Below are 115,343 nucleotides of genomic sequence, written 5' to 3'. Positions count from 1 at the left end.
GTTACGGCAGGATTAATGGGGTATCTCGGTGTCCCGATTAAGCCATCAACCATATTGGTGTTTAGTATTGCTTTTGGTATTTCGGTAGACGATACCATTCACTTTTTAGCCAAATACCGTCAGGAACTTCAGACACACAATTGGAAAATCAAAACATCCGTTTACCGGGCCTTGCGTGAAACAGGAATTAGTATGTTCTATACCTCAATTGTTCTGTTTTTTGGATTTTCGGTGTTTACCATATCGAGTTTTGGCGGTACCGTAGCTTTAGGCGCCCTCGTCTCCGCCACTTTATTATTTGCCATGTTGTCGAATTTGCTTTTGTTGCCTTCGTTGCTCCTGTCTTTGGAAAGAAGCATTGCAAACAAAGAAGTTTTAAAAGAACCTTCAATAAAAATTATCCCTGAAGAAGAGGAGGATGAAGATCTTTTTGAATAATTTGGTATGGTCAAGGTGAACGAATACACAGAAAAATGGACGTTTCATACCTTAAACCAGAACGCCTTTTTTTATATTTACTTTTTCATAAATTTTTTATTTAAATGAAGTCATTTACTGTTTTAGAATTACTACAAAAAACACCATCAATATTAGAAACTGTTGAAGTCAAGGGATGGGTAAGAACCTTTCGAGCCAACCGATTCATCGCGCTAAATGATGGTTCCACTTTGAAAAATATACAATGTGTTGTTGATTTTGAAAAAATAGACGAATCCATTCTAAAACGTATTACAACCGGGGCCGCTTTGCATATCAAAGGGGAATTGGTTGAAAGTCAGGGAAAGGGGCAAAATGTTGAAATTATTGTGAGCCGATTGGACGTTTTGGGAGACAGTAATCCTGAGACCTATCCGATACAGCCTAAAAAGCATTCCTTTGAGTTTTTAAGGGAACAAGCCCATTTACGAACCCGAACGAATACCTTTAGTGCGGTAATGCGGCTGCGGTCGTCGCTCTCGTTCGCTATTCATAAATATTTTAACGATCAGGGGTTTTATTACATGCACACCCCAATCATTACTGGCAGTGATGCAGAAGGTGCAGGCGAAATGTTCCGTGTTACAAGTTTAGATCCAAAAAATTTGCCTTTAAAAGACAATGGAGATATAGATTACTCGCAAGATTTCTTTGGTAAGGAGGCCAATTTAACCGTATCCGGACAGTTAGAAGCTGAAACCTATGCCATGTCCCTGGGTAAAGTATACACTTTTGGTCCAACCTTCAGGGCGGAAAACTCTAACACCTCCAGGCATTTGGCAGAGTTTTGGATGATTGAGCCGGAAGTCGCATTTCTGGATCTGGACGGCAACATGGATCTGGCTGAAGATTTTTTAAAATATGTTTTAAAATACATAATAGATAACAACAGGGAAGATTTGGAATTTCTGGACAAGCGTCTTCAGGACGAGGACAAAACCAAACCACAGGCTGAGCGCAACGAAATGGGTTTAATTGAGAAATTAAAATTTGTAACAGAAAACCATTTCAAGCGTTTAAGTTATACAGAGGCCATTGATATTTTAAGACAAAGTAAGCCGAACAAAAAGAAGAAATTTAAATTTATCATCAATGAGTGGGGTGCGGACCTGCAAAGCGAACATGAGCGGTATCTCGTAGAAAAACATTTTAAAAGTCCGGTCATTCTTTTTGATTACCCGGCAAACATAAAAGCCTTTTATATGCGCTTAAATGAAGATGGTAAGACCGTTCGTGCCATGGATATTTTATTTCCAGGTATTGGTGAAATTGTAGGGGGTGCGCAACGTGAAGAACGCTTAGACGTCTTAAAAGAGAAAATGGCGGCCATTAACATTCCTGAAGAGGAGTTATGGTGGTATTTGGATTTGAGAAAATATGGTACTGCAATTCACTCGGGTTTTGGCCTGGGCTTTGAGCGCCTGGTCATGTTTGCAACAGGTATGGGTAATATCAGAGATGTTATCCCCTATCCAAGGACCCCTCAGAATGCGGAGTTCTGACATTCTTGAATTCCTTATCTGAGTCCACAGTTCATTATTGATTCAAATGCTGCAAAACCGTCTGTGTGCATTTATTTTAACCGTTTGAAACTAAATTTCTATATTTATATTGCATTCCAAATCATAGTACATGCTTAAGCAACAGTTACAGTTTAAATTATCGCAAAAGTTGTCACCGCAGCAAATTCAGCTCATGAAGTTGATTCAGCTGCCAACGCAGGCTTTTGAACAACGACTCAAACAGGAGTTGGAAGAAAATCCTGCCCTGGAAAGTGGTAAAGAGACAGATAATGAGTTTGATTCTGATTATGAAAATTCTAGTGACGATGACTACAACGATAATGAATCCATTACGGCTGAAGACATCAATGTAGACGATTATTTGAGCGATGATGAAATTCCGGACTATCGTACCCAATCCAACAATTACAGCAGTGATGAGGAAGAGAAGACCATGCCCTATGCTGCCGGCATATCATTCACACAGCATTTAATCAACCAACTTAACACCTACAGATTGACAGATGAGGAAAGGGAGATTGCCGAGTTTTTAGTGGGTAGTGTGGATGAAAGTGGCTATATAAGACGTAACTTATCGGACATTATGGATGATCTGGCGTTTACACAGAATGTCTATACCACGGAAGATAAAATAGAAAGGGTGCTTAACATTGTGCATCAGTTGGATCCGGCCGGAGTCGGAGCACGGAACTTGCAGGAATGTTTGAGCATACAACTTCACAGAAAAGAGAAAAGTCCCAAGGTGGAATTGGCGATTCAAATAATAGACAAGGCTTTTGAACAGTTTACCAAAAAACATTACAAGAAGTTAATTCAGAAATTTGATATTACGGAATCGGAATTAAAGGATGCGATACATGAAATCGAACACCTGAATCCCAAGCCCGGAGGCTCCTATTCAGGGAGTAATCGAATAGTTGAGCATATCATTCCTGATTTTGCCATTAAAATTGTTGATGGCGAATTAGAATTAACACTGAATGGAAGAAATGCCCCTGAGCTGCATGTTTCAAAAGAATATAGCAATATGCTGAAGGGCTATAAGGCAGCCAAGGACAAATCGAAATCACAAAAGGATGCGGTTCTGTTCATTAAACAAAAACTGGATGCTGCAAAATGGTTTATAGAAGCCATAAAGCAACGTCAACAAACTCTGTTCATAACCATGAGCGCCATAATGCATTACCAGAAAGAGTATTTTCTAACTGGCGATGAGCTTAAACTCAAGCCCATGATATTAAAAGATGTGGCTGATGAAATTCAAATGGATGTGTCCACCGTGTCGAGGGTGGCCAATAGTAAATATGTCGATACCCCTTATGGCACAAAGTTAATCAAGGAGTTCTTTTCCGAATCGATGAAAAATGAACAAGGCGAAGATGTATCAACCCGAGAGATAAAAAAAATCCTTGAAACTGTCATTGAGGAAGAAAACAAAAAAAAGCCGCTAACTGATGAAGCCCTGGCCACAATTCTCAAGAACAAAGGCTATCCGATTGCCAGACGCACTGTAGCTAAATATAGAGAGCAGTTGGATATTCCTGTTGCAAGGCTTCGCAAAAAAATATAATGGATCACCTTCTTAAAAGTTTTTCATTTATTTTTCATCCACTCATTATGCCAATAGCGGGTGTCATTTTCTATTTTTCCAAATCACCGCGATATATCCCAATGGAGGTCATGAGTACCAAGTTGATTTCACTTTTTATTCTAACTATTGTGCTGCCCATTCTCATGTATTTTCTCCTGAAATCCATAGGTAGGGTAAAATCCATTTATTTGGAAAGTACGGAGGAAAGAATCCTTCCTTTGGTTCTAAATTTCATAGTTACCTTAGTCATCATAAAGCGCATTTTAACGCCTACACAGGTGGTCGAGTTGTATTATTTTTTTGTCGGTATATTAATTTCAACTTTGGCCTGTCTAATTCTGGCTTTGTTTAAGTTTAAAGCCAGCATTCACCTCATAGCCGTTTCGGGTGTACTCATGTTTTTTATTGCACTGAGCATCCATTTCAGTATTAATATAAATGGCACCTTGGCTTTAATGGCTATAATCGTAGGAGCAGTCGCTACTTCAAGACTGCATCTAAAGGCCCATAATTATAAAGAATTGATTATCGGTTTTTTTTTAGGGGTGATTCCTCAACTCGTATTGGTCAATTATTGGTTATAGCATATAAAATAGAAGTCCTATTTTAATGGTTCTCATAGCTATGGAAGTGCCATTAATTTGAGCTTCATTGGAAAAGATAGGGTTAAGGCCGTAATAACAATGGATGTTCCAGGTATTATAGCCCACACTTATAGATAAACCATACTGAAACTTGTTTAACTGATCAATACTATCGTGTTTTACAGTGCCCAAATCCCCTTTGTATTTTGATCCGTTTGCGATAACATATCCGAATTTAATCCCGGTGTAAATGCGCCAAAACTTATACTCGAGTGGCGTTGAAGTTCGCCATCGTATCTCCAATGGAAATTCTACTAAATAGGTGGTAAGTTTATTCTTGGTAAAGGTGCTGCGCTCATCTAAAATCGTATAACTCATGTTACCCGTGTTGTCCTTATCAATAAAAAGATTTTGATTATAGGAGTTCGCAGAAAGACCGAATCCCAGCCCTAGTCCAAAATTTCGACCTTTATTAAAGGGTATGTCACGTATAAAACCCAGATGATAACCACCCGAAAATCCATTTTGAGAAAGACCGGTAGGCGCTTTAGACAATAAATTGTAGGTCACGCCGACATAAAACTGATCTTCCCTATAGAGCGAATCAACCACCATCGTAGTCTCTTCCTGTGCATATGCCAGTATGCTCAATAGGATAAAACACCACAAAATGAATAATCGTTGCATAGCTATTTAAACCAAAAAAAAGGCATTCGTAGTGAATGCCCTTTATTCTTTTAACAAATTAAGATATTTTATTTTATGTTTGATAAGGCATCCCCTACTCCGGTTGTATAGTTAATCTTTAAAGCATTAACCTTTCTCAGTTCCTGTTTAACATCACCAACTATACCCATTTGAGCTTCTTTATCCACTTTAAGAGATACCGTTAAAAAGGGAATTAATTCTTCCCTTAATGCCGCACGTTCGGCACTTATGAACGCGGCAACATCCCTGACATCTGCAAACTTATCATTGAGTTGAATTCTTGCCTCCGTACCATATTTCGCTTTATAATTTTCACTAGGTTTACCCATGTAGATATAGCTGATAGGATTCTTTTTATCCAACTTTTCCACCTGATTTGCAACAGGCAATGCATTTTTTATTAAAAGGGTGTTTTCACGCATTACGGTAGCAACCATAAAAAAGAATAACAGCATGAATACGATATCTGGTAAGGATGCCGTACTAATTGGGGGTAAACCACCACTTTTTTTCTTTTTAAATTTAGACATAATGTATTACTGTATATTTAATTCTAAATTACTCGATTACTTCTGAAAACTTTTGAGGAATCTCTTCCTTTATCTGGTCGATAACCTCCTTTAGCTTTTCTTTATTTCCAACCCATCGTGCATCCTTATAATTGTCCTGCATCTTTATAAAATCCATGCCGGGAAAACCTTTCTGCGGCCCAATCTCCAGAGCACGTCTGTTTCTAAGCTCATTATATGCGGCCACAACCTCATTTTGTACTGCAATGTAAGCAGCATACGAGGTCTCACGCTGGTTCTTTAAGGAAATCACCGCTTTGTCAGGGTTATCTGATGATGATGGGTCTCTCTTACCCTTACAGTATGAACATGATCCATCACCGTTATTATCTAAAAACTCAGCAGCCGCTTTGCGTAAGTTCTTGATTTCCATTCTTTCATCCTCAACAAGCAATTCATCCCTACCATTAATCAGGATGGTAAAAATATTTTTTTGCTTGATGATGACATCTTCCTCAGATTCTTCCATGGGAGGAAGCTTTCGGTTGATACCCGAATCCTTCTCTATAGTGGTTGTAACCAGGAAAAAGATTAATAACAAGAAAGCAATATCGGCCATTGAGCCCGCATTAACTTCCGGTGCTGATCGTTTTGCCATTTTATTTTATCATTTTTTTAATTCCCGAGAGTAACATGATCCCACCTGCTAAAAGGATAAGCAAATAGAATAAATATAAGCCCGCGCCAACTAATTTAGATCCTCCTTCGGATAATGATCCACCATCCTTCAACGGTGTCTCAACGCCTTCTGCCATGAAGTAGCATATCAGTGCGAGTATCACAAACGCACCAACACTTTTCAATGTGCTCTTCAGTACGGCGGCATTACTAAATACGCCTTTCAAGGTGAAGATCACAACAAAAAATAAAGTCAACAGCAAAATGAGATAGGATAAATACATAAATGAATCTACCGTACCACTTGCTTCACCAACTTTAACTGCCTCATCACCTGTTGATATTATCATCGCAAGGAATACTATAGACAGTACTCCTACCAATGCTAATATTATGGTTAATACTTTTTTCATAATCGTTTAATTTACAATTTTAATTATTACTTTTTGTTTCTAATGAGCAAGTCCATTAACGTGATGGAAGCATCTTCCATATTGTTAACGATGCCATCGATTTTAGCAATAATATAATTGTAGAATATTTGAAGTATGATGGCCACGATCAAACCAAATACGGTTGTTAATAAAGCCACTTTAATACCACCGGCCACGAGTGACGGTTGCATATCACCGGCAGCTTCAATTTTATCAAATGCCTGGATCATACCAATTACCGTTCCCATGAATCCTAACATAGGGGCCAAGGCGATAAATAAGGAAATCCAGGATACATTCTTTTCTAATTGTCCCATCTGAACACCGCCATAGGCGACAACTGCTTTTTCAACAGCTTCAAGACCTTCATCTGTTCTATCCAATCCTTGATAATAGATCGATGCAACAGGCCCTTTGGTATTTCTGCATACCTCTTTGGCCGCTTCAACGCCTCCTGAATTCAAAGCATCTTCTACATCCTTAGTGAGTTTGGCTGTATTTGTAGTAGATAAGTTTAAAAAGATAATTCTCTCTATTGCAATGGCCAATCCTAAGATTAAACATAACAATACAATTCCCATAAATCCGGGGCCTCCTTCAATAAAACGTTTCTTTAATTCCTGATGAAAACCAACTTCTTCTGCTGGTGCAGCAGCGGCCTCTTCATCTTGTGTCATCGTGGCTACCGTGGTTGTAGTTGTGCTGGTAGCATTTGTAGTTGCATTAACTGTTCCGAATGCCATAATTCCTGAGATGGCAAGGATAGAAAATAATCTTTTCATGTTCTAGATCTTAATTTTATTAGTTAAAGTGTTAAAGATATAAAAAAAAAGCAATTAAAAAATAAAAATAACAGCAGAGAGGAAGGGATTCGAACCCTCGATACCCTTTTGGGGTATACACACTTTCCAGGCGTGCGCCTTCGACCACTCGGCCACCTCTCTGTATCTTAAAAGCTTTTGAATTAGGGGGCTCAAATAACAAAAAAATCTTTAAATGGTAAAACTTTAACCGATAATTTTAGGACATTTCACCTCGAACGGCGGTTTCAAAATAGTTTTTAAAGCGTTCAGGATCCTTATTTTGCCCCAACAACCACATCAATTTCGTTATGGCAGCCTCGGTGGTTAAATCCTTACCCGATATAACGCCAATCCTTTTTAATTGGTTACTGGTTTCGTAGTGGCCCATCATGACACTACCTCCAACACACTGTGTGATATTCACAATATGTATCCCTTTGGTGATAGCCTTCTCCAATAGGTCACTAAACCAGGATTCCGTAGTACAGTTTCCGGCTCCAAAGGTTTCTAAAATGACCCCTTTTAAGTTTGGTGTTCGCATTATATTTTGAACCAGTGCTTCTGAGATTCCTGGAAATAATTTGAGGATCGCCACATTGGTATCCAAAGTTGTACAAACCTTAAACTCTTGAAACGGATCCGGTCTGAAAATATAGTCCTGATTCACCTTTAAATGTACCCCAGAATGTATCAGTTCGGGATAATTGGGCGATTGAAAGGCTTCAAAATGTTCGGCATTGATTTTCGTTGTTCTGTTGGCCCGGTACAACTTATATTCAAAATACAAAGACACCTCCTGAATTACCGGCTTGTTTTCTACTTGTAAAGCGGCTATTTGAATACTTGTAATTAAGTTTTCCTTGGCGTCTGTGCGTAAATCGCCGATAGGCAATTGAGAACCTGTAAACACGACCGGTTTTTGCAGCCCTTCCAGCATAAAGCTTAGGGCCGACGCAGTATAACTCATGGTATCACTGCCGTGCAACACAACAAACCCGTCGAACATCTCATAATGGGATCCTATAATATTGGCTATTTTAATCCAATAGTCCGGATTCATGTTACTGGAATCTATGGGATCCTCAAAAGAAATCGTTTTGATGTGACAATCTAACAGTTGCAGTTCCGGTATCTTATCCAACAGGGTTTCAAAATCAAAAGCACGTAAAGCACCTGAATTAAAATCTTTTATCATACCAATCGTGCCACCGGTATAGAGAAGTAAAATATTTACTTTGGATGATCCCATAATCTAAACCTTAAATATTGCTTTGGAATTTTGTGTTGTGATCGATGCAATAGCCTCCGGCGATTTACCGTATAGTTCACTTAGCGTTGCCAGTACCTCAACAATGTAGGCACTCTCATTTCGCTTTCCTCTGTAGGGTACAGGTGAAAGATAGGGTGCATCGGTCTCCAAAACTATATGCTTCAAATCTATTTTATTGATGAACTTGTTAATCTTTCCATTTTTAAAGGTAACAACACCGCCTATCCCTAATTTCATGTTGTAGGAAATGGCTTTGTGCGCCTGTTCCAAAGTTCCGGTAAAACAATGAAATATCCCATGTAAATGCTCATCATTTTCAAGCTCGAGCACTTCAAATATCTCATCGAATGCCTCTCTGCAATGGATAACTATTGGCAATTTATTCTTTTTTGCCAATTGAATCTGATGTCTAAAGGCTAATTTTTGAATATCCAGGGTTGACTTGTCCCAATACAAATCAATGCCTATTTCGCCAATGGCATAAAACTGATGTTCAGATAACATCCGTTCAACATGTCGAAGCTCCTCCGGATAGTTGTCTTTTACATGTGTTGGATGCAACCCCATCATTAAGAACATCTGTTTCGGATAGGCCGCTTCCAATTGCAGCATGGCTTTTGTATATGTGGAATCGATAGCCGGAATAAAAAATCTTGAAACACCTTGAGCCAAAGCCCTTTCAATCATTTCGTGTCTGTCCTCATCAAATGCCTCTATGTATAAATGGGTATGTGTATCTGTAATAATCAAAATACAAGGTTTAAAATGGACTCTATTTATCTGGTAAAAATAATTGTTTTATAACATTATATTTGCAAAAAGACATTAAGATGCAATCACTTCATGAATTTCTGAGTGCAAAACACTACACGCGCGTTAAACTGCACCTCACAAAAACAAACCATTTTGAAATTAAGGCCACCATAAATGGTGTTAAAGGAGTGTTCATCCTAGATACCGGTGCTTCCAATTCCTGTGTGGATCTGGAATCCATTGAAACCTTTAAATTAAACGCCGAAGAATCGATCGTGAAGGCCGCCGGGGCAGGCGCTATCGATATGGACACGAAAACCGCCAGAAGAAATAAAATTAAAATTGGAAAATGGAAAAAAAACAAAATTGTACTCGTCCTTTTTAATCTCACCCATGTCAATACCGCACTCATAAATCATGATTCAAAACCTGTAAACGGTATTATTGGTGCCGATATATTGAAAAAAGCAAAGGCTATAATCGACTACGAGAAAAAATATTTGTACCTTAAAATGGAATAACCAAGCCCTAAAAAGAAAAAAGTCGCCTGAATTATGGCGACTTCCTAATTTATAATTTCGGGTCGATTTATAATTCTAAGGCCTTTTTAATGTCATTGTTCATCAAGTGCTCAACGGGGTTCTCCAAAGCTTCTTTCACCGCCACTAAAAATCCAACACTCTCTTTTCCATCTATAATTCTGTGATCATAAGATAAAGCGACGTACATGATAGGTCTTATTTCGACTTTCCCATCAATTGCAACGGGACGCTCTACAATATTATGCATTCCTAAAATACCACTTTGTGGTGGATTGATAATTGGTGTTGACAACATGCTTCCAAATACACCACCATTAGATATAGTAAAGGTACCACCTGTCATTTCATCGACGGTTATCTGACCATCACGTGCCCGCAAGGCCAAGCGCTTCACTTCAGACTCAACGCCTCTGAAACTCAAGTTTTCGGCATTTCGGATTACAGGAACCATGAGTCCTTTGGGACCGGAAACCGCAATACTTATATCGCAAAAATCGTAGGAAATCATGTCCTTCCCATCAATCATGGAATTTACAGCCGGATACATTTTCAAAGCTCTTACAACGGCGAGCGTAAAGAAGCTCATAAATCCCAAACCAACACCGTGTTTTTCTTTAAAGGTTTCTTTATACTCATTTCGTATCGCAAAAATTGGTGACATGTCCACTTCGTTAAAGGTCGTAAGCATGGCCGTTGTATTTTTCGCCTCCACCAATCGTTCCGCAACCTTTCGTCTTAACATGGACATCTTGGATCTGCTCGAACCTCTGTTCCCTCCAGTTGGTGTTCCCATTGAAGGGGTGGCATTAACCGCGTCCTCCTTGGTAATTCTTCCGTCCTTACCTGATCCCGATATTGAGTCCGGATCTATATTTTTTTCTGCAAGTATTTTTTTTGCTGCAGGACTCGCTGTTCCTGTGGCATAAGTTTTATTCTCTTTCGGGCTCGAACTGACGGTCTCTTCCGGCTTTGAGGCTTCTTCCTTTTTAGCTTCAGGGGCAGAAGCACTGCCTTCCGGTTTCTCAGCATCAGTATCAATTAAACAAACGACTGCGCCCACAGCAACAGCATCTCCTTCCTCGGCTTTAAGCGTAATGGTTCCACTTTCTTCTGCCGGTAATTCCAAAGTAGCCTTATCACTGTCTACCTCAGCAATGGCCTGATCCTTCTCTACGTAATCGCCATCCTCAACCAACCAGGTTGCTATTTCAACTTCTGTAATAGACTCTCCCGGAGAAGGTACTTTCATTTCTAAAATCATGCTTTATAATTTTAATCGTAAACTAATTTAATGTCTCTGTGTTTCCTGTTTTAATTCGAAGTATCAAACACCGCATCGATCACACGCTGTTGTCTGCTTCTATCTCTGGTACTTGATCCAGGTGCAGGTACAGAGTTCAGCGCCCTCGAATACACCTCTAATTTCACCAGATGCATACGCTGAAGCATGTAACTCCATGCACCCATGTTCCTGGGTTCTTCCTGCGCCCATGCATATTCCTCTACATTCGGGTATCTATCGATAACCTCTTGAATTTTATCATAATGCAAGGGAAATAATTGTTCGATACGCACAAGACCGATATGCTTTATGTCGCGTTTCTCTCGTTCTGCCAATAAATCATAATAGAACTTTCCGGTACAGAACACAAGTTTTTTAATCTGCTCAACTTCCAGGGTGTCATCTATAACTTCTTCAAACTGTCCCGTAGCCAGTTCATTAATGGAGGATACCGCTTTGGGATGTCTGAGTAAACTCTTTGGAGTAAAAACAATAAGTGGTTTTCTGAAATCCCGTTTCATTTGACGACGCAGTAAATGATAAAAATTTGCTGGTGTGGTACAGTCGGAAACAATCATATTATCATTTCCGCATAACTGTAAATAGCGCTCCATGCGCGCAGACGAATGCTCCGAACCTTGTCCTTCATACCCATGAGGCAGCAACACAACGATACCATTCTGCGATTTCCATTTATCTTCGGCAGCCGATACATATTGATCGAATATGATTTGGGCCCCATTGCTAAAATCGCCAAACTGTGCTTCCCATATGGTCAAGGTATTTGGATTTGCCATCGCATAACCGTAATCGAAACCAAGCACCCCATACTCCGATAATGGAGAATTGTAAATATCCATGGTCCCCTGGTTGTGCACATTGGTATTTAACAGATTAATACGCTCCTCGGTCTTTTCATCACGTAAAATGGCATGTCGATGACTAAAGGTACCGCGTTCCACATCCTGTCCAGATATGCGCACATTGTACCCCTCTTCCATCAAACTGCCATAGGCCAAAGTTTCCGCCATACCCCAGTCGAGCGAATCGGCTTCGAAAACCATTTTATAACGCCCCTCCAATATGCGTTCGGCCTTTCTTAAAAATGTTGCCCCTTCAGGAACGGTTGACACCACCCTCGAAATATGTTCCAGCTTGTCTTTTGGATAGGTCGTGTCGATACTTTCTAACATGGCATCCAGTCCTTTTCTCTCGAAGCCTTCCCATCGTTCCTGCATAAACTCCCTGACTTTCGAGGATTCAGCATGTCTGGATTTTTCATATTCACGCTCCAGGGTTTCCTTAAACTCTGCCACAATAGTATCGGAATACGCTTTGTCTATGGTACCCTCGGCAATAAGCTTATCGGAATATATCTTAAACGGATTTGGATGTTTTGCTATGTATTTATACAACTTAGGTTGGGTAAATCTTGGTTCATCGCCTTCATTATGACCGTATTTCCGATACCCCAGTAAATCGATATAGACATCCTTCTTAAAACGCATCCTATATTCCAGTGCCAGTTCAACACCATGAACAACCGCTTCAGCATCATCAGCGTTGACATGTAACACGGGGGACAGTGTTACTTTTGCCACATCTGTACAATATGTACTGGATCGGGCATCCAGATAATTGGTGGTAAAACCGATTTGATTATTTACTACAATATGAATGGTCCCACCGGTTTTATACCCATTTAACAAACTCATCTGGGCAACTTCATAGGCCACTCCCTGGCCTGCTATGGCCGAATCGCCATGCACCACAATGGGGACTATTTTAGAATTATCACCGTCGTAATCAGAATCTATCTTAGCCCGCGTAATTCCCTCCGCAATTGGGGCTACGGTCTCCAAGTGTGATGGGTTGGGCACTAAATTCATCTTGATGTTCTTACCGTTCTGATAGGTTTTATTAAGCGTAAAACCGAGGTGGTATTTCACGTCCCCATCAATATTTTCGTCTTCGAAGTCCTTACCATCAAACTCGCTAAAGAGTTCTTTAATGGGTTTGCGAAAAATATTGATCAATGTATTCAAGCGCCCGCGATGTGCCATACCCAGGACACATTCTTTAACGCCATATTTTTCAACGGAATAAAAAAGCACATTACTTATAGCAGGTATTAAGGACTCTCCTCCCTCCAATGAAAATCGTTTTTGGCCGACATATTTCGTTTGTAAAAAGTGTTCAAACGTTACGGCTTGATTCATTTTGGAGAGGATATATTTTTTGGTCTCTACGGAGAAATTAGGCTGATTGTCATTTACATTTAATCTGTCCTGCCACCATTGGATGACCTCAGGATTACGCAAATACATATATTCCACACCAATGGAACTGCAATAAATCCGATCCAGGTGTATAATAATTTCACGCAGGGTGGAAGGACCAATACCTAGAATTTCCGCGGCATTAAAAACCGTATCGAGATCGTCCTCTGATAAATTAAAGTTTTCGAGATCGAGGGTCGGAAAGTAACTTCTTCTCGACCTTACCGGATTGGTTCTTGTAAATAAATGCCCTCGCATTCTATAGCCATCGATGAGCCGAACCACATAGAATTCCTTGTGCACATGATCTGATAATTCAGGTGCCTCTTGAGTGGCAGCCTCACCATTGAGTCCATAACTCTCGCTTCCAAAATCATATCCTTGAAAAAAGGCCCTCCAACTGGGTTCTATACTATCTGGATTTTGAATATATTGGTCGTATAAATCAGCAAAATACCCAGTATGGGCTGCATTTAAGAATGAAAATTTATCCATTGTTATCTTTAATCACCTAAAGCTTGGTAAAAATATTTCCCAAAAATACAACTTTTAAAAATATCACGGATGATTTGGCACATATATAATCCTAGGTTTTCATTTTTAAAAAACCATTGAACAAGCACTACATTTATCTGTAATTTTAAAAGTAATTTTTTAAGGATTGTTTAAAAATCGTCTAAGATTATGAGCCCAAAGGGCATTATGATCTGATGTATTTGAAGCGATTCTCAAAGCCTTCTTTACAAGTGGAGTTGCGTGCCTATTGAATTCAGATTCTATCTTCTACTAAGAATTCAGATACTTGTTTCGATACCATACCTTCTGCCATTCACGTCGCAATATTAAAAACGTCACCTGTTCAGATAGCTCAGCCATATCCTCTCCACTCAAAGATCTGATCTGTTTCTCCGGAACATCGATGATGTAAAGCAGGTTGAGGTAGTCTGCGAATTTCTCCTGAATGAGTCTGTAAATAGTCTCCTTAAGTAATAACTTTAAGCTCTGAGGAAGAATGTTTTCATCAAAACCCAAATCGATGTTAGCCAGCAAAAAATCTTTATTGAGCTGGACCACCAACTTTTCGTATAAATTATATTGATCGGCTTCACGAAGTAAAGCATCCATTGTTGCAGGTAAAGCCATTAAACGGTTCTATTCATTAATTGTATTCCAAAATCCCTCAATATTTGCTTTTTATGATCCGCTATTTCGATCAGCTCCAATGCCGAAAATGCCAAATCCGTATAAGTTCTAATCGCCTTTTCAGTAGCCGTGGCAGAACCAGACGATACAAAAAACTGCTTAGCCGCTCGTATCTTCGCCTCCACATCCTGCGGTTTTGATGTAAACAATTGTCGTAATGCAACTTTATCTTTGTCATCAGAAAATTCCATTGCTTTTAGATACAAATAGGTTTTTTTATTTTCGATAATGTCACCCCCAAGCTGTTTCCCAAACGATTTTGGATCACCAAAGGTATCCAAATAATCATCCTGTAGCTGAAATGCAACACCTAAATGTTTGCCGAATTCGTAAATATGGTTCTGGTCCTTAAGATTCGCTTTGGCGACTATAGCACCCATTTTCATAGCTGCCGCGACCAAAACGGCCGTTTTATATTCAATCATTTTTAAATATTCTGAAACGGTCACATTTGTCCGTGATTCAAAATCGATATCATACTGTTGTCCTTCACAAACCTCAATAGCCGTTTTACTGAATAACTGAGCCAAATCGCGAAACATTTGGGAATCATAATTTTCAAATAATCTGTAAGCCATAATCAGCATGGCATCGCCCGATAAGATTCCTGTATTGACATCCCATTTTTCATGAACCGTCGGTTGTCCTCGTCTTAATGGAGCAGCATCCATGATATCATCATGTACCAATGAGAAATTATGAAATACCTCAATGCTTAAGGCGGCATCCATAGCATCCTTGTAGTGTCCATCGAAAATATCAGTCGTCATTAAGGTGAGTATCGGACGGAGTCTCTTTCCTCCCAATTTGAGGATGTATTGTATCGGAGCATAAAGGTTTTTGGGCTCCTTATCATGCACATACCCATTTAAATGGGTTATAAACGCCTGATGGTATTCTTTAATGGATAACATGGGTTAAAAATAAATTAAAAAAGGGAATGAAATAATCTGCAGGTAAAATATATGTTAAATAATTGTAAAACTTTGGAAACTATTTTTGTTTTTAAAGTTTCCTATTGTAGTTTTGCGCCGCATTATGAGAGAAAAAATAGTACATCATGCGGTAGAAATGTTCTTAAACTACGGGTTTAAGAGCGTCACTATGGACGATATTGCGAATGCTCTGGGTATTTCCAAAAAAACCATTTATCAGCATTTCGATAACAAAACGAAATTAGTGGAAGCCACTGTTATGCATGTTTTTGAAATCATTTCAGAAGGTATCGATGCCATCTGTGCACTCGGGAAAAATCCCATAGAAGAGATTTATGAGATAAAACAGTTTGTGATGACGCATCTTAAGGATGAAAAATCATCACCGCAATATCAATTGCAAAAATATTATCCCAGCATATCTTCAAATCTAAAACAAAAGCAGTTTGAAGTCATGCAGAGTTGCGTTAAAGCTAATTTAGAACGCGGCATTGCCATGGGCATATACCGACCCAATCTCAATGTCGAGTTTATATCGAGAATTTACTTTAACTCCATGATAGCCATCAAGGACAAAGACTTGTTTCCCCTCCAATATTTTTCAATGAACGAGATAATGGAATACTTTATTGAATATCATTTAAGGGGTATCTGCACATCAAGGGGACGCGATACCTTGAATCAATTTATTAACGATCAGTCTTAACTTAAACAAGAAAAATGAAAAATCGATTGACCATCTTTTTTGGGTTACTCCTAACCACAATATCCTACAGTCAAGAACTCAACTTCAGTTTACAGGAAGCCATAGATTTTGCCATAGAGAACAATAGGGCTGCTAAAAATGCAGCTCGAGATATTGATGCCGCGTATAAACAAAAGTGGGAGACCATAGCCACCGGGTTGCCTCAGGTAAATGCCTCGGTAGACTATCAGGATTTCATAAAACAACAGGTACAGGTCTTTCCTGCCAGTGCATTTGGTGGACCGGAAGGCGAATACACCGCAGTTGCTTTTGGTCTCAAACAAAACATTAATGCTTCGGCCACCTTGTCCCAACTTATATTTGATGGCTCTTATTTAGTTGGTCTGCAATCCGCAAAGGTCTTTTTAGAAATCTCAAAAAATGCAAAAATCAAAACCGATTTAGAGGTCAGAAAAGCAGTTATTAATGCTTATGGGAACGTATTACTTGCAGAAGAGAGCACAGCAATCTTAGAGAAAAACAGGGCCGCTCTGGAACAGAACCTCAATGAACTCACTAAAATTTATGAGAGTGGATTTGAAGAAGAGGAAAGTGTCGAACAGTTAAAAATAACGCTTTCCAGTGTAGAAAGCTCCCTTAACAATACCAAGAGGTTAAAAAAAGTAGCCTACCAAATGCTGAACATGAATTTAGGTCTGCCTATTGATAACCCGCTTGTTTTAACTGATAACTTGGAATCGTTGACCGCACAGCAAATCGATCTCAATTTTTTAAACAGTCCGTTTTTGGTTGAAAACACCATTGATTACCAAATTGCGGCCAATGACAAAACCTCAAAAGAATTATTAGTAAAGCTGGAAAAAAGCAAGTCGCTTCCTACGGTTAACACCTATCTCAATGGGGGTTATGTTTCCTTTAGTGATAACTTCGATTTTTTAGATACCAACCAAAAGTATTATGGATTTGCCGTATTTGGTCTGAGCATTAAGATTCCCATTTTAAGTTCAGGAATGCGAAGTGCTTCGACACAACGCGCACAAATTAATCTCGAAAAGTCGAAGGATGATTTGACGGAAACCGAGCAGCGTTTAAACCTTCAGATAGCAACGGCAAGAAGTGATTACCAATTTGCAATTGAAGATTACGAAAACAAAAAACAGAATTTAAACCTGGCTGAGCGCATTGAGCATAAAAATCAGACTAAGTTTTTTGAGGGTATCGCTTCCAGCTTCGAACTCAGGCAAGCACAAATCCAGTTATACACAGCACAACAGGAATACTTACAAGCCATGCTCGATGTGATTAACAATAAGGCAGCTTTAGAAACCATATCTAATTCAATAAACAATTAAAAAAACAAATGCCATGAAATATATATACAGCCTCCTTTTTGCAACTGCTCTTCTAACATCCTGCGGTGGCGATAAGAAAAAAAGTGTCGAAGACATCATTGCTTCCGATAATATTGAATTGATCCGTAAAAAGAAAGCCGAGCTCGACGCCGCCAGGCAGGAAATTTCAGCACAATTAAAGCAGCTGGAAACTAAAATAAAGGAATTGGATCCACAGGAAAAGGTCCCTTTAATTACCACTTTTAAAACCAGTGAAACGGTATTCAATCATTTTATCGAATTGCAGGGCAGCGTAGACACCAAAGAGAACCTGGTTATTTATCCTGAATTTTCGGGGACCTTAATCGATGTTTTTGTTAAGGAAGGGCAGGACGTGACGAAAGGACAATTATTGGCTAAGATCGACGACGGCGGGTTAAGTCAGCAATTGGCTCAACTTGAAATTCAAAGGGATTTGGCAAAAACAACTTTCGAACGTCAAGAGCGCTTATGGAAGGAAAACATAGGCAGTGAGATACAGTACTTGCAAACCAAATCCTCCTATGAAGCGATGAACAGATCTGTAGATCAACTCAAAGATCAGGTGGCTAAAACGACTGTAAGAGCTCCTTTTTCAGGAACTATTGATGATGTTATTACAGAAAAAGGAAGTGTGGTTGGTCCCGGGCAATCCCCTCTGTTCAGAATTGTCAGCTTAAAAAACATGTATATCGAAACAGACGTGCCGGAACGGTTTATAACCAGTGTTACTAAAGGTAAAGAGGTGATTGTAAATTTCCCGGTGCTCAATAAAGAGGTTAAAACCAAAGTACGTCAAGCCGGAAATTTTATAAATCCAGCCAATCGCACGTTTAAAGTTGAGGTGGGAGTCGACAACAACGATGGCAGCATTAAACCGAATTTGATGGCCAAGCTTAAAATAAACGATTACATCAACGAGAACGCCATACTTATTCCGCAAAGTATCATCTCTGAGAATGCAGAAGGCGAACAATTTGTATATACCATTACGGAAAAATCCGGAGAGCTGGCCGTGGCCAAGCGGGAGATTATTAAAACGGGAAGAACACAAGGAGATTATATAGAAGTTACTTCAGGTTTAAAAAGCGATATTGAAATAGTCGATGAAGGTGCCCGAAGTGTAAAAGATGGACAACAAGTCAAAATTCTCGCCAGTCTATAGTTGGTAGACCGTAGACTTTAAAATAAACGGAATAAATTCATGAGAAACATAAAATTCAACTTTGAAGACCTTAAAGTATATCAGAACGCACTGGATTTTATCGATACAGTTTACGAAGACACGAAATGTTTTCCGAAAAGCGAAGATTATGCCTTAAGCTCTCAATTTAAGAAAGCTTCAGTATCCATAGCCTTAAACATTGCCGAAGGATCCGGTGATACAAATGCTCAATTTAATAGGTTTATAAATATGGCAAATGGTTCAATTAAAGAATGTGTGGTCTGTTCAACAATAGCTAAACGCTTGAATTATCTAAGCAGTGAGGTTGATTACAAAAACAGAGTACGACTCGAAGAACTATCTAAAATGGTGTCCGGACTTCAAAAATATTTAAAATCTAACGATAAAAACACTAATGTCTAAGGACTACAAACTAAAGACACATGACCAAAGATTTAAAAAAGAAAAAAGTAGACAAGGAGTTTAGGTTATCATCGTGGGCCATTAACAATAAGACCACCATGTACGTGTTAATGACCTTAATTCTATTCCTTGGAGCAAGTGCCTACTTTAGTATGCCTCGCGAGAGCTTTCCTGAAATTAAAGAGACCAAAATTTATATCAGTTCTGTATTCCCCGGGAACACTGCGGAAGATATTGAAAAGTTAATTACAGATCCTATAGAGGATAGGCTTAAAACGGTTAGCAATGTGGTTGAAATCACCTCCACCTCGCAGGAAGATTATTCCATTATTGTTGTTGAGTTCGATGAGGACATTAGCGTTGAAGCGGCCAAACAAAAAGTTAAGGATGAGGTCGATTCTGAAACCTCCGGGGAAGATTGGCCCACTTTTAACGGAGCGAAAGTCGAACCCAACGTATTCGATTTAAGCATGTCTGAGGAAATCCCTATTCTAAACATCAATATTTCGGGTAATTATCCTGTCGATAAACTAAAGGAGTACGGGGAGTATTTGGAGGATGAAATTGAAGGGCTTCAGGAAATAAAACAGGTGGACATCCGCGGTGCCCAGGAAAAGGAAGTTGAAGTAGCCGTAGACATTTACAAGATGATGGCGGCACAGGTGAGCTTCGATGATATTATCAATACGATAAGCAGGGAAAACATGACCATGTCTGCCGGAAATCTGATATCGAGCGGACAGCGCAGAACCATCAGGGTATTGGGTGAAATTGAGGACCCTCAGGAACTCAATAACTTTGTGGTGAAAGCAGAAAATGGTAATGCCATCTATCTCAGGGATGTCGCAGAAGTCACCTTCAAGGATGAAGACAAAACGACCTATGCAAGGGAATTCGGGGAACCAGTCGTTATGTTGGATGTAAAAAAACGATCCGGAAAAAATATGGTGGCTGCGGCAGAGCAAATCGAGATCATCGTTAACCAAGCAAAAGAAAACAGGTTTCCACCGGATTTAAAGGTGACCATTTCAAACGACCAGTCTTCGAAAACTATTGGACAGGTTGATGACCTGGTAAACAACATTATTTTCGGTATTATACTGGTTGTAACAGTACTCATGTTCTTCTTAGGCTTTAAAAATGCCTTATTCGTTGGTTTTGCCATCCCAATGTCCATGTTCATGTCGCTCATGATCCTCAATACATTGGACTACACCATGAATACCATGATTCTTTTCGGACTCATTATGGGACTGGGTATGCTGGTCGACAACGGTATTGTTGTCGTTGAAAATGTATACCGCCTGATGTCTGAGGGCATGCCACGTATACAGGCAGCAAAAAAAGGTATTGGCGAGATTGCTTTTCCCATCATTATATCCACGGTAACTACGGTTGCAGCATTTATTCCTTTAGGCCTATGGCCGGGTTTGATGGGGCAATTTATGATCTATTTCCCCGTCACCCTGTCTGTAGTTTTAGGATCGTCATTATTTGTTGCCATCTTCTTCAATTCGGTAATGGTATCGCAATTCATGACAACGGAAGACAAAAACATGCCGTTAAAACAGATTATACGAATTTCGATCATTTTTGGTGTTATCGGACTTTTAATTTATGTGGTAGGCGGGGCTTACAGAGGTCTTGGAACCTTAATGATGGTTACCGTTGTACTGCTTTGGATTTACCGTCTGTTCCTGAGAAAATGGGCCAATGCATTCCAGAATAAGATATTACCCAAATGTGAACGCATCTATGAGAAAACCCTGCGTAGTGCATTGCATGGCAGAAAGCCAGTTATTATTGCCCTTGGTACGGTGGTCTTATTGATTATTACATTTATTTCCTTCGGTATATCGATGGGTACCGGTAATACCAAGGTGGAATTCTTTCCGGATAACACCCCTAACCAGATTATCGTGTATATTGAATACCCTGAAGGCACTGATATTAAGAAGACCAATGCCATAACCAAGGACATTGAGCAGCGGGTGTATGCCATCATCAATGATCCGGCCTATGTACAGGACGGTTACAATTTCCTTACGGAAAGTGCAGTTTCACAAGTGGGTGAAGGTGCCGGAAACCCTCAAACAGATGGCGGTTCTGCTGCCGAAATGCCTCATAGAGCCAAAATTACTGCGACGATGCGGGAGTATAAGTATAGAAAAGGAGCAGACAGCAACGAATTGCTAAAAAAAGTACAGGCCTCCTTACATGGGATCTATCCGGGAGTTAGTATTTCAGTAGAAAAAGATCCGGTTGGGCCACCGGCAGGATATCCGATCAACATAGAACTCGAAGGTGATGATTACTCACAATTAATTGTTACCGCAGAGAACATGCGGAATTTTATCAATTCCAAGAATATCCAGGGTATCGATGAATTGAAAATTGACGTCAATAAAGCGAAACCCTCCATGCAGGTTATTGTCGACACCGAAAAGGCAGGCGAACTGGGGATTACCTCCGGTCAGGTTGGCCAGCAATTGCGCAATGCCATTTTTGGTGCCAAGGCCGGTATTTACAAGAAAGACGGCGAGGATTATGATATTTACGTCCGCTTTAACGAGGAGAATCGCTACAATACCAGTGCGGTATTCAATCAAAAAATAACATTCAGGGATATGGCCTCCGGACAAATTAAAGAAATCCCTGTGTCGACTGTGGCAGACCATAGCAATGCTTCCGGTTTTAGTGCCATTAAACATCGTGATACGAGACGTGTGGTTACCCTATATTCGGCCTTAGCTCCCGGATTTATAGATGCCAGGGCTATAGTGACCCAGATTCAGAATGAAATGAAAGGCCTCTCTGAAATGCCCGAGAATATAAAAACGGATTACACCGGACAGATTGAAGAGCAGGAAAAACAGCAGAACTTCCTCAATGGTGCATTTCTTGCCGGACTGGGTCTGATTTTCTTCATTCTGATCTTCCAGTTCAACTCGGTTTCAAAACCCGCCATCATCATGCTGGCCATATTTTTAAGTTTTATAGGCGTATTTGGTGGGATCTTATTAACAGGAAGTTCGTTTGTCATCATGATGACCATGATGGGTATTATCTCCTTAGCCGGAATTGTGGTTAATAATGGGGTGGTCCTCCTGGATTATACCCAATTGCTTATTGACAGGAAAAAAGTAGCATTGGATCTGGAAGACGAGCAATATCTGGAGACCCCGGATCTTCTGGAGGCGATTATCAAAGGAGGGATGGCCCGTTTGCGACCTGTGTTGTTAACAGCAATAACTACCATATTAGGACTCATTCCACTGGCCACCGGATTAAACATCAACTTTTTCACCTTGTTCAGCGATTTGGATCCGAATATCTACACCGGAGGAGACAATGTGATCTTTTGGGGTCCCCTGGCCAAAACCGTTATCTATGGATTGCTCATTGCCACATTCCTCACGCTTATTGTTGTACCCATTCTCTTTTATCTGGCTACGAAGTTCAAAATGTGGTTGTACAGTAAACGCGTTGCCCGATACTCCAAGCCCATACGGGTTGAGGCATAGCAATTAAAAAGTGTGATTCGCATTCCATCAACCGGAACGCTTTTAGAGTTTGTAAAAAAAGAAAGAGGTCATCATACTGATGACCTCTTTTTTTATAACACTATAACTTGTTTATAGCTGTTCAGTAAACGGAACCGGGAAAGCATCAATAACATTGTCTCCGGACCTGTCTAAAGGAATAGTTGTACTGTTTAACATGCCCATGCGTCGCAGGTCGATCCAACGATGACCCTCTGCAAAAAGCGAATACCGTCTTTGGTGTAACACTTCATTCATAAGGGAAGCATCATCAGTAGCACCCGAATAATCCACAAGTCCTGCTGCATTTCTTATCGTATTCAGGGCCGACACAGCAGCATTGTTATCAGATCCTATCTGAGCCTCGGCATAAATCAAGATAAGCTCCTCATTTCGTATCAAGTACACGGGATCCGTATTTGTCTTATATAATGCAATTTGGTAATCAGCCGATAGACCATCAAAGGTTCGCGTACCGGGCTCAAAAAGTTGTGATTTACTTGTCACCCTGGTGTCACCGGTTTCAGCATCGGCAATCCAACTCGGATGCGCCATAAAGGCATCGGCACTTCCACTGCCAACCAATAAATGAAATTGGGCATTCAAGATATCATTACCAGTAAGTCCAAATACATGGGCCGGACCGGTCCATAAATTCCCAGTCATATTAAAAAATGAACCGTTAAGCGCTGTAAGTGCGGTCGATTTATCTTCCTGGTACAGTGCTGTTCGGGCAGCAAGGGCCTTATTGAATTGCGCAAATGTAGCAGGGGTGTCAAATCCGTCAAATCCGGCACTCAATGCAAAATCGAAAGCACTTCCGCTGTTGGAAAGATGTGAAGCAGCTTCATTCAATAAACTCATAACACCTGCCAGGGCCTCAGTGTAACCAACATTAGGGCCAGGATTATCGGGGTCAGTGACATCCAAACGAATACCATTCGTGTAATTTCTGTTGGCAACCATCAATAAAGCATAGGCTTTAAGCGTTTTGGCATAACCATAGTAACTGTTCTTCACCTGATCTGTAAAACCGGCAGCCGAATTCTCAACAGCTTCTATTAAGATATTCGCCGATTTAACAATTTTATACCAGGCAGCATACGATCGGGTGGTTAGGAATCCATTATTGTCTAGCGGTCCTTTCAAAAGTTCACCCGTAAGGCGAGGGTCTATTCCGGTAAGGTCGTAATATTCGCGTCCGAGAATGGAGACGGTGTCGTAATGAAATTCCAAATCATTCCGCATTACTGCCTCCAGACCTACTGCCAAAAGCTGGATATCGGCCTGGGTCGCACCCTCAGCAAAACTGTCAACCGTTGGTGCATTAGGGTTTTCTATGGGATCCAATTCACAACCGGATAAAATAACAATTGTGCTAAAGAGGACTAACTTTATATATATATTTTTCATAATCATTGCATTAAAAGTTAACATTTATATGGAAATTAACAAACTTCGAAGCCGGATAAGGTGTCACCTCAACGTTGTTAGCCAACACATTATTTCCAAAGTTTGATGCCTCCGGATCATAGCTGTTGTAGTCGAATATGTTAATCAGGTTTCTACCCGATATACCGACACGTACTCTTTTAGTATGTTTTATCAGGCCTTCAGGTAAGGTATAATACAGACCGATTTCCCTAAGCCTTAAATATCCCGCATCTTCAATAACCGGATCAGGATTTACAAAGGCCTGACCTGCTCTGTAAGGCCCATTCGCCAGTGCTCCCGACGGATCCAGTCCTGTATCATCATAATCCCAGGTAGTTCCGGCAAGGTCGTAAAGTAAGGTCGTGAGGTTAATGTTATCTCCGCCTTTCTTCCAGTGCCATAAAAATGATAAATCGAAATTCTTGTAACTGAATTGATTGGACCAGGACATTTGAAAATCGGGTTCGGCATTACCATAAACAAAGAAGCCATCACCTTCAGGATCTCTTGCGGCTATTTCTTCTGCAGTGTATGCCGTGGCATCATAGGTTCCCACAATTTGAGTAGCACTCTTCCCTTCCTGAATCAAAAACGTACCCAGTGAAGCGGCAAAGCCTCCTTCTGTAAAACTTGGCACATCCAGTCTGGTCATTTCCGATTTGTTCTTCCACCACTTAATTCCTGTGTCCCAGGTAAAATCATCCTTATCAATAATAGATCCATTGAATCCAATTTCCACGCCTTTGTTTTCAAGTGCACCGGCGTTTACTACTTTAGCCGTAAATCCACTGGAAGTAGGTACATCGGCCTGAATTAACAGATCATCTATTTTTTTGTTGTAAATGGTAACTTCAAAATTCAAACGTCTGTCCAGCAGTCCGAAATCCAATCCATATTCCAATTCTTTCTGACGTTCAGGACCCACATCGGGATTACCTCTCAAGTTAGCCGGACTTAAACCAGAGGTACCATCAATAAATTCAGCATTCATTAAGGAGAACCGATCATTGAAATTAGAGAATCTACCGGCTTCACCATAGGCAATTCTCGGCTTTAAATAGCTTAAGAAATCAACATCCCAAAAGTCAAAATTGTGCAGATTGATCGCTAAGTTTGCTTTAGGGTAATAATACATTTTATTGGCATCGCCATTGTTGGTTGACTTATCACCTCTTATCCCGAAGGTTCCGATGATCTTATCCTCGAAATTGATCTCTTCCTGAACAAAAAACCCTTTATCGCGCTGTGGACGAATCGTTTGCTGTGTAGCTACATTTGTGGACTGCCCCAAATTGGTTTGCGAACCATTAAGCCCGGTAGCAATGGTAATGACCGTGTTTCGGTTAAAATCCTGTAAAAAGGATCCCACTTGGGTCGTGAACGAAAGTCCATTATCCAGATTGTAATTGTGCACTAAAAATGCCGAGAGGTTGTAATTGGTATTTATGGTAGTACCAGATATGGCCACACCTCCCAAGGATGTCGCTGATCTAAAATAGGTCAGTTCCTTTGGGAATATACTCGTTGTTCTCAAGGTATATTGATCGAATCCGCCTTCAAGAACCAATTTAAGGCTTTGTGAATCTGTTGTTAACAGCTGAATATTAGAAGTGGCACTACCAATAAAGCGATTCACTTTCTCTCTGTTGGTGGTAATGGCCACCGTTTCTAAAACATTAGACCCTGCACCACCGGCCGGATAGGCACCATCTACAGGTGATAGATCCTCCCATGGGTAGGTAAAGGCCAAAGCATAACCAATGGTTCTGTTGGCATTACCATTATTGAAGAATCCTCTGTCTGATGTCGAATTGATATAGTTCGAAGTCACATAGAGGTCTAACCAATCCGTAAATTTCTGTCCGACATTCAAACGAACCGACATTTTTTCATAGCCGGTGTTGTCTACCAGACCGGGTTCGTTCTTATAGGTGGTCCCAAAGAAGTAATCGGTATTATCCGTAGCCCCGGAGGTCGAGAATCGCGTCGTGGAAGACACTCTGGTATGGTCAAACAATTCCGCTTCATAATCCCTTAAAGGGGCGTTCGGATCGCCTCCAAAAGCTGAGATTTCATTAGCATCCCAATCCCTTAAGCCCAGAAGCTGGGTTGGGCTTCTCAAACCAACCGTTTGAGAAAAGTTAATTTTAGGTTTACCCATTTTACCTCGTTTGGTTTTTATAATGACCACCCCACCGGCAGCTCGCGATCCATAGATCGCCGCGGCAGAGGCGCCTTTTAAAATGTCGACACTTTCAATGTCTTCCGGATCGATATCCGCGATCCTGTTTGATGCATCGTCCTGGGTGTTTGAAGGATTTCCACCACCTGCCGCTGCACTCACTATATTATTTCCCAAAGAGATTGAGGAATTATCAACATAAACCCCGTCTACAATGAATAAGGGTTGTTGATCTCCGAAAATGGAGGTCACACCACGCAACTTCATTGAGATACCCCCACCGGGAGCACCTGAATTCGCCTTGATCTCAGCACCGGTAAATTTTCCTGTCAGAGCACTGTCAAAACCGGATTGCATGGTTACACCGGCCAATTCCTCAGGTGAAATAGAGGCCACCGTATTCGCGAGATTAGATCGTTTGGTTGATCCTGCCAATCCCGTAATCACCACTTCTTCGAGTGCAGTTAAAGATTCCGACATGGTTATATTGATATCCCCCGCCTGGTTTGCCGTGTATTCTAAAGTTTCATAGCCTAAAGATGAAAAAACTAAGGTGACAGGGAAGCTGTCGACATTCAAACTGAATTTTCCATCAAAATCGGAGGTCGTCCCCGTTGCCGTTCCTTTAATGATGACGTTTGCCCCAGGTAAAGGAAGATTAGACGTTCCATCTGTTACCGTACCGGAAATGTTACCTTGAGCAAAGGCCATTACCGGAAAAAACAACAAAGCAAGAACGTACATTTTAAAATGTAGTAGTTTACTCATAATGAATTTTTTTTGAATTAGTCTGGCTAAATATCATAAAAAAATATCAATTCATTGCTTTTTCGTTTCAAATTTTAACTATTTAACAGTTTTTGATGTCACTTTATACGAATATTTGAAAGCAAAATGTAAATATAAATCCCTAAAACATAAATACATCATAATGAACAGGTTACAGCCACAGCCTCCGAAGTGAGATTACAGCTCTAAGGATAAGGTGACCTCAAGGTTTAAAAGATTTTTCCTTCTAAGGCCGTGCCCCCTTTTATAAAAATCGTCTGTAGACAGCGACCAATAATGAGACTCCACCCTAAAATCAAAAACGCCTCAAAACCAGGTTTTGAAGCGTTTTTGAGAATTTATAAATACGTGATTTGTGCTTTACAAGCAGCTAACAAATTAGCACTCTAAGGTTTCCTTCTGCAATGCCTGAGTCCATAATTGCAGGTTACTTCCACTCGAAATCACCTTGATCAACGGACCAGTCATTACCAAAAAAGCCGGCGCATTTTACAGCACTCATCCCCTGGGTTAAAACGCTGTCATCAAATAATACGACATCCGGAAATGTGGTCCCATTGACCAGGTAATGGTTCATATAAGCTGCTTTCATTCCCTTACTACCGGTGGCTGTTACCACACCTACACTAGCGATATCACTGTCCGCTCTCGGCACAATAAAATACATGCCCCACTGGTTGCCGAACAAGGTCTTTCCATTAAAATTGACACCATAATCCTTGACTTGTATGGGGCAGTCCTTTAGGAGCAGGTTCCAGGCTGCATTGTTATCGGCATTACCATAAAGCACGACATTCCGGTTGGCGTATTTCTCCAGTGAGAAATCAGTGTCCTTAACGATTTCAATATGCCCATTGGCCCGATACCAAAAGGTTTCAGCATCAAAGCGCGCGCGGTTATAATACCATTCGTTTTCCGATGGGGTTCCCTTCGTCGCATAAACAAATACCACCTGGTTTCGAAACGCATCCTTGAATCCACCATTTCGATGCGGTCCTTTTTCCTGAAGCGATGGTGCTTTGGAGATCTGCCATGTATTCCCGACCTTCTTGAAATAGGTCTTTTCCTTCTTAGGCAATTTAATAGCGGTGTCATCAATAAGAACGGTATCCACATCCGTTTCCAGTTTTCCAAAATCCACTTCAATAAGGGCCACATTATCTGTTTCAATTCTAAATCCCTGTTCCCCTGAGAATTTAAAAGTACTTACATTAAATGCCCTTTCCTGTTGATGGATACTTATAAAGTGAGAAGTCGCTGACACCCCGGGTGATCCTGTAGAGAATTCCAGTTTATTAATATCCTTAACTTTAGGAATCTTGCGTTCCCATAAAAAACGAAAAAGAGGTCCCCAATCCATGCTGTGGTTCCCATACCAGTGTTCTCCTCCGGGATACTCATAATAGGTGAAATCCGGATGAAATTTGCCCAGGCGCTCACGCATATCGCGAGCCAGGGCGGTCGGTACCACATTGTCTTTTTCGCCATGCAATATATAGACGCCATGATGCAGGTAATTGCGAATGAGCTTCAAGGTCCGACTTGGTGTTCCTGCCCGTTCAATCATAGTTTCAACGGGGGTTTTGAAAGATCCCTGTTTTAGGCGTTCAATGGCTTTGGGGGTAATGCCAAACCGCCTGTATTGGTCTTCCGACATGGTCATGACACGATTTATAAAACCATCCCGATACAAAAGCAGGTCCGGATATCCGGCACAGGGTGCTATAGCGGCAAAATGGTCGGGATAGGTTGCCCCAAGATACCAGGTACCGTGACCTCCCATGGAATGCCCGGTTAAATAGATGTTTTGAGGATTTGGATTATAGATCTGTTTCGCTTCATTCAGGACTTCCATGGCATCCAAGCGGCCCCAATCTTCCCATGCAAAACCAAAGGGACGCCGATTCGTTGGCGCAATAATATTGACCCAGTCTTTTTTCTCATAGGCATTGGCCTGGTTCACCGCCTCAACCGAGGCCCCATGAACCGACAATACCATGGCCCCATCCTCAAGAGTGGTATTGCTGGATGGTGCCACACTGTAATACTGTACGCTGCCATCGATACGACTCAATAAGGTGCGCTTATGATGACTGTGTTTCGATTTCACTTCAACGGGGATGGTTTTCGAATCCGTCAGGGTGCCCGTACCGTCGTGCAAATCCACTTTCAGATCCTGCGATCCTATTTTAGTGCTGTCTGTAATCGCCGCAATTTTGAAGGGGATTTTTAAAACACTCATAGGTGGGATATCGGTGACCTCATGTTGATGGGTCAGACCATTAACTTCAGTTTTAACCCGATAACCCTTCTTCCAGGTTTCTGTGGCGTTAACGACGCGTATAGCTCCTAAATAGTCATGGTCTTCCTCCACCAGAATATCGGGTAAGGTCATATCCCGAGTTGTAAACTGCAGGGTCTTTTGCGGATCGATAAGTCTGGCCCGTATTCTGGGAAAACGACCTACTTTCAATACAAAGGTATTGTTCCCCTGCTTTAGTTTCAGCGGTATTAAATTATACCCGAAATCGTAATGATCGCCTTCATGAGGCAAGCCGTTAATTAAAACCAGCGAATGTCCGGATGCCTCAAAAAGTACGATACGTTCGCTATTGGAATTGTAGTTCAAATACACATAGCTCGATCTCAGGTTCCTATCACTGAAGGTATTTGTAGAATCGACCTTAATGGCATTCCAGGGCATGATTTGTCCGGAAAAATCAATATTAAATACGTCACCATTATTAGGCGTATAAAACGGATCCATTAAAAATTTACTAAAAACCGGGTCTTTGGGGAAAGACGCGGAATTAAATCGGAAGTTCTGAACCTTTAGGCTCAGTCCCGTCTTAAAAACATGCAGCAGTTCGCCTTCTTCAATCGAATTGACCTTCTCTTTCCCAAAATATTCTACGATATTACCCGTCTTTTGCTGCGCATTCAAAACAAATGAGAACAAAATGAACAGGGCCAGTATTTTCAGCGGATTACATTGCACTATCTTCATGTCTTTCAAACTTAAAATTTCGATAAAGGTAATTTATAAATTGAAATTGAAATTATAATTTCTACTAGCGACGGAAAGGAGGCGACAAAGAACTTTAAAATGAGGGCATCGCTTCCCTGATGCCGGAACTAAGAGTTCTAATCCTTATGTCATGTTCTCCCGGCTGATGTTTATCCCTGACCATTATTTGGTCGTTTTTAGTCAAAAACAGATACCCCAACACCATAGAGCCATGGATTGCAATAAAGATGGGTCAGAGCCCATTTCAAATGAAAAAATTCATGTACTTTTGCTCCCTAAATACAGATTAGGCATGTACAGAAGTCATAATTGCGGCGAGTTAAGAGCCACAGATATTAACAAAGCGGTTACCCTTGCGGGATGGGTTCAAAAATCGAGGGATAAAGGATTTATTATCTGGATAGATTTACGGGATCGTTACGGCATCACGCAGTTGGTATTTGATGAAGAGCGCACACCCGAAGCGGTGATCAAAGAGGCCCAAAATTTAGGACGTGAATTCGTTATTCAGGTTAAAGGCAAGGTTATTGAACGTGCTTCTAAAAATCCGAATATCCCTACCGGAGCTATTGAAGTGTTGGTTCAGGAACTTCACATCCTGAACCAGGCCATTTTACCTCCGTTTACTATTGAGGACAAAACTGACGGTGGTGAGGAATTGCGTATGAAATACCGTTATTTGGACATCCGACGCAATCCTGTAAAAGACAGTTTGATCTTCAGACACCGGGTCACACAGGAGGTTCGGAATTACCTTTCGAACGAAGGGTTTATAGAGGTTGAAACCCCTTATTTAATAAAATCGACTCCAGAGGGTGCACGCGACTTTGTTGTGCCCTCCCGCATGAATCCGGGAGAATTCTATGCCTTGCCACAATCGCCACAGACCTTTAAGCAATTGCTCATGGTGGGGGGTATGGACAAATATTTCCAAATTGTGAAATGTTTCAGAGATGAGGATCTACGTGCCGACAGACAACCTGAATTCACCCAGATTGACTGTGAAATGGCCTTTATTGAGCAAGAGGATATCTTAAATGCCTTTGAGGGTTTAACTCGGCATTTATTGAAAGCAATTAAAGGGGTAGCGATAGAAAAGTTTCCACGTATGACCTACGATGAGGCCATGCGTCGTTATGGCAATGACAAGCCGGACATCCGATTTGGTATGGCTTTTGGCGAACTCAACGCGGTTACCCAGCACAAAGCATTTAATGTCTTTAACAATGCCGAATTAGTGGTCGGCATCGCCGTACCGGGGGGCAACAGCTACACGCGCAAGGAGATCGACCAGCTCATAGACTGGGTTAAGCGTCCACAAATCGGAGCCTTAGGTATGGTCTACTGCCGATGCAATGACGATGGCAGCTTTAAATCTTCGGTCGATAAATTTTACGATGAAACCGATTTCAGACAATGGGCGGAACGTACCGGAGCTAAAGCCGGCGACCTCATTTGTATCCTTTCAGGAGACACTCATAAAGTACGGACTCAGTTGAGTGCCTTGCGAATGGAATTGGCCGAGCGCATGGGTTTAAGGAAACCTGATGAATTTGCTCCGCTATGGGTTACGGACTTCCCTCTCCTGGAATGGGATGAAGAAACCGGACGCTATCACGCCATGCATCACCCCTTTACCTCACCAAAACCGGGACAGATAGACCTGTTAAAGACTGATCCGGGAGCTGTAAAAGCCAATGCCTACGATTTGGTCCTCAATGGCAATGAAATTGGTGGTGGTTCCATAAGGATACATGATAAGGAAACACAGTCTCTGATGTTCGATTATTTAGGATTCACTCCCGAGGAAGCCAGGGCCCAGTTCGGCTTTCTCATGGATGCCTTTCAGTATGGGGCGCCTCCGCATGGTGGTCTGGCCTTTGGCCTGGATCGCCTGGTCGCCATTCTGGGCGGTCAGGAAACCATTCGTGATTTTATTGCCTTCCCTAAAAATAATGCCGGTCGTGATGTAATGATTGATGCCCCTGCCCCGATTGATAATGACCAACTGGAGGAACTCAGCTTAAAGTTAAACTTAAAATGATAAAATCAAATCCTGCATTAAGCAGGATTTTTTGTTACTTTTAATCCCTAATTCCATTACTGTGAAATTCGTATTCCAAGTCCTTATATTTTCCCTTGCATTGCACTGCCACTGCCAGGAACTTACGGGCCGTCAGCTACTGGATAAGGCGATACACTACCATGATCCGAATGCCCAATGGAACAGCTTTAGTGGACGTTTTTATGTCACCATGGAATCGCCGAACCGACCTGAAAGGGTCAGTGACATACGTATCGACCTTCCTAAATCCTTCTTTTCAATTCGGGCGACCATTAAGGAGGATACCTCGACCTATGTCATACATAAGGACAGTGTCACCATGGCGGTTAATGGTATTGACAACCCATCGGAAGCGCTGTTAAAGGAGTTCAGGATGAGCAGGGAAAGGGGGCTGTTTTTAAAAAACTATTATACCTATTTATACGGCTTACCAATGAAGCTCAACGATCCCGGCACCATCATTCACGACGTGGTAGAGGAAAAGGACTTTAAGGGGAATCCCTACTATGTGTTGAAGGTCACCTATGAGGCAGCCGTTGGTGAAGACACCTGGTATTTTTATTTCAACAAGGAGTCATACAAGATGGAAGTGTATCAGTTCTTTCATGACGAATCCAGGCAGGATGGTGAATACATCTTATTGTCTGATGAAGAAACTATTAACGGTATTAAAATGCCAAAAGTCAGATCCTGGTATGCCAACAAGGACAACACCCTGTTAGGCACCGATATTTTAAACCCTGCGATATAATTTGAACTTTAAAACCCTATTACGAAAATTCTTAATCTGGAAATACAAACATATTTCAGAACGGCAATTTATTTATGCCCTGAGTATTCTTGTTGGTTTTTTAGCGGGTTTGGGCACAGTATCTCTTAAGAACCTGACACATTACATCAGACAGCTGTTTGAATTGTACGTCTTCAAGGATTTTCAAAGTTCCCTGTATTTTATCTTTCCAATTATTGGATTACTGTTGGTCTATATCATAAAACAAACCTGGTTAAAAAAACACATCGGGCATGGTATTTCCACTACATTACATGCCATCTCGAAACTCAACGGTATTATCCCAAGGTATAATATCTATGCCGCATTGATCACTGCGCCATTGACGGTGGGATTCGGTGGATCGGTTGGATTGCAGGGGCCTGCGGTCAGTGTAGGTTCGGCATTGGGTTCTAATGCGGCCCGTTTATTTCATATGAACGCTAAAACCAGAATGCTGTTAATTGGCTGCGCTGCGGCGGGAGCAATGGCCTCCATGTTCAAGGCCCCTATTGCGGCCATCATTTTTGCCATTGAGATCTTTAGTTTAGATATCGCCTTTGGCTCCATGGTACCCTTATTACTGGCATCGGTTTCAGCCGTTGTCACCTCTTACTTCTTTCTGGGGACAGATATTTTGCTGCGTTTTGAACTCGTTGATAAATTTGAAATAAACGACATTGGCTTTTACATCGTCCTGGGGGTTGTTACCGGTCTTGCTTCCGTCTATTTTTCGAAAGTTTATTTTGCCATTACTAACTTTTTCAACCAATTTGAAAGCAGGGCCAAACGATTGCTCATTGGCGGCCTGGCCATTGGAACCATGCTCTATGCCATCCCTCCTTTATACGGTGAAGGTTATGGGGTTATGAACAACCTGTTAAAAGGAGACCATTTGGCTGCCATAGGTACCACGCCATTGCCCTTGGACCTCTCCAATATATGGATCGTAATTGGCCTGTTGCTCGGTATTTCGGTGTTTAAGGCCATAGCCATGACCACCACCTTTGGTGCCGGTGGCGTGGGAGGTGTATTTATTCCGACTTTGGTCATGGGCAGCACCCTGGGCAATGCCTTTGCCAAAATTATAAATCATATCGGGTTCGACTTCTATGTTTCAGAATCTAATTTTACCCTTATTGGTATGACCGGCTTGATGGCGGGGGTGTTACATGCGCCTTTGACCGCTATTTTCCTTATAGCGGAAATAACGGGAGGTTATGAGTTATTCGTGCCATTGATGATCGTAGCCGCCATAGCATTTGCCATTACAAAATATTATGTGTCGCATTCCATTTATACCTTAAAACTGGCTGAGCGTGGCGAACTCATCACACACAATAAAGATCAAAATGTGCTGATGGTTTTAGATATTGACAAGGTTATTGAAACCAATTTTATTGTGCTTCGACCGGAAATGACCTTAGGTGAGATATTGAAGAAGGCAGTTGCTAAATCGTCGAGAAATCATTTCCCGGTGGTCAATGAGGCCCATCAATTTTTGGGCGTTATTCGTCTGGATGATATCAGACATATGATGTTCGACTCAGATCTTTACGATAAAGTGGATGCCTCCAGTTTAATGCATGCCGATCTAGGGGTTATTGACTACAACCAGGACTCCATGAATGTCATTATGGATAAATTTAAAACAACCGGCGCATGGAATTTACCGGTCATTAAAGATGGTAAATACTATGGTTACATCTCAAAATCGAAGTTGTTGACGGCCTACAGGCGACAATTAATTAATTTTACCCAATAAGCACTCCATTATGAAGTATGTCATTTTCATTCTTTTTGCGGCCTCCCTTGGCAGTATTCTGTTTGGTTTTTTAATAGCCTCCGAATATGCCCAAAAATATATAGGTTTCGGGGTGGCTGGTTTATTCCTGGTGGTGTTCCCCTTGTTTTCCTATTACCGGTGGAAGGATAAAAACATGAAGGATTACCTGCTCACCAAAGAGAACCTGGACAAAATGCGTGAAAATCAACGGAAGAAAAAGTATTGATACACCAGCAGTGTTCAAACCAGTCTGACTTCCAGTTTTAAAAACTTTAGACTTCATAAAAAAGGGCCTAAGCAAGATCATTGAAAGCTTCAGGCACAACTCCGAAATTTTCTGCCGATGACAAAAACATTTTGTAACTACAATATCTTCAAATTGTCCTGTGAATTTTGAAAATTCACAGGACAATTTTTAAAATTCACAGGACAATTTCGAGGACCCTTGCTTATGATATAAAGAACCAGTAAGCAGCGCATCCAAACATGTTGCTTAGGAAAAAAGATGCTGTTTGCCATCCTTCAGGAAAAGGCAGCTAATTCAAATTGCGTTTTTCAATAAAAAAACGCTTGAGAAGCACAGAAGCCTCCGTTTCCATCACACCGCCTTCAATCACCGTTTTAGGGTGCAGTTTTGTTTTCAGATTGATACAACCGCGTTCCGGATCCCTGGCCCCATAGACTATTTTCGATATCTGGCTCCAGTATAGGGCTCCGGCACACATCTGGCAGGGCTCCAGGGTGACATACAGGGTGCAATTATGAAGGTATTTACCCCCCAGGAAGTTCGCTGCAGCCGTGATGGCCTGCATCTCGGCATGCGCAGTCACATCATTAAGGGTCTCTGTTAAATTGTGTCCCCGTGCAATAATTTTATTATCAATAACGATGACAACACCTACCGGTATTTCTCCTTTTTCAAAGGCAATCTCTGCCTCCTGCAGGGCTTTCTTCATAAAATAGCTATCGTCAAAAATATGCTCCATGACCACAAAAATACAATTTCATTCTTGTACTTTTGCCTGGTGAAAAAGAATCTTCTAGATACGATTAATACACCGGAAGACCTGCGCCTTCTTAAACCGGATGAATTGCCCTTATTGGCGCAGGAACTTCGCCAATTTATTATTGATATTATCGCATCCAAAGAAGGCCATTTAGGCGCCAGCCTGGGCGTTGTTGAATTGACCATTGCATTACATTACGTATTTAACACCCCTGAAGATGTCGTTATTTGGGATGTTGGCCATCAGGCCTACGGCCATAAAATTATAACCGGAAGACGAGATCTATTCCATACCAACCGCCGCTTCGGTGGTTTAAGCGGATTCCCAAAACGGGAAGAAAGCCCGTATGATGCATTCGGAACAGGGCATTCCTCAACCGCCATTTCGGCAGCCTTAGGCATGGCCATTGCCTCGAAACTAAAGGGTAAGGACAAACACCATATTGCCGTGATAGGTGATGCCTCAATAGCCGGTGGCATGGCTTTTGAAGGCTTGAATCATGCCGGTGTTACCAACACGAACCTCCTGGTGATACTGAATGACAATGCCATTGGTATTGACCCCAGTGTCGGGGCCTTAAAGCAATACCTCACCAACGTTAAAAAAGGGACTCAAAAACAGGACAACATTTTTGAAGCACTCAACTTCAATTATTTTGGGCCCATAGACGGTCATGATTTAGAGGCTGTTATCGGTGAACTTCAGCGTTTAAAAACAATCAAGGGACCCAAATTCCTGCACCTCATTACCACAAAGGGCAAAGGCCTGAAGCAGGCTGAAAGGGATCAGGTAAAATACCATGCCCCCGGAAAGTTCAATGCGCTTACGGGAGAATTAAGTCCACAAACAGAGCACGCCCTGCCTCCGAAATACCAGGACGTTTTCGGGCACACTCTAGTGGAACTCGCCAAGCAGAACAAAAACATTATCGGCATCACACCTGCCATGCCAACCGGAAGCTCCTTAAAATATATGATGGCTGAATTTCCCGATCGCGCATTCGATGTCGGGATTGCCGAACAGCATGCCGTCACCCTGGCTGCAGGAATGGCTACCCAGGGGCTCATTCCGTTCTGTAATATCTATTCCACCTTTCTGCAGCGGGCCTATGATCAGGTGATTCACGATGTGGCCTTACAACAACTCCCCGTTATCTTTTGCCTGGACCGTGCCGGTTTGGTGGGTGAGGATGGTCCTACCCATCATGGTGCTTTTGACCTGGCCTTTTTAAGGTGCGTGCCGAACCTGATTATTTTTGCACCGCGCAATGAAATGGAACTTCGAAATATCATGTATACCGCACAGTTAGGGTTACAGGGGCCTATTGCCATTCGTTACCCCCGTGGCAGAGGCGTTACTTTAGACTGGAAACAACCCTTTAATAAATTAGCTATAGGCAAGGGCATACAGCTCAAACAGGGAAAAACAGTAGCCGTTTTAAGTGTGGGACATATGGGCAATACAGTTATGGAAGCCCTGCGATCTTTAACTGTTTCGCACTATGATATGCGTTTTGTCAAGCCTTTGGACGAATCGTTACTGGAGACTGTTTTTAAAACGCACCGCATCATAGTGACTGTTGAAGACGGGACCGTTACAGGGGGCTTTGGAAGTGCTGTACTGGAGTTTGCCTCCAAACATAACTATACCAACACCATCAGATCCCTTGGTCTGCCAGACCGTTTTATCGACCAGGGAAGTGTTCATGAACTGCAGGCTTCCATCGGCCTGGATGCTGCCAGTCTATGTGAATATATTAAGACACTGCTGTGATTGGCCCCGGCCAGAAAACCTAGCCCAGATCAATTCCTCTGATTTTATTAAATAACAGGATAGCGTAACTATCGGACATAATGGACACATAACTACATACCGAAAGCAACCTTTCGTAGAGGGTGGCGTTCATTTTTTTGTAATGATCGGGCAACAGGCTTAAAATCAGGTTGTCATAATTCGAGGCTCGGTCCTCATGTGCGTTGTTCAAGGCGGTAATAAACACCTCCAATAAACTGGACAACACCTGATACCCCGCAATCTCCTTCTCTACGACTTCCCTGCTCTGATATATTTTTTCGACACTTATTTTAATAATGTCCCTGATCTGGGCATCATATTTACTTTTATCCAGTAGGGCGCAGTCAAAAGCACCCTTTAGAATGCGCTCTTCATAGGCCATGAAAAGGTCGACACATTCATGTATCAGACTTCCTATGGCCAGGGCCCGCAAGTATCCGATACGGTCTTTTTTATGGGACAGGGCATAATAGTTTTCCGGTTTTATGGTATCCCTGATAATCCTGGACAGGTATTCCAGGGCAAATTCCTCTTCAATCAGCCCCAGGTTGATGCCATCTTCAAAGTCTATTATGGTATAACAAATGTCATCGGCCGCTTCGACCAAATAGGCCAGCGGATGTCGGGAAAAACTGAATTCCCCGTGCCCGCGCCTCGCCAATCCCAAATCGTTCGCCACATCTAAAAACGCGTCTTTATCACTTTGAAAAAAACCATATTTTTTATCCGCAATATGCGGGGTAGGCTTTTTTGGTAATGAGGCCTTAGGGTATTTCATAAAAGCGCCAAGTGTCGCATAACTCAGTCGCAGTCCCCCTTGACGTCCAACCCGACTTTCGGTTACTATTTTAAAGCCATTGGCATTGCCCTCAAAATCACAGAGATCCTGGTATTCCGAAGCTGTTAAATCGGCCTTATAGTGTTTTCCGATACCATTTTTAAAAAACTCCCCGATGGCCTTTTCCCCGGAGTGCCCGAAAGGAGGATTGCCGATATCATGTGCCAGGGCAGCCGCCGCCACAATGGCGCCAAAATCATTGGCCTGATAGCCGTGGATCTTTTGTAAATGAGGGTATTTTTCAATTAGTCGTTGCCCGACTTTCCGCCCCAGAGAACGCCCCACCACACTGACCTCCAGACTATGCGTCAGGCGTGTATGTACAAAATCGGTCTTAGACAGGGGTATGACCTGGGTCTTGTCTTGCAGACTTCTGAATTCTGAAGAAAAAATAATGCGATCGTAGTCGACTTCAAACCCCAGCCGTGTTTCATCCTGCTCTTTTCGAATGCGTTTGTTGGTATCGCCAAAACGTTTTAAGGACAGTAATTGCTCCCAGTTCATCGTGTAATTTTATGATCGGCAAGATAACCAAATTCACGACAATCTAGGGGTCAAAGTTGTTAACATTGCGGTAACATTTTCGTTACAGATGTTTAATGATCGCTTAACACAGAAGTTACACGAAAGAACGTTCTTTGTCTCAGAAATTATCATAGCACATGAAACCACTTTTATTCATCCTTCTGTTTTTTATCTCAGCATTATCTTTTGCTCAGAACAAGGGTTCCATCAGTGGTGTGTTATCTGATTCCGGCTCGATTGACGAGCCACTGGTTTTAGCCAAAGTATCCGTTAAGGAAACAGGCGATGAAACCGTATCTGATGAAAGCGGCTTTTTTAAATTTGAGAATATCGATGAAGGCACTTATACCCTGCTGTTTCGTTTTGTAGGCTATGAAACTAAAGCAGTCGAGACTCATGTTGTTTCAGGTAAAAACAGTGAAATAAAATTGTCCTTAGAGGCCAGCACCATATCCCTGGATGACTTAGCGCTAACTTTAGCGAGTGCGACATCGGAAACAGCGTCTAAAGCCGTGCTGACCCCCTGATGTCCTTAGGTGAATATTCGTTGGCACCTTTCCGTATTTACATACTCTAACACCTTCAAAAGTCTCCACCTTAAGACATGAAACTTTAGCCGTCTCTATTTGGTAATTTCATGATTTAGCAATGGTTTTGATATCCCACTGTGTTAATGTTAACTAAATGTAATCTTTTCTGGTTAGAATGATTAGAAAAGGTAACGTTTAGCTAACACTATTATTACGGTTCTTTAATCTGCAGGTAACACTAGGTTTACACAACAGCAGTTTCTTTGCCCCAGAATTGATATTGAACCTAATGAGACAATTTATATTACTATTTATATTATCAACTGTTTTATTTTCGGGTGCTCAAAACACTGGATCCGTTGTCGGAAAACTAACGGATAAGGAGTTTAATAACGAACCGTTGGCATTCGCTAACGTTTTGATTAAAGGCACAACAACAGGAACCACGTCGGACTTTGACGGTCTTTATACTTTTGAAAATTTAGATCCTGGAGATTATACACTAATATATAGTTTTGTGGGTTATGAAACACAGGAAATAAATGTGACTATCGTTGCGGGTAAAGTCATCGAGGTCAATGTCGTCATGGGGGCCAGTGCAGCCTCTCTGGATGAAGTCGTGATCACGACGACCACACGGCGCGAGAGTGAAACCGCCTTATTATTGGAACAAAAGAAAGCGGTTGAAATAAAACAAAGTATTGGTGCAGAAGAACTTTCGAGAAAGGGTGTGAGCGATGCCGCAGGTGCCGTGGCAAAAATATCGGGAGTCTCAAAACAGGAGGGAAGCAGTAATGTCTATGTAAGGGGTTTAGGTGACCGATACCTGAACACCACTATGAATGGACTGTCATTACCATCGAACGATGTAAGTAAAAAGAATATAGATCTGGATTTATTTGCTTCCGATGTTATAGAAAGTGTTGGTATTAGCAAAGCGTATTCCTCAAGATTCTACGGCGATTTTGCAGCAGGAAATGTAGACGTTGTTTCGAAAGACTATAAGGGGATCGGTTTCTTCGATCTGTTTACAGGGTCGTCGATTAACACCAATGCCATTGGAAAGGATTTTGTAAGAAGTGAAGGTACAGGCTATTTTGGATTTTATAATCGGTATCAGCACAATCCGTTTAATGTGATCTTATCACACGGTTTCGACCCTGTAAGTGCCGGGTCTCCTATAAATACGGAATTCGGGGGATCCTTTGGCAAAACGTTTATGTTTAACAATGGTTCGAAACTCAGCTTTTATGGTACAGGATCTTTTGGAAACGATTTTCAATACAGGAAGGGGGCGTCCATTGATTATACGAATGTAGAAAAGAAAGCTTTCGAACAAGCTGAAGAATATGAATATGGCACAACCACCACAGGGATGGCTTCAATTAATTTCAGGATAGACGATTACAATACCTTATCTTACAATTCCCTGTTTGTAAATAGCTCCTCAGACAAAGTGGGGTACTTCGGTATAGATGGTATGGGTAGAAACCGCGATGCAATTGCCAATACCGATGAAGGCTTCTATCAGCAAAACATTCAATTCAATGAAAATTTAATTTATGTAAACCAACTCATTGGTGTGCACAAATTCGACAAAATTGAAGTGAATTGGGGCTTTGGACACAACTTTGTAAATGCACATGAACCTGACAGAAAGCGCATTAGTATTGAGAACTATCATCTGGCACTGGATAATAATCCTTCTACCAAACCCATATTTTACAGCAACGTCGATTTTGATAATCAGCGCTATTTTCAGAACATTGAAGATGAGGAGTTAAACGGGCGCTTAAACCTTACTTACAAACCTTCTGATCAGATTAAAATAAATGTAGGTTATAATGGCAGAACTAAAGAACGCCATTTTGACAATATACGTTATGGTTATGATATCACAGATAACGGTGGCATCGATAACGTCAAGGCTCTTAATGACATTTTCACGCTTGAAAATCTGAACCTGAAAAGTAACGAGGGGGTTTACGAAATTAAGGTTATCAGACCTATTCCGTCTCTCAGCACCACGAACAGACCCGGATTACCTGAGAACACCTATACGGGACAATTGGATGTACAGGCGGGTTACCTGAACGCCGAACTGAATTTTGGTGAAAAATGGCTTTTTGTTCCCGGGATAAGAGTGGAATCCTTTGACCAGTTTATTGCCTATGATGTGATCAATTTAGGGGTTAATGGAAAAGACAGTATCAGTGCATCAGAACGTGTTTTTTTACCGAGTTTAAGTATTAAATACAGCATTAACGACGATCAGAACCTACGCTTTTCGGCAAGTCAAACCCTATCCTTACCCGAATTTAAGGAGGTTGCTCCATTTGTTTACGAAAGTGTTTCACAGCGCATTGGTGGTAATCCAGATCTTTTGGGGAGAAAAGCAGGTGAAACCTATACCAATGTAAAGGATGTATCCTACTCTAAAATAATGAATCTTGATTTTAAATATGAGTGGTTTGTAACTAAGTCGGAACTGATCGCTTTGGGTGTTTTTTACAAGAAAATAGAAGATCCAATTAACCAGGTAGTGGCTTTTGATGCCACGGGTACCCAACGCTTCTTCAGAACGGGAGATCAGGCTGAGATCTTGGGTATTGAAGCAGAAATTCGAAAAAATATCCTGGTTGACGAATTCGATGAAGGGATTCTCTCCTTTGGTCTTAATGCCACCTATATGCATACTGAGCAAGATCTCTACAGTGCTATTGTGGGAAGTAATTTTAACGTGAGTTTTAACAAGGCTACTGAGGCATTACAAGGCGCCTCACCTTTTATTGTTAACGCCGATGTCAACTTCTCACCTAAATCATTTGAGCATTATAAACCAAATGCCACCTTGTCTTTCTCTTATTTCTCTGATCGTATAGATGCCCTGGGCTCCGGACAATTGGGAAATGTTATTGAAAAAGGGATCCCTACACTGGATTTTATCTTTAAAAATGAGATCGGCGCGCATTTGGAAATCAACCTGGCCGCAAAGAATTTACTAAATCCCAGTGTCAAATACATTAGAGAAACCAATCAAGGAGACATTATCGTAACGTCTCCCAATGGAAAAGATGTTTCAAACTATAATTCGGGCATAAATCTGGGTCTACAACTTAAATATTCATTTTAAACCATTGCATAAAAAGAACGTATAAAAATTAAATTTAGAAACAATGAAAATTAATTTATTATTAGGATTTGCAACTGTTGCTTTACTTTTCAACGGGTGTGCAGCAGACGATACGGCAGCTATTTACATCACGGATAACAGTGTTATAAACAACACAACCAACAACAGTGGTGGCGAGGGAGGTGAAACTGAGGTCGAAATACCGATCAGTGCCGCCGAATACTCTTCCGATATCACTTTAGAGGCCAATACCACCTATACCATTACCGGACCCGTAATCATGGCAGAGGGTGCGAATTTAATTATAAATGAAGGGGTAACCATTAAAGCCATTGCAACCGGTGCCGATGTGTATATCGCCATATCTCAGGGCGCACAAATTATTGCTAATGGAACGGCTTCCAATCCTATAGTAATGACCTCCGGAGATGCCAACCCCAGTGCCGGACAATGGGGCGGGTTAATTATTTTAGGTAAAGCCCCTATAAACTCCGTTACGGGCAGCGCCACAGCCACTTCTGAAATTGGAAGCTTACCATATGGTGGCACAGATGCCTCTGACAGTTCAGGTGTTATTCGCTATGTGCGTGTTGAATATTCCGGTGGGGCTGCCGATGGCTCTTCAGAAAATAACGGTATCTCATTTTACGGTGTGGGCGCAGGAACGACCGTAGATTATATTCAAGCCTATGAAGGTGCTGATGACGGCATTGAATTTTTTGGCGGAACGGTCAAGGTAAACCATGTGGCAGTCATCAACTGTCAGGACGATTCTATCGACTGGACTGAAGGTTTCACAGGGTCTATAACCAACGCGTATGTCAAGCATGGTGCCGATCATGACAAAGGATTTGAATGCGATGGCTATAATACAGATATAGGAAACCTTTCCAACCCTAAATTCTGGTCTAAGCCAACAGTAAAGGACGTTACCATTGTAGGTTTGGGTTCCGAAACCGGTAATGAGGCGATAAGATTAAGAGCAGGGACACAAGGAATATTCGATAATATTTTAATTGAAGGTTTTGCGGAAGGATTTGACCTTGATGGTGATGCCGGAGCATCCAGCGATAACCCCACAGGTACCGGAGTCATAAACGGCGACCTGGATGCGACGAATGTGACCTTCAATGATGTGATTACAAAGATGAAGAACGACACCGGTGAAACCTTCAATGAAAGTGATTTTATTAGTGGTGATGGTAATGGAACCGGTACTGATTTTGCCTCATGGGGTGCAGGTTGGACCGTAGGTAACTAAAACAGATAAAAATCCATAAAGTAAAAAAAAGCATCCCGCCACAGGCGGGATGCTTTTTTTATTTTATCTTCCTTGTTAAGCTTATAAGGAAGCTACATTATCAGTATAATTGACAACCTTTTTTTCGCCGTCAATCCAATAGATCCATTTGCCGACCTTTTTACCATTATCATAATTTGCCGAAACCGTTTTTTCGCCTTTTTCATTGAAACTCAACCATTCCCCCTGTAATTTACCATCTAATGTGTAATACCCTGTCTGGCTTACCTCACCATTGTCATGATAATAAACAACTTCAATTAGGTTCGTGTCCGTGTTAAGTTTTAAATCTCGCTTCTGCTTATCCTGAGCAAAAGCAACCACAGTAATAAAAAAGGCAATTAAAAAAAATAATTTCTTCATAACTATGGGGTTTAACATTATAATCCAAAGATACAACTTACTTAATATTAAACCAACATTCACGTAACATTATATTAACATTGAAAATACAAAATACTGTTTTTCAAAAGATTAAAATAGAGATTTAACATTGGAATATTAATAATTACTTAATGTTGACGTTACATTAAGATTAACTGTAACATTGATATTTGTAAGGTCTATAGACAGACAATTAGTATATCATATAATCTATTAGTTTTTGTCGACTACATTATTATGATGCCTAATGAGACTGCCCTAACCAGGGCAGTCTTTTTTATGCTTAAATATAACAATTAGGAAACATTTAGTTAACATAGATTTAGGTTCTTTGCAGTGACAAAAACTAATACGTATACTATGAATACTAAACATACCCTCATTGGTATCTTTCTTTTTACCGTAACCTCGTTATTTGCTCAGGAAATCAGTGACACATCTTTCGGCAAAGGGCTTATTAACTTTACAGCCAAGGACAGTTCATTCAGCATTAAATTCGCACCCCGTTTTCAAATGAGATCCGTTTCCTCATGGGACTATGATGGGGATAAATATGGCAGTCCTGAGCACAATATCCTTATTAGACGTGCCCGTTTAAAATTTGACGGGTATGCCTACAGTCCAAAATTAAGATATAAGATAGAGTTAGGGCTTTCCAATCGCGATATTTCCGGGGCAAGTCAATTTAATAGAAATACCCCGCGTTATATTCTGGATGCCGTTATTATGTGGAACTTTGCAGGCAATTGGGAACTATGGGCCGGGCAAACAAAATTACCCGGTAACGTGGAGCGCGTGGTATCATCAGGAGATCTTCAGTTAATTGATCGATCTTTATTAAACCGCCGTTTCAATATAGACCGAGATATCGGTATACAAATAAGACATAAAACACAGTTAGGAGATCGGTTCCTAATGCGTGAGAAATTTTCTCTTTCTCAGGGAGAAGGGAGAAATGTTACGGAAGGCAACGAAGGAGGATTACAATATACGGGGCGTTTGGAGTTATTACCGTTTGGCACCTTTCAATCCAAAGGGGATTATACTCAGTCTGCCATTAAAAGAGAATCCAGTCCCAAACTCATGGCGGCATTTACATACAACCTAAATCAAAACGGTGTTAGAGAACGCAGCTTTGCGGGCGATTATATGTTAAGAAGTGACGGTTCCTTATATGAAACAGACATTACAACACTGTTCGCCGATATCATGTTTAAATATAAAGGCATTTCCTTTATGGGGGAATACGCCAAAAGGACGGCTGATGAACCTGTTGCGACTGAATTGGATGGTGTTACACCCACCCCAGAAGAGAACATTGTATTAACAGGTAATGCTCTGAATCTACAGGCTGGTTATATGTTTGAAAGCAATTACGAAATAGCCGGTCGTTTTACATCTGTGAATTATGAAGCGATCACTGGAGCCTTACCGGTAAGACAGTATACCCTGGGCATCAATAAATTTATTGTTGGTCACAAACTTAAAGTTCAGTCTGACTTAAGTTATACAAGCCTTGACGGGAATGAAGATAATATCACCTTTCGATTAGGTTTTGACTTACACTTCTAAAAAAATAACAATTAAATAACAAAATAATCATTAATAGTCATGATATTTGCAGACGTATTACAATTAAACTCAATGGATAATATTTATTTATACATGTTAATTGCCTTAACAATTTTGGCAGTTGCAGATATTGTTGTTGGTGTAAGTAATGACGCCATAAACTTTTTGAACTCTGCTATCGGTTCAAAGGCTATTTCCTTAAGAACAATTATGATTGTTGCCAGCTTAGGGATTTTTATTGGGGCCGTATATTCCAGTGGTCTTATGGAAGTTGCCCGAAAAGGTATTTTTGTTCCTGCTGAATTCAACTTTCATGAAATAATGCTCATTTTCATGACTGTTATGATCACTGATATTTTACTTTTAGACTTTTTCAACACGTTAGGTCTACCAACTTCAACTACGGTATCCATCGTATTCAATTTATTAGGAGCTGCTGTGGTGATGGCGCTCATAAAAATTGGTGCATCTGAAACTGAAACTTTAGCAGATTTAAGCAGCTATATTAACACCAAAAAAGCTTTTGAAATTATAAGTGGTATATTGCTTTCTGTTGTTATCGCATTTACTGTCGGAGCCATAGTTCAATGGGTTTCGAGATTAATATTCACCTTTCATAATACGGATAAGATAAAGAATATTGGAGCCATTTTCGGTGGATTGGCGTTAACAGCAATTCTTTATTTCATTTTTATGAAAGGCCTTAAAGGCACCCCGTATTATAATGAACTGAAAGGCTATATTGAGGGTAATGAGACCTACATTATTGTTATTGGTTTTGTGCTATTTACATTATTCTCATTTGTTTATCAAAACATCATAAAAAAGAACGTCCTAATGGTTGTAATTGCCGTTGGAACATTTGGATTAGCCTTAGCCTTTGCTGGTAACGACTTAGTAAATTTTATCGGTGTTCCCATGGCCGCTTATCATTCTTATGAAGCATGGTCTGTTTCTGGAATTGCAGCAACAGAATTCTCAATGGATGTCCTTGGCAATAAAATGCCGGCTGAACCATTTCTACTTTTTATTGCAGGGGGTATTATGGTTGTTACTTTATGGTTTTCAAAAAAAGCTAAAACTGTTGCCGAAACAGAAATTGGCTTATCCAGACAGAGTGAAACTCATGAAAAATTTAAACCGAATTTGTTGTCTCGCAGCATTGTAAAAGGCACCTCACTATTCACGAACGCCTTAATGGTTATTATACCTAAATCTGCTCAGGAAAAAGTGAATGCGAGTTTCGAAAAACCGAAATCGGCACTATTATTAACGAAAGATCAAAGTATTGACGCCCCGGCATTCGATATGATCAGAGCATCTGTAAATTTAATGGTTGCAGGTGTATTAATTTCTATCGCGACGACCATGAAATTACCCTTATCTACGACCTATGTTACCTTTATGGTGGCTATGGGGACCTCTCTGGCGGATCGCGCATGGGGCAGCGAAAGTGCGGTTTATCGCGTTGCCGGTGTTTTAAATGTGATTGGCGGTTGGTTTTTTACTGCCTTTGCAGCATTTATTGGTGCTGGGACTGTTGTCTTTTTGATAAACTGGCATCCCGCTGTGATGACTCCGGTACTTTTATTGTTGACGGTAATTTTATTAGTGAGAAACTATTTATCTCATAAAAATAAATCAGTATCAAAAAGTGAGGACAGCCTGAAAAATGCTGAAAGCAGTTCCCTTCAAGGTGTTATTCATGAAAGCACCCATAATATTGCCAACGTGGTAAAACGAGGAAATAAAATCTATTCCAATGCCATCAATGGATTGGCTCGGCAAGATTTGGCAATGCTTAAAAAGAATAAAAAACAAATAGAGAAACTATCTTTAGAAGTTGATAACCTAAGGGACAACATCTTTTATTTTATTAAAAATTTAGACGAGTCCAGTGTTGGGGCCAGCAATTTTTACATCAACATTTTAGGCTATTTACAGGATATGACGCAATCTTTAGAATATATATCCAAAGCGAGTCATAAACATGTCAACAACAATCATAAAAAACTAAAGTTCAATCAAATTAAGGAACTGAAAGAAGTAGACCATTCAATGGAAAATCTTCTTGTTGAGATTAAAGAGGCATTTGATTCCCGCTCATTTGAACAGATAGGAGCTATTCTAAAAAGTGAAAAAGCCATCTTTAAGATCGTATCTGAAAAAATACATAAACAGGTTGAGCGCACGCGAACTGAGGAATCCAGTCCTAAAAATACGACTCTTTATTTTGGGTTATTGTTAGAGACTAAAGATTTGCTCACGGCTACTATGAATCTTTTAGAGGAATACCATAACGCGCATGATGCTTCCGTGGAACCTGCCAAGTTAAGTACGGAGGAAGAGGAGGAATAACCCTTTTCCATATAATTTTTATTATCAAAGTACCGGATTTTTAGGACTGTATGATGACATACAGCACTTAATAACAGGCTGAATAAAGCTTTTGACTGTCCTTAGGATGTCCACTGCAGCGTCCTAAGGGCATTTTTAGGACTAGATTTAGTTGCGCATGCTCACTTTCCATTGCCATTTTCATCCAAAAGTGTATCCTTCTTACCGTATAACAATTCGGCCACTTCGATCAACTTCTTTATCATATCGTTTACGTTGGTGTAGTCATTAAACAATGAGGACGCCATCTCCGGGGTAATTGCGTTTTTCCTTATCAGTTTGTCAATGGAATGACTGCTTTGCCTCATATTAGACTTAGCTTCCGCCTTCAGCTTTTTAAGCTTTGCCTCGTAAACTTCTGAATTTTCTTCCTTCCTGAACAAATAGATCACTCGCAAAACCTTGACCAGCTTTTTCCTGTAACTATCGTAGGCCGCTGTCAAATGGGTATTGTTCGCACTTAAGGCTATGGTGATATTCTTGTTCAGTTCGCGGGCATCCTTAATGATTTCTACCATTTTTCGGTTTGCAATCTTTATATCCGTGATGGCCCTGTTCTGCCTGTTATTTAATTTTAAAGTGCTTTGTGCCGTCGTGGCGTAGGTGATGATCTGACTGTAAATGGATTTTACCTTGGTATAATACAGATCCTCAACATCGGTATGGAAATCCGTTTTTGATTTCTCAATAATGGTTTTAAGCTTTTCATCCGATTTCACATCCGTCCTATGGATATTTAAAGCATGAGTTACAATTTCAAAGACGCTGTTCTGGTACAGGTATTTCGATTCATTAATTAGTGCAGACAGGACTGCTCCAGGGAATTCCAATACGGCCGGATTGAGGTATTTCGGTTCGTGAACATCCTTTTCCTTTTCAATAAAAAAGCGCAAAAGCAAACGTTCTAAAGGTCTTATAAAGGGCACCATCAACAGGACGCCTATAGCATTAAAAATGGTGTGGAAAAGAGCCAATTTTAAGGTGTAATTGGTAGCTGCGATATGCAATACATCAGAGGTGGTATTGACCAGGTTAGCCAATGGAAAAATAAAGACGATGGCCACCAAGCCTGTCACCATATTAAAAATGAAATGGGCCATGGCCAGTCGTTTTCCGGCACTGTTCGCACTAATGGCACCAAGTGCCGCCGTAATAGTCGTACCGACATTGGCTCCAATGGCGAGGGCCAGAGCGTTTTCGTATTCTATCTGACCCACGGATAAGGCGGTTAAAATAAGGGCCAGGGTAGCACTGCTTGATTGTAAAATAGTTGTCACAACAATACCCAGTCCCGTGTAAATAAAAACCCCCAGAAATCCCGTAACCGCATATTGTGTGAGATCGATATGCTCCTTAAACACATCGAACCCCTCTTTCATATAATGAATACCAAGAAAGAAAAAACCCAATCCGGCCAATACATTACCGATACCTTTAAGCGTCATTTTCTTTTGAAAGGAAAAAATTAGCCCAAATACGAGCATAGGTAAGGCCAGGGCAGAAATCTTGACCTTTAAACCGAACCCAGCCACCAACCACGCGGTGGCAGTAGTGCCTATGTTTGCTCCAAAAATCAACCCTAAACCTCCGGTTAAGGATATAAGCCCTGCACTGATAAACGATATGGTAATAACCGAAACCAGAGAACTGGACTGAATTAAAGCAGTCACAAAAGCACCTGTGAAGACACTTTTATAGAGCTTATTGGTGGCCGACTGTAAAATGGTTTGAAGCGGCCCCTTGGTAAATACCCGAAAACCTTCTTCCAACATGATCATTCCAAAAAGAAGAATGGCCACTCCTGCCGAAATGGTTTCAAAGTTGCGATAGAAATAAAACAATAAGCCCAGAAGAATCAGAAGTCCATAAAAAAATCCTTTCTTCAACATGCTAATTACTATTTTGGATTACTGTATAAATATAGGATGTTTTCTGAATACTCATAGTTTAGGCAAGGCCATATCCCCTTGTTAAGTCTGTTTTTTAACTGAAATATTGTTGCAAATTAAAAAGCATCACACCAAAGGCGTAATGCTTTTCATTTTAACACTTAACAAAAATTAATGTAAGTTCATACTCCGATTTAGGATCCACACATCAGGCAGTCATCGCCTTCACTGGCCTTGGCCTGTGCTATTAGGGCTTTCATTTCTTCAGGAGTCATAGGCTCTACTTCCGGTGCCGGTGTACCCTGCTTTGCGAATTTTGCCGCATTCTGTGCAGCTAATTTCTCTTTCTTGGCTTTTTCCTGCTGCAAGGCCATATTATTCACCTCAACAACTTCGGGAGCCGGTTCTTCTTTCTTGGTCGTTTTCAGGGTAAACTTAATGGCATCGACCGCACTCTTAGTTCTTAAATAATACATTCCTGTTTTAAGCCCACTCTTCCATGCGTAAAAATGCATGGACGTTAACTTAGCCATTGTAGCGCCTTCCATAAAGAGATTGAGTGATTGGGACTGATCTATAAAATAACCGCGTTGACGCGACATGTCTATGATGTCTTTCATACTTAACTCCCAGACGGTTCTGTACAGTTCTTTGATCTCCTGTGGGATGATATCGATATTCTGAATGGAACCATTGGCTCTCATAATATCCTGCTTCAGGTTTTCGTCCCATAGCCCCAATGCCACAAGATCCTCTAAAAGATGCTTGTTCACCACAATGAACTCCCCGGATAATACGCGGCGCGTATAGATGTTGGAGGTATATGGTTCGAAGCATTCATTGTTTCCTAATATTTGAGAGGTTGATGCCGTTGGCATTGGCGCCACTAACAAGGAGTTACGAACACCATGCTTGAGTACCTGCTTACGTAACTTCCCCCAATCCCAGTTACCGCTGAGCTCCTCATCTTTTAAACCCCAAAGATTGTGTTGGAAGTCTCCCTTACTGATCGGAGACCCCTCGTAGGTTTCGTAGTGACCTTCGTCTTTGGCCTCTTCCATACTGGCCGTTACAGCAGCATAATACAGGGTCTCAAAAATATCCTGGTTTAATCGTTTAGCCTCATCGCTTGTAAAGGGCAGGCGCAACTGTATGAAGGTATCCGCCAATCCTTGAACTCCGAGTCCAATGGGTCTATGACGCATATTGGAGGTCCTGGCCTCAGGTACCGGATAGTAATTCCGGTCAATAACCCTGTTTAAATTCTTGGTGACACGCTTGGTGATGCGAAACAATTCCTTGTGGTCAAACTCGCCGTTCTTGACAAACATCGGTAATGCAATGGAGGCCAGATTACAAACCGCTACCTCATCAGGAGATGTATACTCGAGAATTTCAGTACAGAGATTGGATGAGCGTATCGTTCCCAAATTCTGCTGGTTGGATTTGCGATTGGCAGCGTCCTTGTACAACATATAAGGCGTACCCGTTTCAATTTGTGATTCGAGGATCTTTTCCCAAAGTTCGCGTGCCTTTATGGTTTTCCTGCCCAGGCCTTCTGCTTCGTACCGTAAATATAGAGCTTCGAATTCCTCACTATGGGTTTCAGGCAGACCGGGACACTCGTTAGGACACATTAAGGTCCACTGTCCATCTTCCTGAACCCGTTTCATGAATAAATCCGGAATCCACATGGCATAGAACAAATCACGTGCCCGCATCTCTTCCTTTCCATGGTTCTTCTTCAATTCCAGGAAATCAAAAATATCAGCATGCCAGGGTTCGATGTATATTGCAAAACTCCCTTTACGCTTGCCTCCGCCCTGATCTACATATCGTGCCGTATCGTTAAACACCCGAAGCATGGGCACGATACCGTTACTGGTACCATTGGTGCCGGCTATATAACTCCCTGTGGCGCGGATATTGTGCATGGCCAAACCAATACCCCCGGCAGATTGCGATATTTTGGCCGTTTGTTTTAAAGTGTCATAAATCCCATCGATACTATCTTCCTTCATGGTTAGGAGAAAGCAGGATGACATTTGCGGTTTCGGTGTACCGGAATTGAACAAGGTCGGTGTGGCATGTGTAAAATATTTTTTCGACATGAGCTCGTAGGTCTCTATGGCCGATTCGATATCATCCAAATGAATCCCAACTGAAACACGCATAAGCATGTGCTGTGGCCGTTCCGCTATTTTACCATTAAGTTTCAATAAATAGGAACGCTCCAGGGTTTTAAACCCAAAATAATCATAGCCAAAATCGCGGTTGTAAATAATCGTGGAATCGAGACGGTCCTTGTGTTCCATAATGACCTTGTAGACCTCATCGGAAAGCAGTGGTGCATCCTTGCCTGTTCTTGGGTTAACATAGGTATACAGATCCTCCATGACCTCACTAAAGGTCTTTTTGGTGTTCTTATGCAGATTGGATACGGAGATGCGTGCTGCAAGACGGGCATAATCCGGGTGAGCGGTCGTCATGGTTGCCGCAATTTCTGCAGCTAAATTATCCAGTTCGCTGGTCGTCACGCCATCATACAAGCCCTCTATGACCCGCATGGTCACTTTTAAGGGATCGACCAGTTCGTTCAATCCGTAACACAATTTTCTCACTCTTGCAGTGATCTTGTCGAACATGACCTGTTCTTTTCTTCCGTCTCGTTTTATTACATACATTGTTTACACAGTTTTTTTGGTTTTCTGATACACCTTCAGAAAATGGGTTAGTTAGTTTTTGCAGAACAGTTCTAACCTGATCATTAGATACTGTTCCATTGGGTTTAATTATATGTCTTATTAAAATAGCTTGCCTTAATTCCCTTTAAAAGGAAAAACAGCAAAGGTCTGAACAGGGTACTGCAAGGTCTGAACGCATTAAAAATCGGCGTCGAAACTAAATTTATCCTTCTCCTCTTCTTTATTGAGCACCCCAGCTTTCTGGTATTCGGACACGCGTTTCTCAAAGAAATTGGTTTTTCCCTGGAGCGAGATCATATCCATAAAATCAAAAGGATTGGTCGCATTATATACTTTGTCGCAGCCAAATTCAACTAAGAGGCGATCGGTAACGAATTCCAAATATTGGGTCATCAACTTGGCATTCATCCCAATCAGACTCACAGGCAAGGATTCTGTTATAAATCCACGCTCAATATCGAGGGCATCTGTTAAGATTTCAGTAATGCGACTTTTGGGAACTTTATTCACAATGTGATTGTTGTGCAAATGCACGGCAAAATCGCAATGCAAGCCCTCATCCCTGGAAATAAGCTCGTTGGAAAAAGTCAAGCCCGGCATAAGTCCTCTCTTCTTTAGCCAAAATATGGAACAAAAGCTTCCTGAAAAGAAAATACCCTCTACAGCAGCAAATGCAATAAGGCGTTCGGCAAAACTCGGCGATTCGATCCATCGCAATGCCCATTCTGCTTTTTCTTTAATGGCCGGGAAGTTCTCAATAGCTTTAAAAAGTATATTTTTTTCCTTTTCGTCCTTTACATAGGTATCAATCAAAAGGGAATACACCTCCGAATGGATGTTTTCCATCATAATTTGAAATCCATAGAAAAATTTAGCCTCACTGTATTGCACCTCACTCACGAAGTTTTCGGCTAAATTCTCATTGACTATACCATCACTGGCTGCAAAAAATGCGAGTATATGCTTTATAAAATAACGTTCGTCATCATTTAACTTCGTTGACCAATCGGTAATGTCCTGATGCAGGTCTATTTCTTCCGCAGTCCAAAAACTTGCTTCTTGTTTTTTATACCACTCCCAAATATCATGGTGTTGAATGGGAAAAATAACAAAACGGTCCTTGTTTTCCTGGAGAATAGGCTCTACTGCTTGAGACATAGCTAAAATTGATTTTTAATAAAAGTTTGACGAAATTTTTTTTAAGACTTAGGGATAACAAAGATTGTAAAATGATTGTTATTTTTTTAAAAAATTACTGAAAGCTTTTCAACAAGTTTTTAACAAACAAAAAAATGTATTGAGTAACAGAAGTTTACAGAAAATAAATATTAATGTATTGATAACTAGGGTTTTACATTTTTAAGCATTTTAAAAAGTGATCAAAAAAATTACAGCTAAAAATCAAGAAAACCTCAATAAAAACAAGCACTTTAAAGTGTAAGCAGGGGGCTCTTAAAACGATTTGGCAAGCTGCTCCAAGGCGTTGTACCAATCTTCTCCAAACTTTCTAATCAGGGCTTCTTTTACAAATTTATAAATTGGAATCTGTAAGGTCTTGCCCAGGGTACAGGCATCATCGCAGACCTGCCAACGATGATAGTTGACGGCCGAAAACTCGGAGTAGTCTTTCACTCTAACGGGATACAAATGACAGGAGATTGGCTTTTTCCATGAAATCACCCCCTGATTGTAGGCTTCCTCAATCGCACAGCGTGCCACTTTTTTTTCATCAAAAATCACAAAGGCACAATCGGCACCATTAATCAAGGGTGTTTCCAAATCGCCTTCTTCCGTTTTAACAACCAACCCTTGCTGTTCAATAGCTTCAATGCCTTCATCCCTGAGGAACGGTTTCACCTTAGGATAAATGGTTTCCAGTATTTTGACTTCCTCCGCTTCCAAGGGGGCCCCCGCATCGCCATCAATACAACAGGCACCTTTACATGCGGAAAGATTACAGACAAAATCATTCTCAATAATCTCCTCAGACACAATCGTTTTTCCTAGTTGAAACATCTATTTAAAATCATTGTCCGCAAAAATAGAGAAAGTTTAGATTTATTATACCTTGTTATTTCATAATTAATACAGACCTTTGCAGCGGATTTTATAGAACAGGTTATGCAATTGAACTTTAAAGAAATTTTCACGGCATTTATGGTGTTGTTTGCCGTAATTGACATTGTTGGAAATATTCCTATTGTGATCGATCTTCGTAAAAAAGTAGGCCATATTCAAAGTGAAAAAGCGTCGATCATAGCAGGCGTCATTATGACTCTTTTCCTTTTCTTGGGAAAGAGCATTCTGAATCTAATTGGCATTGACGTGAATTCTTTTGCGGTTGCGGGGGCATTCATCCTTTTTTTTATTGCCCTGGAAATGATTCTTGGCATTACATTGTACAAGCAGGAAGAAACAAATCCTTTGACCGCTTCTGTTTTCCCGCTGGCATTTCCTTTAATTGCCGGTCCTGGGAGTTTAACGACTTTGCTGTCCCTAAGGGCTGAGTTCAGGGTTGAAAATATCATACTTGCCATCATCTTAAATGTCATTTTAATCTATATTGTACTCAAAACCTCTCGGAAGATTGAACGTTTCCTGGGGGCTAATGGCATCAATATTATTCGAAAAGTGTTCGGGGTCATTTTATTGGCCATAGCGGTTAAACTATTTGCACATAATATTAAAGTTTTATTTGTCTAATGAAGATTATATCGACCATAATAATTATCCTCGCTACCGTATTGATCATTTTCAATGCGACCAAAATCAATTTTAATGCACCTTTAGAAGGCGACAATACCGTTGCACTGATTACCATATTGGCCGGATTATGCGCCATTATTTTAATGTTGATTCTAAGAATTTCGAAACGTATCGAAGATAAAGTGAAAAACAAAAAGTAATGTATGATGTTTTAATAGTTGGGGGCGGTGCATCAGGGATGTCCTGTGCTTTGGTTTTAGGCTCTGCAAAAGACAGGGCATATGCCCGTGAGAAACGCATTGGCATTATCCTGCACCAAAAAGCCTCACACCTGCAGGATGCCTTGTTCAATAACGTGTTGGGAGTTGCACCCGGAACGACGGGAGCTGCTATTTTGGAAAGCGGAAAGTCCCAATTAGCATCACAATACCCGCATGTCGCACAAATTGAAAAGGAAAAAGTTTTGGAAATAAAAAGAAACGGCGATCATTTTGTGGTAAGGACCAACAAAAACAACTACAGTTCCAAACTTGTGGTCATCGCCGTCGGATACACCAATTTGATGCGTATTAAAGGTCTGGAACACTACATTGAAGCGCATCCGAGGGCCGCCGCTGAAAAAGATCGCATTTGGCTCAAAAACAGAGATCACCTGATAGAAGATGGCCTTTATGTTACGGGTACTCTGGCCGGTTGGCGCAGTCAGTTTGCCATTGCCAGTGGCAGTGGAGCACATGTAGCTACTGATATCTTAACCCTTTGGAATAATGGGCAACATACCAAAGTGCACGATAAAATATAAGCGTTATATTCCTTGTACAATGTTTCTCAGAAAACCTGAATTCTTTTATGTGGAGGACGTAATCACTGCTCCTCGCTCAGCGCAATGAGCTCATCGATCATAATGTCATTCTGATTAAAAACCTCTTCAAAGGCCCCATTGCCAAAAAGCTGATCGGCCAGAGTGGCTTTAAGGTATTGTTTGATTTCACCGTAATAGGCTACAAGGGTAATATCGGAGTCTGTTCTCACATTGAGATAATCCTGGAATGAGGTCACCAGGTCATCGCTTATTTCAAAATTATCGATGAATTCCTGTCTCGAAATGTCATCATAGAGATGCCTGTCCTTTTCCAATTCCTCAAAAACAAAATAGCCTATAAACCCGCGTCGTAAGAGATAGTTCAGGGTTTCATTGAACATACCCGTATCTATGGGCACAAATACATCGGGAATAATACCACCACCCCCATAAACAATCTTACCGGAGGGCGTGGTATACTTCAGGGAATCGGCCACTTTAATCTTATCAGCATCGAGCAGTTCACCGCTTTCTATGCGCTCCAGGTATTCATCGTAATAATCCTTATGACCATTTTCATAGGGTCGTTGAATCGAGCGCCCGGTTGGCGTATAATATCTCGAAACGGTTAAACGGACCGCACTGCCATCGCCTAAATCCATCTCACGCTGAACCAGCCCTTTACCATAGGATCGTCGCCCGATTATGGTCCCTTTATCGTTGTCCTGAAGTGCTCCGGCCACGATTTCGCTGGCAGAGGCCGAATTTTCATTAATAAGCACATAGACCTTCCCCTCTTCAAAATCGCCCATCTTTGTCGCGAAACTTTTCTCTACATCACCACGTTTATTCTTTGTAAAGAGTATGAGTTTGTCTTCTTCCAGAAACTCATCAATAATCTTTTCCGCTATATCTAAAAATCCACCGGGGTTATCCCTTAAATCCAAAGCGATTTCAGCAGCGCCTTCCGCCTTTAGTTTGTTTAATGCTGTTTTGAACTCTTTAAAGGTTGTTTCGGCAAAACGATTGATTTTAATATACCCTATTTTATCGGTAAGCATATAGGCTGCATCGACACTCTTAATAGGTATAACCCCCCGTTTCACGGTAAAATCCAGGAGTTTTGGTTCTCCTCTCCGGTACACTTTTAAATGCACTTTGGAATTAATGCCCCCTTTCAGTTTATTCACCAGACTCTCATCTGTAACATCCTTACCCACTAGAGAATCGCCGTTAGCCATAATAATGCGATCACCACCTTTAATACCGGCCTTTTCGCTTGGCCCGTTTTCTATGGCCCGTATGACTGTGATCGTATCTTTATAGGTATAAAAACTCACTCCTATTCCGACAAAATCCCCTCGCATTTCCTCCGCTACACGTGCCATGTCCTTTTTAGGAATATAAACCGAATGAGGATCCAAGTTATCCAATATGCCATTGACGGTAACATCAACAATGCTATCGGTATTGATATCATCTACATAATCGTATTCAATGTAATCTATAAGTCTGTTCAGTTTGTCTTTTTTACTATTGGTAGAAAACAAACGATCGGGAGCATCGGTAAAATCAAGTTTCCCACCAATTAAAATGCCTGCGGCAATGGCGATACCTAAAACTAGGGGTAAATATTTTTTTTGATAAGGCATTAGGCTGTCAGATCTTCAATTAATTTTAATTTAATTCCGGCTTTTTCTAAAAATTGTAAACCGGAATCATCCTTATAGGCTTTGTTATAAACCACTCTAATAATACCGGCCTGATGTATGAGTTTACTACACTCTTTACAGGGAGACATGGTGATATACAGGGTAGCTCCCTGACATGATTGTGTTGATGCAGCCACTTTTAATATAGCATTGGCTTCGGCATGCAGCACATACCATTTCGTATAACCGCCTTCATCCTCACAAAAATTCTCAAAACCCGAAGGTGTCCCGTTATACCCATCGGATATAATCATTCTATCCTTTACAATAAGTGCGCCAACCTGCCGACGCTTGCAATACGACAACTTCCCCCACTCCATGGCAATTCGAAGATAGGCTCTATCATATTTTAATTGTTTTTGTTTCGCCATAAATTTACTTTTCCAAGGCCTTCTAAATGTTCCATCATTGACCTCTACAAGTGCTTTGAGTAAGCTTTACATCAACCTATTAACGAATATAATAGCTTCGTATTTTAATTACAACCCTTGTTCGTTAAAGTTTTACGAAAGTTTTAGGCTAAAAAATCGCTATTTAACACCATAGGAATAACCAGTCCTATCACAATAGATGAAATGACCATAATCCAATCGCGTTTCGAAAATCTAAACACGGTCTGTCCAACATAGCCCAAAAAGAGCACCATAAATACAATGATGACCTGCGATAATTCTATTCCCAGGGCAAATTCGAGCAGTACTATTAATTTGTTGTCGGAGTCCCCCAGGAGTATCCTAAATTCTCTGGCAAATCCCAAACCATGTATAAGACCAAAGAAGAGGGTTGTAAAAAACAATACGCCCAGCCGTTCTTTTTGGGCCCCCTTTCCCGAAGTGAACACATTGTAAACGGCTACTATTAAAATGGTAATGGGAATTAAAAACTCCACCAACTGGGCATCTATACGCACGACATTGTAAGCCGCTAAAATTAGGGAAAGTGTGTGCCCTAATGTAAACATAGTAACCAAAAGTATGACACGCTTCCAGTCTTTAAAGGCATAAGGCACCGTTAAACTAATTAAAAATAAGACATGGTCGTAGGCATTAATATCGAGAACATGATTGATCCCATATTCCACATTAAACCAAAAATTTTCAAGCATGGTATTTGTCTTTTTTTGAAGTTGCTAAAGATACAATTTACATATTTAATATTATGTTTTATTTTTATGGCTTTAACGCACCGCTATTTGAATATGTTATGAACAAAAAGATCGAATCAACTATTCCGCTATCTTTGCATCGTGTCCTAAATCCACAATTGAAATGAAATTAGTATATGCCTTAAGTCTTGTATTCGTGCTTTACTCTTGTAAAAAGGAGATCTCATCTACCTCAGAGATCGAAAAACAAGAGCTCCCGACGACGGCCGTTACGGAAAGTGATGTTTCAAAAATTCAATACACTGAATTTGTTTTAAGCCAGGAATCCAAGGCGCTTATTGAAAACTGGACAGAATACAACCAAATGCAGGAGCAGGTGGGCTATATTAAAAAAGGTGACTTAAGTTATTTTAATGACAACGAGGAGGCGATTACAAAACTGCTGAAGGACTTGACAAAAAATATTCCAGATAGCTTAAACAATAACACCATACTGGCAAGACTGAAAATTGTTGAAACCAACATGTATAAACTTGAAAGTTTAAAACGATTATCGACAAGCACTAAAGCAGAACTTCTTGGTGGCATAAAGGCCTTGTTGGTTGCGGTTTCTAATTTAGATCTGCAACTCAACAAGATCGTCGAGCTAAAAAGGAATGAAAATATCCCTAAACCTTAATCCTATGAGACCCCTGATCTTTTTATTTGTTTTACTATTCGCACTCACCATCCAGGCACAATATAATCCGGATGCCCCATGGATGAGCGATTTAACCACGGCCTCGAAATTCCAGTCCTCAAAATCAGAGAAAACGACTTTCAATACCATTGTGGAAGCCTTTAACGCCTATTGGAAGGGCAAAGATCCGAATAAAAAAGGCAGCGGACATAAGCCATTCCGACGTTGGGAAAACTACTGGAAAAATTTTGTGAAACTCGACGGCACCCTCCCCTCTCCGGATGCCTTATGGAACTCGTGGCTTGCTGTACAACAGGCTAAAATTACCAGTGCTAATGCCGATTTAAGCAATTGGAGTCCTGTAGGCCCATTTAGCCACACCAATACGGGGTCCTGGAGTTCCGGACAGGGGCGCATTAATGCTATTATTGTCGATCCCAACAAACCGAATACCTATTACACCGGGGCTCCGGCAGGAGGCATTTGGAAATCCACTGATGCCGGGGATTCATGGATTCAGCTATCCGATAATTTACCACAAATAGGGGTTTCGGGCATAGCGATTGATTATAACGACAGTAATACAATTTATATCGCTACAGGCGATGACGACGGTTGGGACACCTACAGCGTGGGGGTTATGAAATCTACCGATGGTGGAACAACCTGGAACACCACGGGTTTAAATTCCAGTCCGGGCAGTCCCACCAATATGAATGATATCTATATGCACCCGAGCAACTCCAATATATTGTGGGTCGCCACGAATAAAGGTATCTACAAAACGATTGACGGCGGTGTAACCTGGGATAACACCAATGGCACGGAAAACCTGAACATGAAGGATATTAAATTAAAACCCGGGGATCCGAACACCATATATGCCGTAACTTCAAATTCGTTCTATGTATCTACCGATGGAGGAGACACCTTTACCACTAGTGGTTTTGGAAGTGGATTACCGGTGGCCTCCAGTCGTCTGGTTATTGACGTAACCCCAAACAACAGTGGGGTAATTTATGTGCTGAGCGCCTTGGACAATGATTTCCAGGGCATATATAAATCCACCGACTCCGGCCTTACGTTTTTGCAAATGGCGGCTACAACACCTTCGAACGCTGATCTTTTTGACGGCAGCAAGCAAGCCTATTTCGATATGGCCCTTGCCGTATCCGACAACGATGAAAATGAGATTTATGTCGGTGTCCTAAACATATGGAAATCGACTGATGGTGGTACCAGTTTTACCAAAGTGAATGAATGGTACCAGCCCTTTTCTGCCTCCTATTCACATGCTGATATCCATTTATTGCGGTTTTATGACGGCGTATTATTTGCCGGTACCGATGGCGGATTTTATAAAACCACCGATGGTGGCACCAACTTTACCGATTTAAGTGAAGGACTTCAAATTGGTCAGTTTTACAGGTTGAGTGTTTCCAGAGAAACATCAGGTAAAATGATAGGTGGTCTTCAGGATAATGGTGGCTATGCATACAATGGTATCTGGCAAGTCTATTTTGGTGCAGATGGTATGGATGCGGCCATAAGACCGAACGATTCAAATTTTATGTATGGGTTCATTCAGTATGGCGGCAACCTGTACATATCCCAGTCGACAGGCGCCAGTAATGATGCCTATGTCCCTGCTCCGGCAGCTGAAACGGATGAAGATACCAATGATAATGGTGGTAATTGGGTTACCCCGTTAACAATGGACAAGAACGGGGTGTTATATGCCGGATATTCCAGCCTGTACAAATTATGTGGGACTGAATGGGAGGTGGTATCACCCTCTTTTGGAAATAATGTCAACATTGATGTTCTGGAAATTGATGACATTGATTCCAACAACATCTATGTTGCCATAGATAACACGCTTCGAAAAAGTGTGGATAAAGGCGTGTCTTTTTCCACCACATATACATTTTCTTCTAACATCACCTCTATTGAAGTAAACACGAACAACAGTGCCCTAATCTATGTTACGACTTCAGGTTTCAGCGGCGGTGTATACCGATCGATTGATGGTGGATCCAGCTTCGTTGACATTACCGGATCACTTCCCAGTGTGACTAAAAATATCATTAAGCATCAACCTTTACACAGCCAGAATCCATTATTTATAGGAACGAGCCTCGGTGTTTTTCGATACGACGACACTACCAATGATTGGGATACCTTCGGCACCAATTTACCAAATGTTTCTGTCACGGATTTGGAAATTAACGTAAACGATGGAAACATCTCCGCAGCTACCTATGGCAGAGGGATATGGCAGTCTGACATCCCTCTGGAATCTGTTCCGAATGAAATTAGCCTTGAAGCTATTCAGGGCATTGAAGAGCAAGTAGTTTGTGGTTCTTTGAACAACGTCAAAGCCCGTGTTCAAAACAGAGGCACTGACCCCATAAATGAAGTCACCCTGAATTATACCTTGAATGGAAATACAGAGAACACCGTTTGGAATGGCACACTAGCTCCAGGAGCGACCCAATTAATTGATATCCCCTCAATAATAGTATCCGGGGATGGCTTTCAGGACTTAACAGTGAGTGCCTCCGTCAGTGGCGATAGCTTTAACTACAACAACGAATTGATTTCCGGATTTTATGCCAATACCCCCGGAACTGTAAATGTGGTTAACTCCTTTGAAAATCCATCTGATGAGATCCTTAATTTTAATTCCGAAAGCAATTGCTCAGGTTTCAGTGGTTTTTGGGATCGCGGTATTGCCACCGGAACACTATTAAATACGGAATCAACGAACAATACAGTATATGCCACCAACTTAAGCGGCTTGTACGAAAACAATATTAAAAGTTATTTGGTTACCCCGTGTTATGATTTATCCCTTTTGGGGAATCCGGTCTTTAAATTTAAAATGGCCCACGACCTCGAAGAGAACTGGGATATTATGTATATTGAATATTCCACCGATTCAGGAATGAACTGGTCTGTTTTGGGAACCGCTGATGATCCGAGTTGGTATAACAGCAATACCACCCCCGGAGCCAACTGTTTAAATTGCCCTGGGGCACAATGGACCGGAACGAATACAACCTTGCAGGAATACAGCTATGACCTATCCTCACTAAATAGTGAAACCTCTATTGCATTCCGGTTTGTATTTCATTCGGATCAGTATGAGGTTAACGAAGGGGTCATAATTGATGATTTGAGTATCGAGGGCACATTAAATGTATCCGAATTTGATCCCCTGGTCTTTAGAATTTATCCGAATCCTTCATCTGACATTTTCAATATTCAAACTAAGGGCATGTCTTCCTTTTCGTATTCCATAACCGATATGACCGGAAAGCACATCGTTCAAGCCTCGAATGTGAAAGTAAACAACCAGGGCTACACTCTAGATATGGGTAGTTATGCCTCCGGGGTTTACTTTATAACATTGTCCACCGAAACCGGAAAAATTACAAAGAAATTGATACTGAAATAATAAAGGGTGTTCGTTGTGAAAACAAACACCCCTTTTATATGTCTAACTTGATATAATTAGTTCTTGGGCTCTTGCTGTTGCTGCTGTTGTGCTGCCTGCGCCTGAAGCACCTGCTTCTGTCTTAAAAGTTCATTCTTACTGATATTCACCAAATTAAAATTGGGCGCCGTTTTTAAAGTGGCATCCAAAATATCAACCGCAGCATCGATATTGGCTTTGGGATCTTTATTGTAAGTCAGCAAGGCATTTAGATACATAAAGGCCGATTTTAGAGGCACCTGATAGGGATTTTGCGTCTCATAAAACGCCTTGTTTTCTTCAGGTTTGGCATTATTCAACCCATAATTGATATGCTTTTCGGCATCGGATAGGTTTTTCAACTGTAAGTTGAGCTCGGCTAATTCATAGGCGACTAAGGTATTCGGATCTCGCTTAAATAACTCTTCAAAATGACCAACGGCCAATTGCGGTTGCTTTACAGCTTTAAGGGCAATCGCCTTGACCTCAACTGCGATATCAGAATCCGTTGCCACTTTATCATAACCTATGGTGTTCAATGCCTGAACATGTTGTCCTTCACTCATATAAATATAGGCCAGGGTATCCTTTCTGGCCTGGGATGGGGCAATGACATTTAAATGTGTCATAGCATTAATTATACCTTGGATATCGCCTTGAGCCTTCATTTGGGTGTAATAGGCTTCAAAATGTTTAATCAAGGGGTTTTCCTGAGCACTTAAACTGGTGACTCCGAGGATTAAAATCAACATCAAAAATCGCTTCATCTCTACTGTTTTTAAAATTTTGCTAAAACTAAAAAAATTTAGCTTTTTAAATCATAAAACTATGCTAATTATTTTTCAATCTATGGTAATCGTTTTTCTAACGACAATAGCATCATTTAAAACAAAAGGTTTAGGAATCATATGGTCAGATCTGGCAGGTATATCGAAAGCATGATGCGTCAACAAATCGTAAGAAGCCTCATAAATGGTAAAGCTCGATTTTTCACCCTCAGGCATTTCAAACTCCAATACCAGGGGATCCTGATCCGAAACATAATAAGTTAACAGCCTTTGCCGTTTTGTGCTATTTTCCCTTTTAAGAGGCATCCCATTTACTTGAATTGTTTTAAACGTATGTGCTGCATCTGAAAATAATTCGATCCTGTTCACTGGTCTTCGAGGTGTTAGGGTCATCTTAATATGGCGGATTCCCTCAATAATGGTATCTCGTTCTTTTTGGTATTTGAATTGGTCTAAATGCTGAATTGGGGCTTCCCTTGTAAAGGTAAATCCCGTATGGTACTTACTATCGATAACATAACGGTTTAACGATGACTTATCATTGGGGTTTTCACCAAGAAAAGGTGTGGTGAAACCATCTAAAATTTTATCATAAGTTGCCCATACGGCGGTGCTATCATCCGCATCAAAGACATACAATAAACTATTGGGTTTGGGACGTTCTGAAGAATAATCGGAATGTCCGTGCGCAGAAATAAGAAAATATCCTGCTAAGAATACAAAAAGGTAACCCCACCTCCTTTTATGTTTGAATGTTCCAAAAACCGCAATGAGTAAACTAAACATTAAAACTACAAACAGGGTGCTGCTGATTAACATTTTCAAACCGAGTCCAACAGGAAACATTTGCACAAATGGACCAATTATGGTTAACAGCGGAACGCTGAGTAATACCAAAAGGAAGATATCAGGCGCTTTCTGCCTGATAACAACAAACAGACTTAATATGGCGAAATACACGGGGATAATAAAAAAACTTGCGCCTTTTAATTTAACGGCAAGACCAGTACACAACAGGAGCCACACTGCAATGGGTATGACCAGTAAATTTCCGGTACTCGCTTTACTATAGGTTCCATGATATGCAAAACAACAGATAGCGATGGTTAGCGCGATGAATGCCGCAATATAGTCATGGCCATTATAGGTGAATCCCTGGAGTATTTCATTGTATTGAGGATATACCAATTTCAGGGCCGGCCATGCGAAATATCCAACGAGACCTGCCAGGATCATGGCAACAAAAAAGGATAAAGCACCCTCGCCAATGGCCTTGAGATGGAGTACTTTATGACGAAACCCATAGCGCAACACCCATATAAATGCAAGAATTGCTAAAATCAGCATAGGGACAATCCATGAAAAAGGATAGACCACCATGGTATTAAATATGGGCATATTAAAATAGACCTCATCGTATGGGCTTTCCAAATCCTCTAAATTGGCCTGGGTAAAATAATTCAGCATCGCCATCATATACGTCCCTTGATGCTCCAGGGAACTTCGGTCTAACCTGTTGTAATTATCCAGTTCCGTATGATAATCAAAATGATCGTCGATAAAGGCAAAATTAAATCCACTGATGTCTGCATGCTCTCTAAAAACAGTTAAATCGGTATCATTAGGTAAAATTTTATAGATGCTGTAAAACAATGAATTCCCCAAAGGGTAAGCGGGTTTGGCCGCCTTAAAACCTTGAATCAACTTGGCATTACCCTGATTGGTTTCAATAAACATAATTCCAGGACCGCCACTGCCTCTGGCTTCTAAATTTAGAACCACTTGAACGTCTTTGGCCCATTCGTGTCGGTTTACAAAAAGATGAGCTCCGTTCAACCCCAACTCTTCCGCATCGGTAATCAATACGATAATATCATTTTTGGGTTTTATGCCCGAACTTAAAAATGCTCTCAGGCCCTCTAGAATGGTTACAATCCCGGAACCGGCATCGCTTGCTCCGATAGCTGACGACGGATCGGTATCGTAATGCGTCGACAATAAAAGTGCCTTCCCCCCATCACTTCCTTTTAATCGTGCCACAATATTCCTGGGTTTGGCCAGGTTTCCAGATGCATCCAAAGACCAACCTTCCTGAATTTGGGTAGTTAATCCTAAATCCTGTAATTGATTCATTATATAATTCCTTACCCTGTCATGTTCTTCACTCCCTAAATAATGTGGTGCCTTAGAAATGGCCTTCAGATGGATCAATGCCCTGTGGCTTGAAAATTGCGTTTCGGGAACGTCTATAGAGGATATCTCACTGGGAATTAGAGCGGAAAAACTCCAAAACACAATCGCTATTAAGAGCACTATGGCCATGCCTTTTTTAATCATAGCTTAATGGAAAATGGTTATCCTATAAAGGTATACAATAGGAAAAATCAAAAAAAATATTTACATTTAAAATTCTTAAAATTAGAAATTATGGGGATAAAAAGTTTTATCGGAGCGCGCAGGCAGAATAACACAGCTAACGACATACCTTTAAAAGTTAGTGATTACATGACTCGTAATTTAATTAAGTTCAAACCGGACCAGACTATTGAAAGCGTTATGCAAACCCTTATAAAACATCGTATTTCAGGGGGCCCCGTGGTGAATGATAAAAATGAATTGATCGGTATTATTTCTGAAGGGGATTGCATCAAACAGATCAGTGAGAGCAGATATTACAATATGCCGATGCAGGACAAAACGATTGAAAAACATATGGCGGCCAATGTGGAAACCATAGATGGGAATATGAATATATTTGATGCTGCCAATAAGTTCTTGAAGGCCAAACGGCGTCGTTTTCCTATTGTGGAAAATGGTAAATTGGTTGGACAGATCAGTCAAAAGGATGTCCTTAAGGCAGCTATGAAACTAAAAGGTCAGAATTGGTGGAAATAGTATTGTTTCACCTGTCCCTCTTCACCAAAGCAAAATAATCACCTTCCAAAGGTAAATAGCCCTGGTCATAGACAAAGTAATAAACAGCACCGGCTTTGGTGGTGTAAATGCTTGTGAAAAAATTAAAATCAAAACCTGCTTCAAGAAGTTTAGATTTCGATGCCTTTGTTTTATGTTTAGGATTCAGCGCTTCCAGTATCCGGTAATTTTTACGTAATCTGTTATTGGTGTTTCGTATCAGGTTTTTACTGTCCTTGTTCACGCGATTGTTATAGGCATTTCTGCACGCGTCATCACAGAATTTTTTATCGCTTCTACCAAAAATTTTATTCCCACATTCTAAACAGGTTTTTTCCATAGATATATGCTTTACCAATTACCCGCGTAATCGAGGTTAAGTCCACTTTGATCCTTTAAAAACGCATAATGCAGTCTTAATATTTGCCGCATGTGCAAATAATCATGTGCCAACCAATTATTAAGGAATAATTTCGCCGACATGACCCCTAATTTCGGATGATTGATTTGGTCCTCCCAATTGGCATGTACCCTATCTCTCAACCATGCCACAGATTTCTCACGCTCCTCCAAAAATAATGAAACAACAATTTGAAAATCTCGAGATATATAGTTTCGTTCGGTTACCCAGGCCGGTGGATTAATGGAGGGCATGTCATAATCAGGGTGATCAAAAATATACTTAATGCGTGCCCTAAAATCTTCTTTTTCTTCATCTAACAAATGGCAGGCTATTTCCAACAAACACCACTTGTTTTCCTGAGGACGATACAAATACATTTCCTCAGATTTGTCTTCAAACAGGCCTCGGAAACAACTTTTGTTGTGTTCCAGTTGATCGATAATATTTTCAATTTTCACAGTGAAGAGCCTTTTTAATTCCGTTAGACCTCATCTTTTAGCCATGTTAAAAATAGGGTTTTTATAGCAAAATAGTCCAAATACGATTCCTCCTGCATGTAATTTTAGCATGAAGTGCATCTCCAGTATAAAGCATCTTCCTTCAATGTGGTGTTAATAACATCCCACTGCATACGCAATTAATATATCAAAATCTTAATATTAAGCACTGCATTGCTTATTATGTTATTAAAGCACTAAAGCAATGTCAAGCAAGTCAGAGCTGCTCCTGAGAACCTGAGTATCAATATTTTTTCAACCCCACTTCTTTAGTCGTTTACAAACGACTACAAACTCTTACAAACGAATTTAAGCAGATAACATACGATTAAAACATACCATCTATGCCATATTTGCAGCGTTGAATCACTGGAGATTCGATAGTATTAACTGTTTAATTGGTCTGTCTTTAGCAGACTATAAAATTTAAAAATTATGAGTACACTTAGAAACAAAGTACAGTTGATTGGTAACTTAGGAAACGATCCCGAAATCATTAATCTGGAATCGGGAAAGACATTGGCAAAATTTAATATTGCCACAAATGAAAGCTACACCAATGCTAAAGGTGAAAAAATTACGGACACCCAATGGCATAACATCGTCGCATGGGGAAAAACGGCAGAGATCATTGAAAAATATGTCACCAAAGGAAAAGAAGTGGCCATTGAGGGAAAGCTGACATCACGCAGTTATGATGATAAAGAAGGTAATAAACGTTATATTACTGAAGTGGTCTGTAATGAATTGCTTATGTTAGGCAAATAACATAATACCGGAAATAACAGACTTGATAACCGAGACTATACCAATGGTCTCGGTTTTTATTTGCAATTATCTATATTGAAATAAGTCCCTTATTGTCCTTACTAAATTCATAAAATCGCATTCTCGAAATGTCGCCTTTCTTGAGAAATATCTTAAATATTATTCGTATCGTTTGGACATCCTTAAATTCTCTACCACTTTCCGCCGCAACATTAAAAAGTTCATAATTTGCAATTGTTTTTTTAAATTATTCACAATGAGAATCGATGAATCGCAAAAAATCAATAAATATTTTTTATAATTAGGCTCGTTAGTTATAGCTTCATTACTTTTATAGTTAATTCATATTAGTTTGTTACCATGTCAGTAGAGCCGAAATTAAAACGTTTTAAGCAAAATGTATTGTCTAAATATCAGATATACAACAGTATATTTATGACTTTACCTTTTGATGCCATAACAAAAACCGGAGTTTTGTTGCCCTTATTTCATGAAACGTGTCAAAAAGGTTTTGCCAATGGTGATGACCCGACTACCATAGTTGATACTTTTTTTAAAAAATACCAGGCTAGACGGACAAAGCAAAGTCAGATTAATCTTTTGTTTCGTTTTATCCAATACATCGAGCGACAGGTGGTTTTATTTGATGCTATCGAAGATGCGGCATTCCCAATTGTTAATAATATGGAAGGCTTGGGTACCCTAAGAAATTTGAAAGAAACAGCCAATTCCGAAAACAGATTAGAAGAGTTAAAGGCCTATTTAGAGGAGTTTAAAGTTCGAATCGTACTTACAGCTCATCCCACGCAATTTTACCCCGGGTCTGTATTAGGCATAATAACAGACTTGACGGAAGCCATTAAAGAGAACAACATAACCGATATCAGTAATTTATTTGGGCAATTAGGGAAAACGCCCTTTTTCAAAAGAGAAAAACCCACGCCCTATGATGAAGCCATCAGTTTGATCTGGTATTTGGAGAACGTATTTTACGCCTCATTTGGTGAAATTTACAATTATATCCAACAAAATATATATGACGATGGTAAAAAACATAACGAGATTATCAATGTCGGGTTTTGGCCTGGTGGAGATCGCGATGGCAATCCGTTTGTCAAGCCCGATACCACGTTAAAGGTGGCTAAAAAGTTAAAACAGGCCATTCTTAAGAAATATTACCAGGATTTAAAGGATTTAAGACGCAAGCTTACCTTCAGAAATATTGAAGAACGCATTATTAAGCTTGAAACCATAATTTATAATTACAGCCTGAACCCCTACTCGGAAGATGCCCCAACAGCCAAGGAACTTCTTAAAGAGCTTCTTAATATTCGGAACCATATCGTGGCAGAACACCAATCGTTGTATGTAAGCCAGATCAACAATCTTATCAACAGGATACATATCTTTGGTTACCATTTTGCCACATTGGATATCAGGCAGGACAGCAGAATTCACCATGCCGTATTTACAACGGTGATAAATCATTTAATTGAAAAAGGCAGTACCTCCTTCCCGAAAAATTATCACGACATTTCTGAAGCAGAACAAATTGACATTTTATCCAAGGCCAATGATGATATTGGCGATTTAAGTGTTTTTAAAGATGAAATGGTAGCAAACACTTTAAAAACGATCAGGTGCATCAAGGAAATTCAAGCCACCAATGGCGAAAAAGGCGCTAATCGATATATCATTAGTAACAACCAGACGGCACTCAATGTCATGCAATTATTTGCCATGCTAAAAATGGTTGCCTTCAAGGATGAATTAACCGTTGACGTTGTTCCCCTCTTTGAAACCATTACTGATTTGGAAAATGCGCCAAAGGTTATGGAACAACTGTATAGCAATCCTCAATATAGGGCCCATGTAGAAAAGCGTGGTAATAAGCAGACCATTATGTTAGGCTTTTCGGACGGCACAAAAGACGGTGGTTACCTCATGGCGAACTGGGGTATATTCAAAGCCAAAGAGTTGCTAACGGAGATGTCCAGAAAATACAATATAACCGCCATATTCTTTGATGGACGAGGCGGACCACCTGCAAGAGGTGGTGGTAAGACGCATAATTTTTATGCCTCACTGGGACCGACCATAGAAGATAAAGAAGTGCAATTGACCATTCAGGGTCAAACCATTAGTTCTAATTTTGGAACCTTAGAGTCTTCACAGTATAACCTCGAGCAGTTAATCAGTTCCGGTCTTTTTAATCGATTCGGAATGAACAGAATGCCCATGTCTCCCGAAGACAAATCGGTAATGAACGACCTGGCGGAGACCAGTTACCAGGCCTACAAAAACTTTAAAAGCCATCCTAAGTTCATTCCTTATTTAGAGCACATGAGTACCTTAAAATACTATGCTAAAACCAATATTGGCAGTCGACCGTCCAAACGATCCAATTCAGATACCTTAGTGTTTTCTGATTTAAGGGCTATCCCATTTGTGGGATCCTGGAGTCAATTAAAACAAAATGTGCCGGGATTCTTTGGTGTAGGGACTGCGATCAAGGCCTATGAAGATCGCGGCGAACTCCATAAGGTAGAACAACTTTATAAGAATTCTAAATTCTTTAAAACCCTGTTGGAAAATAGTATGATGTCCTTAACCAAATCGTTTTTCGACCTTACAAAATACATGTCGAAGGATGAAGAATTTGGTGCATTTTGGAATATTATATACGAGGAATACCTCACCACGAAACGCTTACTGTTAAAGGTTACTGGTTACAAGGAACTCATGGAGAATGAACCTTCGGGTAAAGCCTCTATTGAGATGCGTGAATCCATCGTATTGCCGTTACTCACCATACAGCAGTATGCACTTAAAAAAGTCCAGGATCTCAATAAGGCAGAGGTTAAAGATGAAGAGGAATTAAAAATTTTCGAAAAGATTGTGACCCGTTCGCTATTCGGTAACATTAATGCGAGTAGAAATTCGGCTTAAGAATTTATTTTAATGTACTAGTATATTATTTATTATATTCATAGACCTTATTCTTCAATTAACTATTATGAAGCGTCTATGTATTACAATTGCATGTATTGCCGTATATGCATCCACATGTGGTCAAACTGCCATTTCCGAAGTAACACAATCATTTGTGACCTATCCTATGGGACATTATGTCTTACAGAATTTGACTCTGGTCGATGGTACGGGCAATCCTCCCTTGTATAATCAGGATATTCTTATTCATAATGATCGTATTATTGAGATTGGCGAAGATTTGATTTTCCCCGACAGTGTCACTGTTATAGATATGCAGGGAAAAAGTGCCATTCCCGGACTGGTCATGTTGCATGAACATTTATTTTATCCGAAGGCCACCCCGGGAACAAATTTCGGTCTCAATCAGATGAGTTATTCATTTCCAAAGCTATACTTAGCCGGAGGCGTCACTACCATGCGTACAGCTGGAAGTATAATGCCTCAGGCCGATATCAATATAAACAGCGCTATTCAAAACGGTGCAATTCCAGGTCCCAAAATGGATGTTACAAGCCCTTTCCTGGATCGTGAAGGTCTCGGGATTTTTGAAACAGGTGCTTTCAGGTCTTCTGAACAAGCAGAAAAAATGGTGAACTTTTATGCCGAAATGGGAGTCACATCCTTCAAGGTTTACAATTTCATAACGCATGCCGATTTAAAGGCCATTGTCAATGCCGCCCATAAGAGAAAATTAAAAGTGACCGGGCATTTGTGTTCCATAACCTACAGGGAAGCGGCCGATATTGGCATTGATAATCTTGAGCATGGCTTTTTTGTGAGCAGTGACTTTGTAAAAGACAAAAAATCGAACGACTGCGATCCATTCAAACAGCGTAAATCCTTGCTTGAATTACCTGTCAATTCCGTGGAGATGAGTGACCTCATTGCACATTTAGTTGAGAAAAAAGTCGCACTCACCTCAACCATCAACGTCTTCGAACCTTATACAAACAGAGAAGTTGTTCCCGGAGGAGGTATCGATGCCCTGTATTCGACTGCAAGGGATAAAGTCTATAAAAGATGGGTTAGCAAACAAGGTCGTGACAGTTTGGATTATGAACTTTTTAATAAATCAAAAATATGGGAAAAGGCCTTTTATGATGCCGGTGGATTACTCGTTGCCGGCACAGACCCCACATACGATGGAAGGATCGTAGCCGGGTATGCCAATATGCGCCTGTTGGAATTATTTGTTGAAATGGGTTTCAGCATCCCAGAAGCCGTTAAAATTTGCACACTTCATGGAGCAACATACCTGGAACAAAGTCAGAGTATAGGAACTTTGGAACCGTCAAAAATAGCGGACCTCATTATTTTAAATGAAGATATCAGCGAAAACATCAATGCCATTAGAAGTATCGAGACCGTTTTTAAAAATGGAAGGGGCTACAACTCTAAAAAATTATTTGAAGCTGCCAGGGGCCTGGTGGGTATCCGATAATTCAAATTTTCCACAAATGAATAAAAAAACGCTCCGTATTTCGGAGCGTTTTTTTTATCTGGTAAAATGATTATTAATGTTCATTCATCCTGAAGTCTGCATAGGCATCCATACCATGTTCATGGGAATCCAAGCCTTCCAGTTCTTCTTTTTCAGAAACTCTGATACCAACGATCTTCTTCAATGTGAAGATAATCAGGAATGAAGACACAATACATATGGCAGCATAGGAAGCAACACCAGTTAACTGGGCCATAAAATTATGATCCGGGTTGGTTGAGAATATACCAACAGCCAGAGTTCCCCAGATACCACAAATTAAGTGTACTGCAATGGCTCCAACAGGATCGTCCAAACGTAATCTGTCGATAGTACTTACCGCAAATACAATAAGCGCACCTGCTATAGCACCAATTAGAATAGCACTTTCCGGTGTCATGACATCTGCTCCCGCTGTAATACCAACCAAACCACCAAGGATTCCATTGAGGAACATGGTTAAATCCAGGTTCTTAAATTTCAAGAAGGATACAAATGCTGCAACAACACCTCCGGCAGCAGCGGCCAAACATGTGGTTACCAAGGTAATTGATGTTAATTCAGGGTCGGCTGAAAGTACGGAACCTCCATTAAACCCAAACCATCCTAACCAAAGTATCAACACCCCGGCAGTGGCCAATGGAATATTGTGCCCTGGTATAGCCTGAGGCTTACCGTCCTTATATTTTCCAATTCTAGGGCCTAATAAGAACACGGCAATTAGCGCAGCCCATCCACCAACAGAATGTACTAATGTAGAACCAGCGAAATCGTAGAAACCTAATTCATCTAAAAATCCGCCTCCCCATTTCCATGAGCCTGCTATTGGGTATATCAGACCGACATACAATACAGTAAAAATCATAAACGGTCCGATTTTAATCCGTTCAGCTACAGCTCCGGACACAATGGTTGCCGCTGTGGCAGCAAACATCCCCTGGAATAAAAAGTCGGTCCACCATGTATAACCTCCATCGGCATAGTCTGGAGTCATCCCATTTTCAGGAGGTGCAATGCCTGGAACGATAGAACCAAGATACCCATTGAATTCACCTGGATACATTAAATTAAATCCAACCAGGTAATACAACAGTAATCCTACCGTGATAATAAAGATATTTTTAAACAATATGTTTATTGTGTTTTTTTGTCTCGTTAATCCAATTTCCAAAAATGCAAATCCCGCATGCATAAAGAAAACTAGAGCCGTACAGATCATCATCCATACATTATTTGTTGTAAGTAATTCCATAATTTTTAGTATTTGATAATTATTATCTTAAAGTTTCTCCTCCATTTTCTCCGGTTCGTATCCTGTAAACCTCTGTGACATCGGACACAAAGATTTTACCGTCACCTACTTCACCAGTTGCGGCCGACTTTAATATGGCCTGTATCGTGGCCTCTTCAAAATCATCATTCACAACTATGGATAAAAACCTACGTTGAATATCACTTGTACTATAGGAGATGCCTCTGTAAACATGTCCTTCCTTTTCATTCCCCAATCCGGTAACATCCCAGTATGAGAAAAAATTTACGCCAACATCATGCAATGCTTCTTTTACTGCACTGTACTTGGACTTTCTAATAATTGCTTCAATTTTTTTCATAATAATGTAAAATTTAATTAGTCAGTTACAAAAGCGACAATATAAGGAATAGTCCTTGTCTGGATCAATCTAGAAACTCTTTTTCAAGAACATTCACAGACGTTTCAAGTAAAGACATGCTAATTATTTTTATCGGTTAGTAACTATATTTTAAGAAAACAATGCATTCCGTTTCCGGAATGCACTGTTGGTTTATATTAGAATGAGTAGATTGCGGCTAAAGTAAAGGCTGCTAAATTATCGGATGCAGCTCCATCATTATCTATATAAGGCATGGCGTCACTCCAAGAGTCCAATCTTATTTCCGGTTTGATGATTAAGTTTTCAACAGTGTAACTACCTGTTAAAGTGAGCCCTAATACGCTTTCTTCATCTGGATTATCGTCACCGTGCAATCCAAAATATTCACCTCTTAAACCAAGGCTAAAAGAATCGCTAGTTGCCACTTGAGGATATAATGCAGCACCATAGAAACCTGAACCATCTTTGTCATTATAAGCAGCATTGATTCCTAAGAAAAAGGACTCTGATAGGTCGAAACCACCAGTATAATCAATTTCGAATCCTAATCCATCATCCTCATCACTGTCGTAATACAAGTTTAGGTATTGGCCATAAAATCCTAATTGTGCCCCAAGTCCATACTCACCAGAGTATGAAATATTATTGGTATCCCAAGGATTTGTAATAGCCAACATTAAGCTTACATCATCAGATAAAGCAAAATCTGCCTTTAACCCGACATGCGAGAAAGGCCCATTGGAAAATAAATAAGAACAGCTGTAGTTGAAGTTTGCGGCAGGAGCAATAACTTCGTAACCTAAGAATGTATTCCATCGACCCAGGGTAAGGGTAGTCCCTTCAGATACATTCCAGTATACATAAGCTTGATTTACTATACCGTCAACAATATCTGTGTTAAAAGTGGCACCTGCACCTCTTGGTCCAGTCACCAGATCAAGTACGGCACCTACTTTTTCGCCCTCATAACTAACAATAATGTTTGCCATACCAATTGCAAACCCTGATTGCTCTGCAAAAGCAGTTCCAAATGCAACGCCTTGATTGTCAGGAGCTGTTAGATAGGTTTGAAAATAAGCGTCTACACTACCGCTGATAGATAATTTTTTTTCAGCTTCTTCCTGAGCAAATACTACTGTTGCCATAAAAAGCATTGAAAGTGTAATAAGTTTTTTCATAATAGTTTTCATTTTAAGTTATTATTTTTTTTAGGTCTCAGTTTTGAGTTGATTTTTGGTTATTATTATTTGTATAAAGACCTAAAAATTTCCTTAAGAACGGCGTAAAACTATATTAAAATAAATTTACCCCCATATATTTTAGGGGTAAAAAAATGATTTTTATCAATCTTTCATTTTTACCCCCTTTTTTTTGAGGGTATAAATTATATAATATGATTTTTTAAATTTTTTACAATTTAAATCATTGAATAATTATCAGCGTTTTTACTTTTTTAATGGTTTTAATTTCATTAAATTCAATAATCGTTGATATTAATTCATAGATGCACATTTATTAGTGGATTTCATCTATTGAATTTTTATTAAAATATGCCGTAATAATTGATATATACTTATTTTTCTAATGGCAATGCCTCGAAAATCGAAATAATGAAATTGACATCATTGAAATTCGAAGTCTAGTATCTATATTAGCTTTTCCAACTCATGATTTTTAAATCAAAAATTGTTGATTATGTTGAACAAACAAGGACTTTACTCGCCTGATTATGAACACGAAAATTGTGGCGCGGGTTTTATTTGCAACCTTAAAGGAGAAAAGACGAATCAAATTATACATGACGCTCTTGAAATTCTGGTGAAATTACAGCATCGAGGTGGCGTTAGCGCCGATGGTAAAACAGGTGATGGAGCAGGACTGTTAATCGATATTCCTCACGATTATTTTAACCGCGTTTGCAACTTTAGTTTACCGGCGCCTCGAGACTATGCCGTGGGTATGGTTTTTTTACCAAAAGTCAGAAATCAACACCGCTATTGCAAGACCATTTTCGAAAGGGAAATCATTGCTCAAGGCCTTACGGTTCTGGGTTGGAGAGAAGTTCCGGTAGATTCGGCCCAACTAGGGGAAATAGCTAAGGCTTCCGAACCGAAAATTGAACAGATTTTCATTGGTAAACCCGATGGCATTGATGAACCTATCTTTAAAGCAAAATTATACGCTGCCCGAAAAATTACCGAACACGAAATTATTAATTCAAGAATATCCGAGAGCTCCTATTTTTATATACCCAGTTTATCCAATACCACAATTATATACAAGGGCATAATTAAACCCGAAGATATCGGTCCGTATTATACCGATTTACAGCAGATTGATCTGGTTACACGCCTGGCGTTGGTGCATCAAAGATTTTCCACCAACACCATGCCGACCTGGGAATTGGCTCAGCCCTTCCGTTTTATGTGCCAAAATGGTGAAATCAATACCTTACGTGGTAATGTGAGTCGAATGCGTGTTCGGGAAGAAATTATGAAGAGTGATATTTTCGGACCGGATATTGAAAAGTTATTTCCCATCATACTGCCCGGTAAATCCGATTCTGCATCTATGGACATGGTGGTTGAACTACTTACCCATACAGGACGGTCTTTACCTGAAATAATGATGATGATGATTCCGGAGGCCTGGGAAAAGCACAAGACCATGTCTGAAGGCAAAAAAGCCTTTTACGAGTACAATTGTTGTATCATGGAACCTTGGGATGGTCCGGCTTCCATACCCTTTACCGACGGCGATTATATTGGTGCGCTTCTGGACAGAAACGGATTACGCCCATCGCGATACACCGTTACGAAAAGCGGTAAACTGATTATGTCGTCAGAGATAGGTGTTGTAGACCTGGATCCTGAAGATATCGAGAGCCATGGTCGACTGGAACCCGGTAAAATGTTCTTGGTTGATATGAATAAAGGCCGCATCATCAAGGATGAAGAAATTAAAAGCAAGATCGTTTCAGAGCGCCCTTACAAAGAATGGTTAGACAAAACACGTCTGCATTTAAGAGATGTGCCCTACACCAATGATACTTGTCCGATAGAAACGATTGACATAAAAACAAGGCAACGTCTCTTCAATTATACGTTTGAAGATATTCAGGAGATTATCACACCAATGGCCATTAAAGGCAAGGAAGCATTGGGATCTATGGGTACCGACACCCCTTTAGCCGTTTTATCAGATAGGCCACAACTTATCTCCAATTATTTTAAACAGTTATTTGCACAGGTAACCAACCCACCTTTAGATGGCATACGCGAAGAAATTGTTACGGATATTTCTCTGAATTTAGGTAAAGACCGCAATATATTCAGTATTACAGAGCGTCAGTGCAGAAAATTGAGAATTCAAAATCCGGTTATTTCCAATGCCGATTTGGAAAAAATCAGAACCATTCAAATCGAAAGCTTTAAAGCAGAAACCATTCATATACTCTATCCGAAAGCTCAAGGACTGAATGGTTTGGAAGATGCCCTGGAAGACATTATTAAGCAAGTAGAGAAGGCCATTGAAAATAAAGTTAATATTATCATTCTATCCGATAGAGGGGTAAATCAAGAGTTTGCACCTATTCCCGCCTTATTGGCTTGTTCCTATGTAAACCATCAGTTGAACCGTTTACGAAAACGCTCGGTCTTCGATATTATAATAGAGTCTGCTGAACCTCGTGAACCGCATCATTTTGCCACATTATTTGGTTACGGTGCCAGTGCCATTAATCCTTACATGGTAAATGAAATAATTAGAATGCAGGTGAAAGAAGGTTTTATCACCGGGATGGATGAAGATAAAGCAGTTGAGAATTTTAATAAGGCCATTGGGAAGGGTATTTTAAAGATTATGAATAAGATAGGTATTTCTACGCTTCATTCATACAGGGGTTCCCAAATATTCGAAATTGTTGGATTCAATTCGCAATTTGTTGAAAAATATTTTCCATATACGGCTTCCCGAATAGAGGGTATTGGCCTTTATGAAATAGAAAAAGAAATCAACGAGCGTTATAAATATGCTTATCCGGACAAATTAATTGATAAACGATTAGGGCTTAATATTGGCGGTGATTACCGATGGCGACGAAATGGCGAGCGCCATATGTTCAACCCTACTACCGTTGCGAAGTTGCAGCAGGCTGTGCGCCTAAGCGACCAGGCAAGTTACGATACCTATGCCAGAGCTGTGAATGAGCAGTCGGAGCGATTGATGACCATTAGAGGCCTGTTTGAATTTGACAACCTAAACCCTATACCCATTGAAGAAGTAGAACCCTGGACAGAAATCGTAAAGCGATTTAAAACGGGTGCAATGTCTTATGGTTCGATTTCACGTGAAGCTCATGAAAATCTCGCGATAGCCATGAATCGTATTGGTGGGAAATCGAATTCCGGAGAGGGCGGTGAAGACAGGAATCGTTTTCATCCGGATCCCAATGGGGATAGCCGAAATTCTGCTATCAAACAAGTTGCCTCTGGTCGTTTTGGAGTGACGTCACATTACCTTACAAATGCCAGGGAAATTCAAATTAAAATGGCCCAGGGGGCAAAACCCGGTGAGGGCGGGCAATTACCCGGTGAAAAAGTATTGCCGTGGATTGCGGCAGCACGAAACTCAACACCCTTTGTTGGCTTAATTTCACCTCCGCCTCACCATGATATCTATTCCATTGAAGATTTGGCACAGCTTATTTTCGATTTGAAGAATGCCAATCGGGAAGCTCGAATTAATGTGAAATTAGTGTCCGAAGTTGGTGTGGGAACTATTGCGGCGGGTGTGGCCAAAGCAAAAGCAGATGTGGTTCTTATTTCCGGTTACGACGGCGGTACGGGAGCATCACCATTAACGTCCTTAAAACATGCGGGATTACCCTGGGAACTCGGACTCTCCGAGGCCCAACAAACTTTGGTTTTAAACAAGTTGAGGAGTCGTATTGTTGTAGAATGCGACGGGCAATTAAAAACCGGGCGTGATGTAGCGATAGCTGCTCTTCTCGGTGCGGAAGAATTCGGATTTGCGACCGCTCCACTTGTTGCCTCGGGTTGTATTATGATGCGTAAATGCCATTTAAATACCTGTCCTGTAGGTGTCGCCACCCAGGACAAGGAATTACGCAAAAACTTTAAGGGGACTCCGGAACATGTCATCAACTTCTTTTACTATGTTGCCGAAGAATTGAGAGGCATTATGGCGCAATTAGGATTCAGGACCTTAGATGAAATGGTTGGACAGACACACAAGATAAATACAAACAAAGCCATTAAGCACTATAAAGCTAAGGGACTTGATTTATCCAGTATACTGTACAGACCCTCTATTTACAGTAAGCTCCCTGTTAAGAACACCGAAAAACAGGATCATGACTTGGAAGACCTCCTTGATTTTAAAATTCTAATGGACTCGCACAAAGCGATATATAGAAAGGAGAAAACCTCACTTACTTACAAGATTAAAAACACAGATCGCACCGTTGGCGCCATCTTAAGTAATGAAATCTCCAAAATATATGGGCATTTAGGTCTACCTGAGGACACCCTCAATGTTAATTTTACCGGATCAGCCGGTCAAAGTTTTGGTGCTTTTGCTGCAAATGGACTGACATTTATGCTTGAGGGAAATACAAACGATTACCTTGGCAAGGGCTTATCCGGAGGAAAAATAATTGTGAAAAAACCTTCAAAAGCAACGTTTTTGGCCGAAGAAAATATCATTGTTGGTAATGTATGCCTGTTTGGTGCAGTTGAAGGTCAGGCCTATATAAATGGTATTGCCGGTGAACGCTTTGCGGTGCGTAATTCGGGAGCTATCGCCGTTGTTGAAGGTGTAGGCGACCATTGCTGTGAATACATGACCGGCGGTAAAGTCGTTGTCCTGGGTAAGACGGGAAGAAATTTTGCAGCAGGTATGAGTGGAGGCTATGCCTATGTATTGAATTCCAGTGGGAATTTCACAAAAGGCCTTTGCAATGAGGAAACAATAGATTTTGATCCAATATTGGAAAGCGATGCGGAGGAATTAAAGGGACTTATTGAAAAACATGTCACTTATACACAAAGCAAAAAGGGCACTGAAATCTTAGAGAATTGGGAGGACTATTTACCGCAATTCGTAAAGGTGATGCCAAAAGAATACAAAGTCGCATTGAAGCGTATTGAGACTGAAGAACCAATGGTTGAAGAATTAACAACAGTTTAAATGCTATGGGAAAAGTAACAGGATTTAAGGAATTTGAGAGGCAAGATGAACAATACACGCCTGTAAAAGAACGGATTCAACATTATAAAGAATTTACGGTATCGATGAGTGAAACCGAATTATCCAAACAAGGTTCACGGTGTATGGATTGTGGTATCCCATTCTGTCACAGTGGTTGTCCTTTAGGCAATTTAATTCCGGATTTTAATCATATGGTTCATCAGGGAGAGTGGCAAAAAGCCTCCTGGATTTTACATTCAACAAATAATTTTCCCGAATTCACGGGCAGATTATGCCCCGCCCCATGTGAAAAATCCTGTGTTTTGGGACTTATCGAAGACCCTGTTTCTATTGAAAATATTGAAAAAAATATTGTAGAACGCGCATTTAAAGAAGGATGGATAAAACCCCAACCACCAAAGACTAGAACAGGTAAAACTATTGCCATTGTTGGTTCCGGTCCTGCGGGTCTTGCTGCAGCACAGCAATTAAATCGTGCAGGACATACGGTAACTGTTTTCGAGCGCGATGACGAAATTGGTGGACTGCTTCGATATGGTATTCCTAATTTTAAAATGGAAAAAGAAATTATTGATCGACGCTTGAATATCTTAAAGGAAGAAGGCATCACATTTAAAACCAACATGAACGTAGGTGTTAATTATGATGTCGAAAAACTCAAGGCATTCGATGCGGTAGTCCTTTGTGGTGGGGCTACAGAAAGACGAAGTTTACCGACTCCCGGAATTGATGCTGATGGGGTGGTACAAGCCATGGATTTTTTAACCCAACAAACCAAGGTGCTATTTGGTAAAGAAGTTCAAAATCAGGTTTTAGCAACCGATAAGGATGTCATTGTTATAGGAGGTGGTGATACCGGATCTGACTGCATAGGAACTTCCAACCGTCAGGGGGCTAAATCCGTTACAAACTTTGAAATTATGCCCAAACCACCGGGGCACCGTTCACCAACAACGCCATGGCCCTATTGGCCCTTACAGTTAAAAACCTCATCGTCTCATGAAGAAGGTGTTGAACGCAATTGGTTAATCAACACAAAAGAGTTCATCACCGATGAGAATGGAAAGCTAAAAGCCCTAAAAACGGTAAATGTGGAGTGGAAAATGGTTCCGGGTGAGCGCCCACAACTCATAGAAGTGGAAGGCACCGAAAAAATATGGCCATGTGATTTGGCATTGTTAGCCCTTGGGTTTACCGGACCTGAAAGCACCCTAGCAGAAAAATTAGGTATAGAAAGAGATGCGCGGTCTAATTACAAGGCCGAGTATGGTAAATACCAAACCAATGTATCACATATTTTTACTGCCGGAGATATGCGTCGTGGCCAATCACTAATTGTATGGGCGATTTCAGAGGGGCGTGAAGCAGCAAGACAAGTTGATATATTCCTTATGGGGAAATCTGATTTGACGACGAAAGATGCCAGCGGTGATTTGGTCGCTTTATAAAATTCGCATTTGGATGTTTAAATATTCATAAGGGCATTTAGCATTCCCGTTTTTGTTTTACATTTTTTAGACTTCTTTTAACAGTTTAAATCAAGCTAAATGTTATATTTGTAGTTTAACACCAAAAAATGAATAAGAACCTTATAGTAACTTTTTTTACTGTAATCTTTATTGGCTTTATAATAGCGCCTACTGCGATAACTATTATGGACGGCACAATAGACACTTCCATTTTTTATTCCATGACTGAGGAAGAAGAAAAGGGCAGTGAAAAAAATAAAAATATAGAGGTTCTTTTTTCACATTCCAACAATTACGAGTCCAATCTCAGTCTCTATGAATCTGAGCATATTTTAGTGTATTTCTCGAAAAATTACACCAAACCCCATTTAAACCTTATCTCTCCCCCGCCAGATTTAAGTTAATTTTTATTGCCTGTTTTATAGCTATCTGTTTTTAACTAATCAGATGGTACGAATTACGTATTGTTCAATTAAAATTAACTTTCATTTATATGTTTAAAAGTATTAAAAATGACTTGCCAGCGAGCATAGTCGTATTTTTTGTTGCATTACCCTTGTGTTTGGGTATTGCCCTTGCAAGTGGTGCGCCACTTTTTTCAGGATTAATAGCAGGAATTGTAGGAGGCATTGTTGTTGGTAGTTTGAGTGGCTCCAATATCGGTGTCAGTGGTCCGGCGGCAGGTTTAGCTGCTATTGTTTTATCTGCAATTGGAACCCTTGGAGGCTATCAGAATTTTTTGGTAGCGGTTGTTCTTGGTGGTTTGATTCAATTACTGTTCGGCGTCTTAAAGGCCGGAGTTATCGGATATTACTTTCCATCCTCCGTAATTAAAGGCATGCTTACCGGTATAGGTATTATAATAATCCTAAAACAGATCCCCCATTTTTTTGGATATGATGCGGAGCCGGAAGGTGCCGATAGTTTTTTTCAATCTTCCAGTGAAAACACCTTTTCAGCAATTTTCCATATTGCGGATAACATTGTATTGGGTTCCATGATCATAGGCTTTGTCGGTTTGGGAATCTTAATCCTTTGGGAAAAGGTCTTGTCGAAAAAAGCTAAAATTTTTCAGCTTGTACAAGGCCCATTAGTGGCAGTTATAGTCGGAATTGTGTTCTTTGCACTTACCAGAACAAATCCTTCGCTGGCTATTGAGCAATCTCATTTGGTGACGGTTCCAGTGCCTGAAGATACGGCATCCTTTTTAGCGCAATTTAGTTTTCCAAATTTTAGCGTGATCACAAGTCCTGATGTTTGGATCGTGGCATTCACCATTGCTCTTGTAGCCAGTTTGGAAACCTTACTGTGTGTAGAGGCCACAGATCGGTTAGACCCCCACAAAAATGTGACCCCTACAAATAGAGAATTACTGGCACAGGGAACAGGTAATGTCCTTTCCGGTTTAATTGGAGGATTACCTATTACCCAGGTTATTGTCCGAAGTTCTGCCAATATTCAATCCGGTGGTGTTTCAAAACTATCGACCATAATTCACGGTATATTTTTGTTAATATCCATTATCTTAATTCCGAAACTTTTAAATATGATACCCTTATCGGTACTTGCCGCGGTCTTATTAGTTGTAGGATATAAACTGGCCAAACCGAAATTATTTAAACAGATGTATGACCTGGGCTGGAAGCAATCCATCCCATTTACAGTAACCGTTTTAGGTATTGTCTTCATCGATTTGCTCTGGGGTATTGGTTTAGGATTAGCTGTAGGTATCGTTGTTATTTTATTAAAGAGCTATCAAAATTCTCATTTTCTTCATATTGAAGATAAAAGCAATGGCAAGCACAGAATTAAAATGACTTTAGCTGAAGAGGTTACCTTTTTTAATAAAGGAGCTATTCTAAAGGAATTAGACAGCTTGCCTAGAGATACTTTCTTAGAAATTAACCTCATAAAAACCCGATATTTGGATAATGACATCATCGAAATATTGGAAGATTTTGCCTTAAAGGCAAAGGAAAGAAATATTGACATAAAACTTGTTTCCAAACGTGGGGTTGTGGAAAATCCACCTAGTTTTATTCAATTCTTTAAAGAGAGACCACAATCAAGTTTAGGTTTAAGTTAAAACAGTGAAAAAATGAAAAATGTAAAACGCAAAATATTAGTATTGGCAGATTTTAATAAATCTGTAGAATCAATTTTAAAAAATACTGCTGGTCTTGCAAAAATCGTTGATGCAGACATCGATGTATTATATGTGAAAAAACCAACTGAATTAGTTGAAAAGGAAAGCCAGTTGTCTGCCATGAGGACCATAAACAAAGAGCACTTTAAAATTAAAAAGGAGATGTTAATTACTACAGAACCAATTTCCGAAGCCTCTGGTATTAACATAAATTGCTCATTACATTATGGTAATGTAAAAAATGAAATAACCCAATATATCCAGGAAATTGAACCTGACATTATTGTGCTGGGAAAACGAAAATCAAAAAAAATCAATTTATCCGGAGATAACATAGCAGATTTTGTAATTAAAGAATTTTCAGGTCCAATAATGATCTCGGCAGATGAGAATGCCTTTGAACTTGACAAAGATCTTACCTTGGGGTTATTTAATAATTCGGAAGACACCTCGAATTTAATGTTTGTTAAAGAATTAATTAATACTTCGGTTAAGCCATTAAAATCGTTTAGAATTGTGAAGAACGCGAAGGAGTTAGAAGAAATCAAAGAGACGGTTTCTGAACCTGTAGATGAATATGTTTTTGAATACACTGATAATACGGTTAAAAGCATTTCGAATTACATGTTGAAAAATAATGTTAACTTGTTACTCCTGGAGCGATCCAAAACAAACATGAAGAGCAAGTCTAAAAACTTTATGTCCGATCTAAAAACAATGATGGATAATTTAAATGTATCCATGTTATTAACGGGAGTGGAACATCCTGATTACAGTAATTAATAAAAAATTATTTAAGCATTTAAATATGAAAGCACATACCAAAGAAACCCAGGCCACAATGACCCCGGAAAAGGCCATACAATTTTTAAAAGAGGGAAACATCAGATTTCAAAATAACCTAAAAGCCAATAGAAACCTTTTGGAGCAGGTAAATGACACTAGTGACGGACAATTCCCATTTGCCACTATTTTAAGTTGTATTGATTCCAGAGTGTCTGCAGAATTAGTATTCGATCAGGGACTTGGAGATATTTTCAGTGTTCGAATTGCAGGCAACTTTGTTAACGAAGATATTTTAGGCAGTATGGAATTTGCCTGTAAACTGGCAGGAACAAAGTTGATTGTGGTATTGGGTCACACGAGTTGCGGGGCAGTGAAAGGTGCCTGCGACCATGCCGAAATGGGCAATCTTACGAAATTAATTCAAAAGATAACTCCTGCCGTGAACGCGGTAAAGGAACCGCAGGATGAGAGCCTAAGAAATTCTTCGAATTTGGAGTTTGTAGATAATGTAGCTGCAAAGAACGTTCATTTGACAATAGAAAGAATACATGAAGAAAGTCCCATTTTATCTGAGATGGAAAAAAATGGTGAAATTAAAATCATTGGAGGAATGTATGATATAAAATCAGGTGCTGTTACTTTTTATGAATAATTAAGAAGTTTCAAAAAATTCACATAGATGAAAAAGAAAATAGCAGTAATGGCATTAACCTTTATGTTAATGCCATTTTTCTTCATACAAGGTCAAAATAGTGATCTGGGTAATTGGTTGATTTATTTTGGCAATAAGAAGCTTAATGATTCCTGGAACATCCATAATGAAGTGCAATACAGAAATTACGATGCTGTTGGAGATTTAGAGCAGTTGTTATTGCGCACTGGTTTGGGTTACAGCTTTAACAATAACAAATCGAATGTGCTTTTAGGTTATGGTTATATTCTTTCCAAAAACTATATCAATGACACGGATAAGAATTCGGTTAATGAGCACCGTATATTTCAGCAGTTCATTTCAAAACAGGAGGTTGGCATTGTTAAGTTGAATCACCGTTATCGTTTTGAACAGCGCTTTGTAGAATCAGATTTCAGATTACGATTTCGCTATTTTTTAGGAATTAATGTGCCCTTACAAAATAAAGAATCTGGTAAAAATCCGTTATATTTATCAGCATATAATGAGATTTTTCTCAATACGAAGTCATCTGTTTTCGATCGAAATCGATTGTATGGAGGCTTTGGTCTGAAACTGTCAGAAGCCGTAAAAATTGAATTAGGTTATATGAACCAATTTTTTGAAACCTCTGGAAGGGATCAAATAAATATCATAACCTTTGTTAATTTTTAATTAGAGAGATACATCTTTTGAAGATGTTTGTAAGCAATGTCATGGTTCATTTTATAAATTGATTTATACTTAACTATTTGTTATATGAAAAACTTGTTTTCAAACATTAAAGGAGATGCTTTTGGTGGAATAACGGCTGGAATCGTTGCTTTGCCTTTGGCATTAGCTTTTGGGGTATCATCAGGATTGGGTCCGACTGCAGGATTATATGGTGCGATATTCATTAGCTTTTTCGCTGCTTTATTCGGAGGAACAGACACACAAATATCCGGACCAACTGCTCCTATGACTGCGGTTAGTATGGTGGTTATTGCAGGGATCATTGCAGGTAATGACGGTGATGTCAATAAAGCCCTGCCGATAATACTAACCGTTTTTTTGTTGGCCGGTGTCATGCAGATTGGCTTAGGTGTATTAGGTCTCGGAAAATATATTCGCTATATCCCTTATCCGGTAGTATCAGGATTTATGACTGCCATCGGGGTTATTATTCTTCTCACACAAATCTTACCCTCCTTAGGTTATTACCCTAAAGAAGACGACGATTTTGTAAATCGATTTAAACCTGTGGCAGAGGAGGTCATTCTTGAAAACATCTTGAAGGAAGAAGCCGGAGAGGGCATATTAGTTTTAGAAAATTTTAAAGAAACCATCAACCGAGCAGAAAAAACTACTGAGGCTGATATTTTAAAAGAATCGCAAACTTTGGCTGCTAAGGAGGCCTCTGGGGCCTATGGTGCTCTTAAGGTATTGCCCAGGGCATTAGAGAATATAAATTGGCTTGAACTCATTTTGGCATTAGGGACCATCTTTATTATCTATGGTTTCAAACGCATTACCAAAGCGGTGCCAAGTACATTGGTAGCTTTAGTTGTAATGTCCGGTATTGCGGTTGGTTTTGGTTTAAATTACAGGCCTATTGAAGAAATACCCAGTGGCTTTCCTGTTCCCAATCTGGAAATTTTCAGCACCTTCAGTCTTACCAACGTGTCGCCTTACATTTTTACGGCATTAACATTGGCCTTACTCGGAGCCATTGATTCGCTGTTAACGAGTGTCGTTGCCGATAATATGACTAAAACCAAACACAAACCTAATAAAGAATTGGTAGGCCAGGGCATTGGCAACAGTATCGCAGCAGTATTTGGAGGCATTCCGGGTGCCGGAGCTACAATACGGACTGTAGTAAATATTACCTCAGGAGGGAAAACCAAATTATCCGGAATGATTGCTGGAGTGATGCTCCTGATTATCTTATTGGGATTGGGACCCATTGCCTCTAAAATCCCGGCGGCTGTTTTGGCCGGTATCCTAATAACTGTAGGAATCGGAGTTATGGATTATAAAGGTTTAAAAGCTATTCCAAGTTTACCGCGCGATTTGAAACTGGGACCTATACGATTGAGCTCAGAAGTCATGGTTATGTTGACCGTCTTATTGCTCTCAACATTTTGGAATTTAGTATACGCCGTTGGGATTGGTTTGGTAATTGCATCTCTTATGTTCATGAAAAAAATAGGTGACCTTACGGCCGAAAGGTCGGATGTTAAACCGTTATTAAAAGAGAAAGCCTGGGCGGACGAATTGGACTTTCCGGAAAGCTTAAAAGGACAGGTCTTTATAAAACATTTAAAGGGCCCCTTGTTCTTTGGATCCACCAGTGATTTTCAGCAACTTGCTAAACAGATTCCAGATTCGGCAAAGGCAGTCATTATTAGAACGGGGCGTATGCAATATATAGATCAGTCTGGTCTATACGCTTTAGAAGATGTTTTAGTGGATTTAGAAAAATCCGGTATTATGGTCCTTTTGGTGGGATTACTGAAACAACCGCGTTATATGATGGAACGGATTGACATTATTCCGGATTTGGTATCCGAAGAACACGTTTTCGACAGCTTTAAGGAGTGCACCAAATGGATCAAAGCCAATCTAAAAAACATCGAAAAAAAAATGTAGCCAGTTGAGTGTCTTAAATGATACCAGGCCCTTCCGTGCGACAACTGATTGAAAAGTGCATCAAATTGAAGCTTTCATAAAGGACTCAGCCTTTTCGACCATATTTTTACTTCCGCAGATAAAGGGTACCCGCTGATGCAATTCGGTTGGTTCGATATCCATAATACGGGTAAAACCATCGCTGGCTTTACCATTGGCTTGTTCGGCTAAAAATGCCATGGGATTACATTCATATAACAAACGCAATTTACCATTCGGGTTCTTTGAACTTTGTGGGTATAAATAAATACCTCCTTTAATCATGTTCCTGTGAAAATCAGATACCAAAGAGCCAATATATCTAGAGGTATATGGTCTATCTCCTTCCTCCATCTGGCAATATTTAATATAATTTTTTATGCCTTGTGGAAAGTGAATGTAGTTACCTTCATTGACAGAATAGATGTTTCCATCCTCTGGGAATACCATGTCCGGATGGGAGAGGTAAAAAGAGCCTATTGCAGGATTTAAGGTAAAACCGTTAACACCGGCCCCCGTTGTATAAACAAGCATCGTAGAGGTTCCGTATACCACATAACCTGCTGCCACCTGTTTACTTCCCTTTTGAAGAAAATCTTCAAGTTTAACCGGAGTGCCAATAGGTGTCACCCTTCTGTAAATAGAAAAAATAGTACCAACAGAGACGTTGACATCTATATTCGTTGAACCATCCAATGGATCAATTAATACCACATATTTATTTTGGTGATTTTCATCCTGACTATTAATCGTGATAAAATCATCCTCCTCCTCACTGGCTATACCGCACACTATATTTCGTTTGGTAAGTGTTTGAATAAATTTTTCGTTAGCATAAACATCCAGCTTTTGTTGATTCTCGCCCTGAATATTGGTGTCCCCAAAATCCCCTAAAATATCTACCAGTCCAGCTTTATTCACTTCATGGTTAACAACTTTTGCCGCCAATCTAATAGAGTTCAGTAAACTGGAAAGCTCTCCGGATGAATACCTGAACGCCGCCTGATTTTCAATTATGAATTCCCCTAAAGTCTGTTTTTTGTAGGTCATGTTTTACTGATTACCTGTACAAATATCTTACAATTTTTAACCAACGACAACGTTTTCATGGTTTAATACCATTATCTCATTTTATGCTAGAATTTATTATTAAATCATCGTAAATCGGACGTATTTATGACAATTAGAAATTCCTGGTTCCCATAATCGCCCTACTGTCAAAAGGAATCTTTTGATCTGTTTCAAGTGGCTTTACTAATAAAAAATTCATGTATTTTTGAAAAATCAATCGAGAACATGGAGTACACGATACGAAAAGCTTTAATTGAAGATATGCCTTACGTGCTAAATCTCATAAAGGAACTTGCCGAATTTGAAAGAGAACCGGATGCTGTAGAAATAACCGTAAAAGATTTACAGGAGGATGGTTATGGAGAGCATCCCGCATTTTTTTGCTTTGTTGCCGAAGTGCAATCGAAAATTGAAGGCATCGCTTTATGTTATTACCGCTATTCCACTTGGAAAGGCAAGGCCATACATCTGGAAGATTTAATCGTTAGTGAAGCCATGCGAGGTAAGGGTATTGGAACTGCCCTTTTGGATGAGGTTATAAAATACGCCCATTCTTTGGGTGTCAAACGTGTGAATTGGGAAGTATTAGACTGGAACGAACCGGCCATCACATTTTATGAGAAAAAAGGTGCACATGTTATGCGTGAATGGGATGTGGTGCATTTGGATGAATCCGGAATTAAGAATTATGTAGCAAATCTTAATCGTAATTCATAACTATGGTTTCGAATTATTACAGGCATTCAATGCTTAAATACGTATACCTTTTTATTTAATGAGTCAATCCATGCAAATATTCAAGTTTGGTGGGGCTTCTGTAAAGGATGCTCAAGGGGTGAAAAATTTAACCAAGGTTTTACAAACCGTTGGCTACAGTAATACCTTAGTGGTGGTTTCCGCTATGGGAAAAACAACCAATGCATTGGAGGTGGTTATTAATAACTATTTCAATAATACCTCTCAAACACAAAGTGCCTTGCAGGAAGTAAAGAAGTTCCATAATGCCATTCTTTTGGAACTTTTCGAGGATGAACGTCATACGGCCTATGATAAAATAACGACCCATTTTAACGAATTAAGTCGTTTTTTAAATACGAACAAATCACCGGATTATAATTTCGTTTACGATCAAATTATTGGTTATGGGGAATTGATATCGACCACAATTATTAGTGAATATCTGAACAGTATCCATATAAAAAACAACTGGATTGATGCCCGGGAACTGATTAAAACGGACACATTTTATCGTCGAGCCAATGTGAATTGGGATGCAACACACAGACTCATATCAGAAAACGTTAACACATCAACTTTAAATATCACTCAGGGATTCCTGGGAAGTGATCCGAACAATTTCACGACAAGTTTGGGGCGTGAAGGCAGTGATTACTCCGCTGCTATTTTCGCCTATTGTCTTAATGCAAATAGTGTAACCATATGGAAGGATGTTCCGGGAGTTTTAAATGCCGATCCGCGATATTTCAATAATGCTGTATTATTACACAATATATCCTACCGAGAGGCGATAGAATTGGCTTTCTATGGTGCTTCAGTTATTCACCCAAAAACCCTACAGCCCTTACAGCGTAAAGAAATTCCACTGTATGTAAAATCATTTTTAAATCCTACTGCCAATGGCACAAAAATTTACAAGGATGTTGTGCTAAATCCAATGGTACCTTGTTATATCGTTAAAAAGCACCAAATACTTATTAGCTTATCGTCTTTGGACTTCTCCTATATTGTTGAAGAAAATATAAGCGTTATTTTTAGCTTACTGCACAAGTATAAAATGAAAGTAGACCTGATTCAAAATTCAGCAATAAGCTTTTCGGTTTGTGTAGATGATTTGTACGATAACCTGGACACCTTGCTCCATGATTTAAAAGCAAAATTTAAAGTATCTCATTTTAGGGATGTGTCTTTATATACCATCAGACATTATACTCAAGAGACCATTACTCAAATTGAAAATGACAAAACGGTGTTATTAAAACAATTAACACAAGAAACCGTTCAGGTAGTAACTAAATAGTTTATTTAGTACATTTACGCTCATGACCAAAGCACAACATTCCGGATTAGTATCGGCCAAGGAGATAGCTAAGGCCATTCAGATGGATAAGTACGGTGTGTTTGGTACGTTCATTGGTTGGGTCCTTATGAAACTCCTTAAAATATCTACCCTGAATAAAATTTACCGGAGTAATAAGCACCTCAAGGATCTGGCCTTTTTAAATGGGATTCTTGATGATTTCCAGATTAAGTTTGAAATTCCTGAGGAAGATCTCAAGCGCTTGCCAAAAGAAGGAGCCTACATTACCGTATCCAATCACCCCTTAGGAGGCATTGATGGGATACTTCTATTAAAGTTGATGTTGGAACAACGCAATGACTTTAAGATCATAGCTAATTTCTTGTTACACCGAATAGAGCCCTTAAAGCCTTACATTATGCCGGTTAATCCGTTTGAGGACAGAAAGGAAGTCAAATCAAGTGTTACCGGATTTAAGAATTCCATCTTACATTTACGAGACGGGCATCCGCTTGGTATTTTTCCGGCTGGGGAAGTGTCTACCTATCGAGACGGTAAACTTGTGGTCGATAAACCCTGGGAAGAAGCAGCTATAAAGCTCATCAAAAAAGCAGAGGTCCCCATTATCCCTATTTATTTTCACGCAAAAAACAGCAGGCTATTTTATCAGTTATCAAAAATTAGTGACACGTTCAGAACGGCAAAATTACCTTCAGAATTACTAACTCAGAAACGAAGAATCATTAAAGTAAGGATTGGTAAACCTATTGCGTTAGCAGATCAAAAGGAATTTGAAAAACTCGAAGAATTTTCAAATTTTATTCGCAGAAAAACCTATATGTTATCTAATTCTTTTGAAGATAAGCCTAAGATTCTGGAGAATATATCATCAACCTTGAAAGTTCCGAAACATCCTAAAAATATTGTTACACCGGTAGATGGAAATGCCATGTCTCTGGAGATCGAACAATTACGTAAAATGGAAAGTCGCCTGCTAATGAGCAAAAATTACGAGGTGTTTTTGGCAGAAGCAGAACACATTCCCAATATTTTACACGAGATTGGAAGGCTCAGAGAAATCACCTTTAGGGAGGTTGGCGAAGGCACGAACGAGGCTATCGATTTAGATACATTTGACGGCTATTACCATCATATGTTTTTATGGGATAATGAAAGAAACCTTATTGTCGGGGCCTATCGCATGGGATTGGGAGGTCAGATTTTTGCGCGTTACGGGATTAACGGTTTCTACCTTCAGGATTTATTTCGTTTCGAGCCGGAACTTTATAAAATGATGAGTCAATCTATTGAAATGGGGCGTGCTTTTATTATAAAGGAATATCAACAAAAACCAATGCCTTTGTTTTTACTTTGGAAAGGTATTGTACACACCACACTGCGCTACCCTGAACATAAATATCTGATAGGTGGCGTGAGTATTAGTAATCAGTTTTCAAATTTTTCGAAGTCTCTGATGATTGAATTTATGAAATCGCATTATTATGATCCTTACATTGCACAATATGTGCACCCAAAGAAGGAATTTAAAGTAAAGCTGAAAGACGCTGATAAGGATTTTGTCTTTGATGAGACCGAAGCCGATCTTAACAAGTTTGATAAAATTATTGATGAAATAGAGCCTGGTGCACTACGCTTGCCAGTGCTCCTTAAAAAGTATATTAAGCAAAATGCCAAGCTGGTGGCTTTTAATGTCGATCCGCTCTTCAATAATTCGGTTGATGGCTTAATGTATATTAAAATTGCCGACCTCCCTGAGAGCACAGTTCGTCCCGTTATGGAAGAATTCCAGGCCGAACTGGAACGCAAGATTTCCGAACATAATGGAAATTAATTCAATTGAAGTTTTTTCACAAAATCTTCAAAATATGCCTTTATTTCCTCGCACGCCTTTAGGAACGCCTGGTGTTTTACCGCTTCTGTTCCCTCAACTTTAGAAAGATCGAAAAAGTTGTGGTGCAGTCGCTTGGCATTTTTACTGGGAATATAGGGCCAATTTTCATTTGCGAGGTCGCAAACGGTTACGATACAATCGAATTTGATATGGGCATGTTCATCCACAAGATTAGACCTATGATGGTCTATACGAATACCATCCGCTTTCATTAAGGCAGTTACGCCGGGATTGATACCTAGGGTATCAATCCCGGCGCTCTATACCTTCTTTTCGGGATTTGTAAATTGGTTTACATAACCATGAGCTTTATTTTAGCAGCAATTACCGCCCGGTGAACAGCAAGGTTCCATATCTGTATGAGCAATCTCAGATTCAATGCACAGCTCTGCTCCATTTGAATCAGTAACACCACATAGGGATCTGGCCTTACAATCTGTTTTTTCAACGGATAGATTAAATATTAAGTGATTACCTCGTGTTTCGAAGTCATTAACAAATAAATGAGCCGTATGAAAGCTGGCATTGCCATATTCAAACTTTAATTCGGAAGTCCAATCGAATGGTTTCATTCTTTCAACTCGTTTTAAAATAGATAATGCTTTGTATACGGACATATATTCCGTTTTATCCAATTCATCAGGACTTTCCCAAAGCTGAATTATGGTTTCCCGCCAGGCATCAGTTTGAGCCCCGCAATCAACAGCGTCTATGCTCGCATGCTTAACTTCTGTAATATGGTAATTGGCCCCGACATGTAAACCGTGGGCGTATTCAAACAACAGGTCTTTATCTTTGTTGTTTTCCAATATGGTAAAAAATTCTTTTGCTTTCATTTGTTTCTAATTTTAAGATTATTTCATCATCGTCAGGGATTCAAAAAATCCGAGTGTCATGTTGCAAGCAGATTTGCAGCATTTCCTGTTTGAATTCAGGTGGTTCTTCGGTTCATTAGACTGGGGTTGTCCTAAGATTTTTTTATGCATTCGTTTCATGATTTAAATTATTTAAGATTAAACTAACAACAATTGGCTTTGGTTGTATTAAAAAAATGGTTGAGTTGGTTTTGAATTGCATCCCAACGATCAACATCCAAACAATAACACATTCTTTTACCTTCAATTTCGCCTTTTAGCAACCCGATACTTTTGAGTTCCTTCAAATGTTGAGATACCGTGGCCTGGGCAAGTCCTGTTTCTTCGACCAAGTCATTACAAATACATGCATTCTGGTTACTGATATACTGTAATATGGCCACACGCGCCGGATGCCCCAAAACCTTGAACACCTGAGCCAATTCGTTCTGATTTTTCGTAAAAATTTGTGACTTTGTAATTCCCATAATTATATATTTTAATATTGCAATATTACGATAATAAAATAATATAAAAAAGCCAAAACGATATTTTTTTTTTTGGCTTCTTTACTATTCTTACAGGATTAAAACCAAGGTTTATTACCTACCTGATAGGTGTTATAAAACTCTGCATCTGTTTTCGTTAAATAAATAATTCCTTCTATTATACCTATAATTCCGGTAATACTGGCTCCGAAACCACAGGTAATTAAACCCAGTACAAATGTTACTATGAGTATTATAATTCCTTCCCTGTTATAGCCGAGAATGAATTTATGTATTCCTAAGGATCCCAATAAAATAGCCAGGACACCGGCTAACACTTTCTTATTTTCTCCCGAATTGAAAGTTTCATTAGCACCCTTGGTGAATTCAGAGGCCGATTCTTTAGCGTCGTCTATCATGTCGTTTAAATTTTTATCATCAGACATTATTCTTGATTTTTTGATTAGCGAATTAAAATTAACAAAAAAAAGCGCACTTTTACCCAAACAACATCAAAATACCTCCCAAAGCGGTAACAATTAAAATGAATCGTCTATAATTCAGATTCGAAATGAGCTTCACTATGGAAGCCCCAATAAAAAACCCGAGGATGACCACGGGTATTAATGTGGTATTCAAGATTAATGTCTCTGTGGTTACCGTATGCCATACGAAGAAATGGAAGGGCAATTTAAATACATTAATGATGAAAAACAACCATGCTGCGGTCCCTATAAATTCATTTTTAGGAAGTCGTGTCGCGAGGAAATAAATGTTCGATATGGGTCCCGCTAAATTACCGATCATGGTTGTGAAGCCCGCCAAAAATCCGGCTGTACTGGAAAAGGCAATGTGTTTGGGTAACACTAAAGATTTCTTATTTTCCGTATAGACCATGATAAGAACGGAGCCAATGATGATAAGGGCCATAATGCGCTTAAAAACGACTTCAGAAACATCATTGCCAATCCAAACGCCTACCAAAACACCGACCACCATCCATGGTAAAAGTTTTTTTATATACATCCATTGTGTATGTCTGTTATAATACACAACAGCAAATATATCGGCTGCAATCAGCATGGGAAGTAATATTCCTGTTGAAGCCTTTTCTCCAAAAACAAAAGCCAAAATGATAACTATTATAATCCCTATACCCTTAATTCCGGATTTTGAAAGGCCCAATAAAAAAACCGCAAAACAAATGGCTATCCATTGCAATGCAGTTAAATGATAGGACTGTAGTATTTCAATAAAGGTCAATAGCTCGATTTCTTGAAGCACGAAGTTACAAAAAAGCGCTATCTACCCGTTCCATAACTCTAATTTATTCCTTTATAATAAGACGGGCCTTGAAAAATTATTTCCTGATAGATGATTCGTAATAGGCAATCCATTCTTCAGCAGATATCCTGCCTGCTAATTCACCTATTAAATCAAAAGGAATAGCTTCAATTTTTTTAAAACGGATGCAACTTTTCCCCATATCTAATTTTTTTGAAGATACTTTCTTATAGGCATTAATGAACCATGAGTTAAGCTCATCCATGGCATAAAGTCCCATATGATAGAGATTAATGGAGTTTTTCTGTGATGCTATGTTCATAAAAGGCAGAGGGAGTTCAGGATTACAATGATACCCATCCGGGTATACCGAATGTGGAATATAATACCCGATCATATTATAATTCATCCCTTCCTCAAAACCATCAGGTAAATTTTTCAATATAACTTCACGTAATTTTTGAAGGGCCTCCTTCCTGTCTTCAGGGATTTGAGCAACGTATTCGTCTGGTGTTGATGCCTCGTATTTCACAAGTATTAAATTTAGAATTATTCTGATTTTCGTTGTAAGACCAATGCTGAAATTAAGGATATCATAAATCCTATTACCACAACCAATACCAACATAAAGAGTGCACCCAGAGTACTGGTCATTTCAATCACCTCATCAGCTTTACCCTCAGCACTGAGCTCTTCAGCATACTCGGTATAAAAATTCGGATTTAAAAATTCGGTGTAGATAAAGTCTGCGACCCCTATTCCAATCCCAACACAAAAGGAAATCAAAATCCCAATTAAAAGGGCCTTTCCAAAAGAAATGACACCCTGATTCAGACTGTCCCTGTAATGTTTTATTCCAAAATAGATAAATGACAGGGACAGAAAAATGGAGATATAACCGAATAGTTCAAGAATATCATAACTTAAATTTTTGGCAAAGGATAAATGAGATAAAAAGATCACAAATCCTGTTAAACATCCAAAAACCCCATATTTCGTAATTGTTCTCTTCATATCAAAATAGGATTAGATATGCTGATCTATTAATATGGTATTACCATCAGGGTCATACAACACCATACTTGCCGGACCTCTTGAATCTGATTCAACCTCACGTTCCAAAGCCACTCCGTTTTGTTTTAAATGCTTTTGAATATCCCGAACGTCGGTAAATGACTTTAGGGTATTTGCACTTTCATCCCATCCCGGATTAAAGGTTAAAATATTTTGTTCGAACATGCCTTGAAAGAGACCGATCAAAGCATTTCCATTTTTCATTATTAAATAATGATTTTCTAAACTTCCGGCAAAAACACCAAACCCTAAGGTCTCGTAAAATGCCTTTGACTTTTCAAGATCTTTTACACTTAAACTTACCGAAAACGCACCTAATTGCATAATATAAATTTTTTAAGGTTAACTTCTCAAATGTAGCACATAGCATCAATCAGCGGCTCATACTTAAGTACCAAAATGGTATTGTCTCTTTAAATTTATGAATTTTAAAGTTATATGACATGATACTCTTTACCAATTATACAGTCTGTCTTTCTGAGGATACCATTAAAGAATTTCAAAACGCTTTGCTATCTGTACCGCTTGAGTACGCCGCTTGGCATTAAGTTTTAATAATACATTTGAAACATGTGTTTTTACCGTGCTTTCGGTTAGGAATAGTTTTTCAGCAATTTCCTTATTGGACAATCCTTCCGAAATATTTTCAAGGACCTCATATTCTCTGGAAGACAATCCAAGGGTATTTATTTTTTCACGATCGATCTTCGTTTGCGGTTTCTTTAAATGCCCCAGACTTCTCTTATTGAGATACATACCAATAAAGAAAAATACCAAAGCAATAAGGGCAATAACAAATTCTAGTGTCGAGTATCCGGACAATATGGTATAGGTACTTAATCTTATAAAAAGTATAATGCCTAAAATGAGACCGGAAAATACGAGAACTGTTTTCTTCATGAGTTATATCTCACAATAATTTGCCTTAATCTTATCTACAATGACCTGTGCCAATTTTGCTTTGCTCTCCACAGTCCAACCCGCCACATGAGGGGTGAGCAGCACATTTTCAGCCTGCCTAAGATATTTAAAGGCAGCCGGAAGCTCTGAAGCAAATAAATTTTCAAACGATGCGTTCTCATATTCTAATACATCCAGGCCTGCCCCTAAAACTTTACCCGATTTTAAAGCCTCTGCCAAATCTGCAGTTACCACACTCCTACCTCGCGCTGTATTAATGAACCAGAATGGTTTTTTAAACGCCTCAATGAATGATGCATCAATCATATGCAATGTCAATGGTGTTTGCGGGGTATGTAAACTCACCACATCCACACGTTCCCTGAACGCGTCCAGGTCCACTTGCTGTGCAAAGCGATCACCAACATGAGCCTTGATATCATAACAAATAACAGCAACATCAAATCCCTGAAGTTTCCGGGCAAATGCCTTTCCCATATTTCCATATCCAATGATGCCAACCGTTTTCCCGTCAAGTTCAACACCGCGATTAGCCTCGCGATGCCAAACCCCACGTTTAACTTCTGCATTGGCCTGATTGAACTTATTGAAAAGTGATAACAACATGCCCAAGGTATGCTCGGCAACTGCATTGCGGTTGCCTTCCGGCGCAGATAGTAACTGCACCCCCATCTGATGTGCAAATTCGACGTCTATATTTTCCAATCCCGCTCCTACACGTCCTATAAACTTCAGGTTGGTAGCAACCTTTAAGAATTGCCTATCGATTGGAAAACGACTTCTAATTATCACACCATCATAAGCCTTAATCTTCTTCTCTATAAGCGCTTTTGGAGACTCGTAATCCTCATGGTTAGTAAATCCTAGGGTGTTGAGTTGATTAATTAAAAGTGGGTGATTGCTGTCTAAGTGCAGGATTTTCATTTTTAAAAACCTAATATCAATTTGGCGATATAGAAGAATAAGAAAATACCAAAAATATCATTGCTCGTCGTTATAAACGGTCCCGTGGCAATTGCCGGATCTATGCCGCGTTTATCTAGTATGATGGGAACAAAAGTGCCTATGAGCGCCGCAATGATAATTACCGACACCATGGAAATTGCTATGGTCGAACTGAAGTCAATGGGCATTTTCATGAAATAACCAAAAACGATGACCAAAAGCCCCAATACAATTCCATTTATTAAGCTCAAACCAACTTCTTTAAGCAGGCGACTAAATAAACTTCCTTTTACGACATCATTGGCCAAACCCTGAACAATAATGGCGCTGGATTGGACCCCAACGTTTCCTGCCATTGCGGCAATGAGCGGGGTAAAGAAAAAGAGCTCCTTATAATTATTCAATGCGTCCTCATAACCCTCCATGATGAACACACTCCCTAAACCTCCAAACAGACCTAAAATCAGCCAGGGCAGACGTGCCCGGGTCAGTTGCCAAATGCTGTCATCCGCCTCTACATCTTGTGAAATACCGGCCGCCAATTGATAATCTTTATCGGCCTCTTCTTTTAAAACATCTACAATGTCATCAATGGTAATACGTCCTAAAAGGGTCATATCCTCATCTACCACAGGAATGGCTTCCAAATCGTATTTGGCCATGATCTTGGCCACCTCTTCTACATCTTCCTCTACATTCACGAAATCCACATGCGATATGTAGATGTCTGCAATTTTTTGCTCACTTTTAGCAACGATCAAATCTTTTAATGAAAGTCGTCCTATTAACTTTTCCTGCTTATCCACAACATAAATGGAATGCACACGCGTAACTTCTTTGGCCTGCCCTCTAATCCGTCGCAAACAACCCGCAACCGTCCAGGTTTCATAAACCTTAACCAATTCCTTCGCCATGAGTCCGCCCGCGGTATCTTCATCGTAGGCTAAAAGCTCTTTGATCTCGGCTTTGTGCTCCTCATCTTCTATCTGGGAAATTACATCCTGTTGACGATCTTCCGGTAATTCCGCAATGATGTCCGCAGCATCGTCGGTATCCAGTTCCTCGATTTCTTCGGCAATCTCCTTGTCCGATAAGTTTTTTAAAACCTTCTCCCTGTTGTCCTCATCAAGTTCCATTAAAACATCAGAGGTCGTCTCGGAATCCAGTAACTTAATCACATAAATGGCATCGTCCAAAGTAAGTTCATCCAGAATTTCCGCGATATCGGCATAATGGAACTCGTCCAAAAGCTTTTTAAGACCCTTGTCGTCCTCCAATTCAATAAACGACTCCACCTGCTCAATAAGGGTATCGGTTAATTCAAATTGTATGTTTTCTTTTTCTTCAGACATAGGATGTTGTTACCTCATATATGCATTTACCTTTCAAGGCCTTTTTAGAAATCAAGATTGCGGAAAGCGCCGATTCAGCCCTTGTCCTGATTAAGTAATTCTGTAAGTTCAATAAACGCTTGTACGCTTAATTGTTCCGGACGTTTGCCAAATATACTATTTGCTTTTAAATTATCGGATAAATTGAATGTTTTTAAACTGTTACGAAGGGTTTTTCGACGCTGTCCGAATGCTGTTTTTACAACCTTAAAGAACAACCCTTCATCACATGGCAAAACAAAATCCTTTTTTCGTATAAGCCTCAGTACACCGGAATCTACCTTCGGGGGTGGATGAAACACAGTGGGTGGAACGGTGAACACATATTCTGCATGGTAAAATGCCTGCGTTAATACGGATAGAATCCCATAGACTTTACTTCCCTCGTTCGAACAGATGCGCTGTGCCACCTCCTTTTGAAACATCCCTGTAAATTCCGGCACCTGCTTCCGAAAGTCAAGTAATTTAAAAACAATTTGCGAGGATATATTATAGGGGAAGTTACCAATAATTGCAAAGGGCCTGTTCTTAAAAATAAGATTCAGATCAAACTTTAAAACATCCTGTTCAATTATTCTCGGGCTTAATGTTAAATAGTGGTTCTTTAGATACTCAACCGATTCGCCGTCAATTTCAATGACATAAGTGGTTACATCCTTCTCAAGCAAATACTTCGTAAGTACACCCATTCCAGGGCCAATTTCCAACACATTTTTATATCCTTTTAAGGTTAAGGTATCGGCTATCTTACGGGCCACATTCTCGTCTTTTAAGAAATGTTGTCCCAGGTGTTTCTTTGCTTTTACATGATGCTGGTTTGCCATGGTGTAAATGCGTTATATTAAGACCTCAAACAGTTAAAATACATTGGATTGCCCGATGCCGGGTTTCAGTTAATGGAAAATTCGTCTATCACCTCCAATTCCGTTCTAAAGGCGACCATCTTATCCGAGAACCTTTTATAACCTTCCGCCCTGAGTTGGTCGGCATCCTCATTATAATAAGCCTCCAAAGTTGCTCTGGAATAGGAACGGTATTGTATCGAATAGGTAATGCCTCCCATGTCTTCTTCAACCAGAACTCTGCTCAAAGTGGCTCTGTCGAATTTGCCAGTCGCTAAAACCTGGTGAATATGTTCTTTGATCCATAACAACCATTCATCATGGACAGTATCATCAACGTTTACGGTGACATTATATATTATCTTCATTTGAAAACATCCATTTCAATGTTCTTGTCTTGTTTTAAAAATTTCAGGGTTTCACTAACTAGTCTGATTACAAATCCTTAACGAATAACAGGAGTTCTTTGTCCTCTTCAAAGGGGGCTACCCGTTTTTCAAATGTCATTCCCAACCTTTCCAATAATTTGATGGATTTCATATTCTCCGGATCTGTAATAGCGGTGATTTTGGTCATTTTGAATTTTTGCTTCGCTAATTTTAATATCTCAACAGAAGCTTCATAACCATATCCTTTACCTTCAAATTCCGGTAAAAGTGCAAAACCAACATCGGCATCATCTAAGGTATCCCGTTTCAAAATCCCCACAACACCAAGGGGCCGATCTATTTGTTCTTTTAATGCCATTTTATAATAACCAAATCCATGGTCCTTATAACTTTTAAGAAAACGTGTTTTCAAATACGCCTCGGCGTCCTTCTTAGTTTTAATATTTCTATCACCAACGTATTTTAAAAACCCCGGTGTATTCATCAATTGCACAAAAAACGGGGCTTCTTTAATCGAAATTTCCGAAATAACCAGTCGCTCTGTTACCGCTATGACCATGCTTTAGTTAATTGCGTCCCCCCGTAATATCCTGTATTGTTTTCTGGCATCAACGAAATAAATACTGTCGTCATGGTTAAAAATAATCTCCTCTAACAGCAATTTGGCCTTTTCTTTTTCATTATACTGTTCATTATATATTCTGGCAAGACGATATAAGGCATCGTCCATCAGAATACCCTCACGATAATTGGCTCTGATCCGTTCATAATTCGATACGGCCTTCTCAAATTGTGAATGTGCTTCAAACAACTGACCTTGCTTGAACAGGGCCTGGGCAACAATAGGTTCGGTCTTATGCTCTTCAATAATCCTATCTAATAGGACAATCGCCGCCTCCTTCTTATTCTGGAAAGTAAGTAAATCAGCTTTCGCATAAAGTTTTAAGGCCGTTTGTGTGGAGTCCTCATATTTATTATCGGAAATAAGTAGTTTTAATTCCAGGGCATCGTTGGCAATGAGTTGTGATGTAGACGATTTTAATATATTAAGTTGTGATTCGGCCCATTTAAAATCACCCTTATAATAACTCGCTTTCGCCACTTTAAAACGGGCCTCTTGTGAAATGGTGCTGTTCTTTAAATTCCGTTGAATTTGAGAATAATAAATAAGGGCTTTGTTAAATTGCTCTTGCAGCACTAATATATCACCCAATTCTAATTTTACCTTTGCCTGTTGAAGGGGATTTAATGGCAACTCCAATGTCTGCTCTAATGTTCGGGTGGCCTCCTCCGGTTGACCCGAATAAAACGCCAAGAAATGAGCATAAGAGATTTGTATGTCCAAGGTCTGTGGCAAGGTTCCATATTGATTCAGTATGTTAAGGTATTGCTCCTGTATACCGGGGTAATCTTCTTTGTTGCCTAATTTGGTTCGAATCAACAATATATTGTGGTGTGCCGCTAATTGCGTATCAATATCCTGGGCTGTGTCAATCAAAAATGTATACACCTCCAGGGCAATATCTTCCTGTTCATCATTCACTGCAATCTGTGCCAATTCTTCCAGTCCCGACAGACTTTCAGCACCGCGATTAAAAATGGCCTTTTCCTGTGCAAATGCTTTTCGAAAATCCTTTTGCTGAATAAAAAGCCAACTCAGTAATTTATTCCATAGCAAATCAGGGTTTTCCTGAATTTTTCTCAGCAGTACTTTTCGAAGTATGATATTATTTTCATGATCTCCGTCTTCAGTAATAAAGTTGTTTATGGCCCGCTTTACATTGTTCAAGGCAACAGGACTCGACGCCGCAAAATCCATATAACAGGAGAACATGTTTTCAATATTGCCCTGCTCCCCATAAATTTGCGCCATCTGTAAATTAAAATTAAACTCCGGGTTTAAAACCTTGGCTTTACTGTAGGCCATGAGGGCTTCATCCAATAACGAGTGAGACTGAAACAATCTGGCTATCCCAAAGACATGATTCGGGTTGTCATCAATTTTAGCTAAGGCCTTGTTATAATAGATCTGTGCATTTTCCGTATCATCTTTCAACTGAAAATTGTACCCCAGTTCCACTAAGAAGGCCGGATAATTTATGCGTTCCAATATATTGAGTAAAAATACCTCGGCTTCATCATACTGTTCCAATTGCTGGTAAGTGCTAACCACCTGGTTGATGTAATTAATATTGGAAGGGGACTTGTAATACAATTTTTTATATTCGGCCAAAGCCTTTTCAAATTCCCCCTTAGCGTAGTAGTCCTTGGCAATGGCATCATTCTGAGCGCCTATTGTCATAGATAAAAGAATGGTGAATACAAAAACATACTTCATACTGTAAATATAACAAAAGTGTGAGGCTCGGCTTTATAATGTTATTATAAAAAAAAAGCCCGAAAACAAATTCGGGCCCTAACCAACCAAAATAAACTTGCCTATTAACTACCGTTAGTTAAAAAACGATATTATTAATGGATTGGGGACAATAGTTTATAAATAAATAATCCCTATTATTTATCAACAATTGCTGCAATTTTATTTTCGGTTTTTACAAGTTCAAAATCCGAAAATAAAACCTTGCTTACTAAAAAAACAAGCGCAAGAAGCAAAACAATTCGTTTCACGTTTTTCATGGTAGGTTAACTTTTGTTGATTTGGTAGGGCTAACTTCATAAATATCTGTTGAATCACAAAAGAAATACCAATAAAATCGTTAAACAACTTAATAAAAGTGCATTTCAACGATAAAAATACTGCATTATTGATTAATTTGAAGGAAAAATAATACTAATCTATGATGTTAAAACCAGTATAGGGCTGAAGCACATCAGGAATAACAACCCCCTCTTTGGTTTGATAATTCTCTAAAATTCCAGCAAGCACTCGGGGTAAAGCCAGTGCACTGCCATTCAAGGTATGGGCCAGTTCGTTCTTACCGTCGCTGTTCTTAAAACGCAACTTTAAGCGATTCGCCTGGAAGGTTTCGAAATTGGAGACAGATGAAATTTCAAGCCATTTATCCTGAGCCGTAGAAAATACCTCAAAATCATAGGTTAAGGCTGATGTAAAACCCAGGTCACCTCCACATAATCTTAAAATACGGTAGGGTAGTTTTAATTCCTGCAGAATCGTTTTCACATGATTTACCATAAGGTCCAAAGCTTCATAGGATTTACTGGGATGTTCAATACGCAAAATCTCCACTTTATCAAATTGGTGCAATCTGTTCAATCCTCTTACATGAGCACCGTAACTTCCGGCTTCACGTCTGAAGCACGGCGTATAGCCCGTAATTTCAATGGGTAAGTCGCTTTCATTTAAGAGGGTATCTCTAAACAGGTTCGTACCGGGTACTTCGGCTGTGGGAATCAAATATAAATTATCTGCAGTCACATGATACATCTGTCCTTCCTTATCCGGTAATTGTCCTGTACCAAAGCCCGAAGCCTCATTGACCAAATGCGGTAATTGATATTCCGTGTACCCAGCAGCGGTATTCTTATCTAAAAAATAAGCAATTAATGCGCGTTGTAATCGTGCGCCTTTGCCCTTGTATACGGGAAAACCAGCACCGGTAATTTTATTACCCAACTCAAAGTCTATGATATCATATTTTTTGGCCAATTCCCAATGGGGTAAGGCCCCTTCAAACAACTCCGGTACCTCACCTTCCCTATAGACTTCCTCATTATCTTCATCGGTATGTCCCGAGGGCACCAATGCGTTTGGCACATTAGGTATCTTATACAGTACTTCGTTCAGGGCTTCTATTTTAAGGTTCAGGGCTTCATTCAGCTCTTTTGAAGACGCCTTTAGTTGTCCCGTTTTCTCCTTTAACAGATTGGCCTCTTCGACCTTGCCCGATTTATATAAAAGTCCTATTTCCTTTGAGATGCTGTTGGATTCGGCCAAGGTCTTATCCAGTTCGGTTTGAATGTTCCTTCGTGCCTCATCTAAGACTATAACCTGATCTATCATTTCAGTGGCATCAATATTTCGCTTGGCGAGTCCGGCAAGCACCGCATCTTTATATTCTCGAATAAAAGGGACCTGTAACATGTCTTTAAAATTAAGGGACAAATTTAAGGAATTAGAAAAAGATTCACTCTTGTTTTGAGGGTAAAATCCAATCGCTGTGTTGTACAATCTGCCATTCCACTTCGGCCAAATCCGTTTTTGGGTCTATCAGCGGTTTAAAACGTCTGCCATTAACACTAACCTGTGCATCGACATACACGGCGACATCGAGTCCTTTCTCTGCGTAATAGGATCTTAAATATTGCGCAAACTGCCATATGATATCCGGTTTGGTTGCTGCCGATCGCTGTTGCTTCGGGGTTAAGAATTGATCCAAAGCTACAGGCATGGCCTGTTGGGTTTCCTTGTTTACCACCTTGAAGGTCGTGGCACCCGAACGCGTCCTCAACATCATTCGCCAGGACATGCGGTGGCCTTCTTCGGTCCAAAGCACGTCATCCTCAATAAAATGGTGGCGCAGAGGCAGACTGATTTGAATTAGAACGTAAATAGATAAAACCCATATTAAGACATTGGCATGCGAGGGAATGCTAATCGCATTCGACTTATTAATCGGTTTTTTCTTAAACCACAACCTTCGAATCGCATCGGGCTCGAAAAAGAACAGCGTAAAGGCTAAAGACAAATAGGGGAAAATCCCTATTTGAAACACGATAGAGTTGAACAGATGAAACACGATGGATACCGCAAATGCCCATTTCCGGGTGGGTTTGTACAACAACAAGGGGACAATGAACCCATCGAAAATGATCCCGCCGTATGCCAACAGATAATGTAACCATCTTTGCTGAAGCAGATCACCAATTAGAATATAATGTGATTTATTCTCCATTAATAAGCCCGGGACATGGGCATTTAACCAATCCGGGTAGAGTTTTGCAACAGAGGCATAGGTATACACGATAAAAAGCTGAGCAATAATAATAAGACGACACCAGTTTGGCATGCTCAAACGCATCATCTCCGGTCGTTGTTTTACATCTATAGAGGCATAGCGATGCGCTGGCATAATGGCCATGATCATGCTTATGAGTATTAACAGGTAATAATGATTGTTATATGAGGACTTTTGCATGATATAAGCTCCAGCCCAAAGTATGGTGAATCCAATAACGCTTAACCGATATTTGTAGCCCAGCATCACAAACAATGACAACAGGGCCATAATGCCAAAATAGACATACATGCCATATCCGGGTAAAGGTTGCAGCCATTCGAATCCGATAAAGGAAAAGGTAAATTCGGGTTCGATTAATACCCGTCTCACCCAGCCCGTTAATATGGCGCCAAAGGATTCCAAAAAACAGAGCAACCCGAACAGCATGCGAAATGCAACAAGAGGTGCAATATCAATTTCCTTAAAAAAAAGTTTATTTAACATCAGTATCAGCCAGGTAGGCCAGTGCAGCTGCCTTATCCTTTTCCAGCTGAGCTTTTAATTGGTCTAAAGAATCAAATTTATGTTCATCGCGCAAGCGCTGAAGCAATTCTATTTTCAATCGTTTCGTATAGATGTCCCCCTCAAAGTTGAAAAAGTGTACTTCTATAGAGAGGGCGTCACCGCTGACGGTGGGGTTGGTTCCAATATTCATCATCCCATAAAATAAGGTCTCGTCAATTAAAGACCTCACCACATAGGCGCCTTGCTTTGGAATGATTTTATAATCTTCCTCAATGGCTATATTGGCCGTAGAAAAGCCGAGTTGTCTGCCCAAACCCTTCCCTTTGATTACGGTCCCTGTAAGCATAAAATGATATCCCAGATAGGAGTTGGCCTTAGCAATATGACCCTCCTCAAGGGCCCTTCTTATTTTTGTGGAACTCACCGCCACGTCATTGATGTCCTGAACCGGGATTTCCTCAACTTCGAAGTTATATTTTAATCCGAATTGCTTTAGACCCTCAATATTGGCATTTCGGTTTCGCCCGAACCTGTGGTCATAACCAATAACCACTTTTCTTGCTCTGAGCTTTTCCACTAAAATGCGCTTTACAAAATCTTCTGCGGGCATTCTAGAAAATTCCCGCGTGAACTTTTTTACGACGAGAAAGTCGATACCAAGCGTTTCTAAAATGGCATAACGCTCCTCAATGGTATTGATTAGTTTTATTTGAGCATCCGTTTGAAGTACCATCCTGGGATGGGGAAAAAAGGTGAGTATCACAGAGCTTAAACCTTCCTGTTTCGCGGTATGGATTAAACGCCCAATGATCTTGCGGTGACCAATATGAACTCCATCAAAGGTACCAATGGTTACTACGGTGTGCGTATTGGAAGGTAAGGTTAGGGATTTGCTAATTTTCAAGCTAAAACGTTTCTGCAAAATTAACCATTATAAAAGGATATACAAATACTATGGTATTTCAAATCGCTGCACAATTTTGCTAATGGCTTGGGGTATGTTCAGAACACTGAAATCCAAACGCAACTCATAAACAGTATCATTCACCTTAATCAGATCAATGTCTTTCTGATTGGGCATAAAATAGCCTGCTTCCCCTTTACAGTAACACCATCTGGCGAAAACCAACTTTGCCTTTATCCCCTGGTCTCCCCTGGTGTTTAATTGTCGCGGGTTAATTTCCAGAAAGATCTGCTCCCGTAATTCGGCATCCAGGGCATTGGGCGGCACCTCCTTTTTATATTCAATTTCAAACACCCATTGATCACCGTCAACCAGACTCACATAAAGGGCATTGTGTTCATCGTAATGCCTTTCCATCCGTTTATCCGTTAATATTTTAAACGTACATGTACCGTTTTCAGGACACCAGGGCCTTATATCGGCGCTATTATTTACAACCAGATCCTTTGTTTTACAGCAACACAAACAAAGCATCATAACAAGGATATTTAAATTCTTAACATTCAGAACCATAGAATTTTCTGCCACATGGCACATTTTTTTGCTATTAACAAAATTAGAAGTTATTTTTATTGACGCTAAAAAATCTTCACATGAAAAAGATGCACCGCCATTGGATGGCCTCCCTAGTTATTTTGTTATGTTTTTCGACTGTTGTTTTTGCCCAAAACGACAAGGACATCTGGTTTCCGGCCACACAAACTGAAGCTTCAGAAGGAAAAGCACTGAGTAAGGATCTGAAGCAGAATCGCGCCGCATTTTACAAACTAGACATCGACGCTTTGAAAGCTGTTTTAAAAACAGCTCCGGACCGCAGTACGGCTTTTATCTCCAACGTAACACTTAAATTGCCCAACAGTCAGGGGGTTTTAGAAACGTATAGCATACAAGAAGCGCCTTTGCTGAAATCTGATTTTCAAAGCAAGCACCCGGATTTAAGAACCTATGTAGGTATCAGTACAGAACATACAGGAAATAAAATTCGATTTAGTATAACACCTCAAGGCCTGCATGTCATGGGGATTTCCTCCGGTAAGGGCATCCACCTCATAGACCCCATTGCTCATAATAAAGGGTATTATATGGTGTATGAGAAAAGTGATCTGATGCATCCCAAAACCGCTTTTGCCTGTGGTTTTGTTGATGATGGCCCTCAACTGAAAATAGCGGCATCCACAAAATCGAATGCTTTACTAAATGCCAATGATGGTACCCTGAGGACCTATGACCTGGCCCTGGCATCAACGGTGGAGTATTCGACCTTTCATATTAATGAAGCAGGGGTTTCAGACGGTACCGATGCAGAGAAAAAAGCAGCGGTCTTGGCCGCTATGATGGTGACCATGAATCGAGTGAACGGGATTTTTGAAAATGAATTATCCCTTACCATGCAAATGGTAGACAACACCGACCTTATATTTTTAGCCGAACCGGATGGTTATACGAATGATGATGGTGAAGCCATGCTCGCACAAAATCAGACTATCATTGACAATGCTATTACCAATGCAGGTTACGATATCGGACATGTATTCAGTACAGGCGGGGGTGGTATAGCACAACTTAATTCCCCCTGTGTGGTATTAGATAAAGCTAAAGGGGTTACGGGTCTGTCCGCTCCCGTGGGCGATATTTTTGATGTTGAATATGTAGCCCATGAAATGGGCCACCAGTATGGTGCACCACATACCTGGACCAGCAGCAGTGGTGGCTGCTCGGCCGGGCAATGGGATTCTAACAACTCCTATGAGCCGGGTAGCGGTACAACCATCATGTCCTATGCCGGATTATGCTCTCCTGATAATGTTCAGACCAGTTCCGATGATTACTTTCATCAAAAAAGCCTGCAGATGATATGGGCTAACATAAGCAATGGCAGTAGCAGTGGCTGTCCGGATGAGATGCCAACCGGAAACGTGGCGCCTACTGCCAATGCCGGAGCCGATTATACCATTCCCATTTCAACGCCGTTTAGGCTTACCGGAAGCTCGGACGATACTTTTAATACCGGAACCCATACCTTTACCTGGGAGCAATATGATTTAGCAACTTCGCAGGGTAGTGTTTCGGAAACAAATACCACCGGTCCCTTGATCCGGTCTTTTAAACCTACTACCAATCCGGTACGGTATATCCCCCGGTTGGAAGATTTGAGATTTTCAAATGGTTCAAGCTCCTGGGAAATCCTGCCTGCCGTTGCCAGGGATCTTAATTTTCAATTGACGGTCAGAGACAACGGTTCCAACACGGCATACGGGCAAACGGACAACGATGGGATGACGGTTACGGTAGTTGATGCTAACGGGCCATTTAAGGTCACCTCTCAAAGCAGCTATATAAGTTACCCTGTTGGCAGTACACAAACCGTGTCATGGGATGTGGCAGACACCAACCTTGCACCGATGAGTACCACAATGGTGACTATAAAATTATCCACGGACGGGGGTTTAACCTATCCCACCGTATTAGCTTCTACAGCCAATGATGGCAGTGCATCTGTGACCTTCCCCGGAGGTGTGGCCGCACCCTTTTGTCGCATCATGGTTGAAGCCGATGCTTCACAAAATATATTTTTCGCTATCAATGAGGCCGACTTTGCCATAGGGTATACCGTCACCGAAACCTGTAATCAATATTTATCAGCTTCCAACCTCAACATTAGTATTCCGGATGCCACAACGTCCGGTCAACCGGGTACCGTAGTTGGAAACACCATCAACGTGCCCGATAATGGGATTATAACGAGCCTTAAGGTAAATGTGGATGTCACGCATACCTACGCAAGTGACGTATTGGTTCAACTGGACCATCCGAATAACAGCACCAAAGAATTTTTATGGGCCCTCGAATGTGACGATGAGGATGGTTTCGATATTATTTTTGACGACGGGGCACCGGCAATCGTTTGCTCTATTCCTCCGAATGGCACCATCACCGGAACGTTTAGCCCTTCCGGTACATTAGGGTCATTCAATACTTTGGATAGTCAGGGCAACTGGAATTTGCTTGTCGCCGATTTCGAACCGGTAGACGAGGGAACCCTGAACGACTGGTATTTGGATATGTGCATTACCACAATCACATTAAATGACCCGGACCTGAACGAAATAAGCAGTCTCAAGGTTTATCCAAACCCAAACAAAGGGGACTTCACCATATCCCTCGACGGGTCACAATCGAAATATCTGGATATTGAAGTGTTTGATATGAGAGGGCGTCAGATTTTTAAACACAATTATGAGGCTTCCGTAAACTTTGAAGAACGCATTAGTCTGAAACACGCTCAAACAGGTATATATATATTAAATGTAAACGACGGTATGCGTAAGTCGACCAAAAAAATAGTCATTAATTAGACCGGTCGCTGAGGGGTTCATTTACCATTGAAGGCATTCATGGTGTGTTGCACCCCTGCTAAAACGAAGGACTTTATCAGTGCAACCGAGGTATCTAAGCGTTCGGGCAGTTGTTCGACCTCTTCGGAGGTCCATTCGCCCAAGACATAATCGACCTGTTTGCCCTTGCTAAACGCATCGCTTATACCGAATCGAAACCGGTTGTAGGTCGTTGTCTGTAACTTGTTCTGGATATCGTTCAACCCATTGTGGCCACCGTCGCTGCCTTTCGTCTTCAAACGGATGCTTCCAAAAGGCAGGTTTAAATCGTCGGTAATAACCAACAGGTTTTCTATAGGAATTTTTTCCTTTGTCAACCAGTACAAAACGGCCTTTCCACTTAAATTCATATACGTGTTGGGTTTGAGGAAAATTAGTGTTCTTCCCTTTAATCTGTACGTGGCTATCTCTCCCAGTTTTTGGGTTTCAAAATTCAATGTCTCCATTTTTGCAAAGTGGTCTACAATTCTAAATCCGACATTATGCCGTGTATTTTCATATTTTTCACCAATATTTCCTAAACCAACGATTAAAAACTTTTTCATAGAATGTGCCTCTTCCCTGTTTGAAGACTTAAGGTGTTTATTAAAAAATTGTGTAATTTTCTTTAACACGATTTACTACTTTGTGTAAAAATAAAAAAGCATCCTGAATAATTCAGAATGCTTCTCCTATTTAGTTGAAACAGAATACTATTCCTGAGCAGCTTCCGTTGCCGGTGCTTCAGCATCAGTTGTTGCTTCTTCACCTGCACCTTCAACAGCTTCTTCTTCTTCCTCTTCCTCTTCATCGAGAATGGCTGTTCTTGCCGTCTTGATTTGACAAACCACCGTATTATCGGTATGAAGGAAACTGTATTTCTCAGATTCCAAATCTCTTACATAGACTTTATCCCCGATCTTAAGCGGTGTAATATCGATCTCGATAAAATCAGGTAAATCGACAGGAAGTGCCTTGATACGTAATTTTCTGTTGTTTCTTCTCAGAACACCTCCGTTCTTAACCCCTCTGGAGTTCCCCACAAGGTTAACCGGGATATCCAGGGTAATTGGTTTGTCTTCGAACAACTGATAGAAATCGATATGTAAGATAGCGTCGGTTACCGGGTGAAACTGTATATCCTGCATTACGGCATTATACGATTCACCGTTAGAAAGCTCAATAACAACAGTATGCGCATTGGGCGTGTAAACAAGCTTTGAGAAGTCGATTTCTGGTGCCGAGAAATGCACTGGCTTATCTCCCCCGTATAATACGCAAGGAATCTGACCAGCATTACGTAAGGCCTTCGTTGCTTTCTTGCCCACGCTTTCTCTTTTGGATCCATTGATTGTAATTGATTTCATGTTTTAATATTTAAATTTCTAATTTATATTCTATTTAATTGATGGTTTCTTAGTTCTCCCTCACTACATGATGAATTTAGAGCTAATGGAACTGTTCTCATGCACACGATGCATCACATCGGCAAACAAGTCTGCACAGCTCAGCACCCTAATTTTATCACTCGTCTGAGATAGGGGAATGGAATCTGTTACAATGAGTTCTTCCAATTTAGACTTCTCCAGATTCTCATAAGCATTTCCAGACAATATCGGATGCGTACATATGGCTCTTACACTCAGGGCGCCACGCTCCATCATTAGGTCAGCTGCTCTGGTTAGGGTTCCTGCCGTGTCGACCATATCGTCTACCAGCACCACATTCTTTCCGGTAACATTACCTATTAATTCCATATGCATAATCACATTCGCCTTAGCCCGTTGCTTGTAGCAAATAACAACATCACTTTCAAGCGCTTTGGAATAGGCATAAGCTCTTTTGGAGCCTCCCATATCCGGAGAGGCAATGGTTAAATTATCCAAATTCAACTTTCTCAAATACGGCAGAAAAATAGTGGAGGCAAATAAATGGTCTACCGGTTTCTCAAAAAAGCCCTGTATCTGATCCGCATGCAAATCCATGGTAATGATGCGTGTTGCTCCGGCAACTTCCAACATCTTTGCAACCAACTTCGCCGCAATGGGCACTCTCGGCTTGTCTTTCCGATCCTGCCTTGCCCATCCAAAGTAGGGCAATACCGCTGTGATGTGTCTAGCAGAAGCTCGTTTGGCCGCATCTATCATGAGCAGCATTTCCATTAAATTTTCCGGTCCGGGATTGGTAGAACCGATAATGAAAATACGAGTGCCGCGGATGGATTCCTCATAGGAGGGTTGAAACTCCCCATCACTGTATTTTGACGTAATTACATTGCCGAGTTTGGTACCAAAGGCTTTGGCAATTTTTTTACCAAGGACCATGCTTTGGGAACAGGCAAAAATTTTAGCTTCTGTAATTACAATTGGCATTGTTAAGGTCTTGTTTTTGAGCGTCCAAGGACACCTTCGTTTTTAACGAGGTGCAAATTTATACATTTATTTTTACCTAAAAAGTATAATGTATGGTATTTTTACAACTAGTTTTCGAAAAAATACATATTTTTGCTGTCCGAAAAGCTCAAGTGCCTACCTTCGGTAGGTAGAGCGGATTGGTAGACCTGTCTGCCGACAGGCAGGCGCGCTGGATTCAAAAACGTTTTTTAATTCAGCAAAAAATAGCTCAAGTGGCGGAATTGGTAGACGCGCTGGATTCAAAATCCAGTTCTGGCAACAGAGTGTGGGTTCGATTCCCACCTTGAGTACAGTTAAAATCCGTAATTCATTAATAATAAAATGATTACGGATTTTTGTTTTTATAAATTGTACGATTTATGTACGATTAAATAACTTTTTAAGTAATTAGTGAAATAGCTAAATGCTACCAATTATTCATTCCAGATTATATATAGATTAAAAAAATAGGTTTTTTGCCAAGTACGGACCTCTTCAATTTTGATAAAAAAGTTGATGAGTTTTATTTAATTTTTATGGTCAGTATATTTATCCAAATGAATTCCTGATTTAAAGTTGCTCACTTCTAATATTTACGTTTTCTTCCATGTTAATAATGCTAGAAACACAGAAATTACTGCTGCAGATATCCAAAAAATAGAAATAGAATCAAAGTCATATATAGTCTCACCATCAATAACTGCTTTATTGGTTTCAATTAAATAACCCATCCTTTAAAAACTGTCTTGACTCGAGGTTGGTATTTGTGTAGCGTCAGCTAAATGTTTACCAGTTAAGGAATAAAGTTAAGTAATAGATTATTAACTTGAAAGCATGCTTTCAAGGCTTTATTACAAACCTTAAAAAGTAAACATTATGGCAAAGAAGAAATCAGCCAAGTCCATTGTCAAGGACATTAAAAGACAAACTAGAAGAAAGTTCTCATCGGAAGAAAAAATCAGAATTGTATTAGAAGGATTAAAAGGGGAAGACTCTATTACCTCTATCTGTAGACGGGGAAGACTCTATTACCTCTATCTGTAGACGGGAAAGCATCTCTCCTAATTTATATTATCGTTGGAGTAAAGACTTTATTGAAGCAGGTAAAAAGCGTCTCAATGGGGATACAGAAAGAGAAGCCA

Annotated in this window: 96 protein-coding genes, 2 tRNA genes and 1 pseudogene (1 of these 99 running past the window's edge); 43 read left to right on the top strand and 56 right to left on the bottom strand. The window is 40.2% G+C overall.

The window, feature by feature from the left end:
• The 4 genes from MR041_RS05480 to MR041_RS05465 form a co-directional block, all read left to right on the top strand.
• Nucleotides 1-438 carry the 3' end of an efflux RND transporter permease subunit gene (locus MR041_RS05480; RefSeq protein ID WP_242092596.1) on the top strand. The gene continues 1,962 nt to the left of window position 1, outside the view, so the window shows 438 of its 2,400 coding nt (coding positions 1,963-2,400); its start codon lies beyond the left edge, outside the window; the stop codon is at nucleotides 436-438.
• A 104-nt stretch (nucleotides 439-542) separates the two neighbouring features.
• Entirely contained in the window at nucleotides 543-1,979 is a 1,437-nt protein-coding gene (asnS, locus tag MR041_RS05475) for an asparagine--tRNA ligase (RefSeq protein WP_242092595.1), read from the top strand.
• A gap of 130 nt (nucleotides 1,980-2,109) precedes the next feature.
• Entirely contained in the window at nucleotides 2,110-3,570 is a 1,461-nt protein-coding gene (gene rpoN / locus MR041_RS05470) for an RNA polymerase factor sigma-54 (RefSeq protein ID WP_242092594.1), read from the top strand.
• Entirely contained in the window at nucleotides 3,570-4,175 is a 606-nt protein-coding gene (locus MR041_RS05465; protein WP_242092593.1) for a hypothetical protein, read from the top strand. The genes rpoN and MR041_RS05465 overlap by 1 nt, the downstream gene beginning before the upstream one ends.
• Here the strand turns inward: MR041_RS05465 and MR041_RS05460 are convergent.
• The 8 genes from MR041_RS05460 to MR041_RS05425 all read right to left on the bottom strand — a co-directional run bounded on the left by MR041_RS05460 (nucleotide 4,170) and on the right by MR041_RS05425 (nucleotide 9,327).
• Entirely contained in the window at nucleotides 4,170-4,862 is a 693-nt protein-coding gene (locus tag MR041_RS05460) for a porin family protein (RefSeq protein ID WP_242092592.1), read from the bottom strand. The two genes, MR041_RS05465 and MR041_RS05460, sit on opposite strands and share 6 nt — an antisense overlap.
• A gap of 68 nt (nucleotides 4,863-4,930) precedes the next feature.
• The gene (locus tag MR041_RS05455) at nucleotides 4,931-5,413 is read right to left on the bottom strand and encodes an ExbD/TolR family protein (RefSeq protein ID WP_242092591.1); all 483 of its coding nucleotides are present in this window, start codon (nucleotides 5,411-5,413) and stop codon (nucleotides 4,931-4,933) included.
• Between the two features lie 28 nt (nucleotides 5,414-5,441).
• Nucleotides 5,442-6,050, bottom strand: coding sequence for an ExbD/TolR family protein (locus MR041_RS05450; protein ID WP_242092590.1), 609 nt, complete (start codon nucleotides 6,048-6,050; stop codon nucleotides 5,442-5,444).
• 1 nt (nucleotide 6,051) lies between these two features.
• Complete coding sequence (locus tag MR041_RS05445; protein ID WP_242092589.1) at nucleotides 6,052-6,483, bottom strand: hypothetical protein; 432 nt, start codon at nucleotides 6,481-6,483, stop codon at nucleotides 6,052-6,054.
• 26 nt (nucleotides 6,484-6,509) lie between these two features.
• On the bottom strand, nucleotides 6,510-7,286 hold the full coding sequence (locus MR041_RS05440; protein ID WP_242092588.1) for a MotA/TolQ/ExbB proton channel family protein: 777 nt from the start codon (nucleotides 7,284-7,286) through the stop codon (nucleotides 6,510-6,512).
• Nucleotides 7,287-7,360: 74 nt separating this feature from the next.
• Nucleotides 7,361-7,448, bottom strand: a tRNA-Ser gene (locus MR041_RS05435).
• 76 nt (nucleotides 7,449-7,524) lie between these two features.
• Nucleotides 7,525-8,556, bottom strand: coding sequence for an asparaginase (locus tag MR041_RS05430; RefSeq protein ID WP_242092587.1), 1,032 nt, complete (start codon nucleotides 8,554-8,556; stop codon nucleotides 7,525-7,527).
• Between the two features lie 3 nt (nucleotides 8,557-8,559).
• Entirely contained in the window at nucleotides 8,560-9,327 is a 768-nt protein-coding gene (locus tag MR041_RS05425) for a TatD family hydrolase (protein ID WP_242092586.1), read from the bottom strand.
• 80 nt (nucleotides 9,328-9,407) lie between these two features.
• On the opposite strand from MR041_RS05425, the gene MR041_RS05420 reads away from it, so the two are divergent.
• Nucleotides 9,408-9,851 (top strand): retropepsin-like aspartic protease family protein, encoded by a 444-nt coding sequence (locus MR041_RS05420; protein WP_242092585.1) that lies wholly within the window; start codon nucleotides 9,408-9,410, stop codon nucleotides 9,849-9,851.
• Nucleotides 9,852-9,918: 67 nt separating this feature from the next.
• On the opposite strand, the gene odhB is transcribed toward MR041_RS05420, so the two are convergent.
• The 4 genes from odhB to MR041_RS05400 form a co-directional block, all read right to left on the bottom strand.
• Entirely contained in the window at nucleotides 9,919-11,133 is a 1,215-nt protein-coding gene (odhB, locus tag MR041_RS05415; protein ID WP_242092584.1) for a 2-oxoglutarate dehydrogenase complex dihydrolipoyllysine-residue succinyltransferase, read from the bottom strand.
• Nucleotides 11,134-11,183: 50 nt separating this feature from the next.
• Complete coding sequence (locus MR041_RS05410) at nucleotides 11,184-13,928, bottom strand: 2-oxoglutarate dehydrogenase E1 component (RefSeq protein WP_242092583.1); 2,745 nt, start codon at nucleotides 13,926-13,928, stop codon at nucleotides 11,184-11,186.
• Between the two features lie 291 nt (nucleotides 13,929-14,219).
• Entirely contained in the window at nucleotides 14,220-14,576 is a 357-nt protein-coding gene (locus tag MR041_RS05405) for a hypothetical protein (RefSeq protein WP_242092582.1), read from the bottom strand.
• Nucleotides 14,576-15,550: a polyprenyl synthetase family protein gene (locus MR041_RS05400; RefSeq protein WP_242092581.1), complete on the bottom strand. Its 975-nt coding sequence runs from the start codon at nucleotides 15,548-15,550 to the stop codon at nucleotides 14,576-14,578. Before MR041_RS05400 ends, MR041_RS05405 begins: the two co-directional genes overlap by 1 nt.
• 124 nt (nucleotides 15,551-15,674) lie before the next feature.
• On the opposite strand from MR041_RS05400, the gene MR041_RS05395 reads away from it, so the two are divergent.
• The 5 genes from MR041_RS05395 to MR041_RS05375 are packed head-to-tail and all read left to right on the top strand — an operon-like array spanning nucleotide 15,675 to nucleotide 22,759.
• Complete coding sequence (locus tag MR041_RS05395; RefSeq protein WP_242092580.1) at nucleotides 15,675-16,277, top strand: TetR/AcrR family transcriptional regulator; 603 nt, start codon at nucleotides 15,675-15,677, stop codon at nucleotides 16,275-16,277.
• A gap of 14 nt (nucleotides 16,278-16,291) precedes the next feature.
• A complete protein-coding gene (locus MR041_RS05390) occupies nucleotides 16,292-17,629 on the top strand; it encodes a TolC family protein (RefSeq protein ID WP_242092579.1) in 1,338 nt (445 codons plus the stop codon).
• 13 nt (nucleotides 17,630-17,642) lie between these two features.
• Nucleotides 17,643-18,812, top strand: a complete 1,170-nt coding sequence (locus MR041_RS05385) for an efflux RND transporter periplasmic adaptor subunit (protein WP_242092578.1) — start codon at nucleotides 17,643-17,645, stop codon at nucleotides 18,810-18,812.
• Between the two features lie 39 nt (nucleotides 18,813-18,851).
• Nucleotides 18,852-19,235 (top strand): four helix bundle protein, encoded by a 384-nt coding sequence (locus tag MR041_RS05380; protein ID WP_242092577.1) that lies wholly within the window; start codon nucleotides 18,852-18,854, stop codon nucleotides 19,233-19,235.
• Nucleotides 19,236-19,255: 20 nt separating this feature from the next.
• The gene (locus MR041_RS05375) at nucleotides 19,256-22,759 is read left to right on the top strand and encodes an efflux RND transporter permease subunit (RefSeq protein ID WP_242092576.1); all 3,504 of its coding nucleotides are present in this window, start codon (nucleotides 19,256-19,258) and stop codon (nucleotides 22,757-22,759) included.
• Between the two features lie 111 nt (nucleotides 22,760-22,870).
• Here MR041_RS05375 and MR041_RS05370 read toward each other — a convergent pair whose 3' ends face one another.
• The 3 genes from MR041_RS05370 to MR041_RS05360 form a co-directional block, all read right to left on the bottom strand.
• Entirely contained in the window at nucleotides 22,871-24,190 is a 1,320-nt protein-coding gene (locus MR041_RS05370) for a RagB/SusD family nutrient uptake outer membrane protein (RefSeq protein ID WP_242092575.1), read from the bottom strand.
• Nucleotides 24,191-24,200: 10 nt separating this feature from the next.
• Nucleotides 24,201-27,161, bottom strand: coding sequence for a SusC/RagA family TonB-linked outer membrane protein (locus tag MR041_RS05365; RefSeq protein WP_242092574.1), 2,961 nt, complete (start codon nucleotides 27,159-27,161; stop codon nucleotides 24,201-24,203).
• A gap of 448 nt (nucleotides 27,162-27,609) precedes the next feature.
• Nucleotides 27,610-30,189, bottom strand: a complete 2,580-nt coding sequence (locus MR041_RS05360; RefSeq protein ID WP_242092573.1) for a carboxylesterase family protein — start codon at nucleotides 30,187-30,189, stop codon at nucleotides 27,610-27,612.
• A gap of 313 nt (nucleotides 30,190-30,502) precedes the next feature.
• Between MR041_RS05360 and aspS the strand changes: the two genes are divergently transcribed.
• From aspS to MR041_RS05340, 4 genes are all read left to right on the top strand, one after another.
• A complete protein-coding gene (gene aspS / locus MR041_RS05355) occupies nucleotides 30,503-32,254 on the top strand; it encodes an aspartate--tRNA ligase (RefSeq protein ID WP_242092986.1) in 1,752 nt (583 codons plus the stop codon).
• A gap of 61 nt (nucleotides 32,255-32,315) precedes the next feature.
• A complete protein-coding gene (locus MR041_RS05350) occupies nucleotides 32,316-33,026 on the top strand; it encodes a DUF6503 family protein (protein ID WP_242092572.1) in 711 nt (236 codons plus the stop codon).
• 1 nt (nucleotide 33,027) lies between these two features.
• Entirely contained in the window at nucleotides 33,028-34,809 is a 1,782-nt protein-coding gene (locus MR041_RS05345) for a chloride channel protein (RefSeq protein ID WP_242092571.1), read from the top strand.
• Between the two features lie 10 nt (nucleotides 34,810-34,819).
• Entirely contained in the window at nucleotides 34,820-35,056 is a 237-nt protein-coding gene (locus MR041_RS05340) for a hypothetical protein (RefSeq protein ID WP_242092570.1), read from the top strand.
• 310 nt (nucleotides 35,057-35,366) lie between these two features.
• Here MR041_RS05340 and MR041_RS05335 read toward each other — a convergent pair whose 3' ends face one another.
• On the bottom strand, nucleotides 35,367-35,816 hold the full coding sequence (locus tag MR041_RS05335) for a nucleoside deaminase (protein WP_242092569.1): 450 nt from the start codon (nucleotides 35,814-35,816) through the stop codon (nucleotides 35,367-35,369).
• 39 nt (nucleotides 35,817-35,855) lie between these two features.
• Between MR041_RS05335 and dxs the strand changes: the two genes are divergently transcribed.
• Nucleotides 35,856-37,610, top strand: coding sequence for a 1-deoxy-D-xylulose-5-phosphate synthase (dxs, locus tag MR041_RS05330; protein WP_242092568.1), 1,755 nt, complete (start codon nucleotides 35,856-35,858; stop codon nucleotides 37,608-37,610).
• A gap of 19 nt (nucleotides 37,611-37,629) precedes the next feature.
• Here dxs and MR041_RS05325 read toward each other — a convergent pair whose 3' ends face one another.
• Nucleotides 37,630-38,973: a deoxyguanosinetriphosphate triphosphohydrolase gene (locus tag MR041_RS05325; RefSeq protein WP_242092567.1), complete on the bottom strand. Its 1,344-nt coding sequence runs from the start codon at nucleotides 38,971-38,973 to the stop codon at nucleotides 37,630-37,632.
• A gap of 158 nt (nucleotides 38,974-39,131) precedes the next feature.
• Between MR041_RS05325 and MR041_RS05320 the strand changes: the two genes are divergently transcribed.
• The 3 genes from MR041_RS05320 (at nucleotide 39,132) to MR041_RS05310 (ending at nucleotide 43,918) form a co-directional block, all read left to right on the top strand.
• A complete protein-coding gene (locus MR041_RS05320; RefSeq protein WP_242092566.1) occupies nucleotides 39,132-39,521 on the top strand; it encodes a carboxypeptidase-like regulatory domain-containing protein in 390 nt (129 codons plus the stop codon).
• A 292-nt stretch (nucleotides 39,522-39,813) separates the two neighbouring features.
• Complete coding sequence (locus tag MR041_RS05315) at nucleotides 39,814-42,657, top strand: TonB-dependent receptor (protein ID WP_242092565.1); 2,844 nt, start codon at nucleotides 39,814-39,816, stop codon at nucleotides 42,655-42,657.
• Nucleotides 42,658-42,700: 43 nt separating this feature from the next.
• Entirely contained in the window at nucleotides 42,701-43,918 is a 1,218-nt protein-coding gene (locus MR041_RS05310; protein WP_242092564.1) for a multidrug transporter, read from the top strand.
• An 81-nt stretch (nucleotides 43,919-43,999) separates the two neighbouring features.
• Here the strand turns inward: MR041_RS05310 and MR041_RS05305 are convergent, their stop codons facing one another.
• Nucleotides 44,000-44,320 carry a toxin-antitoxin system YwqK family antitoxin gene (locus MR041_RS05305; protein ID WP_242092563.1) on the bottom strand — a complete coding sequence of 107 codons (321 nt, stop codon included), beginning with the start codon at nucleotides 44,318-44,320 and terminating at the stop codon, nucleotides 44,000-44,002.
• A 381-nt stretch (nucleotides 44,321-44,701) separates the two neighbouring features.
• Here MR041_RS05305 and MR041_RS05300 point away from each other — a divergent pair, with 381 nt between their 5' ends.
• Both MR041_RS05300 and MR041_RS05295 read left to right on the top strand, forming a co-directional pair.
• Nucleotides 44,702-45,913 carry a porin gene (locus tag MR041_RS05300; RefSeq protein ID WP_242092562.1) on the top strand — a complete coding sequence of 404 codons (1,212 nt, stop codon included), beginning with the start codon at nucleotides 44,702-44,704 and terminating at the stop codon, nucleotides 45,911-45,913.
• Between the two features lie 72 nt (nucleotides 45,914-45,985).
• Complete coding sequence (locus MR041_RS05295; protein WP_242092985.1) at nucleotides 45,986-48,271, top strand: inorganic phosphate transporter; 2,286 nt, start codon at nucleotides 45,986-45,988, stop codon at nucleotides 48,269-48,271.
• A gap of 161 nt (nucleotides 48,272-48,432) precedes the next feature.
• On the opposite strand, the gene MR041_RS05290 is transcribed toward MR041_RS05295, so the two are convergent.
• From MR041_RS05290 to MR041_RS05275, 4 genes are all read right to left on the bottom strand, one after another.
• Nucleotides 48,433-50,199, bottom strand: a complete 1,767-nt coding sequence (locus MR041_RS05290) for a Na/Pi cotransporter family protein (protein ID WP_242092561.1) — start codon at nucleotides 50,197-50,199, stop codon at nucleotides 48,433-48,435.
• Nucleotides 50,200-50,393: 194 nt separating this feature from the next.
• Nucleotides 50,394-52,883: a ribonucleoside-diphosphate reductase subunit alpha gene (locus MR041_RS05285; RefSeq protein ID WP_242092560.1), complete on the bottom strand. Its 2,490-nt coding sequence runs from the start codon at nucleotides 52,881-52,883 to the stop codon at nucleotides 50,394-50,396.
• Nucleotides 52,884-53,081: 198 nt separating this feature from the next.
• Nucleotides 53,082-54,062 carry a ribonucleotide-diphosphate reductase subunit beta gene (locus MR041_RS05280; protein WP_242092559.1) on the bottom strand — a complete coding sequence of 327 codons (981 nt, stop codon included), beginning with the start codon at nucleotides 54,060-54,062 and terminating at the stop codon, nucleotides 53,082-53,084.
• A gap of 294 nt (nucleotides 54,063-54,356) precedes the next feature.
• Nucleotides 54,357-54,920: a DUF3109 family protein gene (locus MR041_RS05275; RefSeq protein WP_242092558.1), complete on the bottom strand. Its 564-nt coding sequence runs from the start codon at nucleotides 54,918-54,920 to the stop codon at nucleotides 54,357-54,359.
• Nucleotides 54,921-55,025: 105 nt separating this feature from the next.
• On the opposite strand from MR041_RS05275, the gene MR041_RS05270 reads away from it, so the two are divergent.
• From MR041_RS05270 to MR041_RS05260, 3 genes are read left to right on the top strand one after another with little or no spacing between them, the layout of a single operon-like run.
• Nucleotides 55,026-55,607 carry a MarC family protein gene (locus MR041_RS05270; protein ID WP_242092557.1) on the top strand — a complete coding sequence of 194 codons (582 nt, stop codon included), beginning with the start codon at nucleotides 55,026-55,028 and terminating at the stop codon, nucleotides 55,605-55,607.
• Nucleotides 55,607-55,810 carry a hypothetical protein gene (locus MR041_RS05265; protein ID WP_242092556.1) on the top strand — a complete coding sequence of 68 codons (204 nt, stop codon included), beginning with the start codon at nucleotides 55,607-55,609 and terminating at the stop codon, nucleotides 55,808-55,810. Before MR041_RS05270 ends, MR041_RS05265 begins: the two co-directional genes overlap by 1 nt.
• On the top strand, nucleotides 55,810-56,412 hold the full coding sequence (locus MR041_RS05260) for an NAD(P)-binding domain-containing protein (protein ID WP_242092555.1): 603 nt from the start codon (nucleotides 55,810-55,812) through the stop codon (nucleotides 56,410-56,412). The genes MR041_RS05265 and MR041_RS05260 overlap by 1 nt, the downstream gene beginning before the upstream one ends.
• 62 nt (nucleotides 56,413-56,474) lie before the next feature.
• On the opposite strand, the gene MR041_RS05255 is transcribed toward MR041_RS05260, so the two are convergent.
• The 3 genes from MR041_RS05255 to MR041_RS05245 all read right to left on the bottom strand — a co-directional run bounded on the left by MR041_RS05255 (nucleotide 56,475) and on the right by MR041_RS05245 (nucleotide 59,229).
• On the bottom strand, nucleotides 56,475-58,064 hold the full coding sequence (locus MR041_RS05255; RefSeq protein WP_242092554.1) for a S41 family peptidase: 1,590 nt from the start codon (nucleotides 58,062-58,064) through the stop codon (nucleotides 56,475-56,477).
• Nucleotides 58,064-58,495: a deoxycytidylate deaminase gene (locus tag MR041_RS05250; protein WP_242092553.1), complete on the bottom strand. Its 432-nt coding sequence runs from the start codon at nucleotides 58,493-58,495 to the stop codon at nucleotides 58,064-58,066. Before MR041_RS05250 ends, MR041_RS05255 begins: the two co-directional genes overlap by 1 nt.
• A 143-nt stretch (nucleotides 58,496-58,638) precedes the next feature.
• Nucleotides 58,639-59,229: a HupE/UreJ family protein gene (locus tag MR041_RS05245; RefSeq protein ID WP_242092552.1), complete on the bottom strand. Its 591-nt coding sequence runs from the start codon at nucleotides 59,227-59,229 to the stop codon at nucleotides 58,639-58,641.
• A gap of 163 nt (nucleotides 59,230-59,392) precedes the next feature.
• On the opposite strand from MR041_RS05245, the gene MR041_RS05240 reads away from it, so the two are divergent.
• Together MR041_RS05240 and MR041_RS05235 are read left to right on the top strand one after the other, a co-directional pair.
• Nucleotides 59,393-59,908, top strand: coding sequence for a hypothetical protein (locus tag MR041_RS05240; RefSeq protein ID WP_242092551.1), 516 nt, complete (start codon nucleotides 59,393-59,395; stop codon nucleotides 59,906-59,908).
• A 4-nt stretch (nucleotides 59,909-59,912) separates the two neighbouring features.
• On the top strand, nucleotides 59,913-63,368 hold the full coding sequence (locus MR041_RS05235; protein WP_242092550.1) for a T9SS type A sorting domain-containing protein: 3,456 nt from the start codon (nucleotides 59,913-59,915) through the stop codon (nucleotides 63,366-63,368).
• A gap of 56 nt (nucleotides 63,369-63,424) precedes the next feature.
• Here the strand turns inward: MR041_RS05235 and MR041_RS05230 are convergent, their stop codons facing one another.
• Entirely contained in the window at nucleotides 63,425-64,153 is a 729-nt protein-coding gene (locus MR041_RS05230; protein ID WP_242092549.1) for a hypothetical protein, read from the bottom strand.
• 75 nt (nucleotides 64,154-64,228) lie between these two features.
• Nucleotides 64,229-66,511 carry a M20/M25/M40 family metallo-hydrolase gene (locus tag MR041_RS05225; RefSeq protein ID WP_242092548.1) on the bottom strand — a complete coding sequence of 761 codons (2,283 nt, stop codon included), beginning with the start codon at nucleotides 66,509-66,511 and terminating at the stop codon, nucleotides 64,229-64,231.
• Nucleotides 66,512-66,601: 90 nt separating this feature from the next.
• On the opposite strand from MR041_RS05225, the gene MR041_RS05220 reads away from it, so the two are divergent.
• Complete coding sequence (locus MR041_RS05220; protein ID WP_242092547.1) at nucleotides 66,602-67,069, top strand: CBS domain-containing protein; 468 nt, start codon at nucleotides 66,602-66,604, stop codon at nucleotides 67,067-67,069.
• A 7-nt stretch (nucleotides 67,070-67,076) separates the two neighbouring features.
• Here MR041_RS05220 and MR041_RS05215 read toward each other — a convergent pair whose 3' ends face one another.
• Both MR041_RS05215 and MR041_RS05210 read right to left on the bottom strand, forming a co-directional pair.
• Nucleotides 67,077-67,427, bottom strand: coding sequence for a hypothetical protein (locus MR041_RS05215; RefSeq protein WP_242092546.1), 351 nt, complete (start codon nucleotides 67,425-67,427; stop codon nucleotides 67,077-67,079).
• Between the two features lie 11 nt (nucleotides 67,428-67,438).
• Complete coding sequence (locus MR041_RS05210; RefSeq protein WP_242092545.1) at nucleotides 67,439-67,948, bottom strand: DinB family protein; 510 nt, start codon at nucleotides 67,946-67,948, stop codon at nucleotides 67,439-67,441.
• Between the two features lie 474 nt (nucleotides 67,949-68,422).
• Between MR041_RS05210 and MR041_RS05205 the strand changes: the two genes are divergently transcribed.
• The 3 genes from MR041_RS05205 to MR041_RS05195 all read left to right on the top strand — a co-directional run bounded on the left by MR041_RS05205 (nucleotide 68,423) and on the right by MR041_RS05195 (nucleotide 73,190).
• The gene (locus MR041_RS05205) at nucleotides 68,423-68,755 is read left to right on the top strand and encodes a single-stranded DNA-binding protein (RefSeq protein ID WP_242092544.1); all 333 of its coding nucleotides are present in this window, start codon (nucleotides 68,423-68,425) and stop codon (nucleotides 68,753-68,755) included.
• A gap of 360 nt (nucleotides 68,756-69,115) precedes the next feature.
• Nucleotides 69,116-71,704, top strand: coding sequence for a phosphoenolpyruvate carboxylase (locus tag MR041_RS05200; protein WP_242092543.1), 2,589 nt, complete (start codon nucleotides 69,116-69,118; stop codon nucleotides 71,702-71,704).
• 67 nt (nucleotides 71,705-71,771) lie between these two features.
• On the top strand, nucleotides 71,772-73,190 hold the full coding sequence (locus tag MR041_RS05195) for an amidohydrolase family protein (protein WP_242092542.1): 1,419 nt from the start codon (nucleotides 71,772-71,774) through the stop codon (nucleotides 73,188-73,190).
• Nucleotides 73,191-73,263: 73 nt separating this feature from the next.
• On the opposite strand, the gene MR041_RS05190 is transcribed toward MR041_RS05195, so the two are convergent.
• The 3 genes from MR041_RS05190 to MR041_RS05180 all read right to left on the bottom strand — a co-directional run bounded on the left by MR041_RS05190 (nucleotide 73,264) and on the right by MR041_RS05180 (nucleotide 76,041).
• The gene (locus tag MR041_RS05190) at nucleotides 73,264-74,481 is read right to left on the bottom strand and encodes an ammonium transporter (protein ID WP_242092541.1); all 1,218 of its coding nucleotides are present in this window, start codon (nucleotides 74,479-74,481) and stop codon (nucleotides 73,264-73,266) included.
• 22 nt (nucleotides 74,482-74,503) lie between these two features.
• A complete protein-coding gene (locus tag MR041_RS05185) occupies nucleotides 74,504-74,842 on the bottom strand; it encodes a P-II family nitrogen regulator (protein WP_242092540.1) in 339 nt (112 codons plus the stop codon).
• A gap of 197 nt (nucleotides 74,843-75,039) precedes the next feature.
• Nucleotides 75,040-76,041 carry an outer membrane beta-barrel protein gene (locus MR041_RS05180; RefSeq protein WP_242092539.1) on the bottom strand — a complete coding sequence of 334 codons (1,002 nt, stop codon included), beginning with the start codon at nucleotides 76,039-76,041 and terminating at the stop codon, nucleotides 75,040-75,042.
• A gap of 517 nt (nucleotides 76,042-76,558) precedes the next feature.
• On the opposite strand from MR041_RS05180, the gene gltB reads away from it, so the two are divergent.
• The 8 genes from gltB to MR041_RS05140 all read left to right on the top strand — a co-directional run bounded on the left by gltB (nucleotide 76,559) and on the right by MR041_RS05140 (nucleotide 88,799).
• Nucleotides 76,559-81,073, top strand: a complete 4,515-nt coding sequence (gltB, locus tag MR041_RS05175; RefSeq protein ID WP_242092538.1) for a glutamate synthase large subunit — start codon at nucleotides 76,559-76,561, stop codon at nucleotides 81,071-81,073.
• 5 nt (nucleotides 81,074-81,078) lie between these two features.
• The gene (locus MR041_RS05170; RefSeq protein WP_242092537.1) at nucleotides 81,079-82,542 is read left to right on the top strand and encodes a glutamate synthase subunit beta; all 1,464 of its coding nucleotides are present in this window, start codon (nucleotides 81,079-81,081) and stop codon (nucleotides 82,540-82,542) included.
• 128 nt (nucleotides 82,543-82,670) lie between these two features.
• Nucleotides 82,671-82,967: a hypothetical protein gene (locus MR041_RS05165; protein WP_242092536.1), complete on the top strand. Its 297-nt coding sequence runs from the start codon at nucleotides 82,671-82,673 to the stop codon at nucleotides 82,965-82,967.
• A gap of 89 nt (nucleotides 82,968-83,056) precedes the next feature.
• Nucleotides 83,057-84,649: a SulP family inorganic anion transporter gene (locus MR041_RS05160; RefSeq protein WP_242092535.1), complete on the top strand. Its 1,593-nt coding sequence runs from the start codon at nucleotides 83,057-83,059 to the stop codon at nucleotides 84,647-84,649.
• A 12-nt stretch (nucleotides 84,650-84,661) separates the two neighbouring features.
• Nucleotides 84,662-85,492, top strand: a complete 831-nt coding sequence (locus MR041_RS05155; protein ID WP_242092534.1) for a universal stress protein — start codon at nucleotides 84,662-84,664, stop codon at nucleotides 85,490-85,492.
• A gap of 25 nt (nucleotides 85,493-85,517) precedes the next feature.
• Nucleotides 85,518-86,147 (top strand): carbonic anhydrase family protein, encoded by a 630-nt coding sequence (locus MR041_RS05150; protein ID WP_242092533.1) that lies wholly within the window; start codon nucleotides 85,518-85,520, stop codon nucleotides 86,145-86,147.
• A 27-nt stretch (nucleotides 86,148-86,174) separates the two neighbouring features.
• Nucleotides 86,175-86,840, top strand: a complete 666-nt coding sequence (locus MR041_RS05145; RefSeq protein WP_242092532.1) for a DUF2490 domain-containing protein — start codon at nucleotides 86,175-86,177, stop codon at nucleotides 86,838-86,840.
• Nucleotides 86,841-86,924: 84 nt separating this feature from the next.
• On the top strand, nucleotides 86,925-88,799 hold the full coding sequence (locus tag MR041_RS05140) for a SulP family inorganic anion transporter (protein WP_242092531.1): 1,875 nt from the start codon (nucleotides 86,925-86,927) through the stop codon (nucleotides 88,797-88,799).
• 60 nt (nucleotides 88,800-88,859) lie between these two features.
• On the opposite strand, the gene fbp is transcribed toward MR041_RS05140, so the two are convergent.
• Entirely contained in the window at nucleotides 88,860-89,867 is a 1,008-nt protein-coding gene (fbp, locus tag MR041_RS05135) for a class 1 fructose-bisphosphatase (protein WP_242092530.1), read from the bottom strand.
• A gap of 246 nt (nucleotides 89,868-90,113) precedes the next feature.
• On the opposite strand from fbp, the gene MR041_RS05130 reads away from it, so the two are divergent.
• The 3 genes from MR041_RS05130 to MR041_RS05120 all read left to right on the top strand — a co-directional run bounded on the left by MR041_RS05130 (nucleotide 90,114) and on the right by MR041_RS05120 (nucleotide 93,778).
• On the top strand, nucleotides 90,114-90,605 hold the full coding sequence (locus MR041_RS05130) for a GNAT family N-acetyltransferase (protein ID WP_242092529.1): 492 nt from the start codon (nucleotides 90,114-90,116) through the stop codon (nucleotides 90,603-90,605).
• A gap of 70 nt (nucleotides 90,606-90,675) precedes the next feature.
• Nucleotides 90,676-91,926, top strand: coding sequence for an aspartate kinase (locus MR041_RS05125; RefSeq protein WP_242092528.1), 1,251 nt, complete (start codon nucleotides 90,676-90,678; stop codon nucleotides 91,924-91,926).
• Nucleotides 91,927-91,948: 22 nt separating this feature from the next.
• Nucleotides 91,949-93,778 (top strand): GNAT family N-acyltransferase, encoded by a 1,830-nt coding sequence (locus MR041_RS05120; protein ID WP_242092527.1) that lies wholly within the window; start codon nucleotides 91,949-91,951, stop codon nucleotides 93,776-93,778.
• Here the strand turns inward: MR041_RS05120 and MR041_RS05115 are convergent.
• From MR041_RS05115 to MR041_RS05025, 20 genes are all read right to left on the bottom strand, one after another.
• Nucleotides 93,775-94,050 (bottom strand): low molecular weight phosphatase family protein, encoded by a 276-nt coding sequence (locus MR041_RS05115; RefSeq protein ID WP_242092526.1) that lies wholly within the window; start codon nucleotides 94,048-94,050, stop codon nucleotides 93,775-93,777. The genes MR041_RS05120 and MR041_RS05115 overlap by 4 nt on opposite strands.
• A 102-nt stretch (nucleotides 94,051-94,152) precedes the next feature.
• Complete coding sequence (locus MR041_RS05110) at nucleotides 94,153-94,674, bottom strand: DUF6428 family protein (RefSeq protein ID WP_242092525.1); 522 nt, start codon at nucleotides 94,672-94,674, stop codon at nucleotides 94,153-94,155.
• Between the two features lie 182 nt (nucleotides 94,675-94,856).
• Nucleotides 94,857-95,180 carry an ArsR/SmtB family transcription factor gene (locus MR041_RS05105; RefSeq protein ID WP_242092524.1) on the bottom strand — a complete coding sequence of 108 codons (324 nt, stop codon included), beginning with the start codon at nucleotides 95,178-95,180 and terminating at the stop codon, nucleotides 94,857-94,859.
• A 98-nt stretch (nucleotides 95,181-95,278) separates the two neighbouring features.
• On the bottom strand, nucleotides 95,279-95,626 hold the full coding sequence (locus MR041_RS05100) for a TM2 domain-containing protein (protein WP_242092523.1): 348 nt from the start codon (nucleotides 95,624-95,626) through the stop codon (nucleotides 95,279-95,281).
• Nucleotides 95,627-95,678: 52 nt separating this feature from the next.
• Nucleotides 95,679-96,464: a sulfite exporter TauE/SafE family protein gene (locus MR041_RS05095; RefSeq protein WP_242092522.1), complete on the bottom strand. Its 786-nt coding sequence runs from the start codon at nucleotides 96,462-96,464 to the stop codon at nucleotides 95,679-95,681.
• 76 nt (nucleotides 96,465-96,540) lie between these two features.
• Nucleotides 96,541-96,996: a DUF1801 domain-containing protein gene (locus tag MR041_RS05090; protein WP_242092521.1), complete on the bottom strand. Its 456-nt coding sequence runs from the start codon at nucleotides 96,994-96,996 to the stop codon at nucleotides 96,541-96,543.
• Nucleotides 96,997-97,013: 17 nt separating this feature from the next.
• The gene (locus MR041_RS05085; protein WP_242092520.1) at nucleotides 97,014-97,478 is read right to left on the bottom strand and encodes a DUF4199 domain-containing protein; all 465 of its coding nucleotides are present in this window, start codon (nucleotides 97,476-97,478) and stop codon (nucleotides 97,014-97,016) included.
• Between the two features lie 12 nt (nucleotides 97,479-97,490).
• Entirely contained in the window at nucleotides 97,491-97,862 is a 372-nt protein-coding gene (locus MR041_RS05080; protein WP_242092519.1) for a VOC family protein, read from the bottom strand.
• Nucleotides 97,863-98,027: 165 nt separating this feature from the next.
• Entirely contained in the window at nucleotides 98,028-98,438 is a 411-nt protein-coding gene (locus tag MR041_RS15610) for a response regulator transcription factor (protein ID WP_277926329.1), read from the bottom strand.
• A 3-nt stretch (nucleotides 98,439-98,441) separates the two neighbouring features.
• Nucleotides 98,442-99,383: a 2-hydroxyacid dehydrogenase gene (locus MR041_RS05070; protein WP_242092518.1), complete on the bottom strand. Its 942-nt coding sequence runs from the start codon at nucleotides 99,381-99,383 to the stop codon at nucleotides 98,442-98,444.
• Nucleotides 99,384-99,385: 2 nt separating this feature from the next.
• Nucleotides 99,386-100,756: a magnesium transporter gene (gene mgtE / locus MR041_RS05065; protein WP_242092517.1), complete on the bottom strand. Its 1,371-nt coding sequence runs from the start codon at nucleotides 100,754-100,756 to the stop codon at nucleotides 99,386-99,388.
• A 74-nt stretch (nucleotides 100,757-100,830) separates the two neighbouring features.
• A complete protein-coding gene (gene rsmA, locus MR041_RS05060) occupies nucleotides 100,831-101,619 on the bottom strand; it encodes a 16S rRNA (adenine(1518)-N(6)/adenine(1519)-N(6))-dimethyltransferase RsmA (RefSeq protein WP_242092516.1) in 789 nt (262 codons plus the stop codon).
• A gap of 65 nt (nucleotides 101,620-101,684) precedes the next feature.
• Nucleotides 101,685-102,005 carry a DUF4286 family protein gene (locus tag MR041_RS05055; protein ID WP_242092515.1) on the bottom strand — a complete coding sequence of 107 codons (321 nt, stop codon included), beginning with the start codon at nucleotides 102,003-102,005 and terminating at the stop codon, nucleotides 101,685-101,687.
• Nucleotides 102,006-102,072: 67 nt separating this feature from the next.
• Nucleotides 102,073-102,585, bottom strand: a complete 513-nt coding sequence (locus MR041_RS05050) for a GNAT family N-acetyltransferase (protein ID WP_242092514.1) — start codon at nucleotides 102,583-102,585, stop codon at nucleotides 102,073-102,075.
• A gap of 3 nt (nucleotides 102,586-102,588) precedes the next feature.
• The gene (locus MR041_RS05045) at nucleotides 102,589-104,364 is read right to left on the bottom strand and encodes a tetratricopeptide repeat protein (protein ID WP_242092513.1); all 1,776 of its coding nucleotides are present in this window, start codon (nucleotides 104,362-104,364) and stop codon (nucleotides 102,589-102,591) included.
• A 176-nt stretch (nucleotides 104,365-104,540) separates the two neighbouring features.
• The gene (locus MR041_RS15605; RefSeq protein ID WP_262917583.1) at nucleotides 104,541-104,663 is read right to left on the bottom strand and encodes a hypothetical protein; all 123 of its coding nucleotides are present in this window, start codon (nucleotides 104,661-104,663) and stop codon (nucleotides 104,541-104,543) included.
• Between the two features lie 154 nt (nucleotides 104,664-104,817).
• Entirely contained in the window at nucleotides 104,818-106,089 is a 1,272-nt protein-coding gene (gene serS / locus MR041_RS05040) for a serine--tRNA ligase (protein ID WP_242092512.1), read from the bottom strand.
• A gap of 43 nt (nucleotides 106,090-106,132) precedes the next feature.
• The gene (locus MR041_RS05035; protein ID WP_242092511.1) at nucleotides 106,133-107,449 is read right to left on the bottom strand and encodes an HTTM domain-containing protein; all 1,317 of its coding nucleotides are present in this window, start codon (nucleotides 107,447-107,449) and stop codon (nucleotides 106,133-106,135) included.
• The gene (locus tag MR041_RS05030) at nucleotides 107,439-108,374 is read right to left on the bottom strand and encodes a bifunctional riboflavin kinase/FAD synthetase (RefSeq protein ID WP_242092510.1); all 936 of its coding nucleotides are present in this window, start codon (nucleotides 108,372-108,374) and stop codon (nucleotides 107,439-107,441) included. Before MR041_RS05030 ends, MR041_RS05035 begins: the two co-directional genes overlap by 11 nt.
• A 48-nt stretch (nucleotides 108,375-108,422) precedes the next feature.
• Nucleotides 108,423-108,962, bottom strand: a complete 540-nt coding sequence (locus MR041_RS05025; protein ID WP_242092509.1) for a hypothetical protein — start codon at nucleotides 108,960-108,962, stop codon at nucleotides 108,423-108,425.
• Nucleotides 108,963-109,027: 65 nt separating this feature from the next.
• Here MR041_RS05025 and MR041_RS05020 point away from each other — a divergent pair, with 65 nt between their 5' ends.
• Nucleotides 109,028-111,790 (top strand): zinc-dependent metalloprotease family protein, encoded by a 2,763-nt coding sequence (locus MR041_RS05020; RefSeq protein ID WP_242092508.1) that lies wholly within the window; start codon nucleotides 109,028-109,030, stop codon nucleotides 111,788-111,790.
• A 17-nt stretch (nucleotides 111,791-111,807) separates the two neighbouring features.
• On the opposite strand, the gene pth is transcribed toward MR041_RS05020, so the two are convergent.
• From pth to MR041_RS05005, 3 genes are all read right to left on the bottom strand, one after another.
• Nucleotides 111,808-112,374: an aminoacyl-tRNA hydrolase gene (gene pth, locus MR041_RS05015; protein ID WP_242092507.1), complete on the bottom strand. Its 567-nt coding sequence runs from the start codon at nucleotides 112,372-112,374 to the stop codon at nucleotides 111,808-111,810.
• A 147-nt stretch (nucleotides 112,375-112,521) separates the two neighbouring features.
• A complete protein-coding gene (locus MR041_RS05010) occupies nucleotides 112,522-113,175 on the bottom strand; it encodes a 50S ribosomal protein L25/general stress protein Ctc (RefSeq protein ID WP_242092506.1) in 654 nt (217 codons plus the stop codon).
• 63 nt (nucleotides 113,176-113,238) lie between these two features.
• The gene (locus tag MR041_RS05005; protein WP_242092505.1) at nucleotides 113,239-114,180 is read right to left on the bottom strand and encodes a ribose-phosphate pyrophosphokinase; all 942 of its coding nucleotides are present in this window, start codon (nucleotides 114,178-114,180) and stop codon (nucleotides 113,239-113,241) included.
• Between the two features lie 248 nt (nucleotides 114,181-114,428).
• Here MR041_RS05005 and MR041_RS05000 point away from each other — a divergent pair.
• Both MR041_RS05000 and MR041_RS04995 read left to right on the top strand, forming a co-directional pair.
• Nucleotides 114,429-114,512: transfer RNA gene (locus MR041_RS05000), tRNA-Leu, on the top strand.
• A 565-nt stretch (nucleotides 114,513-115,077) separates the two neighbouring features.
• A pseudogene (locus MR041_RS04995) lies at nucleotides 115,078-115,343 on the top strand (transposase); the annotation flags it as partial.

The organism is Aestuariivivens sediminicola (genome assembly GCF_022662015.1).
In the GTDB taxonomy this organism is placed as follows: domain Bacteria; phylum Bacteroidota; class Bacteroidia; order Flavobacteriales; family Flavobacteriaceae; genus Aestuariivivens; species Aestuariivivens sediminicola.
Note: the sequence above shows the minus strand (reverse complement) of the source record. Positions and strands in the feature narration are given on the sequence as shown.

Bases quoted from the DNA above. Each gene is read 5' to 3' on its own strand.
- MR041_RS15605 (WP_262917583.1), bottom strand. From the start codon at position 104,663: ATGAAAAACGTGAAACGAATTGTTTTGCTTCTTGCGCTTGTTTTTTTA.
- MR041_RS05100 (WP_242092523.1), bottom strand. From the start codon at position 95,626: ATGTCTGATGATAAAAATTTAAACGACATGATAGACGACGCTAAAGAA.
- MR041_RS05250 (WP_242092553.1), bottom strand. From the start codon at position 58,495: ATGGCGAAACAAAAACAATTAAAATATGATAGAGCCTATCTTCGAATT.
- MR041_RS05115 (WP_242092526.1), bottom strand. From the start codon at position 94,050: ATGAAAGCGGATGGTATTCGTATAGACCATCATAGGTCTAATCTTGTG.
- MR041_RS05400 (WP_242092581.1), bottom strand. From the start codon at position 15,550: ATGTTATCCATTAAAGAATACCATCAGGCGTTTATAACCCATTTAAAT.
- MR041_RS05285 (WP_242092560.1), bottom strand. From the start codon at position 52,883: ATGTATGTAATAAAACGAGACGGAAGAAAAGAACAGGTCATGTTCGAC.
- MR041_RS05255 (WP_242092554.1), bottom strand. From the start codon at position 58,064: ATGCCTTATCAAAAAAAATATTTACCCCTAGTTTTAGGTATCGCCATT.
- MR041_RS05190 (WP_242092541.1), bottom strand. From the start codon at position 74,481: ATGGAATTACTTACAACAAATAATGTATGGATGATGATCTGTACGGCT.
- MR041_RS05235 (WP_242092550.1), top strand. From the start codon at position 59,913: ATGAGACCCCTGATCTTTTTATTTGTTTTACTATTCGCACTCACCATC.
- MR041_RS15610 (WP_277926329.1), bottom strand. From the start codon at position 98,438: ATGAAGAAAACAGTTCTCGTATTTTCCGGTCTCATTTTAGGCATTATA.
- MR041_RS05085 (WP_242092520.1), bottom strand. From the start codon at position 97,478: ATGAAGAGAACAATTACGAAATATGGGGTTTTTGGATGTTTAACAGGA.
- MR041_RS05460 (WP_242092592.1), bottom strand. From the start codon at position 4,862: ATGCAACGATTATTCATTTTGTGGTGTTTTATCCTATTGAGCATACTG.
- MR041_RS05335 (WP_242092569.1), bottom strand. From the start codon at position 35,816: ATGGAGCATATTTTTGACGATAGCTATTTTATGAAGAAAGCCCTGCAG.
- MR041_RS05410 (WP_242092583.1), bottom strand. From the start codon at position 13,928: ATGGATAAATTTTCATTCTTAAATGCAGCCCATACTGGGTATTTTGCT.
- MR041_RS05145 (WP_242092532.1), top strand. From the start codon at position 86,175: ATGAAAAAGAAAATAGCAGTAATGGCATTAACCTTTATGTTAATGCCA.
- MR041_RS05110 (WP_242092525.1), bottom strand. From the start codon at position 94,674: ATGAAAGCAAAAGAATTTTTTACCATATTGGAAAACAACAAAGATAAA.
- MR041_RS05130 (WP_242092529.1), top strand. From the start codon at position 90,114: ATGGAGTACACGATACGAAAAGCTTTAATTGAAGATATGCCTTACGTG.
- MR041_RS05325 (WP_242092567.1), bottom strand. From the start codon at position 38,973: ATGAACTGGGAGCAATTACTGTCCTTAAAACGTTTTGGCGATACCAAC.
- MR041_RS05275 (WP_242092558.1), bottom strand. From the start codon at position 54,920: ATGTTTCAACTAGGAAAAACGATTGTGTCTGAGGAGATTATTGAGAAT.
- MR041_RS05260 (WP_242092555.1), top strand. From the start codon at position 55,810: ATGTATGATGTTTTAATAGTTGGGGGCGGTGCATCAGGGATGTCCTGT.
- MR041_RS05005 (WP_242092505.1), bottom strand. From the start codon at position 114,180: ATGCCAATTGTAATTACAGAAGCTAAAATTTTTGCCTGTTCCCAAAGC.
- pth (WP_242092507.1), bottom strand. From the start codon at position 112,374: ATGAAAAAGTTTTTAATCGTTGGTTTAGGAAATATTGGTGAAAAATAT.
- MR041_RS05105 (WP_242092524.1), bottom strand. From the start codon at position 95,180: ATGGGAATTACAAAGTCACAAATTTTTACGAAAAATCAGAACGAATTG.
- MR041_RS05310 (WP_242092564.1), top strand. From the start codon at position 42,701: ATGAAAATTAATTTATTATTAGGATTTGCAACTGTTGCTTTACTTTTC.
- MR041_RS05370 (WP_242092575.1), bottom strand. From the start codon at position 24,190: ATGAAAAATATATATATAAAGTTAGTCCTCTTTAGCACAATTGTTATT.
- MR041_RS05180 (WP_242092539.1), bottom strand. From the start codon at position 76,041: ATGAAAAAACTTATTACACTTTCAATGCTTTTTATGGCAACAGTAGTA.
- mgtE (WP_242092517.1), bottom strand. From the start codon at position 100,756: ATGTCTGAAGAAAAAGAAAACATACAATTTGAATTAACCGATACCCTT.
- gltB (WP_242092538.1), top strand. From the start codon at position 76,559: ATGTTGAACAAACAAGGACTTTACTCGCCTGATTATGAACACGAAAAT.
- MR041_RS05360 (WP_242092573.1), bottom strand. From the start codon at position 30,189: ATGAAGATAGTGCAATGTAATCCGCTGAAAATACTGGCCCTGTTCATT.
- serS (WP_242092512.1), bottom strand. From the start codon at position 106,089: ATGTTACAGGTCCCTTTTATTCGAGAATATAAAGATGCGGTGCTTGCC.
- MR041_RS05405 (WP_242092582.1), bottom strand. From the start codon at position 14,576: ATGGCTTTACCTGCAACAATGGATGCTTTACTTCGTGAAGCCGATCAA.
- MR041_RS05165 (WP_242092536.1), top strand. From the start codon at position 82,671: ATGAATAAGAACCTTATAGTAACTTTTTTTACTGTAATCTTTATTGGC.
- MR041_RS05220 (WP_242092547.1), top strand. From the start codon at position 66,602: ATGGGGATAAAAAGTTTTATCGGAGCGCGCAGGCAGAATAACACAGCT.
- MR041_RS05245 (WP_242092552.1), bottom strand. From the start codon at position 59,229: ATGCTTGAAAATTTTTGGTTTAATGTGGAATATGGGATCAATCATGTT.
- MR041_RS05205 (WP_242092544.1), top strand. From the start codon at position 68,423: ATGAGTACACTTAGAAACAAAGTACAGTTGATTGGTAACTTAGGAAAC.
- MR041_RS05050 (WP_242092514.1), bottom strand. From the start codon at position 102,585: ATGGTCATAGCGGTAACAGAGCGACTGGTTATTTCGGAAATTTCGATT.
- asnS (WP_242092595.1), top strand. From the start codon at position 543: ATGAAGTCATTTACTGTTTTAGAATTACTACAAAAAACACCATCAATA.
- MR041_RS05055 (WP_242092515.1), bottom strand. From the start codon at position 102,005: ATGAAGATAATATATAATGTCACCGTAAACGTTGATGATACTGTCCAT.
- MR041_RS05445 (WP_242092589.1), bottom strand. From the start codon at position 6,483: ATGAAAAAAGTATTAACCATAATATTAGCATTGGTAGGAGTACTGTCT.
- aspS (WP_242092986.1), top strand. From the start codon at position 30,503: ATGTACAGAAGTCATAATTGCGGCGAGTTAAGAGCCACAGATATTAAC.
- MR041_RS05265 (WP_242092556.1), top strand. From the start codon at position 55,607: ATGAAGATTATATCGACCATAATAATTATCCTCGCTACCGTATTGATC.
- MR041_RS05340 (WP_242092570.1), top strand. From the start codon at position 34,820: ATGAAGTATGTCATTTTCATTCTTTTTGCGGCCTCCCTTGGCAGTATT.
- MR041_RS05170 (WP_242092537.1), top strand. From the start codon at position 81,079: ATGGGAAAAGTAACAGGATTTAAGGAATTTGAGAGGCAAGATGAACAA.
- MR041_RS05155 (WP_242092534.1), top strand. From the start codon at position 84,662: ATGAAAAATGTAAAACGCAAAATATTAGTATTGGCAGATTTTAATAAA.
- MR041_RS05385 (WP_242092578.1), top strand. From the start codon at position 17,643: ATGAAATATATATACAGCCTCCTTTTTGCAACTGCTCTTCTAACATCC.
- MR041_RS05200 (WP_242092543.1), top strand. From the start codon at position 69,116: ATGTCAGTAGAGCCGAAATTAAAACGTTTTAAGCAAAATGTATTGTCT.
- MR041_RS05380 (WP_242092577.1), top strand. From the start codon at position 18,852: ATGAGAAACATAAAATTCAACTTTGAAGACCTTAAAGTATATCAGAAC.
- fbp (WP_242092530.1), bottom strand. From the start codon at position 89,867: ATGACCTACAAAAAACAGACTTTAGGGGAATTCATAATTGAAAATCAG.
- rpoN (WP_242092594.1), top strand. From the start codon at position 2,110: ATGCTTAAGCAACAGTTACAGTTTAAATTATCGCAAAAGTTGTCACCG.
- MR041_RS05020 (WP_242092508.1), top strand. From the start codon at position 109,028: ATGAAAAAGATGCACCGCCATTGGATGGCCTCCCTAGTTATTTTGTTA.
- MR041_RS05185 (WP_242092540.1), bottom strand. From the start codon at position 74,842: ATGAAAAAAATTGAAGCAATTATTAGAAAGTCCAAGTACAGTGCAGTA.
- MR041_RS05120 (WP_242092527.1), top strand. From the start codon at position 91,949: ATGACCAAAGCACAACATTCCGGATTAGTATCGGCCAAGGAGATAGCT.
- MR041_RS05160 (WP_242092535.1), top strand. From the start codon at position 83,057: ATGTTTAAAAGTATTAAAAATGACTTGCCAGCGAGCATAGTCGTATTT.
- MR041_RS05295 (WP_242092985.1), top strand. From the start codon at position 45,986: ATGGATAATATTTATTTATACATGTTAATTGCCTTAACAATTTTGGCA.
- MR041_RS05195 (WP_242092542.1), top strand. From the start codon at position 71,772: ATGAAGCGTCTATGTATTACAATTGCATGTATTGCCGTATATGCATCC.
- MR041_RS05270 (WP_242092557.1), top strand. From the start codon at position 55,026: ATGCAATTGAACTTTAAAGAAATTTTCACGGCATTTATGGTGTTGTTT.
- MR041_RS05150 (WP_242092533.1), top strand. From the start codon at position 85,518: ATGAAAGCACATACCAAAGAAACCCAGGCCACAATGACCCCGGAAAAG.
- MR041_RS05215 (WP_242092546.1), bottom strand. From the start codon at position 67,427: ATGGAAAAAACCTGTTTAGAATGTGGGAATAAAATTTTTGGTAGAAGC.
- MR041_RS05225 (WP_242092548.1), bottom strand. From the start codon at position 66,511: ATGATTAAAAAAGGCATGGCCATAGTGCTCTTAATAGCGATTGTGTTT.
- MR041_RS05305 (WP_242092563.1), bottom strand. From the start codon at position 44,320: ATGAAGAAATTATTTTTTTTAATTGCCTTTTTTATTACTGTGGTTGCT.
- MR041_RS05230 (WP_242092549.1), bottom strand. From the start codon at position 64,153: ATGAAGCGATTTTTGATGTTGATTTTAATCCTCGGAGTCACCAGTTTA.
- MR041_RS05450 (WP_242092590.1), bottom strand. From the start codon at position 6,050: ATGGCAAAACGATCAGCACCGGAAGTTAATGCGGGCTCAATGGCCGAT.
- MR041_RS05390 (WP_242092579.1), top strand. From the start codon at position 16,292: ATGAAAAATCGATTGACCATCTTTTTTGGGTTACTCCTAACCACAATA.
- MR041_RS05125 (WP_242092528.1), top strand. From the start codon at position 90,676: ATGCAAATATTCAAGTTTGGTGGGGCTTCTGTAAAGGATGCTCAAGGG.
- MR041_RS05440 (WP_242092588.1), bottom strand. From the start codon at position 7,286: ATGAAAAGATTATTTTCTATCCTTGCCATCTCAGGAATTATGGCATTC.
- MR041_RS05420 (WP_242092585.1), top strand. From the start codon at position 9,408: ATGCAATCACTTCATGAATTTCTGAGTGCAAAACACTACACGCGCGTT.
- MR041_RS05465 (WP_242092593.1), top strand. From the start codon at position 3,570: ATGGATCACCTTCTTAAAAGTTTTTCATTTATTTTTCATCCACTCATT.
- MR041_RS05365 (WP_242092574.1), bottom strand. From the start codon at position 27,161: ATGAGTAAACTACTACATTTTAAAATGTACGTTCTTGCTTTGTTGTTT.
- MR041_RS05375 (WP_242092576.1), top strand. From the start codon at position 19,256: ATGACCAAAGATTTAAAAAAGAAAAAAGTAGACAAGGAGTTTAGGTTA.
- MR041_RS05300 (WP_242092562.1), top strand. From the start codon at position 44,702: ATGAATACTAAACATACCCTCATTGGTATCTTTCTTTTTACCGTAACC.
- MR041_RS05140 (WP_242092531.1), top strand. From the start codon at position 86,925: ATGAAAAACTTGTTTTCAAACATTAAAGGAGATGCTTTTGGTGGAATA.
- MR041_RS05240 (WP_242092551.1), top strand. From the start codon at position 59,393: ATGAAATTAGTATATGCCTTAAGTCTTGTATTCGTGCTTTACTCTTGT.
- MR041_RS05080 (WP_242092519.1), bottom strand. From the start codon at position 97,862: ATGCAATTAGGTGCGTTTTCGGTAAGTTTAAGTGTAAAAGATCTTGAA.
- MR041_RS05070 (WP_242092518.1), bottom strand. From the start codon at position 99,383: ATGAAAATCCTGCACTTAGACAGCAATCACCCACTTTTAATTAATCAA.
- MR041_RS05280 (WP_242092559.1), bottom strand. From the start codon at position 54,062: ATGTCTCAAGCAGTAGAGCCTATTCTCCAGGAAAACAAGGACCGTTTT.
- MR041_RS05035 (WP_242092511.1), bottom strand. From the start codon at position 107,449: ATGTTAAATAAACTTTTTTTTAAGGAAATTGATATTGCACCTCTTGTT.
- MR041_RS05455 (WP_242092591.1), bottom strand. From the start codon at position 5,413: ATGTCTAAATTTAAAAAGAAAAAAAGTGGTGGTTTACCCCCAATTAGT.
- rsmA (WP_242092516.1), bottom strand. From the start codon at position 101,619: ATGGCAAACCAGCATCATGTAAAAGCAAAGAAACACCTGGGACAACAT.
- MR041_RS05395 (WP_242092580.1), top strand. From the start codon at position 15,675: ATGAGAGAAAAAATAGTACATCATGCGGTAGAAATGTTCTTAAACTAC.
- odhB (WP_242092584.1), bottom strand. From the start codon at position 11,133: ATGATTTTAGAAATGAAAGTACCTTCTCCGGGAGAGTCTATTACAGAA.
- MR041_RS05315 (WP_242092565.1), top strand. From the start codon at position 39,814: ATGAGACAATTTATATTACTATTTATATTATCAACTGTTTTATTTTCG.
- MR041_RS05010 (WP_242092506.1), bottom strand. From the start codon at position 113,175: ATGAAATCAATTACAATCAATGGATCCAAAAGAGAAAGCGTGGGCAAG.
- MR041_RS05320 (WP_242092566.1), top strand. From the start codon at position 39,132: ATGAAACCACTTTTATTCATCCTTCTGTTTTTTATCTCAGCATTATCT.
- MR041_RS05045 (WP_242092513.1), bottom strand. From the start codon at position 104,364: ATGAAGTATGTTTTTGTATTCACCATTCTTTTATCTATGACAATAGGC.
- MR041_RS05430 (WP_242092587.1), bottom strand. From the start codon at position 8,556: ATGGGATCATCCAAAGTAAATATTTTACTTCTCTATACCGGTGGCACG.
- MR041_RS05290 (WP_242092561.1), bottom strand. From the start codon at position 50,199: ATGTTGAAGAAAGGATTTTTTTATGGACTTCTGATTCTTCTGGGCTTA.